Source organism: Haloarcula sp. 1CSR25-25 (assembly GCF_032027985.1).
GTDB lineage: Archaea > Halobacteriota > Halobacteria > Halobacteriales > Haloarculaceae > Haloarcula.
Genome location: NZ_JAHYBW010000003.1, coordinates 215,656 through 329,257, shown reverse-complemented (window position 1 = coordinate 329,257; position 113,602 = coordinate 215,656). Strand labels below are relative to the sequence as shown.

The window sequence follows — 113,602 nt, the reverse complement described above, 5'->3', positions numbered from 1 at the left end:
TGTACAACTACCCTCACGCCGTCACTACCAGGTTTGAACACGTTGTGCTGACTCACCCGCTGCGTTTTGATAGACATACTCGGCTTGCCTGGCGATACGGTCCCAGTCGAACTTTTCAGCCCGTTTGACCGGATTACCGTCTGGTGTTTCTCCGCGGATACTCTTGTTGATTGCCTCTGCGACCGCAGAGGCCGTCACGTCGGTGACGAATCCGCAGTCGCCGACTACCTCGCTGGCGCCGGAGTCTGGATGGTCAACCGTGATTGGGATGCATCCCGCGGACATGGCTTCCAGCGCGGAAATCCCGAACCCTTCTCGCACCGACGGTAGGACGAAGATTTCAGCCGCCTTCATGTGACCATACACCTCCGTGTTGTCCTTGAGGAATCCGAGAAACGTCACGCAGTCGGAATGGGACAACGACCCCGCCAGCGACTGCAATTCCTCTCTCTGTGGACCATCGCCAATAATGCCTAGCGTGACATCGTGGGCCTCGGAGACCTGATCAAACGCAGTGAGAAGCAGGTCGACGTTCTTTTCGGGGATTAACCGCCCAACGAAGAGGATATCGAAGCCGACACCGGCAGCAGGTGCGGATCTGATTTTTCCGATATCGATACCATTCGGTATCACCTCAATGGAATCCCGGTTGGGGCCGATCTTTGCGAGTCTGTCTGCGGTCATCGAAGAAACCGCAACAGGGTTCTGCGGAAGATGGCCAGTGATTAACTGGACAACCCATCCGACATTCCCGAGCAGCCCAAGATAGCTTTTCCAGTACTCGCGTGTCCAGACCTCGTGCCAAGTCGTCACAATGGGTGTGTCTGAAGTACTGGACAGCAGAGCTGAAACCCAGACTGGAAAGTGCTCGGAGACGCAGACCACGACCACGTCGTGGTCGTCGATCTTCTGACGTAGTGGCTGCAACAAATCCGTCGAAAACCGTAGTGCTTCAGCAATGGATCGGCGATTTCCTACGTACTGCTCCCGCCCCGGTGAAATCCCCTTTAAAGTCATGCCTCGATTTTCGTTCTCGCTGGCCCCGTCCCACCAGTGACAGCCATAGACAGTCACTTCGTGGCCGTATCCGACGAGGCGTTTACCGATTTCGTGTATCCGTTTTTCCGTGCCCCCCTTACGATACGGATACACCTGGCTCGTAACGAAGGCGACATCCATATGTAAACTCAGTGTAGGATCGGTTTAGACTTTTGGCTGAACCGTTTCACGAAGTGTTGCCTGACACTGGAGGACCGCATGGGGGACTGGTGGGTCGACTATTTAATGACTTTCCATGGCTACTATTTCTTGTTTCACTTACAATGCCCGATTTAACTCTTTTGAGGCCACTGTCTCCAACGAGTAATTTTATAACCATCATGCAGTTCACATTTGAACACGAGACTATGGAAACGCCAAATGTTGTGCTTGTGACCGTTGATTGCTTACGGTACGACCGGTGTGGATTCAACGGCCACGGTAGAAACACAACGCCAGTGCTTGACGCACTAGCGAACGAATCCTTCGTCTTCGATAATGCTTATTCAACCGGCCCTTACACCACCGAATCCTTCCCGGGGATACTTGCCGGACAACACTCGTACAACGGTGCTCACTACGGCAATCACCTCGCATGGAAGGCACTTCCAACTACCAGTCCGACACTCGGGACATATTTTCAAGACCACGGGTATCGGACAATCGCTACATTAACCAACCCCCATCTGACTCAGGATCGTAATTTCGACCGGGGATTCGACCAGTATCAGAACCTACGGACAGACGGTCAAGGAGATGCTGGGTCTGTTACATGGCCTGGGGAAATCGATCAAACGGATCTGATGTACGATTTCCGTTCTCGGATGCGAACTCACGGAACGCTGGTCAATCCGTACACCCTTCCGTATATGGCGTATCGGTACTACCAGTATTTGAATGAGTGGCCGTCGATAGACGGCACACAGGTCATGAGTCAGTATCTGGCGAATCTTGAGGACGCTGGTGAACCCTTCTTCGGCTGGACGCATCTCATGGACCTCCATGCACCTATTAGCCCGAACACTATTCGGGAGGGCGGGCTCGCAAAAAGTAATTCAGTATGGCGGCACCTTCTATCGGACGCTGCACGAGTTAGTTGGATCTACGAGCCGGCCTGCCAATCGATATATGACAGTGCGCTTCGGTATGTGGACAACCGAATTGGTGAACTGATATCCGCGTTGCGCGCACGAAAGCAATGGGAAGAGACGGTCCTCATTGTGACTGGAGACCACGGTGAAGTGTTATTCGACCGGGACGGAATATATGGGCACCCACGTCATCATCTCTTCGATGAACTGTTACATGTCCCATTACTCGTCCGGGTTCCTGGATGCGAAGGGACCCGAATCGACAATCCGGTCTCACTGGCGTGGATTCACGAATTGCTAGCAGAGATACTTGAATTCAACCCAGGGGCGTTTCCGGCACGAAGTCAAAGTGATTCGCTTCTCGAAGATTCTACCGGTGACTCTGCCAAGATTATTTCAGACAGTTTAGACGGCGCCGGTCAATCTACCGTCGTTCGAGACGACCGATACAAACTTCTGACACATTCGAGCACAGACGGAGAGGCTGATCGATCGTACGAGTTCATGGAACAGGACATCGTCTACCGGTACGCCACGGATGCCGGCGAACGTGTCCCGCTGGCGTCTTCAACTGCGCCCGAACTCGGCGATATCGCGCGAGAACTTGAGATTCATCCTGGAGACCACCCGTCTATCGATGGAGATTTTGACCCGGCAGTTGAACAGCACCTCCGGGATCTTGGATACAAGATGTGAGTGGCGGTACCCGAGGGTCGCTGTCAGGATGGTGACGGCGGGTGTTGCTTGACCCTAACCAGAGGCGCGTACGTCGGAGGTTCAATACTGTATAGTCCCGATAGACCGTATTAATATGATTAGAGCTTGATAAACGCGACGGCGACTCGGTATACATGAAATATGAACGCCTCTGTGTTCTCAGAAACACTGGTTCTTGAACGCCATCCGGTCTGCTGATTCAGATCGTGCACGACTGAAGCAACTACTATATGACTTGATTCGAGGTTCTCATGTTCCGTCTAGCGATTCAAACCGTTAGGTTTCAATGCGAAGAATTCCCGCCCGAATTCCTATGAGGTTGTGGACCGATTTAACGTGCAGTTCGGACATGTTTGCCCCTCCCGAGGTAATTAAAGGTTACATTTCCAGAATTTAAATAGAAACAGAGAACCCGCCACAGACATATTTATCTAGCTACCGAAAGTCTCGTACGATGACCACCTCAGAGCAGGTAGTACTAATCGGACTCGATGGCTTAGGCCGGTCTGCAATTGATGAGTGGATAGACGACGGAACATTATCGACGCTTGCGTCCATCCGAGATCAGGGATGCATGGCTGACCTTGAGAGCACAATTCCGCCATGGACGCCGTGTGCGTGGCCTTCGCTTCTCAGCGGTCGAAATCCAGGAGAACACGGCGTGTTTGACTTTTACACGAATGACGGCTACGAGAAATCTATCGTCGATCGCCAAGATGTGCGTGCGCCGTATATCTGGGAAGTCGCGGACGAACTCGGCTTCTCATCGGTCGCAATCAATTTTCCCGTTACGCATCCAGTTTCCGAACTCGAACATGGGGCCATCATCCCAGGCTATCTCGCATCGGAAAATACCACATTTCACCCACCTGAAATTCGGGACGCATTCGAGGAGCGGTTCGGCGAATATCGCATTTATCCGGAGTACAACGCATCCTCGGGTGTCATCGAAAAGTACGTCGACGTCGCCCGATGTCGTCGAGACATGGCCCAGTTGCTGACCGACCGCTTCGACTGGGATCTCCTTGCCGTCCAGTTCCAAGTCACTGACTCCATCTTCCACGATTTAGAAAACTCTACAAAAATACGGGAAGTCCTGCAGTCTGTCGACTCGTATGTCAGTGATATCGTCGATCTCGCGGATCAAGACCCGACTGTCATCATCGCATCCGACCATGGAATGGGAGAGTACAGATGGACATTCTACATTAATTCATGGCTCGCTGACCACGGCTATTGTCAGACTACGGCCGGCAATCCCGAGTATTTCAGTTCTGCAAAAAACGACCTGCGGAGTAATCAAGAAGAGACACGTTCGAGCCCAATCAACCGACTTGCCGGCGGGGCCACGAATGCCCTCTCCCGCATCGGGCTTACACCGAGAGCGGCCCATCGCGCACTTGCAGCTGTCGGACTCGCCGGTCACGCGGAGCGTCTCCTTCCAGAGGAGACACAGGTCGCACTCCAGAACCGTACAATCGATTGGGAGCAGTCGAAGGCCTTCCAGCTCCTGTTCAATAGCCTAGGCGTGCACATCAACGCTAGGAGCAGTTGGCCGTCAGGACGCGTCCCCGAAGAGCAGTACGAGAATGTCCGAGCGAATCTCATGGCAGACCTCCGGTCGATCACAGATCCTGAGGGAAGAGCGGTTTTTGAGGCAGTTCACCCCCGCGAGGAGGTGTACCACGGGTCCAACGTCGACCGGGCACCGGACATTGTCTTCGTTCCGCGCGAATATCAGTATGACGTCAGCGGCTCAGTCGTCGATACGTTCCGGCGGCACACGCACATGAATCACAAACCAGACGGCATATTTCTTTCCAACCGACCGACAATGACCGAGGAGAGCATAAATCGGCTGTCTATTTTTGATGTTGCTCCGACAGTTGCAGTGTCGCTAGGAATCCCGGCCGACACCGATGCTGACGGCGAGGCGGTGCCTATCGTAGAAACGACACAGAATCCCCAGCCGTGGCAGGCCATAGCCGAGTCCCATCTTTCTCGGTCGATAGGTAACGGCAAACGCTCCGATACAGATGCTATCGAGCGTCGATTGTCCGATCTGGGCTATCTTGAGTGACTGTCTAGGACCTCGACATCTGCCGGTATACCGAATTGGTTTTTTGAGCTGATTGTGCCCAGGAATATTCCGACGTTGCGACTTCTTTCCCTTGGATACCCCACTTACTGGTTACTTTTGGATGGTTTAGTGCGTAGCTGAGTCCGTCTGCGAGCTCCGGCGGTGATTTGGGTGGGACTAAATATCCGGTTTCCTCGTGGTTCACGAACTCAGCAATTCCTTCGACATTCGTCGCAATGACAGGTGTGCCGGCCGCCCACGCTTCAAGTAGCGTCAGAGGATGGCCTTCCCAGATGGCTGGTAGGACGAATAGCTCCGCCGAGGCATAGTACTCCGGGATAGCGTCGTCCTCTACATATCCTTTAAACTGGACGTGCTCGGTGATGCCGTGGCGGGCTGCCAGGGTTTCTAAATCCCCGCGCATTGGACCGGTGCCAACAATTACCAACTCGCTCTCGGGTACGTCCTCACGGGCCATCGCGTAGGCTTCGATTAGGTCCTCGACGCGTTTTTTTGGCGCTAATCGGCCCACATAGAGTATTCGTCCCGAAACGGTGTCTCGCTCGATTTCGAAGCGGTCGAGATCAACGCCGTTTGGGACGAACGATACTTTCTCGTGTGCGCCAGAGAGAAGGTCCATGTGCTTACGATTGACCGAAATCAGGTGGTCGTAGGGGATTTCGAGCAGTAGCAGTCTCTCGATCCAACGTCGAATCCGTGCGAAGCCAGACGTATCGTGTCCAACACCGGACGGGATTGCGGTTCCGTGGATTGTTAAGACATTCGGAGAGCCCGATAGGTACGAACCGGCCCATGTGGGGACGGATGGGAGAAACGTGTGGCCGTGAATGATGTCATACTTCCCCCGGTTTAATTGCAAAAGAGGAGTCAGCATCGATGAGAGCCGGCCGATAGGGTTCCAGTATTCGGTACAAGGTTTGAGCCGATACACCGAAACAGCCCCATCAGCATATGAACGGTTCTCTGTGTACCGGATTCCATCCTGTTTCAGCGCTCGCGTGAAAATGTCGATTTCGTGTCCGAACTGCTCAGCTAAAGCAATCGAGAGCTCTCGCACGTGAACCGACCCTCCTCTCACGAGTGGAAACCAATCGTCCTGTATCATTGCTATTCGCATGGCTATGCCCCTCGGAGTTTGATGCCCCAGCATTTGGCCGCTGACAGTTCAAACACTTGTCTATTCACTCGGTTGAAAAGGGACCCTGACAGTCTTATTGCTTTGGTTGAATCATGGAAACGCGAGAAGCGATTGTTCTCCGGAGTACCCATCAAATTCTTCGAGTCGTGGCCGGATGTCGCTATATTCACCATCAGCGACCAATTTGTAGAGGTCAGATGTCTTGTAAAATAGCCTCGAAAGCAAGTTCCCGAATTCAGTGGCCGTCTAGTCGGACGCGAGGACTTCATCGGCGAGCGTGTCGCACTTTTTTACGTAGTGGTCTGGGAATTCCCCTCCGTAGCAGAACATACGGGGGAATAATGTTTGCTAACTCGTCAGCAGGAGCTGGAATATAAAAACTGTTGTGTCCCTGACGACGGTTGAACATCCGTCGTTCAATGTCGGGATCAACACAGACCTCTGAGCCGTACTGAGACGATTCATAAGCGATATGATTGCTGATGTCGACCTATAGGTAGCTATTATACATTTTGCAATTCAAGAGGCGCTAGATAGGACGATGGCATGGACATCCAGTCTCAAAGACCGACGCGGTATCATCGATTTGATAATAGTCGTGAATCCCCGTAACAAATACACTCTGATGAAGAGAATTAGCAGTAACTATTTATAATATTATATAAACGAATAGTACAGTACACTCACCAAAGAGGCAATTCGCTTGAAATATATCGCCACTCATCACACGACTATACACGATACTAGCCGACCACTCTTAGACGGAGTACCAACTCCCGGTGTTTGCGACTGGGCTCTCGCCCAGGTAGCCGTATCCGGGACTGGTGAACCGTGGCGAGAGGGACTAAACGGAGTTGTACTACGTCATCTAACGAGAAACCAACACCGAGCAACACCAACCACTCTGACTTCTCAAAGCCGCTGATGTTCTACCTGAAACAGCTACTGCTTGCGCTAAAGAGATTCGTACCGACAGGCGATATCGCGGAACGGGCGACAAAAAGCGCCGTTTGGCTCGGCGTGATGAACGTCATCGAGCGTGGGTTGCAATTGGTGACGATGCTTGTCCTGGCTAGACTGCTAAATCCTCGCGCGTTCGGCATCTTCGGAATCTCATTGCTAACGGTGACCGCAATCAAGCGATTTACAGATATCGGAATAAACGCAGCCCTCATTCAGCACTCAGACAAGAACGTAGATAAGTATCTGAACACCACGTGGATTTTAGAGGTGGCGCGTGGTGGTGCTATCGCCGGTGTTCTAGCGCTAGCGGCACCACTCTTCGCCACGTTCTTCGGCGAACCACGTGCTACGGGACCCCTCCGAGTAATCGCTCTGACTCCACTATTTCTCGGGCTACGAAATCCCGGAATCGTATATTTCAAAAAGAACCTGGAGTTTCACAAGGAGTTCGTCTATCGACTTAGTGGTTCGTTCACACTGCCGGTGGTCGGCATCGGCATCGCGTTCGTCAGTCCGACAGCCTGGGCTCTGGTAGTTGGGTTCGTTGCGGCGGATCTGGTCAGGCTCGTCGCCTCATTCATTATCCACGACTACCGCCCTCACTTGGAGTTCGATATCGAATTTGCTAAAGAACTGATCGATTACGGGAAATGGATCACGGGTTCATCTATCATGTCGTTTTTGACCACTGAAGGTGACGATATTGTCGTCGGGTACCTTCTCCCAGCCTCTTCGCTCGCTTTTTATCAATTAGCATATCGGTTTGCTAACGCGCCGGCCACGGAGATTTCACAGACAATCACGAACGTGGCATTCCCAATGTACTCTAAGTTTCAGGACGACTCGGAGATGCTTCGAGAATCCTTCTTCCGGACGCTCCAAACCACTTCACTCGTCGCGTTTCCCGTTAGCTTCGGCATCGTCGCTGTCGCGCCGACGTTCGTGTTGGCGTTTTTAGGACCTGATTGGCTCCCAATGGTTTGGACGCTGCAGATACTCGCCGTCTACGGATTGCTTCGTGCCTTCGGGAAGCTTTGTGGATCGATATGGAAGGCAACCGGGCGACCAGATTACCTCACGAAATTACCCCCGATTCGGATCATCCTTATGGGTATATTTATTTTCCCTGCGATCAATACTTTCGGTCTTGAGGGGGCAGCACTCGTCATCCTCGGTGTTTCGGTGTTCCCGATGATCCCACTCAATTTCTATTTGATTGTCGACACGATCGAAACCACCTATCGCCGACTGTTGTACGAACTCGCTTATCCGACTATAGCCAGTGGTGTGATGTTAGGAGCGGTACTTGCCGTCCGTTTGAACGTGCCGATAGCATCTATATACGTTGAATTCTTCGTACTCGTGGGGGTCGGTGTGATGACGTACCTGTGCGCGGTTGCTGTTCTCTCACAGGCGCCTGGGTGGGACATCGTTGAAACGATTCAGTTCATTCGGAAGAAACTCTAATCCAGACCGATTACCTGTTATGAGAACCAGTCCCAGCTTCGGTGTTATGTGGCCAGCAATCCTCTGATTCGTCCGGTTCGTCTCGCTAGCCGTGAGATAATCTCAATCGGACCCGCATTTGGCCGGGCGAGCGGCAACGACTGAACGACCCGCTTGGACCAAGGGAAGCCGTCGAGTTCCCATATTCTTGTATCTGCTTTCCCGTGGCGGTATGCTTTCTTCCAATATCCCCAGACCGATTCGGCAAAGTAGTGATATATGACCATTTCTGGTTCGTAATGTATTCTGTGGTCTCTACAAATACGCTCTGCGAGCTCAACCTCCTCGTGTCCGAAAGGCAAATTCTCATTGAACCCACCCACGTTCTCGAAGAGCGTTTTGTTCATCGCCATGTTACAACCGGGAAGCAGCGTAGTCTGCTTTTGTTCCTCGCCCTGGTCGTACCACGGTATCTCCTTGTTTTTGAACGGTGAGTCGTCCGGCTGGAAGACTCGCCCTGCCACCGCATCGTGCTCGTTGAGCGCGTTGCTCGCCGCTTGTAGATGTCCTTCACACGGCATCGAATCATCGTCGAAAAATACAATTTTCTCTGCCTGGGCCCGCTCAGCACCTTTGTTACGAGCTTTAGACGCACTCGAGTCTCGGCGGACGATTACCTCATAGTCTTCGAAACTGCATCGGCGTATATATTGGAGGGCTTTGATGTCGCCATCGCTTTCTTCGATAGTAGGGATGACGACTGAGAGTTCGACCATTATGTATCGTCCCCTCCAGAATCGTCGGCGAATCTCCGGATGACGGGACCCAACCGCTGAATGTTATGATCCATTGCGCGGTTACTTTTTGGTAGCTGAGTGTCCAACGTCGGTTGATGAATCTAGGTTGCCGAGTTTCTGCTGAATTTCGTCCGCGATTCCCGTACTTTTCCAGTCCTGCTCGCGAGGAATTAACGCTCGGTACGTCTCGATATGATTAAAAAGCTCGTTCAAATTCTGCTCTTCTTTGGCGATTAGCTTGTCTAGCTCCTCAGTTTTACTGCTAGAGAACAACGCATCGAACGTCGCAAAGTACTCTTCCAGATCCCTATTCCATTCGTAGAGGCTGATTGCAGAGATGTCGGCCAGTGCCTCCTTTCCTGGAACTTTCTTTACTTCTACGTTTGATCCATCAAGTCTGGTGCGAAGCGAGACGACGCTGCTTACTGTGGTTTTATCCACGAAGTCAGCGGTGGGAATCAACTGGTCAACCGAAATCAATCTCCGTCCGAGATTCGGGTCTAGATAAAATTTCGTACCAAAATACGCTAATTTATCAAATATTGACCGGTCTTGATCGATTCGGTCGTTAATCAGGTCCACGAGATAAGACCGAAATTGTTCGATTCGAGATAAATCGGACAGACCTGGATACGTTTCGAGATTTGACACCATCATGTTAATTGGTACCGGATACCCCAAGACTGACCGGTCAGTGCCGACCCACAATCGGTCGTCAGAAAGATAATCAGCACCGGAATTAAGCAGGGTCATCATCGTGTTCGTTTTTCCCGTGTAACGCCATGCTGGGAAGAGCACGGCCGTCTCGTCGAATTGCACTCCGGAGGCGTGTATTAGCGCATACCCATCGGCCGCCAGTCGTTTCCTGACTTCGAACTCGACTATGTACGCGACCAGATAGTGGTCTACGTCGGGAGACATCGCAACGTGATCCCAGGACGTGTTGATCGAGAGATGGCCATAGCCCTCCGGTTTTTTAATGATGAACCGGTCGCCTTCGCGTCCATAGTACTCGTCCGGCGCGCCGAAGACCTCTTTTGGGTCGGGTTCAATATGTGTCAGATCGCATATAATGTCGGGTTCGCGTTCTTGCTCGTGTGTAGCGAACCTATCGAAGGTTTTCCGAAGTTTATTCACACTAGGCCCGTCTCCTCGGACTTCTACGAGATACCTGTCAAAAATGTCAAACAGATCAGCCATGCGTTTATTTCGGTTGGGTAAGTCTGTGTTCGTATTCGGTTGCGTCGTGGTCTGCCCTAAACAGGGGACGGGACAGCACTACCGGTCGACAGTTATTTTTTGACGTCAACTGTGGAGGTGGATAGTCTATTTGTCCGGCTGCTTCAGGACTATTCATTATGCTCAATTGAACAGAACAGGTTCTAGGTATAAAATATCTCTTATGCTGTGGACGGTAGTGTTTAGTTAGTAGCATAGAGCCATCGAGCGAAGCTTTACAACCTGTTTTCGGCGGTTTCCGGGTCCACGTGACTGGAGCAGTTTGAAAACAACGAGGTTCGACGCTTCAACTCTCGAAAAATCCGTTCGACAGCTCCGATTTCCGTGGCGAGACATCTGAAATCGGAGTCCAGCTCGCTGAAGTGCAATGTGGTGGTGTTGAGCGCCATCGACGAGGAAGACGGCAGTCTCGACATCGTGTTTTTGCCGAAGTTCGCGCAGGAAAATTTCTGTGAGGGTGGTTGTAGTCGTTGCAAACAGCCGGACGTGAAGCAATTCGTTCGACTTCGGATCGGCGGCGGCGTACAGCCAGAATTGCTGATTGTTGATCCGAATCACTGTTTCATCGAGCGCAATCTGATTCGGTGATTTGCTGGATTCTGGCTGTAAATCGGCTTTCTGAACCCAATCGTCGATTGCTTTTCGATTGCTTTGGACACCCGGCGAATCCAGTAATTCGACGGTATTCGACAACGAAAGTCCCGCAACGTGGGATTGAATACCCAACGTGATCATCGACTCGGGTGTCTGCTCTCGCTCCAGAATATCCAAATCAATCCAGTCTCTATGTCCGCTGAGGCGGCTGATTTCTAGCATAGGCACCAGAAATCCGCCCGCCTCACTTTTCACGCTTAATTAAATTGTTCTTTTGAATAGCGGTTTTATCGGTCGATATCACGGGTTTAGAAGGGTGAAGCCGAGGAATTCGACCCTGTCCAATGGAAATCGATATCCTCAGTACCTCACAAAGCATCCTCAGCTAGCCGATTCTGAAGCATGAGTTCTGTGACGAAGCGAATCTACTGATTATTTTCACCGAGCAATCACGGATGAATTAGCGGGAGCAGTCGCTGTCGGCGGCGGTCAGCCGCCGACGCGACAGTGTTGCCACTTGCGAAGATTCTGGCTCGGTCGTTGTTACCGATAGAAACGGTCATCTGGTGGCCGGTTTGTGGGGACGGCCCGACGCACCGCGAGGGCCGTCCACGCTGCCCGACACAGCATGTTGATGAACTCCGTGAACGACCACTGCCAGAGACGACGCCCGCCACGGCGGGGCGTCGCCACATACTCCCAATGGAGATACCGCCAGACATTCTGCAAGAGTAGACTCACCACGACGTACAGCAACCGTACGACTGGATTCTGCTTGTGGTTGTCGCAATGCTTTGTTCGGAGAGTCGGTAGCTGGCTTCGATACCGAAGCGTTTCGCGTAGTGGTATCGAGCATCACGTGGTGTCTCAATGAACGGCGCGTCAGCGGCGTAGCCGTGACGCGCCACTCCCTGTTCACCGTACCGTCCGATTTGGTAGGTACAGTCGATGTAGACGGGAAAATCGACGGTCCAGCTGTGACCGTCGATTTTTCCCGTCAGATCATGTTGGATGACACGACTCCAGCCTTCCGAGAGTTCCTGCTTGATCGTCTTTCCCCACCGGACGACCGGCATCACGTACGCGTAATTGTGGGCCTGAAGAAGCGTGAGACACTTGCTATCGTAGAATTCCCGATCAAGATAGACGGCCTTGACGCTGAGGTCAAGGCCGTCGAGGAGACCAAGAAACTCAGCGAGGATACTGCTGGCGGTGCGCCGTCTCGTCGACGGCGACACCGCCAGCGTATACCGTTTATTCTTCACACGCACGTAGAGTGTCGCGTAGGCGTGGAATGCGGTGGTTCCACGCTTTGCTTCTGAGTGATAGAGACCATCCGTCTCGTCTTTGTCACCGTAGTAGGGTCGCAGGTGGAGGTCTGCGACGACCTCCATCTGCTTGGGATGGATCTCTAGAACGTCCTTTTGGAGGAGTGCGTTCCCGACTTGTTCAACCGACGCTAGGTCGAATTTCTCACGGAGATGGTACAGAACCGTGTTTTCGTGGGGAGAATCTTCATTGGTCTCGCAGAGTTCAGATATCGAGGTCCCGTCGGCGCATGCGCCGACGAGGACCTCTAAGATGTCCTCAGCATTGATTTCAGCATTGTTGCCGAGTCCGAGAACAACTTCCTCGTCAAGCGAGTTGACGAGAAAGTTAAGCAGCTGGTCCTCGTGGATATCATCGTCTGCTTGCTTGTTGGAGTGCACATCCTCAGCAAGCAGACGTCTCAACTAACCAGCTTTGTGAAGTACTGAGGTTTTCTTGAACCGGTTCGGAGAGGAATTACTTACTTCGCAGCCGACACAATTATTAGTATCATGACCAACAACTTTCGATATAACAAATGCAATTCCGACATGAGCGCATCGATAAGAATCCACCCTCTGGCCGGCTCAGCTTTTGTCTAACATCCGATCTGACCGGAACCGGTCATCCAGATGTAATTATCGGTGCTATGGGTGATCCCAAACCACTCTCATTCGGAACAAAACGGATTGCATTGCGACAACAGAAAGGAATCGGCAAACTGATTCAGTATTTTGAATCGAATCTTTTTTATTATGAAAACCCTGGGTGGAACCGCCGTCACGTGGCCGACGTTTCCAACTTGGATGTTGGGGGAGCCCTTGGGGATATCACAGGGAACGGGCGTCTCGACATCGTAGCGGGACAGGGAATCAACCGCCGCAACCTGTACTGGTTCGAACAACCGAGAGATCCACATGACGAATGGGACCGATCGCTGGTGACCAGTGAATTTGAAAAGTACCACGATGTCGTCGTCGCTGACGTTGACAACGATGGGTTAACAGAGGTAGTCGGACTGTCACAAGAAAGTGAGGTAGTATTCTACTATGATATTCCGGACGAACCCCGACAGTCACCTTGGCCGGACACGCATCGTCACATCGTTGCCAAAGACATCAATGTTGAGGGACTGACCGTGGTCGACATTGATAATGATGGAGAGGACGAGCTCATTGCTGGCCCGAATATTTTCAGACAGACTGACGGACGGCGAGACAATTGGAGACGTGAATGTATCGCCCGGGGATGGGAATGGACGCGGATTGCTGTCGCAGACATCGACGGCGATGGGAAGTTGGAAGTCGTTCTGACTGAGGGTGACCGCCCATACGCGGATGGACAACTCGGTCGGCTGGGCTGGTTTGACCCCCCGGATTGGAAGACGACTGTCCTTCGTGATGATCTCTACTGTCCCCACAGTCTTCAGGTTGCAGACTTCACTGGCGACGGTACCCCCGATATCTATGTCGGCGAGATGGGCCTCGGTGAGAACAAGAACCCAGAACACCTGTTGTTCGTGAACCAGGGGGGTGGTGAGTTTCAACAGCACCGGATTTTCCGGGGAATCCCGACACACGAGGCAAAAGCAGTTGACCTGACCGGCGACGGGCGCATGGACATCGTCGGAAAATCGTATACTCCGACGCACCACGTTGACGTCTGGTACAACGAGTCATGACGTACCTGCTGGACTACGAATTAGTATGATCTGTGTACGAACCGAACGCTACCAGTGGCTGAACGAGTTATCGGCGAAACTCCAGTAGAGAGGAATACCAATGAATAAACCGAACATCCTGTTTATTATTCTCGATACCGCCCGTGGCCAAACGGTCCTCCCGGGGCTAAAAAACGGGCTGATGCCAGCGACCGGACGGATCGCCAGTGAAGGGACGACGTTCCGAAACGTCAGTACCGTCGCGCCGTGGACGCTCCCTTCACACGCATCGCTCTTTACTGGCCGGTATACGAGCGACCATGACACGCACCGTGGCTCTACACACTTCGACCAAGCGGCCCAACCACTGGCGGCCCGACTACAGAAAGAAGGATACACGACTGTCGGTATTTCCGGAAATATTTGGGTCAGTCCGGAGTTCGGCTTCGACGCGGGTTTCGACCAGTTCTCGATGAAGTGGGACGTCTTCTGGGGTGGTGCAGACCTCTCTCGAATTCGTGCGGCAGACGGACTCGGGCCCCGTGTACGAGCGCTCCGCAGCGAACTCTCATTTAAAAACGCTCCAAAGACAGTATTAAACGCAATCTATGGTCGGTATGTCGGTAACCGATACGATGACGGTGCTTGGTTGACTACGAAGCGAGCGATTCGATGGATTGAAGATTATCAGTCACAGTCGCCGTTCTTTTTCTTTATTAATTACTTGGAGCCACATTTGGAGTACAATCCCCCGGAGGGATACACAGAAAAGTTTCTCCCAGCAGGAATCGACCCGGCTGATGTTGAAGAGGTAAACCAAGACCAGTGGCGATACATCGCTGGTGACGAGACGATGGACGAGGATGACTTCGCTGTACTTGAAGCGATGTACAAAGGCGAGCTCAATTACCTGGATCTACAGATTGCTAAACTCTACGCTGCGCTCTCACGGAAAGGCATACTTGATGAGACTGCGATTGTACTCGTATCGGACCACGGTGAAAATATCGGAGATCACGGACTGATGGACCACCAGTACTGCCTGTATGAGACTCTGCTGAACGTGCCACTTGTCATTCGATATCCGGACTGTTTCGACGCCGGTGTTACAGTTGACGGACTCGTAGAGTCGCGTGACCTATATCCGACCTTACTGGAACTGGCCGGAACAAATCCGGACCCGGCAGTCGACTCGGTTTCTGATAACAGCTTACTACCCGTAAATGGCACTTATACTGATCGTGAGTACGCAATCGCAGAATACGTCCGACCGCAACCCTCAATGAGCGCCCTCGAAAAGCGCCTCGGAAGCCTCGATGAACAAACGAGGCGGTATGACCGAGTATTACGTTCGATTCGGACTGAAAGTTGGAAATTGATCGAAGGATCAGACGGAACAACCGAACTGTACCATCTGGCCGAGGACCCGACCGAAACCACTGACGTGAGCGAATCGAACCCGGAGATTATCGGACGGCTTCAACGCATCCTGCGACGCGAGCAGGGATCGTTGAGACGCAGGACGGATGACCCCGAGTCGATATCAGAGCAGAGCAGGGAGCGACTGGAAGACCTCGGATATATTTAATAGGACGTTTCACCACTGGAAACTCTATCATCACTCCAGAGACCAACAGCTACCTGTTGATTGCTGCCTCATCGGGAGATTTAGCGTAAATTAACCCGTCACCGTTTGCATATATTCGGCTATACTCCGAGTCTAGCTGGCGTTCCGGATTCCATTCCAGCACCCATGGTCCACTACCAGTCGCATAGATTCTCACATTCGGGCGGTACATAATATAATGATATCCTTGTCTGGTCAAGTTTGCGTTCAGAAGGGACTCTCCGGCAGGTCGATACCGTGGGCCTGAGCGTTCCTCTTCTATCAACCTCCAATCAGGTGGACCCGCGACTGTTGTGAACCAGTCCGTCGTAATCTGACTATCGGTGTATCCTAAACCGAATGATTTCGCTTGGGTTTCTCCAGACGTCAAATAGTACCGTGGTGCAGCCCGGTGATCCGGTACCGCTGCCGTTGAGAACGCCTGTGAGACGACAAGTAGGGCGAGGATGGTGACGGAAAGCAATTTCAATGCCCTTCTTCCGGATGATGAACTGAACAACCGGTGATTTAAAAAAGGTACACAGAGGCCCCTTGATGAAAGACGTTCGATACCGACGGCCACGAGAACAACGAGTATCGGTTCAAGAAACGCATACATTCGCATCGGAGGCGGTGCCGACGTTCCCGGTGCTCGAGAAATAACACTCGCGACAAGCAGGAAGACCAGCCCCGCCACAGAGGAGAGTAGCACCTCGGAAGACGACTTGAACGGCTTATCAATCAACAGCAGGAGCCACGCCAATCCACCGACGATTAAAAATGAGATCCCGTGACTCCGCCTATATAGAAGTCCGATTACCCAAAGGTTAGGCGGCGCGGCAGCGGACGGCGACTGAACCGCTGGTGCGGACGAGACCTCAGGTGCGCCGAGAGAGAATACAGCGAGCAGGTTTATTGCGACAGTCTTGATAAAATCGGTAATAAAGGACCACTGAACGAGCAATAACGCGATTACAACTAGGCCGAGTCCGAGACTGAGCGGACGCCGCACGGCGGTATCTTCTACATTATGTCCCAGGATTCGTCGATGTACCAAGCGATTGGCTTTAGAAAATCCAGCTATGAGTAAAAGAACAAAAATAGTAATGAAAAGCGGAAGTTTATGTGTAAACGTCAGGCCAACGAGCACCCCGATGAGTAGTAGGAATGTTCGTTTCGAGCTACGCTCGTAATATCGAACCAATAACAGAATCAATACTATCCAAAAATAGACGGACAGAGTCTGTGCAATAGGCCAGAAAGAAAAGTGAACTGAGACGGCCGCAATGGATGCAAGAGCGCCTGCGACGATACCAGTTTTGTGTGGCCGAGCGGTGGCAGTTCGTTTCGCCAACCCGGCTATTACCAATGTCGGGACAATCCCGCCTAAGATAGAGTAAACTACCAACGAATCAGGTGCAGAAAGGCCGGAAACCAAGCCAAAGAAAGCCGGGAGTATGATTGAAAGTGGGGCTCTTGAATAAAAAAAGAAGCTAACTGAGTCAGTGGAACCAGTAATCATCACACGAGAGATCTGTACAGAATAGCTAATTGGGTCTAATCCGATTAGACTGGCAGGATAAAGGAAAATATATGATCGATAAAAAACCGCGATTACAACGATCGCTCCTAGATAAACGTGGAACGAAGACCGGAGGCCACTTTCACTTTTAAAATACGTAGCGAGCAGAAGAACGGTTACCGCAATCGAAATTCCGATTGGTAGTTCAGGAAAGAGCCTCTCGGTTTCGTGGGTGTAAAAGACACTAATTGCGATAGCGGACATGGACAGCGTCACACTTTCTCGAGTCGCGGACACTGTCATTTTAGTTATCTTCCTGACCCGTTCATTAAATCCTATTGGTATTTCACCCACTCTTATAAAGAAGACTGTTAGAACAAGAGACCTGGACCACCGTCTTACTAATCAAGCGCCTCAAGAACCGCTCGTCTGATGCGAATATGGCTTCGAACGACTTGCGTTATGGACACATACGGTCCATTCAACCGACGCAAAAGTTATGCCGGTAGACCTGATTGCATTGAGATGTTAGTCTCCGTCCGCTGAAGACTTCTGCTGAATAATCGCCTAAACCAAGCAAATATGGCGAATTTCCTCGATGACAAGCAAGTGCTATGCGCTCACCGCATACGCATTGTTATCTGCACTGTTGGGATACTAATGGGTAGAGTTCTTTCGCAGGCGTTGGTCGGTCAGGCTATACTACTTGTATCCGAGCCCTTCAAGTCGCCGTTCAACTTCGTTACTCAGTGTCTCTCTTTCTCTCCCCTCTGCTGTCTCTTCCGACAACTTCATGCCGCTGAATTCTCTTAGTTCCGTTTCAAGAGAAGATTCTTCTCCTTTGGTCCTGACCGAGAGAACCTGGCCCGTAGTCCGATTTCGTTCGAGGAAACACTGTCCGTGGGTTGTTCTGACGCTGAACCTGCGCCGATTTGAATGCTCGTTTTCACCTCTAGCGGTTGAGAATACGCGACGATCGCGAAACTGATTAGGGTGTCTTGCTAACGTTTGTAATGGCGTCCCTGGGCCCTCAAAATCAGTCACACCAACGTGTTTGAGGATAGTCGGTGCCACGTCAAGAGTACTTACCGGAACGTCAAGACTATCTGCGCTTTCCGACGGCAGGGAGGCAATCATCGGTACGTGAACAAGTTCGTCCGTGAGATATCGGGGATGTCCGTAGAAGTTCGATTCGCCGAACGCTTCACCGTGATCTGCCGTGATGATTAGGAGAGCATCTTCAAGATAGCCTCCCTCTCGAAGGCTGCTCAGGAAATCATCAATGCTGTCGTCAACGTATCGAATTTCTTCATCGTAACGGTTAACCAATTCCTGTCGCTCCGCTGGAGTAATTCCCTCAGGATCGGTCACAGCGGCTCGTTCATACAATTTCTTCGGATTGCTATTAGTTTTCGCCTGGTCAGAAAAGAGGCCCCGGTACGTGGTTGGTGGTTTGTAAGGACCGTGCACGTCCATGTAGTGATTCCAGACGAAGACGGGTCTGCTCTGTGAATCTAGCCAGTCAAGGGCACGCTCGTTGATTTGCTCGGCGGTGGCATACAGATGATCTCGGAACTTGTTGAGCACACCTTGGAGCAGTGCAATCGCTTTGTTCCCGCCAAAGTAGAGGTCGTCGTAAAAATGGTCAAAACCTTTGTCGAATCCGTAGGCACGTGAGGCGTATGGGTTCGAGTGGAAGGCGCCGGTAGCATACGGCGTCTCTGAAAGATGTGTCGCGATACTGTCTGTGGCAAGTGCGTAACTTTCATCAACCGCGTCGCACGGATACTGGCCGGTGAGAAGTGCGGGAACCGCTTCCCGCGTGTGTGAGCTCGCGCTGATCGCTTTATCACACTGGAGATGCTCGCTTGCAAGTCGATCCAACGTAGGACTGGTCTGCCGACCGTATCCGTGACACGAGAGATGGTCTGCCCTAAGGGCATCGATGGTGAGTAAAATTACGTTCTTATGACTCATCAATCCTGTTACTAATCTATTCCGTGCCCACTAAAAGCTTGACAGTAGGTACCAATCTTCGACTAGAGGTATCCGATTGAAACGGTAATGTCTCAGAAGTTTCTATGCACTCAATTACGTGTTTTGAGGACCGAACCACCACCCGTTTTCACTTCTCAATTGTGCCATTCAGGTCGCTAGGAAAACCCAAAAGCAGAACCGCTCAAAACAGTGAATGCCATATTAAATATTTCACACTCTGGCGTGAATTATAGGCAGTCCAACAATCCAGTCTCGATATCGTATTTCGGGACGTAGTTCAAATATTTCTGTGCATGCGAGATATCCGCGACACTCTGGTCAATGTCTCCCTCACGAGCATCAACGTGAGAGACCTCTGAATCCGAATTGGTTATTTGTTTTATTATATCGGCGAGGTCGTTGATGCTGGTCTGTTTCCCGGTCCCGATATTGAACGCCCTTCCAGAGACACCGTCTTCTGTAGCGGCTCGGAGATTAGCTTGAACAATGTCCTCAACGTGAACAAAATCGCGTGTTTGAGTGCCATCACCATGGATTGTAAGGGTGTTTTCGTTCAATGCCTGCTCAGATAATATCGAGATGACCGCCGAATAGTCACCTGCTTGCTGGCGAGGTCCATAAACGTTGAAATAGCGTAGGGCAACGGCCTCAACACTGTAGCGCTCGTGATACAGTCTACAATAGTGGTCTGCTGAAAGTTTCTCAAGCCCATACGGAGCGGTTGGCGTTTTCGGGTGGGCCTCATCGATAGGAGTGTACTCCGGGTTCCCGTAGATTGCTGCGCTGGATGCAAACACAACGCGAGTGTCAGTCCCCCGGACTGCCTCAAGAATCGTGAGTAGTGGGTCAAGATTAGTTGCGTGGCTTTCAACAGGGTTCTGAACCGACTGCGTAACGCCGACCTGTGCTGCTTGGTGGAAAACCGTATCCGCTTGTGCCACGGCTTTGTTGAGTCGTTGTTTGTTTCTTATATCAGCCTCAATGACTTCGGCGCAGTCAGGGACATGCCGCCGCGCCCCTGAGTTAAAATTATCGTATACGGTGACGCTATAGGCGTCGCTAACCGCGTCAGCGATATGACTACCAATGAAGCCTGCGCCGCCGGTAACGAGAATTTTGTCGCGTCCGAGTTGTTCAGCTATCTTAGCCATAGTTACTACAGAATTACACATCAGTGTTATATTATTGGGTGGTCGGCACTGTCTAGTTCTGGATGACCTCAGCTGGCGTTTTCCCGTTGAGTGCTTGGTTCGGTCGTTCGTGGTTGTAGTGGTGTCTGAAGCGTCGGAGCCACTGTTTCGCGCTGGATTGACTGCCCCGCCAGAAGGAGTGAAAGCGGTCGATTCGCATGGTCACAGTCTGGAACCATTTTTCGATGTGGTTTCGGATTCGGTAGTCGAGCCGACCGCTCAAATCGTGGCGTGAGAGGGCAGTCAGATAGCCGCCAGCATCGACGAGAAACTCTGTCTCGGCGACATCGTGTTTCTGAGTGAGCCGATGCAGGAACGCCGCCGCTGGGTCAGTCCCGCGGCGGCTGAACACGTCAACTTCGAGCAGCAACTTTGACTCGGTGTCGACAGCGGCGTACAACCACTTCTTTTCCCCATCGATCTCGATTTGTTTCTCATCGACCGCGACCCGCGACGGTTCCGCCGTCGGCGGGTCGCTCTGGGCTTCAGACAGTGTATGCACCCAATTCCAGACCGCGCCGTGAGAACGATCGACACCCAGTAGGTCTAAGATAGCTACCGTCTCCCTGATCGCCAGCCCCGCAGTATGGAGACGCACCCCAAATTGCCGGACGGGTGTCGGGGTGCGCTCATTCTCCCAAACGTCTTGGCTGTCCTCATCTAACGTTTCACTGAGGAGGTCTGCGAGTGGCATGAACACTTCTCGCTACGACCTCCTCGCTTCTCAAACTCGCTCAACTAGACAGTGCCGGGTGGTCTGGGATATAGCACCTCTGAGACATTTCAGAGTAAGTACTGTTGGGTTGAAAACTTGCTTCGGCCTTAGAGAGCGAATGAGTTCGATGGGAGCGCTAGACCAATTGTAGTATGACACTTCAGGTTCAGGCATGTCCATTTGACCGTATATAAAAGGCCTAACCGTCAGTGAATCCTTGACGGGATCCGACGAAAGTATCATTGAGTCATATGGAACCCTGAAGTTTACTTTCCAGCACAGCAGAGATATTAATATGGCGACCCGACAGCGCCAACAGTTCATCTACGGACACCTCATGTGGGTGCTCGGGACCATCCTTGTATTGACTTTGCTGGACGCACTGACGCTGGAGCTGTTTTTTGTCGTGTCGCTAATCGGGTTCTTGGTCACTGTTGAGCTGGTCACACCACAGGCCGTGTCGCCGCGCTGGCGACGGCGGCTCTGGTGGCTCATCGCGGTCGGGCTGGTGGGCTTTGCCTACGTGGTAATCAAACGGATTCTCGAGATCCTACCTCCGGGACTGATCTGATGGGGTCGATACCGTCTCACAGCGATTCCTGGCTGCCGTCGCTCACTCTCCCGCAGCTACTGCTTGCCGCCTACACCGGTCTCACCGTTGTCGCGCTCGTCTACGCTGCGAGCACGTCCTCAGCGGCGTTCGGTGCGTACAACTCTCAGTGGGACGGTGCGGGCGAACTCCGAAGCGTTGCTGCAGACACCGGCACAAATGTGACGGTCGGAACGAACGTGAGTCAGTATCCGACGACCGACGCGGACGGCACCGTCGCGGTCGTTCTCTCGCCGGAGAAACCGTACGCACCGAGCGAGCGGTCGCGGGTCGCCGAGTTCGTTCAAAACGGCGGCACACTCGTCGTCGCGGAAGATTACCGGCCACACGGGAATACTCTACTCGCTGCCGTCGGTGCGGACGCGCGCTTCGACGGCCGCACGGTGTACGACAACCGCAACTACTACCGGAACTCTTCGTTCCCTGAAGCGACGCCTGTCAGCGAGGCTCCGGAGACCGCGGGCATTGACACCGTCGTTCTCAACTACGGCACGACCGTGCGGGCCGGCAACGCGACGACGCTCGTCAACACCTCAGAGTACGCTTACCTCGATACCAACGGAAACGCCGAGCTTGACGGCGGCGAGCAGTTAGCCTCCCGCCCTATCGTCACGAGTGAACCGGTCGGCGAGGGTCGGGTCATCGCAGTTAGCGACCCCAGCATCTTCGTGAACGCGATGCTCGAACGCGGTGACAACCGGCAGTTCGTTCGGAACCTCATCGGTGCCCACCGCGCCGCCCTGCTGGATTACTCACACGCCAGCAGCGTCCCCCCTGTGGCCGCTGCGGTTCTCGCCGTGCAGCGGTCGGACGCTCTGTTACTGCTCTGTGGCGTTGTACTGGTCGGGGTACTGCTTGCCTTCGACCGGCGTCTCGACGAGCTGGTCTGGGACCGACTCAGGGAACGTCGGGGCCGCGGCCTGGGCCCGCACCTGTCCCGGGATGGGGTCGAGCAGTATCTCAATGCCCGTCATCCGGACTGGGAGTCCGCACAAATAAAGCAAGTAACGGAAGCCGTTATTAAACACCGGGCCGAACGTCAACGCGATGACTGATCCGTCGGTACTGTATGACCGTCTCAAGGAGGAGGCGGACACAGTTCTTATCGGCAACGAAGAGGTTCTCCGACACATTACTATTGCAATACTGACACGTGGGCACGTACTTCTGGAAGGTGTTCCCGGTGTCGCGAAAACCACGATTGCCACGCTCGTGGCCAATGCGACCAACCTCGAACACTCCCGGATCCAGATGACGCCCGACCTGCTCCCCGCGGATATCACCGGAACGACGGTGTACCACCAGCAGAACGGCGAGTTCGAACTCCAGAAAGGCCCCGTGTTTACGAACCTGGTCGTTGCTGACGAAATCAACCGCGCCCCGCCGAAAACCCAGAGCGCGCTGCTGGAAGCCATGCAAGAGGGCCAAGTGTCAATCGAAGGATCGACCCTCGAACTACCGACGCCGTTTACCGTTGTTGCAACGATGAACCCCCTGGAGATGGAAGGCACGTTCAAGCTCCCTGAGGCCCAGCGCGACCGGTTCCAGATGAAACTCGTCGCGGAGATTCCCGACACAAACGAAGAACGTGCGATTCTCGACCGGTTCGACGCGAACCCGACACTCGATGCGGACGCTATCTCACAAGTCCTCTCCCGGGATGAACTCCTGAACGCCAGGACTGTGATTCCAGAGACGCACATCGAGGACAGCGTCAAGGAGTACATCCTCTCTATCGTCGACGCGACGCGGGACCACCGAAACGTCACTCACGGGGCTTCTCCGCGGGCGACGATCGCCCTGCAGAATACGGCCAAAGCGGCCGCACGCCTGAACGGCCGGGAGTACGTCATTCCCGACGACGTCAAGGAGATGGCGCTCCCGGTGTTGCGACATCGTCTGATCATGAACAGCGACGCCGAACTGAGTCAGATCAGTTCCGAGGCGGTTATCGAGGAGATCCTCCAGTCGATCACGCCGCCCGGATCTGACACCGACCACAGTGCGGGCGTCGAACCAGCCGTCGGCGACGGCGGGACGAAACGCGAGTTCGAGTAGCGACCGTATCACCGTTAGGCGTTTTCCTGTGCTGGTGTCGTCTCTTCTGACGGGCTCGTCTCGTCACCGGACCGCTTTGTTGGCTGTTCGGTGGCGTCCCACGAAATTGTCACGACGCCGTCGAACCGGTCGTCATCCCGTGTTTCAACGAACACAGGCCGGTCAAGGGCCGTGGCAAACCCCACCGCGAGCAGTGACACTACGGGGTGGTCTAGCTGGTGAACGTCGCCGAACGCGGGATTGTTGACGCCAATGGATGCATTTCGGTTCTCGCCATCGGTTTCGATAGTCGTGTCGTCGACGAGTTCGAATTGCTCAGTCAGGGCCGCCGTTAGCTGCGTCACTATCACTCCTGGACCATCACCAGGCTCGCCCGATATCGCTCGCTCGAACTCGGTGTAGAGACGGTCACCAGTAGGCGGAAGGGAGACGCCCTGCTCCGCTTCGACGTCGCTGGTGACGAACAGGTCTCCCAGTTGCGCCACGTCAGGAACCGCGTATTCGACGTGTTGGGGGACGAACAGGCGCGCGTTTGTCTCCGGACGCGACGGTGTCGGGATGTACACTGCTTCGGTCTGTAGTTCTAGCTCTCTGACAAGATGCTGTTCGACGTCGGCTAGGGTATCAAAGACCGTGTCACTGACCGACGCCGAGACGAACCGCTCGGGCGTGAGATAGAACGTGACGATTCCGGCAAACACACCGGTCCCGGCAAACGCGATGAAGATGGTCCGCAGCGCTGGAAAGAGGACAGCCGCAACGAGCGACAACCCGCCAACGACAAAGAAGCCCACTGCGGTCCGTCTGAACGTCGTCCGCTTTGCTCGCGCATACGAATCGCGTAACCGCCGGTTCTCTTCCCGTAGGACTTCCAGTTCTGCCTCGAGTGTCTGGGGATCGCGTTCGTCGTCTGGTCGCTGTTCACGTTCTTCCGCCGGGTTATCCGGTTGTATAGGCGTGGATTGGCTCATAGGGGATCACCGTCCGAAGCTGGCGCCTCTGTCACAATGTCGAGTTCTATCAGCAGGTATCGATGAAGCAGATAGCCGACGATGGCGGTCCCGGCGAGAGAGACGGCCCCGACCGACAGCGGATCCAGGTTCCAGCGCCGGAGTGACAGCCAAGCGAGTCCACCGAGCAATGGAACGACAAGCGCGACGAAGCCGCCGGTAGTCTGCCTATGTGGCGTGGCGACGGCCGCCGAAAGCAACGTGATGTACAGACCGCCTTCGACGAGAACGAGGGATACTAGTGACGGGGCTTCGACCGCGACGAGTGCGACCTGTCCGAGTGCGACCACGAAGACCGGCGGTCCGTACAGGTAGAGGGCGACGAGCGCGACTCCGACGAGACCGAGCCACCTCGGCCCGCCTCGGACGAGGCCGCCTACCACTGTGGCGATTCCCAGCAGGCCGAGCACGGTCGGCAGGGAGCGCAACGACTGTTCGTCCGTCTGCGGTGCCATGCTCATGCGTACTCCCCTCGTTCCGCGTCCGCTGAGCTGGTGGACAATATCGCCGAAATCTGGGCCGGCGACCCCACCTCGTAGGCCGTCACCGAGTCGATCTCGTTCAGCTCGCGCCGGAACTGGTCGAAGGCTCGATACCGGTCGTACGCGGTATCGAGGTCAGCGATGAGGTCTGTATCGAAGGCTACTGACGGTGTGATGAACACGACAACCTCCGTCGCGTTGCGTCTCGCCAAGCCCACCGTGTTCTGCAGTTCGCTCGGTTTGCTGTCGTCGGTACAGATGACCAGCAGGTCTGCGCGACGTATCTCACCCGGTGCCGACTGAAGACCGTTGAACAGCGGTTGGTTTGGAAGGTGCCGCTTCGACCCAGCGGCGTCTCGATATGTGAGCAGCGTCCTTTCCATCGGTGATTGTGTCTCTCTCATCGAATCAACCGCTCCTGTCGTCGCTCCGGTGTGAGCCGACGACTTGGTGGCTGCCGCCGGCTTCTCGGGCTCGGTGTTGAGGTCGCTGATTCGGTGTTGACACGATCTGTATGCCTCGGTTCTCGCCACGGGTGTTCCCGATGCCGTCACGCCCGCGTCGTCAATTGTGAGATAGCCCAACGGGTCGCGGAGCGTTTCGGCCCGCTGCTGGAACGCCGCAGCGACCGCTTTGAGATGCTCTAGCTTCGTTTCGCCCGGTGGGCCGTCGCCCATCGTGTGGCGGTGATCGATAATGAGCGCCACGCTCCGGTTACTCTCGGCTTCGTAGTTGCGGACGTGGGCCTCGTCCAGCCTGGCAGTGGCTTTCCAGTCAACGTATTTCAGCGCGTCACCCGGAACGTATTTCCGAATCTCCTCGGCCGACAGGCCGCCTGTTCGCCCGCGGGCGTCGTGCTCACCGACACCACGGAGCAGTTGTTTTCCGCCCTGGCCGACGTGAATCGGGCCGACAGACGGCGGTTCGACCGATATTTCAGGCCCAGGCTCAGTCGTGAACGACTGGGTAAACAGTCCGGCTCCGTCACTGACCGTCACCGTGGCTCCGGGCATAGTGTAGTCGCCGACCGTCTCCCAGATGAGCGAAACCGTCGCTGACGACGACTGCACCGACCTGTCGAGGTCGGTTGCTGGAGCCCGGCCTCCCTCCACCCGTGCTGCGAGCGGAACTGTCGATTCGACGGACAGCGGCAGGTGGTTGCCGGGAGCAGCAACTGACGCCTCGAGCGTGTACCTCGTTTCGGTGTCGGTCCGTATCCGGGACCGATCGAGCGACTGGCTGACCGTGAGTTCGGACCTGAGCCGCGAGACGCTGCGGACGAACGCGAACTGCATGGCGAGCAGCCAGCCTGCGAGCCCGACAGCCCCGACAGTCAACAGGGGTGCATCGAGCAGTTCACCACCCGCGACGAGACAGCCGATTACAGTGAGCGTGAGCCAGAGCCGCCGGGTACCACGCATTATCTACCGTTACTGGACCGAGGCCATTGAAGATACCGACGGCCACGGTCGGGATCACTCTGTCTACGCCAGCCCTACTATTGAAATCGATATTGATAGCTGGAGAATCAGCTACTTACCTGTTAATCTAAAACCCCGTCCAAGAAATGCCAGAACGGTACAGATTGGTCCGGAAGCTGCGTGGTCGTCTGTCTCCAGATAAAAATATTAATATTAATATCAGAGCCCACGCCAAACGCCGTCGCACAGACGACTGGCTTCGTCGCACGTCGATACTCCACGTCGGCGCGGTCGTGCTCGTCACGCTGCTGCTCGCCGGTGTCGTGCTTCCAGCCGCTGGAACGGCAGCCCAGGACACTAGCGGCGGTGGGGCCGACAGTCCAAACGCACGACAGGCACAGACCGATGCGAACGCCACTGATACAGACGGGGATGGGCTATCCGATTCGCGAGAGCGATCCGTGTACGGTACTGATCCAACCGACGCGGATACGGACGGGGACGGCTATCCGGACGGTATGGAAGTCCGATGCGAGCAGGCTGTTCCGGGCGCGGACCCGCTCCGAGCGGACATTTATGTCGAAGTAGACTCCACACAGTCAGCGACGCTGAGCGACTCAGTCCGAACGTCCGTCATCGATACGTTTGATAGTGCGCCAGTTTCGAACCCCGATGGGTCCAGCGGTATCGATTTCCATCTGGTCAGAGACGAGATCAACCTCTCGGTCAACGGGACAGTGTATTCGAAACCCCATGCTGGTCCTGGGAACGACATCTACGACTTCCGGGCCAACCACTCGGAGCACCGCTCTGACGGCTACTACTACGTCCTGGTCACCGAAAATGTGGCATACAACGGGGAAGAATACTTTGTCGGCGCTGGCCGGCCCCAAGTCGCTGCGATGGAACGGTTCGACTCGACGAGGATCACCGCGTCGCTGTTCATGCACGAATTCGGGCACGCGATGGGGTTCGGTGCCCACCGGGACGGCATCGACGAGAAGCGCTACTCTAGGGCAGAGTACGACAGTGTGATGAACTACAACGGACTGTACAAGCAACTCACGTATTCGAACGGAACCGATAGCGTGGGGCGAAACGAGTGGCAGTTCGTCGCCGAAAACCGGACCCAACCCGAGGTTCAATGTGCGGCGAACGGGACGTGCACCGATCGGTGTTCCAAAGATTGACCGGCCTGTTGTATCAAATGTCTGCGTTCAGCCGCTGTCTGCTAGCATGCTCATGAAGAACGAACCGAACACGGTCTGCATGCCAAGCACCACGACTGTCGAAGCCAGAAGGGTTGCCGTGGCCGACGGTAATGCCGCTTCACCGGCTAGCAGCCACCGTCCGAACACACCCCCGAGATACAGAACGCCGACTGCGGCTGCAAGGATGCCGATGGACGCGCCATGCTCTAGCTGGAACCGATTCCGTATCATGCCGACGAGCACGCCGTCCGGCGTGTTTATTGGGTTTGCGGCGATAGAACTGAACAGCGCGAGTGTCCAGACCTGATACCCGACGATTGTCAGCATCGACCCGCCGACCATCGTCTGGATACCGAAGTTGACGCCACCGACCGACAGTTTAACGACTGACAGCGACATCACCACCACCCCAAGCGAGACTAGCAGCAGGGCCGGATACGAGAACAGGTAATCCGGCGCGTTCACGAGCATGAACCGGACGTGTCGCCAGCCGTCGCTGAAACTGTCGAGCGTCTCCTCGCCCTCCCGTTCGTGATAGATAATCGGGACCTCTTCGATAGTGAGGTCGTTCGCGCCGGCCTCCATGATCATTTCGCTGGCGAACTCCATTCCGGTCGTCTCCAGCTCTAGCGTTTCGAGCGCGTCTTTCGTGAACATGCGGAACCCGCTGTGTGCATCGCTCACACCGGCTCCGTAGAACGTGTTCAGGAACCGCGTCAGCAGCGGGTTCCCGACGTACTTGTGGAGTGGCGGCATCGACCCGTCCCGAATCTCACCCTCCAGTCGGCTTCCCATACAGATGTCGGCATCGCCGTTCCGGACCGGTTCGAGGAGCTGCGGAATCATCTTGAAGTCGTAGGTCGTGTCCGCATCGCCCATCGCAATGTACTCCCCCTGCGCTTTGTCAAACGCGTAGCGATACGCGTAGCCGTAGCCCGGTTCGTCGGGTGTTACGACAATCGCACCCCGCTCGCGAGCTAACTCCGGTGTCGCGTCAGTCGAACTGTCGCTAACGATAATCTCAGTCGGTACTCGCAGCTCCGAAATCGCCGTCTTGATCCGATCGATGCACTCTATGATACCCCTCTCCTCGTTGAGGGTGGGCATCACGACGCTCAAAACCGGGACGACTTCGCTCTCCGGAGTGACAAGAAACTCGTCGATACTACTTGAGGTAATCCCCTGTTGATTCGCTTGATTTGCCTGATTTGCTTGTATCGTCATTCCCGTACCTCGGCTGAGTCATATACTGTCATACACTTCCCACTCCTCGATCAACTCTCGCTGCATGCGTCTAGTAGGCACCATTTTATTCGATCTCAATAGGTGGTTTTTGATAGATCCCACACGTACCCTACACAGGAAGTCATGTCAAAGTAACGTATAATAAAACTGTTGGGTACGATAGTTCCAGATTAATAAACATAATTAGCGCACCGAGCCATATCTCCCTCAATTGTACACAATTTCTCCCGCTCGTAGCCGGAGTGTCAGTATGATCCACCTCCGTTGATTTACATTACTCACATACTAATTACCGATGTAAGGAGATACATATCAGACTCTGAGCCTATATGTAGTAGGACCATCTCTCATAGGCCTCTCAAACAGTGTAATCAAAGAGCGACTGCTACTTGATCCGGTTTATGCAGGCGCGCCCTGCTATGTCAGGAACCGCTCGTGAAATATCACCGGTCGTCTGGGACCCCGACTACGGGTGGTACCACTGTTGATAAAGAACACTCGATTGCAGCAATTCCCTACTGTGCTCCGGTCCGCGCCTTCGGGTTTTGCGCTTTCACGCCGGCCAGGAAAATAGGTTCCGGATCTCTTCGCCAAGAACGTGTAGCCGCGGCAATCGACTTTTCGATGCACTAAGGACCGTTTTCACGCTCAACTCGAGGACGTAGACGACCCCCAGAAGCATGATAACTGAGACATCCTTGCTGAACCGGAAGGCTCCACGTATCGAAACCAGATCAATATGTTCTCAGCATGAGTATGATCCGTTTCGGCCCAGTTATCAATCTTTGAAATCGAGGCCGATCCTACCCTGTTGAGCCGTAGATTTAAATCGCTCTATATGCTACACAATAACATGGGTACAGACCAGTCCGAGGGGGCCAGCCTGCGCGTGCCACCGCTGGAGAATACGGCGTTTTTCTCCATCGAGGACGACGACGGCTACATCCGCATCGAACAGTCGCTGGGGAACCAGGTCCTGTACACGCCGACCGAGGCGCGGGACATCGCCGAAGCCATTCTCGAGGCCGTCGACGAAGCCGTCGAAGCCGACTGAGCTGTCACCGGACGACGGTCCTGTTTTGCTGGAAGGCGAGATGGTTTGAACGAGGCCGGTCCAGCCAAAGGTATGACAGGTGCAAACCACCGGGCAGCGGTTGCCGAGCGAGCGGCCCGCGCCGGCGGTGTCGTGGCCCGCGAGCAGTTCCGGGGCGATCTCAGTGTCGAGTCGAAGGCCAACAAGAACGACCTCGTCACGGAGACGGACCGCGACGCCCAGCGGCAGGTGGTCGCCACAATCCGAGGGGAGTTCCCCGGCGACCGCTTCCTCTGTGAGGAAGACCTCCCGACGGTGTCCGGTCCGGGGACCGACCACGACGCCGAAGCGGTCGATAGTGTCCCCGACAGCGGTGCGGCGTGGGTCATCGACCCTATCGACGGGACTGCGAACTACGTCCGTGGGATGCGCCTGTGGGCGACAGTCGTGAGCGCTGTTGTCGACGGCGAGCCGGTCGCGTCCGCGACCTACCTGCCCTCCTACGGGGACCTCTACGCCGTCGGCCCGGAGAGCGCGACGCGAGACGGGACCGAGCTCTCGGTGAGCGACCGGACCGACCCGGAGACGTTCGCCGTGGCGCCGGTGGGCTGGTGGGACCGCAACGAGCGGGCCGAGTTCGGGCGGCTCTGCAGCGCTGTCGGCGACCGATTCGGCGACGTCCGGCGCCTGGGGTCGTTCCAGGCCACGCTGGCACACGTCGCCGACGGGGCGCTTGACGGGCTCGTCTGCACGCGCCCGATGGCCGCCTGGGACACGCTCGCCGGCGTCCACATGGTCAGACGGGCCGGTGGCACGGTCACCGACCTCGACGGCGAGCCCTGGACCCACGACAGCGATTCCGTCGTCGCGTCCAACGGCGAGGCACACGAGACCCTCGTGGTGGCTGGCAACGAGGCGCTCACGGGGGACTGACTACGTCTTCGCCTCGTAGTTCGCTACCGCTTGGCTATGGACTTCCGCGCTAAGCACACGCGACCGGAACGCTAAAACCGCCTGCCACCGGTCACACGGCCATGGAAACGTTCGAGCGAGCCGTCGATGATTTCGGGCCCGGCCAGCTCTGGGTGGGCTCTCTCGTTGCGGTCGTTCTCGTCGCTGTCGGCGCTGTTGTGGCCGCCCCACAGGCCATCTGGGACCGGTTCCTCTGGCGGTACTTCTGGGGTCCGGTGTACGCGGACGCCAGATCGGCCAGCTGTGCCGAGATGACTGCGTCCGGGCCACAGCCGCTGTACGAGGGCTGTTCGGCGGCCATTCAGGAGGGCCGGCTCATCGCCGAACCGGGGTACACCCTCGTCTCCGAGGTCGGCTACATGCTGATTCTGGTGTACATGCTCGTCGGCGTCTACTTCCTCCTCGAGCGACTGGACATCGCCGAAGACCCGGAGCTCTACTTCGCGTTCGTCCCGTTCATGCTGCTGGGCGGCGCGCTGCGGACCGTCGAGGACGCGACCGACCGGGCGGTCGACGCCGGCGTCACACCCATCGTCGAGTACCCGCTGAGTTCGCTCATCATCAGCCCCGTCATCTACGGCACGGTGTTCCTGCTGACGCTGCTCGTCCTCGTCGTCTGCGTGGAGCTCGAACAGCGCGGCGTCGTCGACAGCTACTACCGGATGACCGGCGCTATCGGTAGTAGCCTCGTCGTGGTGACGCTGCTTTATCTCACGTTCGTCGCGCTCACGCGCGAGTACGCGACGCTGTACCCGTCGGTCCTCATCACGACCGTCGTGCTGGCATCCGCGCTGGCGTATGGACTGTACCGCCTGTTCGAGTCCTACCGTCCGGCAGTGAACGACGGGACCGGCTACATCGGCCTGCTGGTCATCTGGGGCCACGCCATCGACGGTGTGGCGAACGTCGTGCTGGCCGACTGGCTCGACGCGCTCAACGTCCCGCTGACGTACTACCCGAAACACCCGGCCAACGAGTTCATTATCGCGGCCACCGAGGCGCTCCAGCCGGCGGGACTCTCGGCCGCTATCGGCACGTCCTGGCCGTTCCTGGTCGTCAAGCTCGCCGTCGCCTCGCTAGTCGTCTCGCTGTTCAACCAGGAGTTCATCGACGACAGCCCGCGGTACGCGCTCCTGTTGCTCATCGCCGTCACCGCGGTCGGGCTGGGGCCGGGCACGCGAGACATGCTGCGGGCGACGTTCGGTATCTGAACGCTCGCTTCGTAAAACGGGTTTTTAGTACGGATCGTACTCGGCGATATCCAGAACGTCCTGTACGTCTTCGTTCCAGAAATGCTTCTCTGCGGTCGCAAACTGTGCGCCGTGGTGCCGCGCTGTGGCCGCGATTAGTGTGTCTGGATGGTCCGCTGGCACACCTCTATCGAGTAATTCACCCTGCAGCGCTGCGGCTTCGTTCGCAGTCCCTTCAGTCACGTCAAGCACTTCCATCGATGCTGTCACTGCCTGCCGGATGGTTTCTGGCGACCCATCGATGTGGCCGTGAACACTGCCCATGTATGCCTCGTAGAGAACGATGGATGAGACGGCCCACACGTCCTGGGTGTACTGTTCGAGGAACTGTCGTGCTGATGCGGTACCATCGAGGTAATCGCTGAGAAGGTTGTTGTCGAGGACCAACATCTATTCGCTGTCCGATATGTCCTCGTTCAGTCCGGCTCGCATGCTCTCTCGAATCCGCTGCATCCCTTCTCGCGTCTCAGTTGCCGTGTCCGAGAGCGCCCCGAACCCGGTCCATGGGTCCCGCTCGGTGAGACGAAGTATCACGTCTTCGTAACTTTCGCCCTCTCGCTTGTAGAGGTCAAGCCGAGTCTTCGTCTCGTCGGAAACGCGAATCGAGGTGTCTCCCATACATATATGCATACGCATGCGTATACAAAAACGTTCAGCAACTTGTCACGGGAACGGATGGTGGTCCCTGTCGAGTCGCGGTTCGAAGCCCAGGTCGGCCGGGACTGTCTCGGCGCGCTCGCCGAAGAACGCCTCACCGAAGAACAGCGGCTGTGCCGACGGACAGACGACCCGGACCGCCTCGAACCCGAGCTGTTCGAGGTCACGCGTCGTCAGCCGTGCCCCGTACGGCGTGAGCCCCGCGTCGGCCGCCCGGTCACACAGCGCCTCGAGTTCCGCCTCGCCGGAGCGGTCCGTTTCGGGACCGAGCGAGTCGAGCGGGACCGCCGTCTCTGCCGCCGTCAGGTCGGCCGCCTCGCCGGGTGACTGTGCGTAGCGCCCGATAGCGCCCTGTGCGTCCATGGCCGCTTCGGGGCCCATGCTGTCGAGCTCCATCCAGTTCTGGAGCGCTTCCTCCAGCGCGCCGACGGCGGCCGCACCGGGGTCCAGGCCGGCATCGGTGCCCAGCGCGAAGCGGGGCCACTCGTCTCGCTCCAGTGCGACGGTGATGACCGGCACGTCAACGTCCTGTGTCAGTAACAGCGCCGTCACCTTGAGCCCCTCAGACGTTGCGCGGCGTCTGAGCGTGTCGTACTGCGCGTGGTCCTCGACGGCAACTCGGAGCGGCTCGAACGTCGAGTACCAGGCGAGCATCGCGGCGTCGCGCTCGATGACCTCGTACAGCCCTGTCAGCAGCGCCTCGGTGACGGTGTTGCCCAGTCCCAGGCCGGTCGTCGTCGCCGGTCTGACGACGTTCGACGGCGGCGGATAGTGGACGGTCTCGGCGGGGAGCGACCGTCTCTCGTCTGTCAGCAGATTCGTGGCCGGGACCCAGGGGAGCGCCGTCGATTCGTCCCACTCGGTCTCGTCCCTGACGAACGTCGCGGGCGCAACGGCGTCGGAAACGGACTGGACTGTCCCGCCCTGTAGGCTCGCCTCGCGGTAGACCCCGGCCGCGTACCGCTCGTAGTTCTCGCCCAGCGCTTTCATGAACGCCGTGTCCCAGTCGACGGCGACACCCGCGGCCTTGGCAGCAGCCGACACGTCGCTGAAGCCGGCGGTGTCGGCGAGCGTCGAGAGGTAATAGGGAGCCGGGAACGACTCGACCTCACCGACCTCCGTGGCGATACCGACCCGGTCGTCGAGCCCGAGTTCCGCCCGCGACAGCGCCTCGCTGTCGGGGGCTGTCTGGCGTCCGTCGGCGAGGCTTCGGCTCGGTGTCTTGCCGCAGTCACAGCCCGGAACCGGGAGGAACCGCCGCTGGGTGTGTGGCAGTTCCGTGACAGTCCCGAGGAGGGCAGCGTCGCCGTCAAGAAACTGGGTGACCAGTCGGCCCGCCAGCCCGCCGGCGAACCGCTGCGTGGCCGTTGCCGGAGCCGTTGTGAGTCCCTCGGTGTCGTCGACCGTGGCTTCGACCCGAGTCCGCAGACAGTCGAAACAGCCAGTCTCCGGGCCGAACCCGCTGACTGCGGCGTCGGTCACCGGGACGCCGCCGACGCCGCCCAGTTCGACGGCCACCCAGGGCGTTTCAGTGGTCCGTGCCCGCTCGTTCCACGTCGCGAACGTCTCCGAACCGACGGTATCGACGACGACAGCGAGGTCGCCACCGGCGTCCGTCGGCGTCGACGGCTGTGAAACTGTGACATCGATATCAGCGAGAAACGGGGTGAGTGCATCGACGGCCGGTCCGCGCCCGACGACTTCGACAGTTCGCATGCCGAACCCCTCGCGGTGGAGCGTGAAAAACCTACGCGGCCAGCAGCGACTGTGCCACGGAGGCCAGTTCGTCCGGGTCGGCGTCCTTGAGGCGCTCGTCGCCGAGCATCAGGCGGAGTCGCGGTCGGCCCACGTCTATCGGGACCTTCTCGGTGTCGATGAGGTTCATGTCCTCCAGTTTCGTCTTCGTCCGTGAGAACGTCGCCTTGCTCGCCAGCCCGACATCCTCGCCCCACTTGCTGATGTCGTACAGCAGTTCGCCGTTCCGTGCGGCCACGAGCAGGCTGATGGTGACCTCGTCCAGCCCGTCGCCGTCGCCGCGGGCCGTCGACAGGGAGTTCAGAACGGCGTTGAAATCCGATGCGGTTTCCGGGCCGATGTCCGCTTCCAGCGTACTCTGGACGCGGTTGAGCGGCGGTGTCCGGAGCGAGTACTCGGCGGCGTCCGCCCAGGTCGAGTCGTAGTAGTCGTAGGCGTTGTCGACGAACTCGGCGTCGTCGGTCCCGAGACCGCCGACCGTGTCGCTGATCGTGACGAGCGCGTACACGGTATCGACAGTCACCGCCACCGAGTGGTTCGGCACGTCGTCGAGCAGCCGCATCGTGAGCCGCCCTTCGTCGATGAGGTCGGCCGCGGTGCTCGCGACGAGGAAGTCGTCCATGACGCCTTTCAGTGCGCGCTCGTCGGCCAGCAGGCGAACTTCGGGGGCGTCCGAGTCAGCGTCGAGTGTCGATACAAGCTCCGAGATGCTCCGTCGGGACGGGTTCACGACGTACACCGGCTCGTCAGTCGCCCCGAACACAGTGGTCAACATAGAACCGACGTCATCCTGAAGGAGATTTTCAGTCATTGTCCGATGCCAGTATATAGAGGACTATTATATTTAATTTTACCGAACAGGCCGTGTTGATTTCGCACGTATTCCGACAACACCCACCGACGAACGGCGATAAAATATTCCAAATCCGTCCTAACCAGAAGGCGTCCGACTCACGGACTGAACCACCCGTTCCGGCCGCTGTCATCGCGGTACGGCGGTCGGATTAGTGGCTGGAGGCTCCGGGCTCCTGCCCGGCAGTGCCCACGGCTGAGTCACACATTTTGCATCTTCACCTGGGTACTCAGGGGACCCCGGCAGTGTCGACTCCTAGTATTCCTCGGTTGACATCAGTTGAAACAGGCACGACTTCCCGGGTCCCGCCACAGAGCGTGACGGGTGTCGGTCCGTCAGAAGTCCGTCCGGAGCCGCGCAGCCAGGTCGTCGGACCAGTGGAGTTCCCCGTCGTAGACGACCGGCATCGACGTCTGGCCCAGCGCGTCGGCCAACTCCGCGGCGCCCAGCGAGTGACTCGTCTGTTCGCCGTTCAGCGCCGCGCTGTCGTCGAACGGCAGCCGGTAGCTCTCGCCGGGCCGTTCCGGGGCGACGACCGTACACTGTACGTCGAACCCCGTCTCTCCCTCCGAGAGCCAGACCACCGCCGGCTCTGCGGGACTGGGTACAATCGAGTAGGTCCCGTCGCCGACAACCGCGTAGTCCTTGCACATTATTATCCGCCGGCGGGCCAGTTCCAGCGCTCGCTGGATGCTGAAGCCGTTACTGAGCAGGCGTGCGAAGGCGGTGCCGACCAGCGCGGCGTGTTTGTCCAGCACGTCAGTCAGCGTCACTGCGCCGGCAACTGCGCCCTGTCCCACCAGGTCCAGCCCCTCGCCGTAGGACCCACAGGCGTTCAGGAAGAACGTCTGCGTCCGGACCTCCGATAGCGACGCCAGCGCCAGATTGCCGTCGGGACAGCGCAGGCCCCCGTCGTCGCAGTGGCCGATGAAGTGGACGAACTCCGTCGGCTGTCGGAACACGCCGGCCAGTTCCTCGACCGACAGCAGTTCGCTGACCTGCACGTCCATCGGGAGGTCGGCCGCCCGGTATATCTCCGTGACTTCGGTGTGTTCGTCTGCCATCTCCTCGTCGTTGAGGACGACCGTGACCCGCTGGTCGTCGCTGTCCCTGGTCTGTGACCGGTAGCGATTGACGTACGCTTCCGGCGGCGTCTTGCAGGCGTCGATGGGGGTGCCCGGCGCGAGCCAGGCGTGGAGTTGGCCTTCCCGCAGGTTCGGCTCGATGACTGGCGGGCGCTCGGCCGACCCGCGGCTCAGATACGAGTCCGACAGCGTTCTGTCGAGGAGTTCGCCTCGGTCGAGCCGGGAGCTGTCCGGGAGGTAGATCAGGCTGAGCCGGTCGAGCAGGAAGGGCAGGCAGCGGACCCGCTCCGGCGCCGGCGAGACGTACGTCGAAAGGGGCCACTCCGGCAGAATCGAATTCACGGCCTCGTCGGAGACGTCGACGTACCGTTCGAGCCGCCCGGCCGGCGACAGCGACCGAACGGTGTCCGGGTCCAGCGAAAGGGCCGACGAGATACGGGTCCCGCTCTCGGCCGGGTCGATACGTCTGACCTGGCAGTCGAGGTAGAACACCTTCCTGAGCAGCGCTGCGACGCCGTCCTGTAGTGACGGCCACGCGTCGAAGGAGAGTCGTACCGACGTGCCGTCGGCTGTCAACAGCGTGGAGTCCCGCGACTCGACGACCACTTCGGCCCCGAGATAGTACGCCAGCGGGGCGCTGACGAGCAGTTCCGCCTCACACTCCGGGACCCGAAGCGCGATGCCGGTCTCGGGACGGTCCGCCCGAACCGGTTCGGGGACCCGGGTCGTCTCGCCGGTCGTGACTACCGGCGGATGGCCGCGGAGTTCCGGGTGCGAGCGGGACGGCTGCATCGTGTGATGCGCCCCGCTCAGATGCGTAATCGCGGTTGCGAGCCCCGCAGGTGTTGCCGGGACCTGCAGATGCGGCCGCTCCGCGTTCGTCTCCCAGACGAACCCGACGGTGACACACGTCGACTCCCGGAAGGCGAGGACAGTGGTGACACCGGCCGAGTGGAGCGACGCTGGCCCGTCGAAGCGGACGTGAATCCGAACGTCGTCGACGACCCCGAGCGGGGATTCCCCACCGCTTCCCGACGCACGGGCCTGCATCGTCAGCAGATACGTCCCCGCCTGTAGCGTCGTCGGCGAGTCGACCGTCCCGATGTCGGTGTCAGTGTCGATTCGGGTTACCGTGGCATCCACCGCCGGCAGCGCTAACTCGGTAACGGTCCCGCGGTAACAGTCGTCGACATGCTGTGGTACCCCTCCACCGTCCGTGGCCTCGCGACTGTGCAACTGGCGCACTAGTGCGGTCGGGTCGACCGTTTGCCCGTCCCAGTCCAGCGCCTCACTGCTGTCCCGGCCCACCCGCTCGCCCGTCACCCCCCAGGTGACCATGTATGGGCATGTGGAACGTCATCCGATATATACGTACGTATGTCAGAACGGTGTCACACACGCCGTATCCCAGATAGCGAACAGGACGTGCCACCTCCTCGCACGCGTGGGCCCAAAGGGTAGATTATTGTCGTCCCGGTCCCGACCCAGACACATGAGCTACGAAACCGTACGAGAGACGGACCCGGCAGTCGCAGACGCCCTGGAGGGCGAACGGGGCCGGCAGAACGACACGCTGGCGATGATCGCAAGCGAGAACCACGTCAGCGAGGCCGTCATGGAGGCCCAGAGCTCCGAACTGACGAACAAGTACGCCGAGGGCTATCCCGGCGAGCGCTACTACGGCGGCTGCGAGTACGCCGACGACGTCGAGGAACTCGCCATCGACCGCGCCAAGGAACTGTGGGGCGCGGACCACGTCAACGTCCAGCCCCATTCCGGTTCGCAGGCCAACATGGGCGTCTACCTCGGCGTCCTCGAACCAGGCGACAAGATTCTCTCGCTTGACCTGACTCACGGCGGCCACCTCTCACATGGCCACCCGGCGAACTTCGCCGGCCAGGTGTACGAGGTCGAACAGTACAAAGTCGACGAGGAAACCGGTTACATCGACTACGAAGCGCTACACGACCACGCCGAGGAGTTCGACCCGGACATCATCGTCTCGGGGTACTCGGCCTATCCACGAGAGGTCGACTTCGAGCGCATCCAGGAAGCCGCCGACGCCACTGATGCCTACCACCTCGCGGACATCGCCCACATCACCGGCCTCGTCGCCGCCGGCGTCCACGAGTCGCCGGTCGGCGTCGCCGACTTCGTCACCGGGTCGACGCACAAGACCATCCGCGCCGGCCGCGGCGGCATCATCATGTGTGCCGAAGAGTACGCCGACGACATCGACAACGCCGTCTTCCCAGGCTCCCAGGGCGGCCCGCTGATGCACAACGTCGCCGGCAAGGCCGTCGGTTTCGGTGAGGCGCTGAGTCCCGAGTTCGAGGAGTACGCCGAACAGACGGTGGACAACGCCATCGCGCTCGGTGAGCGACTCAAAGAGCACGGCCTCTCGCTGGTCTCCGGCGGCACGGACAACCACCTCGTGCTCATCGACCTCCGGCCGTCCCACCCGGATACGACCGGCAAAGACGTCGAGGCAGCGCTTGAGGAGGCCGGCATCGTCCTCAACGCCAACACCGTCCCCGGCGAGACCCGCTCGGCGTTTAACCCCTCGGGCATCCGTGCCGGCACACCTGGACTCACCACTCGTGGGTTCGGCGAAGAGGCCTGCCGCGAGGTCGCGGATCTTATCTACGAGGTCGTCGACGCCCCCCACGACGACGACGTCGTCGCGACGGTCAGTGACCGCGTGGACGAACTGACCGACGAGTACACCCTGTACGAGTAGGCGCTCCGTCCGCACTCACTATCCTCGGTGTGGGTTCCCATATCGGTCACGAGACTCGCGTTACGGTCGCCGAAAAGATATAACCGGTGCGTGTGTCTACTTACCTATATGAGTATCACACGCGACAGAGAGATTCTCGGTGGCGAACCGAGGATTGACGGGACGAGAGTCGGTGTTCGCCACGTCGCGACGCGGGCAATCGAAGGTGGTCTGAGTCCCGCTCACGTCGCTGACCAGCTCGATATTTCGCTCTCAGAAGTGTATGAGGCACTTTCCTACTACTACGCACACATTGACGAGATGCGTGAACTCGAACGAGATAACGAAGACGCGTTCGAGCGAGCCCGAGAGTCGTCGCTGAAGCCGAAAGAAACGGTCCAGTGACGGGCGCGCAGATTCTTCTCGATGAGCACGTCGGTCGTGTCTTTGAGCGGTTGCTTCGTGAACGCGGACACGACGTGGAACAGGCAAAAGACCGGTTCGGGGAACACACGACAGATGCCGAGCTACTGGAGTGGTGTGGGGAACACGGCACTGTCCTGTTGACAAACAACGCAAAGGATTTCGAGCCGCTGAGCCGGGAGTGTGACCACGCAGGGGTTCTCCTCTACTACGAACAAAAACTCCCGGATACTGATCCGGAAGGACTGGCTCGGACTGTCGACGAAGTGTTCGACCAGTATGGAGCGGCTGGAATCGAAAACGAACTGGTCGACTTGGGCGAGTGGTACGAGTGGCTCCACGAATGAGAGACGCCGCCGGAGCGACCGCGTGGACGAACTGACCGACGAGTACACCCTGTACGACTGAGCGGCTCCGAACGTCGTTTTACCGGTAATATCGGCTTTCGTCGCTGACGCCCCTGAACAGCATCGTGAACGGGACCAGAACCGCCATCGCGAGGGCAATGAGCGCGAGGATAGGGAGCGGTGGCAGGACCGCCAGTGCCATCGCAACCGCGTCTCCCTCCGCCGCGTCGACGGCAGCGACCGCGCCGCTGTCGTAGAATATCGTGTACATGACGCCGAAAAGCAGGGTCATGAACACGATGGCGTAGAGCGTCCGGAACGGGCGGGTGACGATTTCGACGGCGTTGCGCCGGAGTCGTCTGGTTTTCCGGTCCGGGCTTCGGTTCGTGCTGCTGACGAGCAGGCTCAGGAGACGTCGTGCAACCATGAGACACAATGGATGGCTGACAGCATGAACGTATACCCTGATTACCGATGACGCGTTCGTCCGAGCGGTCCGGCGTGCCCGCTGATTTTTTACCGGGCCCGCCGTTGGGTTCAGCGTGACCGAGACCGACAGGACGCGTCGCGCGGTCCTGAGTGCGGGCGTGGCGGCAGTTGCCGCGCTCGCCGGATGCGACGGTGGTTCTGGACCCGACTCGCAGTCGTCCGACTCCGGGACGACGCCACCCACTGAATCGACGACGACCTCTCTGGCCAAGACGGACGGAACCGAGCGTCCTGACCTGGACCTCCGCGAAGCGAACGTAACCGACGTGGTCGTGACCAACAGCGGGGACCAGGAGTATCGGTTCGACGTGACGCTGTATCACGACGACGACGGCGAGGACGGTTACGCGGACTGGTGGGAGGTCGAAACGCCGAATGGTGACCGGCTTGGCCGCCGGGACCTCCTGCACGCCCACTCGACGGCCCCGTTCACTCGGTCGGAGACGATTGCAGTTCCCGACGATGTGGGCTGTGTCGTGGTCCGGGGCCACGACCAGACCCACGGCTACGGCGGGCAGGCGATGACGGTGGCCGTTCCGGGCGGCGAAACGCGGCCCGTCGCGCAGGGGTCCGAACGACGGTCGGTCACCGAATCGGACTGTCCTTGACCTGGGGAGCGGCAGTCTGTCGCGGCTGGCCGAAATCCGGGACGTTCATACCGTCCCGCGCCGCCGGTGTAGGTAATGACAGACATCATCGACGGCAACGCCGTTGCCCAGTCCATCCGGGACGATCTGGTCGCGTCCATCGACCGCCTCGCCGACGCCGGCGCCCGCCCGTCGCTGGCGACGGTCCTGATGTCCGAGGACCCGGCGAGCGAGACGTACGTCTCGATGAAACAGGACGACTGCGAGGAGGTCGGCATCGAGGCCATCGACATCGACATCGACCCCGACGCGGACGCCGCCGAGCTGTACGACACCGTCGAGGACCTCAACGCCGACGACGACGTCAACGGGATTCTGGTCCAGATGCCCGTACCCGACCACGTGGAGGACCGCGAGGTCCTCCGGGCCATCGACCCGATGAAGGACGTCGACGGCTTCCACCCGGAGAACGTCGGCCGGCTCGTGGCCGGTGACGCCCGCTACAAGCCCTGCACGCCCCACGGCATCCAGAAGCTCATCGAGAGCGCCGGCGTGGACACCGAAGGCAAGGACGCCGTCGTCGTCGGCCGGTCGGACATTGTCGGCAAGCCGATGGCGAACCTGTTCATCCAGAAGGCACCGGGCGGCAACGCGACGACGACGGTGTGTCACTCGCGCACCGAGAACCTCGCCGAGCGGACGCGGAACGCGGACATCCTCGTCGCTGCGGCCGGCGTCCCGGAGATGATAGACGGCGAGATGATTCAGGCGGGCGCGACGGTCATCGACGTGGGCATCAACCGCGTCGAGGCCGACACGGAGAAGAGGTACGAACTCGTCGGCGACGTCGAGTACGAGAGCGCGAAGGAGGTCGCGGGCGCAATCACGCCGGTCCCCGGCGGCGTCGGCCCGATGACCCGCGCGATGTTGCTGTACAACACGGTGAAAGCGACCGGCCTGCAACACGACATCGACGTCGACCTCCCCTGAATGCCGACGCTTTCGGCCTTCGAAGAGCGCGATATGTTGACCCGACGAGTGACCCGCGAGACCGACACGGCGGGCGTCGACGGGGTCCGTGCCCGTGCCGACCGGGGGCTCCACTGGGCGGTCGGCGCGCTCGTCACCGACTCGGCGGACCGGCTGCTGTTTGTCTACGAGGACGAGACCTGGAAGCTCCCGGGCGGCGGCGTCGAGGCCGGTGAGACGCGGAAGGAAGCCGTGTGCCGCGAGGTGCGCGAGGAGACAGGAGTAGACATTACTGTCGACGGACTGGCCGCCGTCACCGAGGTCACCGTGACCGACGGCGGGCGTGAAGCGACGTTCTTCTTCGGAACCTATCGCGGGACGGCCCAGTCGACGACGCTCACGTCGGACCCGGGACTCGACGGTGAGGGAATCGAGACTGTGACGTGGCGAGACTCGGTGCCACAGGACTGTCTGGACGAGACGCTGGTTCGGCGGCTCCGGTGACTGCTCAGACGGTGTCGTCCTCGATGCCGGCGAGCCAGTTCTCGGCTCTGACGAAGGCGCTCTCGTCGCCGGTGATGTACGAGCCCAGGTCCCGCGTCGCGTGGACGAGGCGGTTCGCGTCCGCGGGGTCGACATCGCCGTCCAGGGCCTCGATCCGCTTCCGATGGTCGCGGATCCGTCCGGAGAGCTGTCGCGCGGTGGGGTCCGGCTCTCCGTCCAGATACGTCCGTGTGTCCCGCTGATAGCTGCCGACGGCGGCCGCCATCGCCAGGCCGAACGGCACGCGTAGCTCCGACGGGACCGATTCCACAGCCGGACGGTCGCCGTCGTCAGCCCCTCCGAGCAGTTCGTAGAAGTACCGCTCTGCCGGGTCGCTGCTGCGCATCTCCCGGGCGAGGTGCGCGCCGACGTGCTGGAGTTCGACCGCGGCGACGAACGTCTGGTCGAGCGGGCGAAGCGCGCCCGCGTCGATGAACCCACGCTTGCGCGTGTACTCCCGGCACCGCTCTGCGGCCGCGTCAGCGATCTCTCGGATCGAATCCGCGTCGATTCGGCTCCGGACCGGCGTCAGGTCGAGCGTGGCCGGTGTGTCGGTGTGTTCGGTGTGCTCGTCGACGCCGACGCTGTGGATGCTGCCACAGTCCGGACAGGCGATGCTCCCCGTCTCGTAGTACCGCCATCGCGTGCCACAGTCCTGGCACTCGCGCTCCCCGCGGACTTTCATACGTGATGCTGGGAGGGCAGCCCTCAAGATTGTTCCGCGAGGGCTGCCTACGTCGACGCATGCGCTCGGAAGACGAGGTCCGCGAGCAGTACGAGTTCCTCGCTGAACAGTTAGACGACGAGGAGATGAACCACGAGCGGGTCCGGATGATGTTCACCCACTACAAGCGGGCACTCGGCTGGGTGCTCGAGGAGGAACATATCTGAGTTGGTTACAGCTTCCATACGCTTCTGTTTCGATAACTAACATCTGCTGGACGGGGCCGGTACTTTTAAGTTATTCTGCCCCATTCGACCAAGTGACGCTTCGCTTGGAGGGCCGAAGCGTCAGCGGGGACCAATTCAGGGCGGCAAGCGGTCGCGTTTTTCGCGACCGCTTTCCACTTACTTCGCTGAAATAGCATACAAGAGTGCCTTCTATGACCGACGGGTGTCTGCTGGACGGTACGGCTGCTTACTCGATTGAAAGGTCCGTGTCCGTCGGGTTCTCGGGCCACTCCAGTTCGAGCTCGATGCTGAGCTCGCCGTCGCCGCCCTCCGGCCCCTCGCGCTCGGCTTTGACCTCGAACTCCACCTGCGATGGCGGCGCCAACGTCACTTCCTGACCGCCTGCGCTGAGTGTGATATCGGAACCGTCATCCAGCGAGTCGGCTACCGTTCTGAGGTATGTCGCGACGGCGCTGCGGTCGAGTACTTGCTCGTTTTCGAACAGGACTGTTTCTACCATACCGTCTGTAGCCCCCACTGACAAATAATACTGTTGCCATCAGTTTCGGAAGAATGATGATATACTGACTGTATTTGCCGTATGAGCAAACCATCGACAACGGGCCTAAGTACGGAAAATTCGACAGTCCAGTCTACGGGGACCGCTCCAAATTCTCTGGGCCGATATATTTAACAGTATAGATACTAAACCGTTATACAGGAAGATCGATGCACGACCTGACAGGATTCCAGCGTGACCTTCTCTACGTGATCGCTGGCAGGGAGGAGCCCCACGGCTTAGCTATCAAGGAAGAACTCGAAGCGTACTACGAGAAGGAGATCCATCACGGTCGCCTCTACCCGAACCTCGACACCCTGGTCGACAAGGGACTGGTCGAGAAGGGCCAGCGCGACCGCCGGACCAACTTCTATACGCTCACACGTCGCGGGCGTCGCGAGATAGACGCCCGCCGCGAGTGGGAAGACCAGTACGTCGACCTGTAACAGCGTCGCAGCGCCGCTTGTGCCGAGGCCGTCGTTTCGCCGGTAGCGTCGCGTCTGTGAGCCGACAGGGACCGACCGTAGCAGTCCCCTATCACTTTAGCCCACCCCTGCTGTATCACACCTGTGTCGTCTCTCTTGCAGCTGTCCCCGGAGCCGATTCAGACGACCGTGTTTCGAATCCTGCTCGCGGGGGCGCTCGGGATGTTTCTCGGGCTGGAGCGGGAGTGGTCACAGAAGTCGGCGGGCATTCGGACGTTCGCGCTGATCAGCCTGCTCGCCGCGGTGTTCACGCTGGTCGACAATCAGGCGCTGCTCGTCGTCGGCGGCGTGCTGGTCATCGTGCAGGGCATCCTGCTCGCAGCCCAGGGGCTACTCGTCGACGGGGAAGGCGAGGGGCTGTCACTGACCACGTCCGTGTCGATGCTCGTCGCCTACGGCGTCGGGGCGCTGGTCGCACAGGGGTTCATCCTCGAAGGCGTCTCAGTCGCCGTCTTCTCGTCGCTGCTGTTGGTGCTCAAGCGGGAACTCCACTCGCTGGCGTGGGGACTCACCCGCGAGGAACTGCGCTCGGCGACGGAGTTCGCCATCATCGCCTTCGTCATCTACCCCCTGCTCCCGTCCGAACCGGTCGAGATACCCGGCGGGCTGCTGGACGTCGCCGTGGAGCTGCGGGTCATCTGGCTGATGGTGGTGTTCGTCGCCGGCATCGGTATCGTCAACTACGCAATCGTCCAGACCTACGGCGGCCGCGGCATCGCCGTCACCGGCTTTTTCGGCGGCCTGGCGTCGTCGACGGCGGTCGTCGGCACGATGCTCGACCACGTCCGGCAGCGACCGGACGCCACCTCCTACGCCGTGGCCGCAATCTTGCTAGCCGACGCGGCGATGGCGCTTCGGAACCTCCTCATCACCGTGTTTTTCACTATCGAACGGGGCGTCCTGGTCGAGGCAGTCCTCCCCCTGGGAGCCGTCATCGTCGGCAGCGTCGCCGTCGCCGCGTACACGGCGGACTGGTCCGAGACGGTCGACATGGGGCTTGAGAGTCCGTTTTCCCTGCGGAACGCGCTGGCCTTCGGCGGGGTGTTCCTGCTGGTCGTGGTCGCCGGCGGGTTCGCGGAGACGCAGTTCGGCACGGCGGGTCTGTACATCACGTCGGCACTCAGCGGCCTGGTCTCGAGCGCCGGCGCGACCACCTCGGCCGTGTTGCTGTACCGCGCCGGGGCCATCAGCGCTACGACGGCGATGCTCGCCATCCTCGCGGCGACGGCGGCCAGCATCGCGGTCAAGGCCGCGCTGACGGCTCCGGGACCGAACCGCGCGTTCGCCTCGCGCGTCGCGTTCTGGAGTTCGGTCATCCTGGGCGTGGCGACGGTGCTGGCGCTCGGGCTACTGCTCTAGAACTGGTAGCGCCGGTCGTCGTTGTCCTGGGGCTGTGGGAAGTCGTTCCCGGTCATCTGGTCGAAGGTCATCCCCGAGAGGTACTCGTCGTAGGTGCAGTCATAGGTAGACCGGAGGTGGAAATCCAGCGTCCCGCGGTCGACAGTCGACTGAAACAGCATGTGGACCGCGCGCCGTACGAGTTCGTCAGGGTCGTCCGGGTCGAGCGCGACCGACAGCATCGCGAGTTCGTTGCGCGTCTCGCGGTCGATAGACAGCTCGAACTCGTCGTCGAAGTCGCCGTACGCCGCTTCGATATCGTCCTGTAGGTCCTCGAGGCTCATACAGACGCAGACGACGAGCGCGAGGAAACCCCTTACGACTCGGCTGGGGTCGCTATCGGGAATCCGGGGACAGCCGGTCGAGGGGTCGAACCGGACCACGACAGCGCCGCATCCGCGTGGGGCGTTTCGAGGCAGACGGCCGAGGTGCGGCGACCGCCACGCACAAATCAGGACAGGGCCAAAGGAGGGTATGACCGACCAGTCGACAGCGACGGACCGGCCGGGAGGCGTGCCTGCGGACCCGTCGGCTGTCCGGGACGCGCTCGTGGAGTGGTACGAGGCGGACCACCGCTCGTATCCGTGGCGGGAGACGACAGACCCCTACGAGATTCTCGTCTCTGAGGTGATGAGCCAGCAGACCCAGCTGGACCGCGTCGTCGACGCCTGGGAGGACTTCCTGGACCGCTGGCCGACCGCAGCGGCCCTGGCCGGAGCCGACCGCTCGGCCGTCGTGGGCTTCTGGACCAGCCACTCGCTGGGATACAACAACCGGGCGAAGTACCTCCACGAGGCTGCCGGGCAAATTGTCAGCGACTTCGACGGCGAGTGGCCCCGCGACCCGGACGGCCTCAGCGACCTGATGGGCGTCGGGCCCTACACCGCCAACGCTGTCGCCTCCTTCGCGTTCAACAACGGGAACGCCGTCGTGGACACCAACGTCAAGCGCGTCCTGTATCGGGCCTTCGGCGTGCCTGATGACGATTCGGCGTTTGAAGAAGCCGCGAGCGCGCTCATGCCCGAGGGGCGGTCGCGGGTCTGGAACAACGCCATCATGGAACTGGGCGGGGTTGCCTGCGAGAAGACGCCGGACTGCGACGGCGCGCAATGTCCGTGGCGCGAGTGGTGTCAGGCGTACGAGACGGGCGATTTCACTGCCCCGGACGTACCGACCCAGCCGGAGTTCGAGGGAAGCCGCCGGCAGATGCGGGGCCGCGTCGTTGCGACGCTCAAGGAGTACGACGAACTGCGACTTGACGAACTCGGCCCGCGTGTGCGCGTCGACTACGCTCCCCAGGGAGAGTACGGCCGGGAGTGGCTTCGCGGGCTGCTGTCAGACCTCGAAGACGACGGGCTGGTCGAGTGTGACGGTACTGAGGGAGACGTCGTTGCACGCCTCAAGCGCTGACCGCCAGTGGAACACACCCTTGAACCCCTGTGGCTAATACGTTCACAATGGCTGGCTTGCTGGGTTCGGTCGCCCTCATCGTCGTCGCAACCGCTGTCATCTGGAAAGGGAGCGCGTACTTCGAGCAGGCTGCCGAACGGCTGAGCAGGTACTACGGGTTGCCGGTGGCGGTCCACGGCGCCATCGTCGTCGCCGTCGGGTCGAGTTTCCCGGAGATAAGTTCGGTCGTCATCAGTACCGTCGTCCACGACGAGTTCTCGCTGGGCGTCGGTGCCATCGTCGGGAGCGCGATATTCAATCTGCTCGTGATTCCGGCCCTCGCGGCGCTCTCGAGCGAGGAGCTCCGGTCCACGCGCGACATCGTCCACAAAGACGCCCAGTTCTACGTCATCAGTGTCCTCATCTTGTTCATCGTGTTCGCCCTCGGGGCGACGTACGTCCCGGGCGGAACCAACCGGGCGGCTGTACTGACCCCCACACTGGCCGCCGTTCCGCTCGCAACCTACGGCATCTACGTCTTCTTGCACCAGCAGGACGCCAGCGAACACGTCGCGGACGAAGCGCACAGTGTCCGGCCGGCCCGGGAGTGGGGGCTTCTCGGAGTCGGGCTCGTCATCATCACCGTCGGCGTCGAGGGGATGGTCCAGGGCGCGCTCTCTCTCGGTGTCATCTTCGACACGCCGACGTTCCTCTGGGGGTTGACCGTCATCGCCGCCGGCACGAGCCTCCCCGATGCCTTCGTCAGCGTCCGGGCGGCGAAAGACGACGACAGCGTCACGAGCCTGACGAACGTGCTGGGGAGCAACACGTTCAACCTTCTGGTGGCGATTCCTGTCGGCGTCCTCCTGGCAGGCCGGGCGACGATCGACTTCCTCGTGGCGATTCCGACGATGGGCTTTCTGGGGTTCGCGACGCTGGTGTTCATCGTGTTCATCCGGACGGACCTCGAACTCTCGGACCGCGAAGCGTACACGCTGCTTGGCCTGTACGTGGTGTTCGTCTGCTGGATGGCGCTAGAATCCGTCGGGCTCATCGAGACGGTCCGCGGTATCTGAGACGGGCCGTGTTGCTGTCACTGGTGGGTTGCCAGTGCAAGCCCCGACCAGCGGCAGTGATGCCTGCGGGCTGTGCTGGGCCATCCAGCCGTCCGTGCGTGTTACCTATTCGCCGTCGGACGATAGCGTGCGAGAGTAAACCGCCTCGTCGTAGGGGTCGCCGCCGATAGTGAGCGAGCGAGTCTTGATTCGTTCGAAACCGAGGTTTTCGAAGAACTCCCGGCTCCGGTCGTTCGATGCCAGGTCGAGCGCCCGGAACTGCTCGACGCCGTGTTCTAAGAAGATGTCCTCGAGCCGGTCGTACAGGGCCGTCCCGATGCCCTCTCCGTGGTAGTCCGGGTGGACGTACAACCGCAGCATCGTCCCCGTCGTATGCATGGTGATCCCCTGGGTGAATCCGATGACTTCGCCGTCCTGCTCGGCGACCAGTAGCGTCGCCTCGATGTCCTCGAGGTCGTTGGCGGGGACGCCGCCGGCCCACCCGTGGAGCGCGCTGCCCAGTGGGTCGGCGTACCAGTCGGCTATCGTCTCGTCGATGACATCGGAATCCAGCGAGTCGTAGGCGTCGTGCCACGCCGCCCGAGCGACCCGGCGGATACCGTCGGCGTCCGCGTCGAAGGCCCGGCGGATGGCCGTCATGCGTGTCCCGTCGACGGTGCCTGGGCACCACCCGGCGTTTCACAGGTCCGCAACTGACGCCACAGGCGGTGTTTCCCCGCGGAATCCATCGAACGCTGGAACGAGTCGTGCACCATAGCTTGAGTGTCTGTCGACTGGTTTGTGCTATCGTGGCTAATATCCATCCCTTCGACATTGTGAACGGTTCTCAGTATCTATAATGGTTTATCATTAGGTTTATGTAGGTGACGCGCTTTGGTGGTCCTGTATGAGGACAGTCATCCTCGGTGTCGTCGGCTCCGACGCGCACGTCGTTGGAATCACCATTCTGGAACGAGCGTTCGAAGCGGCGGGGTTCAACGTAGTCAACCTCGGTGTCCAGTCGTCCCAGTCGGAGTTCATCGAGGCCGCGGATGAACACGACGCCGAGGCGATACTCGTGTCGTCGCTGTACGGCCACGCCGAGCAGGACTGTCAGGGATTCCAGCAGCAGATCAACGAGGCAGGACTGGACGTGACGACGTACATCGGCGGCAATCTCGCCGTCGGACAGGACTCCTTCGAGGAGACGCGAGAGACGTTCAAAGCGCTCGGTTTCGACCGCGTCTTCGACTCCGAGACCGACCCCGAGGAGGCTATCGAGGCGCTGAAAGCCGACCTCGGCCACCGCTCGCGCGAGGAGGCGTCGTCCGAGAAAATCCAGCTCGGTTCCTGACTCACGGACTGTCTTTCCAGTCGCTCACTCTGTCGTGCTGTAACCCGGGACAGTCTCAGCTACGGACATCGACTGTGGCGTAGTCCGGGCTGCTTTACGACCGGAGCGTGTATGGTTCATAATGTCACACATGACAGCTGAGCTCAGTGACGGCACCGAGATAAAGAACATCCACGACGTCGTCGAGGGTTCGAACGGCGTCCACCTGAAGAAGGAGGTCGGAGGCGGCGGGCTCGAGCGGGTCGCGTACATCCCGTATCCGAACCTGCTGTACGTGTACCACGACAACTAAACCAGTAGTCCCGGGCCGGCGACCCGGCGGTGAACTGCCCGGCCCACCGGCCGAAGTGCGGATCTAGTCACGCACCGAACCAGTTGGCATTCGGATGAGCCAGGGCTCGGCGGTCGTGACGAACCAGCACGCGGGACCGACGACCACGCTGAACCCCTCTCGGAACTGGGTTCTCACGACCCCGCGATGTGGGTCAGCGAGACGGCGGCGGCTGACGCCGTCGGGCGTCATCCTCCGGACGCAGGTCGGCCCGACCGCTTCGACCCGGGGGCGTCGCTGGGCGTGAAGGTGACGACCGCCGACGAGTTCGCGGATACCGCCTTCGAAAGCTCGCGCAGGGCGACCGCATCGGCGTCGGTCCATGGCGCCCGCTATCACGTCGCTCAACGCCGCCGAGGCGCTTCATCTCACCCGCAGTTTGCGTGGTCGGCCCACGGAGCCGCTGCTGACGAAACTCGTCACCGCGATGGACCCCCACATCGAGTTCTTCGACAGCCACAACCGGGGTCTCCGTGGTCAATTTCACCCCTGAGGACTGCACCTACGTCGGCTACGGCGTCGACAAGACGACGGGCGCCCCCGACGCGGACCGCTCCGTGGTCGCGGCGTACCGCGTTCCCGACGGCGGGGTGAACCCCATCGAAGTAACTGACGAGTATCGCGGAGGATAGCGGTTCGCCGACCCGGCAGTTTCCACATTCATATACCGGCCCCGCTCCATAGTCCGACCATGACCGGACCACACGTCGTCGGTGTCGTCGGGAGTCTCAGAGACCAGAGCTACACGAGAGTCGGCATCGAGCGCGCGCTCGCTGCCGCCGAGGAGCGAGGGGCGACGACGGAGCTGCTCGACCTCCGGGAGTTTGACCTGCCGGTGTTCGATGCCGACCGCCGCGAGGCCGGTGACGCCGTCGAGTTCGCCGACAGAGTCCACGCGGCCGACTCCATCCTGCTCGGCACGCCAGTGTACCACGGGTCGTACTCGGGCGTGTTGAAGAACGCACTCGACTACTGTGGCTTCGACGAGTTCGAGCACAAGACGGTGGGGCTGCTGGGAGTCGCCGGCGGGGGCTTTCCCATCACTGCGCTCGAACACCTCCGCTCGGTCTGCCGGGCGCTGAACTGCTGGGTCATCCCCCATCAGGCCGCGATTCCGAAGGCGCGTAACTACGTCGCGGACGGGCGGATAACCGACGCCGACATCGACGAACGCGTGGCGACCCTCGGCGAGGAAGCGGTCCAGTACGCGAACATCGAGCCGGACCCGGCGTGTTTCGAGAGTACGGAGAACGTCGGAGCGGACGATTAGCGGTGAGGACCGCCCCGCGTGTCCGAACCGTGAGCGTCCGGTCCGCAGGAGCAGATGATTAGCCGCGAGGACCGCTGTGCGTGTCCGAGCCGTGAGCATCTGCTTCGCAGGCGCAGATGATTAGCCGGAGGACCGCTGTGCGTGTCCGAGCCGTGAGCATCTGCGTCGCAGGAGCAGACGATTAGCCGCAAAACTGCTGTGCCTGTCCGAGCCCTGAGCCTCCGCTGGCCGAGAGAAGGAAACGGTCAAACCGACCCACACCCTACGTCCTGTCGTGACTCAGTGGGTCGAAAATCCGACCGGTGGCCGTGACCGGGGGCCAACCGCGCTGGTGCGCGCGTGGGTCGAGATACTGTCTCGCCCGCGACGGTTCTTCCGCACCGGCGTCGCGCCGGGCGACCAGGCCCCGGGGCTGGTGTTCGCGGCGACGGTGGTTCTCTTCGAGGAGGTGAGCCGCTACGCCGTCGTCAGGCTGGCCGAGCGGGGGCTCGTATCGACTGGGCCGTTCGACTACCCCGCTATTGCGGGCTTCTCGCCCGGCGTCGCGGTGCTGGCGCTGTTTGCTATCCTCGTGTTCGTCACGCCGGCGACGGTGCATCTGACGGCGGCGCTACAGACCCTGCTGTTGCTCCCCCTCTCGGTGCTCCCTGTCGCGTCGGACCGCGCCGGCGTGAGCGAGACCGTCCAGGTGATGTGCTACGCGATGGCCCCCTGTCTGCTGGCGGGCCTGCCCAGCCCAGAGGTGCGGGTGCTCGTCACCGCCTGGGGCGCGGGGCTGTACCTGCTCGGCACTGCTGTGGTCCACAACGTGCGGCTCCCGGTCGCCGCAGTGGTCGGCGCCTTTCCCGCCGCGATCATCTTCGGCTACGGCTTCCGGGGCTTCCAGGCCCTCTCGGTGCTGGTCGCCGACTACGGGTTTTAGGGTCTGTCCGCGTGCGTGTTCGCACGATGCTCAGTATCGACATCGACCAGTTCATGCTGGAACTCAAGGACGGAGCGTTCAAGAGCGTCGGGCCGTCGAACAAGGAAGCGACCATCAAGATGTACGACGTGGAGGGCGTCGACGTTCGCGAGTACGGCGACAAGCGCGTGAAGATTGCCTTCGAAGACGAACAGGGGAGCGAAATCGAGGTCGCTCTGTTCCCGGAACAGGCGAAAGCAGTCGCTACAGGGCTCGAGCTACTCGAAGACGAGAGCGAGCTGTTCGATTAGCGGACCGGTTTAGCTCGTCCGTAATCCGACAACCGTTTTAGGCCCGACATGCTTGCACCGTGTAATGGGTTCGTGTATCATCTGCGGCAAATCTGTCGAAGGACGCATCTGTGACCTCCACGAGGAGGACGCCCTGTTCGAGTTCCGCGGCTCGCGTGCCGACCAGCTATCGGTCGACCGCTACTACCGCGGCAGTGTCGACGGCTTCGCCGAGTTCGGCGTCTTCGTCGACATCGGCGACAGCGTAACGGGGCTGCTCCACCGGAGCGAACTGGACCAGCGGCTCGACTCCCTCGACTGGGAACCGGGCGACACCGTCTACGTCCAGGTCAAGAACGTGCGGGACAACGGCAACGTCGACCTCGGCTGGTCGATCCGCCAGTCCGAGCGAGAGTTCCGGGGCGTCCTCGTCGACGACCCGGAGATCGGCCACGCCGTCCTGCTGGAGAACGAAGACGACGAAGACGACGAAGACGACGGGGACTCCCAGTCCGACGGCGGCTCTGACGAGGCGGCGTCCGACTCTGCACCCGACGAGTCCGCAAGCGAGAGCGACGACGATTCCACCACGGACGACGATCCGAGTTCGGGTTCGAATTCGGCCGAGTCGGAGACCACCGCAAGCGCCGGTTCGGTAAGCCGGACCGGCGACGCCGACCGCGTCGAAGGCACTGCGGCCGTCGGCGGCAACGACGGCGGTTCGAACTCCGCTGTCGCCGCCGAGTCCGAGGCCGCCGAGGACACCACCGAGGAGCAGACGGCGGAAGCGACCGCTGCCGAACCGGTCGCCGCGGCTATCGGCGACCTCGAGGACCACGTCGGTTCGGACGTTCGACTGGAGGGCGAAGTCGTCGGCATCCGACAGACTTCCGGCCCGACGGTGTTCGAACTCCAGGACGAGACGGGAACAGTCGACTGTGCGGCCTTCGTCGAGGCGGGCGTCCGCGCCTACCCCGAGGTGGAAGAAAACGACTACGCCCGACTGACGGGTGAGGTCCGCGAACGCCGCGGTGAACTGCAGGTCGAGACCGAGGACCTCGACGTGCTCGAAGCCGAGGAGCGCGAGGCAGTCGAACAGCGACTCGCCGACGCCCTCGACGACGAGGCCCGACCCGACACGGTCGAACCGCTCGCCGAGGACACGGCTGTCGCGGCCCTCTCCGAGGAACTGGTCGAAGCGGCGACCCAGATCCGGAAGGCAGTGCTGACGGACCGGCCGGTCATCGTCCGCCACGCCAACACGGCGGACGGCTATCTCGCCGGCAGCGCGCTCGAACGGGCGGCGCTCCCGCTGGTCACCGAGCAGCACCGCCGGGCCGACGCGAAGTACCACTACTTCGACCGCCGCCCAATCGAGGGCGGCGTCTACGACATGGACGACGCGACGAAGGACACGACGACGATGCTCGACAACCGGGAGCGCCACGAGGAGAAGCTCCCCCTGTTCGTCTTCGTCGCCGCCGGCGGCACGCGCGAGAGTCTCGACGGCTTCGACCTGCTGAACGTCTACGGCGCTCCGAGCGTCGTCATCGACGACATCGACGTCGACGGCGCGGTCGTCGACACGGTCGACGCCGTCGTCTCGCCCTCGGCCGACACCGTTTCCGAGACCACTTCGACGGCGCTCGCGGCCAACGTCGCCGCACACGTAAACGAGGACGTTCGCGACGACTTGCAGCACCTCCCGGCGGTGAGCTTCTGGGAGAACATCCCCGAGCCGTACCTGGCGGCCGCAAACGAGGCCGGCTACGACGAGGCCGCCGTCTCGGAGCTCCGCGAAGCCGTCGCGCTCGAAGCCCACTACCAGTCCTACGAGGACAAGCGCGAACTCATCACCGACCTCGTGTTCGGCGACGACGAGGAGGACGTGGGCGGCCTGGCCGGCCACGTCGCCGAGCAGTTCCGCGAGAAGGTCGACGAAGAGGTCTCGACGGCCCGGGCCAACCTGGACCACCGGACCGTCGACGGCGTGGACATCGCCGTGCTCGACACGGACGCCTTTACCCACCAGTACGAGTTCCCGCCGGAGTCGCTCCTGCTCGATGAACTCCACCGGGCCGTCCGCGACGAGAGCGACGCCGTGCTCGGCATCTCGACGGACACGATGTACGTCCGCGCCGACGGGGACCTGGACCTGCACGAACTGGTGAGCGAAGTCCGCGAACGGGTGCCCGAAGGCGGCGTCGCGACCCGGAGCGTCCGCGAGGGGACCATCCGCTATCTGGCCGGCGAGCGACCGGCCGTCCTCGACGCCACGCTCGATGTGCTGGCCGAAGAGCTGTAGCGCAGGGAACTTTTTTTGTCTGCCGGCTGTCTGCTCGGTCATGAGCGACGGCCCCGTCAACGAAGCCGACCTCGACTGGACCGACCACGAACACGGCGACCGGACGTTCAGGCGAAAGCAGCTGGGCGACGCTGCCGGCGGTGAGAAACTCGGCGCGAGCCTCTATGCCGTTCCGCCGGGCAAGCGCCTCTGGGTGCGCCACTACCACGAGGGCAACGAGGAGGCGATATTCGTCCGGGCGGGCACGGGAACACTCTGGCTCGGCCCCGATGCCGACGAGCACGACCTCAAACCGGGTGATTACGTCGCGCTCCCGGCCGGCGAGGAGAGCGCACACGAGATCGAAGCCGACGAGTCCGAACTACGACTGCTGATGGTCTCGACGATGGAAGAGCCGGACATCACTGTCTATCCCGACCGGGAGATGGTCGGGCTGTACGCGGGGTCGGCCCCGGGCGGCGAGAAAACCGACCGGACGCTGTCGACGTATCTCGATAGCAACGCCGAGAAAGAGTACTGGGAGGAGTAAGTTACCGGCTGCCGACTTCGAACTCCGACAGCATCGTCTGGAGCCGCTCGGACTGGTCGGCGAGCGATTCGATGCTGGCGCTGACCTGCGACATGGACGCGGCCTGTTCCTGTGCAGTCGCGGACGCGGTTTCGGTCTCCGCGGCGGTCGCCTCGCTGATGTCGACGGCCTCCTCGACCATCGACACCGCCTCCTCGGTCGTGGCGGCCTGGTCGTCGGTCGTGTCGCTGATCTCCTGAATCCCGTCGTCGGTCGCCTCGGCGTTCTCGGCCACCTGCGTGAACGTGTCGACGACGTCTTCGACGGCTTCGGTACTCGCTTGCATGTCCTGCTTGGCTCCCCGCGCTTCCGTGACCGTGGTCTCGGTCTGGGCCTGGGTCTCCTCGATGAGCTGTTCGATCTCGGTCGCCGATGCCTGGGTCTCCTCGGCCAGCTGTTTGACCTCGTCCGCGACGACGGCGAAGCCGTCGCCGCCCGACCCGTTTCCGGCACGCGCGGCCTCGATGTTGGCGTTCAGGGCCAGCATGTTCGTCTGTTCGGCGATGTCACCGATGAGTTCGACGATGTCGCCGATCTCGGCCATCTTCTCGTCTAAGCGCTCCACGTTCTCGACCGTCGAGTCGATGGCTGCCTGGACCTCCCGGGACCCCGCTATCGCCTCCTGTGCCGTCTCCTCGCCGGCGTCCGCGATTTCGGCCGTCTCGCGGGACCGCTCCGCGACGGTCTCGGCGGAGGCGGCCACCTCCTCGACGGTCGCCGACAGGTCGGTCATCTCGCCGGAGACGGTTTCGAGCATCTCCCGCTGTTCGGCCGCCCCGCTGGCGATGCCCTGGATCGATTCGCTCATGTCCTCGCTGGCTTCGGTCGCCTCGCCGGCACCGGCCGTGGCCTGGTCGCTCGCCGACGCAACCTCCTGTGAGAACGTCTGTATCTCCTCCATTGCCGTCTCTGTCTCCGTCATCATCTTGTTGAACGACTCGGCGATCTGGGCCATCGCTTCGTTGTCGGCCCCGTCGGGGTCGACACGAACCGTCAGGTCACCGTCGGCAGCGGCCGCCATCGCCTGGCTGAATCTGCTGGCCGTCTCCTGAAGTTCGGTGTTTTGGCGCTCGACTGCCTGCATTTTCTCCTCCGCCTTCTCACGGGCCTCCTTCGCCTCGGCGCGTTTCCGCTCTATCTCCTCCTGTTTGGCCTGGAGGTCGTCGATCTCCGAGGCACGCTGTTCGGCCTCTTCGAAACGCACTCGGGATTTCTCGCGTGACCGCTCGGTCGACACCCAGTTGTTTACGAGGGCGACACACAGCATCAGGACGAACCCGCCGTGGATGAGCCCCCAGACCCATGGGTTGTCGATTGCTGCCGTGTGATTGTAGACACGGCTCGGGTCGATGGTTCCGAAGTAACCGTGGGTGAGAACCACATATCCTAGTCCCCACAGGAACGGGACCCAGTCCTCGTAGACGGCAACAATCGCCATCCCGACGAAGAAGTGAAAGTGGGCTTCGATGTAGCCGCCGGAGAACTGGACGAGAGCCAGCGATGACACGAACACCCCCGTGACTGAGAGGATTGTCCTGACACGTCGCGGGAACTGAGCGATGAGGCTCCCTGCAGACAGGGTGAAGATAACCCCACAGAGTAACAGTATTCGAGGCAAGGCAGTGACAGGGATTTGCGCTTCAGCTATCGGCGTCGACCCGCTGTAGATGCCAAGCCCGAACAGGAACGGGATATGCAGCAACGTCACGAGCACCACACTCCGGTGTCGGTTGCGCCACTGTTTGTCCGGGATTGTCGAACCGTCCGGGATATAGGAGACGAAGGTTTCCAACCGCTCGGCTACGCTCGGATCGCCGCCGATTGTGTCCCCCACGTCTCCCGTGGATTGAGCCATGTAAAAACGGTCCGAGTACCGCAAATTAACCCTTTCGTGCGGATTATCAATCCTGGAACTGCAGTACCGCCGTGCACTTTTCACGCCGTCGTCGCTCGGTGCGCCCCTCGTGGCCGGAGACGTAGTCGTCCCTCCTAGAGCGTACTCTGTTTCCGTTTCCGCTCTCGGGCGGCCACGATGTGACGGGTCGCACACGACCCAGCGGATTGCCGACGGGGATTTCAGTCCAGTATTGACCTATCAACCGAGATAACGAGGTCCGGTGTCTGCGGTGACGACTCGACGGCTCAGGAGTTGTTTCCAGAGGCCCACTAGCTACCGACCACCCCCGGTCCCGCTACGTATCCGTCTATGAGACGGACCGGGTTGCCTTCTTCACGCCGTAGTACGCCCACTCTGCGCCGTAACAGAACACGCAGCCGCGGAAGGTCGGCCGGTCGGGGCTCCCGGTGTCGTCCGTTTCGCCACTCATACCGTCGCTTGGTGTGACAGCCCAATGAATCTCACGGCTGTCCCCGTCGCTGACGACACCCGAGCGACACGCTTATTCGGCCGAGACGCCGATTTCGCACAACGCCGATGAGCACGGAGACGCCGGACCCAGACGAGACAGAGACCTTCCAGCAGGTGTGTGCGGAGCTTGTCGACCGGATTCTCGCGGGCGAGGTCGAGCGCGACGACGTCGAATCGGCCAAGATCGACGTCTGCCGGGAGTACTCCGCGCCCAAAGTGCCGAAAAACTCGGAACTGCTCGACTACGCGCCACAGGAACACCGCGAGGTCCTAGAGGAAGTCCTCCAGCGCAAGCCTGTTCGGACGGCCTCGGGCGTCTCTCCTATCGCGATTATGACATCGCCCGAGCGGTGTCCACACGGGAAGTGTCTGTACTGTCCCGGCGGCCCGGATTCGGAGTTCTCCTCCGCCCAGTCCTACACCGGCCACGAGCCCGCGGCCGCACGCGGCGAACAGAACGACTACGACCCCTACGGCCAGGTCACGCTCCGGCTCAACCAACTGCGTGAGATCGGCCACCCCGTCGACAAGGCCGAACTCATCCTGATGGGCGGGACGATGACGGCCCGGAGCCACGACTACCAGGAGTGGTTCGTCAAGCGGGCCCTGGAGGCGATGAACGACTTCGACGCCGACGCCGAGCCGACGCCCGCGGAGGACGTGAGCTTCGCCGAGGACGATTACGAGTTCCGCTATCTGGAGGACGTCATCGCGGAGAACGAGACCGCCGACGTCCGGAACGTCGCCACGACGTTCGAGACGAAGCCCGACTGGTGTGACCCCGAACAGATCGACCGGATGCTTGACCTCGGCGGGACGAAAGTCGAAGTCGGCGTCCAGACGACCTTCGAGCGCATCAACCGCGAGATGCACCGCGGCCACGGGATTCAGGCCTCCATCGACGCGAACCGCCGCCTGCGCGACTCTGGGTTCAAGGTCGGCTTCCACATGATGCCGGGCCAGCCCGGAATGTCCAGGGAGATGTGCCTGGAGGACTTCCGGCGTATCTTCGAGGGGACCGACTGGCGGCCGGACTACCTCAAGATATACCCGACGCTGATCGTCGAGGGGACCGTCACCTACGACTGGTGGCGCAAAGACGAGTTCGACCCGCTAGACAACGACGAGGCCGCCGACCTGGTCGCCGAAATCAAGGACATGATTCCCCGCTACACCCGCCTCCAGCGCGTCCAGCGGGATATCCCGGCTGACTTCATCGAGGGCGGGGTCTGGAAGTCGAACCTCCGCCAGCTCGCCTGGAAGCGGATGGAAGAGCACGGCTGGACGTGTGACTGCATCCGCTGTCGGGAGGCCGGACACAGCGACGATGTCGCCGAGAACATCGAACTCGGCGTGATGACCTACGAGGCCTGTGGCGGCACTGAACATTTCATCTCCTTCGAGGACTTCGACAACGACGTGCTCGTCGGATTCTGTCGGCTCCGCTTCCCCAACGACCCGGTGCGCCGGGAGCTACAGGACGCCGCAATCGTGCGCGAACTCCACGTCTACGGCAACGCCGTCGGCGTCGGCCAGCAGGGCGACGACGAGGACCACCAGCACAAGGGCTACGGGAAGAAACTGCTCGAAAAAGCGGAAGCGCTGGCCCGAGACGCCGGCTTCCCGAAGCTGGCCGTCATCTCCGGGATCGGCGTCCGGCAGTACTACCGGGAGAAACTGGGGTACAAGCAGGACGGGCCGTACGTGAGCAAGCGGCTCTGATAGCCGTCAGACCGACGACGGTCCGCCCCGAACTTGCCCGGAGTCCTGTTCGAGCGTGAGTGCCCGGCTCGATAGACCGTCGTTGCAGAGACGAGCCGCCAGACGGCTGGTTGAACGGAGTCACGCTCGTCGCACGGCGGCAGACGGTCGGTGGGGTGAAAGGCCTGAGCTCATTTGAGTGACTATATGTATGCCCACACTCCGACGGGGTGAGCCAGTGCTGTCGAACGGGGCTTTATCAATAATGGCGGACTGGAGCCCTTAATACTGAAGAACCGCCGGTAGCGGGCGTAAAACACGATAATACTACCTTACTCGTTGATTCATTCCCGCTAACTAATTGCGATACTGCCATCGACCCACCCATGGGTAAGATTACGGGCCTGTGGCTAACAGCGATGACAATACTCGCTGTGGTCATGGTGCCGACGGCCTCGATGCTCGGGCCGGGCGTCGTGGCTGCGTCCAATCACGAGACGGAGACATTCGAGGGACCGGACATCCAGACGTCGGATGCCGGACTGATCGACACGCGAGCCGACACGGGGCAGATGCAGACGCCGGAACTCGACCTGTGGGTCACGCTCGAGAACACGGGTGACGAGGAGGGGGAGGAAACGATAACCGTCGAGGTCGGTGGGCGGGAGGTGACCGTCATTGGCACCGAGGAGGTCGAGGTCGAACCCGGTGAACGGAGAAACGTAACGACGACCTACGTGCTGGAGACCAGCGACGGCGGCTATATCGAGGACGGGGAACACGAAGTGACGGTCAACGGCGAATCCGCCGGGACGCTTGTGGTCGGGCAGTCGAACATCACTACCACAGACCACGAATGGAACACGACGACGGTTAGCGAAGGCGGGGCCGTCGAACTGAGCGTCTCTGCGGAGAACACCGGTGTGGTTGCCGGACAGCGAGACATTTTCACCTACGTTGACGAGGAGTCCGTCGATGCGGTGTCTTTCGACCTGGAACCGGGCGAGTCCGGGACAGACACGTACGTACACACGTTCGACGAACCCGGGGAGTTCGAGTTCGGCACTACTGAGGAGACCCGGACTATCACGGTCGAATCGGAGGACGACGGCGGCGGGGCCGGGCCGCCGGACATTCAGGTAGCGGACGCCGGGCTGATCGACACGCGAGCCGACACGGGACAGATGCAGACGCCGGAACTCGACCTCTGGGTCACGTTCGAGAACACGGGTGATAGGGCGGGTGAAGTCCCGATAACCGTCGAAGTCGGTGGGCAGGAGGTGACAGTCATCGGCACCGACGAGGCGACTGTCGGGCCGGGCCAGACAGAAAACGTAACGACGACCTACGTGCTGGAGACCAGCGACGGCGGCTATATCGAGGACGGCGAGCACGAGGTCACGGTCAACGGCGAATCAGCCGGCACGCTGGTCGTCGGGCAGTCGGATATTACCGTCACAGACCACGAATGGGACACGACGACAATCAGCGAAGGCGAGGCTGTCGAACTGAGCGTCACTGCGGAGAACACGGGCGTCGTCTCCGGGCAACGTGATATCGAGGTATCCGTCGACGGGGAGTCCGTCGATGCGGTGTCTTTCGACTTGGAACCGGGCGAGTCCGGGACGGACACGTACGTGCACACGTTCGACGAACCCGGGGAGTTCGAGTTCGGCACTACTGAGGAGACCCGGACTATCACGGTCGAATCGGAGGACGACGGCGGTGGGGCCGGACCGCCGGCCATTCAGGTACGGGACGCCGGGCTCATCGACGAGCAAATCGATACGGAGCAGATGAAAACGCCCGAACCCGAGCTGTGGGTCGTCTTCGAGCACACGGGCTTTACGACGGAAACAGTCCCAATAATTGTCGAGGTCGGCGGGCGGGAAGTGACGGTCATCGGCACCGACTCGCTGACCATCGGGCCGGGCCAGACGGAAAACGTAACCACGACATACGTGTTAGAGACCCGGGACGGCGGCTATATAGGCGACGGGGAGTACGAGGTCACGGTCAACGGCGAATCCGCCGGCACGCTGACCGTCGGCCAGCCCGATATTCAGCTGACTGCGGCCGAGTGGAATACGACGACAGTTGTCGAGGGTGGAGCAGTCGAACTGACCGTTACCGCGGAGAACACCGGTAGCGTTGCTGGACAGCAAGACAACAGTACCTCCGTTGACGGGGAGTCCGTCGGCGCGGTGTCTTTCGACCTGGCACCCGGTGAATCCGCGACGGATACGTACGTACACACGTTCGATGAGGCCGGCACGTACCAGTTCGCGGTTGGAGAACGAACACGGACTATCACAGTCGAAGAGCCGGCAACTTTCGAGGTATCCGACCGGACGCTGAGTTCGAGGGACGTGAGTAAGGGCGACAGCGTCGAGGTGACCGCCACGGTGACGAACACCGGAGGTCGGGCCGGGACCTACGAGGTGCCGCTGACGGTGGCCGACAGAGAGGTGGACACGACCGAGGTGGAACTCGGTCCCGACGAATCGACGACCGTCTCGTTCACGCGGACGTTCGGCGCCGTCGGCAACTACACCATCGACCTCGACGGCGAGCGCGTCAGCACGGTGCAGGTTTTCGAGCCAGCGTCCTTCGAGGTGGCGGACGCGCAACTGAGTTCGCCGGCATCTGACCAGGAACTGAGTTCGCCGCTCATAAAACAGGGCGACAGCGTCGAGGTGACCGCCACGGTGACGAACACCGGAGGTCGGGCCGGGACTTACGAGGTGCCGCTGACGGTGTCAGACCAGGAGGTAAACTCGACTGAAGTGGCACTCGACCCCGGCGAATCGACGACTGTCTCGTTCACGCGGACGTTCAGCGCCGTCGGCAACTACACCATCGACCTCGACGGCGAGCGCGTCAGCACGGTGCAGGTTTTCAGGCCAGCGACCTTCGAGGTGGCGGACGCGCAACTGAGCCAGTCTTCCGCCGAAACCGGTGAGTCGGTCGACGTGACCGCGACCGTCAGGAACGTCGGTACGGAAAGCGGGAGCTACACCGCGGAACTCACCGAGGGCGGACAACCGCTCAAAACCAAATCCGTCGGGCCGGTCGCGGGCGGTCAAACGGAAACTGTCACCTTCACCATCTTATTCGACAGCGAGGGCGACCGGTCGCTCTCTATCGGCAACGCCACCGCCGGAACGCTCTCCGTCGAAGCCAGAAGCAGTGGCGGCGGTGGCGGTGGTGGCGGCGGTGGCGGCGGTGGCGGCGGTGGCGGCGGATTCGACTTCGACGATGAACCGGAGGAGACCGAAACCGGTGGCGGCGCAGAACCCCCGGCTATCTCGCAGTCCCGCCTCGACAACGGTGTCGCTCTCCGGGTGACTGCGAACGCTGCGAACTCGACGGTCTCCCAGTCGCTGAACCGCTCCGGACCGTCCGAGACCGCGCCGGCGTTTACCCTCGCTCGACTCTCGCTCGACGTGACAGACGAGAGCGACGGATTCAACACGACGATGCTGGGCCCGCACGCCACGCCGAACGACATGGCTGCGATCCAGGAAGACGGTGTGCGCGGGTACGTGACCGTCACCTCCGGCGCAAACGCGTCTGCCATCAGCCGGGCGACCTACACCCTGCGGCTCAACGAGTCCGCGCTACCGGCTACCGGGTCGATGGACGACGTCCGGGTGTTCCAGTACAACAACGGGACCTGGAGCCAGCTACCCAGCACCGTCAACGCGACGAACAGGTCTATTCAGGCCAGGTCGCCCCGTCTATCGACTATCGCTGTCGTCTCTCCGGTCGCTGAGGAGTCTACCCCGTCCTCGGATAGGGCGACTCCGACACCCGCCGAACTCGCCGTTATTGATGCGTCGTTGACGGCTGACTGGGTCCGGGCCGGGTTCAACACGTCGGCGCGGGCGACGGTCCAGAACCCGACCGACGAACCCGTCGAGCAGACGCTGACAGTCACCGTCGACGGCGACCCCGTCGCTTCCAGAGCGGTCCGGCTCGCTGCCGGCGAACAGACCACTGTGAGTGTCGAGTTCGAAGCCGTCGAGGGGGCAGTCGCGGTCAACGGCGTCAGTGCCGGCGACCTGCGTGTCGGAACGGGGTCGGGTTCAGGCACGTCCGGGACCGACGACACCGGCGAAAGCGGTGGGGGCGCCCAGCCAGCCGCGGAAACGACCGCTGCGTCGGGGCCCGGCTTCACCGTCCAGCTAGTCGCGCTGGTACTCGCGCTGGTCGCGGTCGTCGCTCGCCTTCGACGCCGGCGCTGAGTTCCGCTCCGCGTCCGCAGAAGGAGCGGCTTACCGTGACGTTGCCTCATACGTAACTAATGCTTTACTCGATAAATCCCGGCCATGGAAAAGGTACGTGTGCTGTTTATTACCGTTGCTGTGGCTCTCTGCGGTATTGCGGCTTCGCCACTGGCGGCTGCCGATGATATCACAGCCGCCGGCAATAGCGCGGCCTTCGAGGTGACCGACGCGACTGTCGACCCGACGACAGTCACGAAGGGAGAGGCGGCCGAGGTCACAGCGACCGTCGAAAACAACGGGAACAGAAGCGGGACGTTCACTGCAGAGTTGACGCGTAACGGGACGGTGACACAGACAAGCGACCTCAGTGTCGATGCCGGTTCGACGCGAGACGTCACCTTCGCCGTGGAACCGGCCGCCACAGGAGGGTACGACCTGTCGGTCAACGGGGTCGACGCAGGGACACTGACCGTCAACGACCCGGCTTCGTTCGAGGTGGTACGTGCGGACCTCGACGAGGGGACAGTCGAGGTCGGCGAGACCGTCGACGCAACAGCCACCGTCGAGAACACCGGTGAAACCAGCGACACGCACGAGGTGTCGCTACAGGCCGATGGAACGACTGTCGAAACACGAACGATCGAGGAGATCGACCCCGGTGCTCGCGAGGAGGTGACGTTCGAATACGTTCCCGACGAGCCTGGAGAGCAGTCTATCGCCGTCGACGATGTCACTATCGGGACGCTAACTGTGCAAGATCCGGAGGGTGACGAAGAGACGGAGGAAGACGATGCGGATGCAGACGACGAATCCGACGTCGATGGGGATAGCAACGATGACTCCAACGACGATTCGGACGACGACGGGGCCAACGACGATGCGGATGATGACGAAGCGGATGACGACGAAGCGGATGACGCCGAAGCCGATGACCAGGACGGGACCGGGACATCGTCCGAGGAGGAGACGACGCCACTGAACGAGACGTCGGGCGGCGCCGCTCCGGCCGACAATGCGACCGGAACCGAGCCGGTCCGAACCGAGGAGCCGACGGCGACCGACACGCCCGAATCAGGTGCAGACAGCAGCGGGACGCTTCGCATCACAGACGCGTCGCTGTCGGCTGACTGGGTTCGGTCCGGCTTCAACACGACCGTGCGAACGACAGTCCGGAATCCCCGGTCGCGGACGGTCGACGAGACGCTGACCGTGACAGTCGACGGCGAACCGGTGGCAACGAACCGGGTGACGCTCGACCCCGAGGAGGAGACAGTCGTCGAAACCGAGTTCGAGGCGGTCAACGGAACCGTTCGGGTCAACGGTGTGACGGCGGGCCCGCTCACGGTGGAAAACCAGTCCGTTTCGGCCACTGGCGTCGACGAAGAGGCGACCACCGCGGCCCAGGGCCCAGGGTTCTCACTCGCACAGGTGGGCGTAGTTGTTGCGGTCCTTGCCGCCATCGGCTGGACGCGTCGGGGCCTCCGACACCGGCGGGACCGCTGAATCGGACTGCGGGCTGGCGGTCCGAACTGGTTGTGTGGTGGGTTTTTACTCGTACCGTCCGACAATCCGGTATGGCTCGTGACCTCGCAGTCGTCGGTGCCGGTGGTGCCGGTGCGGCGGCAACGTACGCGCTCCACGACGAGGACGTCGACGTGACAGTGTTCGAGAAGAGCCGCGGCGTCTGCGGGCGCGCCGCGACTCGGCGACACGGCGACTGCACGTACGAGTACGGGGCGAACTATCTCAAGTCCGACGACGAGCGCGTGACGGAGCTGGTCACGGAGACGCTGCCGACCGAGGGGCTCGTCGACATCGACGAACCGGTGTACACGTTCGACAGGACCGGCGAAATCGACGTCGGTCGAGAGTCCGACGAACACAAATGGACCTACGAGACGGGCATTACACAGGTTGCAAAGCGGCTGTTCGACCAGACCGACGCCGGCCTGGAGAACGGCGTGCGGGTCGAGCGCCTGGAGCGACAACAGGACGGCTGGCGGCTCCAGGACGACGACGGGGCCGACCTCGGCCACTTCGACGCCGCGCTACTGACACCGCCAGCGCCCCAGACAGCCGACCTCCTGGGGCAGTCACGGTGGGACCACGACGACTGCCGCGAATTCCGGCAGGGTATCGCTGCGGTCCCCTACCGAACGGTTATCGCCGGAGTGTTGCACTACCCCTTCGAACTCGACGTGCCGTGGTACGCCGCGGTCAACGGCGACAAGGACCACGACATCGGCTGGATCGGTCGCGAGGAGTGCAAGGACGGCCACGTCCCCGACGGCGAGTCCCTGCTGCTGGTCCAGATGAACGAACCGTGGTCGATTGCGAACTACGACGACCACCCCGACACGCTCATCGACGCTATCGCGACGCGGACGGCCCGACTGCTTGACGACGACCGGCTGGCCGACCCGGACTGGACCGACCACCAGCACTGGCGCTACTCCCAGCCGGAGGGCGGAGTCGACCACGGCCTTCTGTCGCGTGCGGCCGACCACGACCTGTACTTCGCCGGCGACTGGGTGGCCGGGGAGGGCCGACTCCACGCGGCGATACGGAACGGACTGGAGACGGGCGAGGCAATCGCCGACAGCGGCTAACGGAACGCCTTTGGGTGCCCGCCGACAGCCACCGACATGGACCACAAGCGGGAACTGACGAGCGTCGACCTCGCCGCCCTGGAGGGCGAACTCGCCGGCTACGAGGGCGCGAAGCTCGACAAGGCGTACCTCTACCCCGAGGACGACCTCGTCAGACTGAAGCTCCGGGACTTCGACCGCGGACGCGTCGAGTTCCTCATCGAGGTCGGCGACGTCAAGCGCGCCCACGCCGCCGACCCGGCACACGTCCCCGACGCGCCGGGCCGCCCGCCGGACTTCGCGATGATGCTCCGGAACCGGCTGTCGGGTGCTGACCTCGTCCGCGTCGAGCAGTTCGAGTTCGACCGCATCATCGAACTGGAGTTCGACCGCGAGGACGCCTCGACCACCATCGTCGCGGAGCTGTTCGGCGACGGGAACGTCGCCGTCCTCGACGAGTACGGCGAGGTCATCGACTGTCTGGAGACGGTCCGGCTCAAATCACGGACCGTCGCGCCGGGAACGCCCTACGAGTTCCCCTCGGCGCGGTTCAACCCGATGACCGTCGATTACGACGGCTTCGTCGCCCGCATCGAGGAATCGGACGCCGACCTCGTCCGGACGCTGGCAACGCAACTGAACTTCGGCGGCTTGTATGGCGAGGAGCTGTGTACCCGCGCCGGCATCGACTACAACGTCGCCGTCGACGAGCTCGAGGAGTCCGACTTCGAGCGGCTGTACGAACTCGTCGACCAGATGGGGACGCGGCTGCGCGAGGGGAACGTCGACCCGCGGGTGTACTACGAGACGCTCGAGGACGGCGATGGCGCTGGCAGTACGGAGGCCGACGAGGAACCGAACCGCCGGCGCGTCGACGTGACGCCGATTCCGCTGGAAGAGTACGAACAACTCTACAGCGAGTCTTTCACCGAGTTCAACCCCGCGCTGGACGACTACTTCTTCAACTTCCAGCGGGAGGAAGAAGTCGAGGGCGGCGAGACCCAGCGCCCGGACTTCGAGGCCGAGATAGAGAAACAGAAACGCATCATCCAGCAGCAGGAGGGTGCTATCGAGGACTTCGAGGCCGACGCAGAGGCCGAGCGGGAGAAGGCCGAACTGCTGTACGCCAACTACGACCTCGTCGACGAGGTGCTCTCGACGGTCCAGGCCGCCCGCGAGGACGACGTGTCCTGGGACGACATCGAGGCGACGTTCGCGGAGGGAGCCGACCGCGGCATCGCGGCCGCCGAGGCGGTCGTCTCGCTCGACGGAAGCGAGGGGACGGTGACGCTGGACATAGAGGGGACACGCGTCACAGTGGACGCCTTCACCGGCGTCGAGAAGAACGCCGACGAACTGTACACGGAGGCCAAACGCATCGAGGAGAAGAAAGAGGGTGCGCTCGCCGCCATTGAGAACACCCGCGAGGACCTCGAAGCGGTCAAGCAACGCCGCGAGGAGTGGGAGGCCGACGACGCGGAAGACGACGCCGGCGAGAGCGAGGACGAACCGACCGACTGGCTCTCGATGCAGTCCATCCCCACCCGGTCGACAGAGCGCTGGTACGAGCAGTTCCGCTGGTTCCACACCTCGGATGGCTTCCTCGTCATCGGCGGACGGGACGCCGACGAGAACGAGGAACTGGTCAAGAAGTACCTGGAGGGCGGTGACAAGTTCTTCCACGCCCAGGCCCACGGCGGCCCCGTCACGGTGCTCAAAGCCACCGGCCCCAGCGAGCCGTCCAGGGACGTTGACTTCCCGCAGTCCTCGCTGGACCAGGCCGCGCAGTTCGCCGTCTCGTACTCCTCGGTCTGGAAGGACGGGAAGTTCGCCGGCGACGTCTACATGGTCGACCCCGACCAGGTGTCGAAGACCCCCGAGAGCGGCGAGTACCTGGAGAAGGGCGGCTTCGCCGTCCGCGGCGACCGGACGTACTTCGAGGACACGCCCGTCGGCGTCGCCGTCGGCATCACCTGCGACGACGAGACGCGGGTCATCGGCGGCCCGCCGGCGGCCATCGAGGGACAGGCGGCGACGAGCATCACCGTCGAACCGGGCCAGTACGCCCAGAACGACATCGCAAAGCGGCTGTACCGGGAGTTCAGGTCCCGGTTCGCGGACGAGTCCTTCGTCCGCAAGGTCGCAAGTCCCGATCTGATACAGGAGTTCCTGCCACCCGGCGGCAGTCGGATGACCGAGGAGTGACGATGCCGGGACAGCGCGTTCGGGCTGGAGGTGGTGGCCTGCATGGGTGACCTCGGGAAGATCGACCGCGAACTGTTCGACAGCGTCATCTACCCGGAGCTGGGTGCGGACCGCGAGGACGTGACCCTGGGACCGACCCACGGTATCGACTTCGGCGTCATCGATGTCGGCGGCGAGGCACTCGTCACGGCCACCGACCCGCTGTCTGTGCTACCGGACCTGGGCTTCGAGCGAGCCGGTCGGTTCGCGCTCGACGTGGTCCTGGCCGACGTGGCCGTCTCCGGCGTCCCGCCGTCGCACCTCTCCGTGACGTTCACGCTCCCGCCCGAGATGACCGACGACGAACTGGCGGCGATGTGGCACGGCTTCGCCGGACGGGCCGCGGAAGTAGGTGTGAGCGTCGTCACCGGCCACACCGCCCGCTATTCGGGCGTCGACTACTCCTGGGTCGGCGGCGCGACGGTGCTTGGCGTCGGGTCCCACGACGACATCGTCCGGCCGGACGGCGCGCGGCCGGGCGACAGATTGGTCGTCGGGACCGGTCCCGGTGCGGAGGTCGCGGGCCTGTTCGCGACGCTCTTCCCGGAGCAACTCGGCCTGTCGCCCGACCAGACAGCCACCGCACAGGAGCGCCTGGCCGACACCGCTCTCGTCGAGGACGCCATGGCCGCGACGAACGCCGGGACGGTGACGGCGATGCACGACGCCACCGAGGGCGGCATCACCGGCGCGTTCATCGAGATGGCCGACGGCGCGTCGGCACGGTTCGACGTCGACAGCGAGGCGGTGTCGGTCGCCGACGGCGTCGAGGCTGTCTGTGACGCCGTCGACATCGACCCCTGGCACGTCAGCAGTTGCGGGACGCTCCTTGCCGCTGTCGACCCCGCGGACGCTGACGACGTGGTCGCGTCGCTCCAGGCTCGCGGGACGCCGGCCGCCGTCGTCGGCGAGGTGACAGACGGCACGGGGCTGTACGTCGACGGCACCCGGCAGTCACACCCCGGAGCCGATCCCTCGTGGGAGGCGTTCGCGCGCTTGCAGGCGGCCGCGGACGGCACCGTCGACCAGCAGTGATACGCTGAGATCTGGTCGACTGTGGGAACTGGGTACGACTGTCAGCACGGCCCACATACCCCTATATATACTTGTAAGTAGTATTATAAATCAATGTGACATCTCGTCGTGACCGACGTGGGAACGCTCACGTCGGCCGGACCGCTGTCACGGAGTACCATCATGTTCCAAGAAGCCATAACGTATCCGCGGGAAAGCGACAGCGCAGTGAAAACCATCGCCATCGGGGGCGCGTTGCTGTTCCTGAGTTTCCTCGTCGTGCCGGTGTTTTTCGTTCTCGGCTACATCGTCCGGACGCTCCGGTCGGTACTGAACGGCGAGGCCGAGCCGCCGGTGTTCGACGACTGGGGCGACCTGGGCATGGACGGCCTGAAGGTGTTCGCGATCGGGTTCGCCTACTCGCTCGTCCCGGCAGTCATCGCGCTCGCGGCGGTGTTCGCCAGCGGTGCGACCCTGGGTCTGGGCGGTAGCGGGTCCGGAACCGGACTGGCCGTCGGCCTCATCGTCCTCGCCGCCACGCTCGCGGTGACTGTGATCTCGCTCGCCGTGGCGTACGTGCTCCCGGCCGCAGTCGTCGCCTACGTTCGCACGGACAGCATCGCCGCGGCGTTCGCGCCGGACGAACTCCGACAATACGCCTTCAGTCGGACCTACGCCACCGGCTGGCTGGTCGCGTTCGGTATCAGCCTGGTCGCCGGTGTTATCATCGGCGTCCTGAACGCCGTCGTCATCGGCGCACTGCTGGCCCCCTTCGTGACGTTCTACGCGAACGTAGCGGGGACCTACGCTATCGGGACTGCCGTGCGGGACATGCCCGTCCTCGACGCGGGCGACGAGACGCCGGATGCCCAGCCCGCGGCCTGATAGAGACACGCGGCGGCCCCGAGTCCTCCTTTTTCCCTCCCGTCGTTTCGCTCCGGGAGTGTAGATTTATATGACAGCTTCCGAAAAACTGACTCGTCACTGGACTGATTAGACTATCGGAGCCTGCCCCCTGATCTTCACAGTGACGGAGTCCCCATGTTAGAAGACGCAATCCGGTACCCCTGGAACGGCGAACAGAAGGTCGAAACGATACTAATCGGCGGTGTGTTGAGCTTACTGGGGGTGTTTTTTATCCCGGTGTTGTTCGTGTACGGCTATCTCGTTCGCGTCATTCGGTCCGTGAGCGACGGCGACGACGAGGTGCCGCCGGTGTTCGACGAGTGGGGCGACCTGCTGGTCGAGGGACTGGTCGCGTTCCTGATCTCACTGGTATATTCGCTCGTCCCGCTGGTGGTCGTCGGCCTCGCAATCGCGTCGTTCGTCCTGCCCTTCTCTGTGGTCACGACGGCGAACGGTGAGCCGACGTCGGGACTCGCCGTCGGCGGCATCCTCCTCGCGCTCGTCGTCGTCGCCGTCACTCTCGTGGTCTCGCTCGGCGCGGCGTATCTCCTCCCCGCGGCCGTGGCCGCGTACGCAGTGACCGGACGCGTCGGGGCGGCGTTTTCGCCCGGCACGCTGCGGCCGATTGTCGGGTCTCAGATCTACGCCGTCGCGTGGCTGGTCGCCGTCGGCGTCACTATCGGCGCACAACTGATCGGCGGGGTCGCCTCGGTCACTGTGATCGGCGCGGTCCTGATCCCGTTCGTCTCGTTTTTCGGCAACGTCGCCGGCGCGTACGCCATCGGGACCGCAATGCAGGAGGTCCCGGCCGTCGGACCCGAACCCGAGACGCCCGCCGCGGGCTCGGTCGCCTGACCGGGCCGACGCTCGGTTCTGACCCGACTGGCGTGTCGAATGGCAGAACACTTGTGTCCCTGAGGCGGACGCTTCAGTATGCAAATACAGAGTCAGGAGACCACCGCCGAAGGGGCACAGCGAATCGAGGTGGTCCCCGAGACGCTGGACGACCTCTGGCATCTCTCGTATGTCATCGAGCCGGGGGACCTCGTCTCCGGTGACACGACCCGGCGCATCCAGCGCAACGACGACACCCTCCGGGACAAGGGCGGCGAGCGCGAGCCGATGTGGATACAGATCGAGGTCACCGACGTGGAGTTCGCGAAGTTCGCCAACCGGCTCCGCGTCGGCGGCGAGATCGTCGACTGCTCCCGCGAGGACCAGCTGGGCTTTCACCACACGCTCAACGTCGAGGAACACACCGAACTCACCGTCGAGAAACACCTCAAACCCGACCAGGCCGACCGCCTGGAGGAGGCCGTCGAGGCGACGGAGAACCCCGACGTGGCAATCGCGACCGTAGAGGAGGGCGAGGCCCACGTCCACACCGTCGCCCAGTACGGCACCGAGGAACGAGCGACTATCACCTCGACGACTGGCAAGGGCGAGTACGCCCGCCCGCGGAAGGAGCTGTTCGACGAACTGGCGTCGGTACTCGAACGCCAGGACGTGGACGCCTACATCCTCGCCGGCCCCGGCTTCACCAAGCAGGATGCGCTCGACCACTTCCGGGACGAGATCCCCGATATCGCCGAACAGATAACCGTCGTGGACACTTCGGCCGTCGGCGACCGTGGCGTCCACGAAGTGCTCAAACGCGGCGCTGTCGAGGACGTCCAACAGCAGACCCGCATCGCCGAGGAAGCCGACTACATCGACGAACTGATGGAGCGTATCGGTTCGGGCTTGGAAGTGGCCTACGGCCCGGCGGAAGTCGCAAAGGCGGCCGACTACGGTGCAATCGAGACGCTGCTCGTGCTCGACGAGCGGCTCCGGCTGGAACGGGCCGGCGAGGGCGACTGGGACATCGACGTCGACCAGATAATCGAGACGACAGAGCAGAAAGGCGGGGACGTGACCGTCTTCTCCGCGGAGTTCGCGCCCGGACAGCAGCTCTCGAACCTCGGCGGCATCGCCGCGCTACTGCGGTACCGACTCGACTGAGTGCGCGTGCCCGTGTAGCGTGTCTCTGAAGTTTCATTTCATCGGTGAAAAGCCCGAAACCGTTTTTTGCTCCGCTCCCCATTTCTGTGTAGTTCCAATGTCTGCGAGGAGTGGGTGATATGTCGTTCGAAGAGCAGCAAGATTTCGCCAGACAGGTCGCCGATCTGAACAAGTACGGCCAGGAGCTCAATCGGTGCGAGTCCGTCGACGAAGTCGCCTCTCTCACGCTCGAAGCGATGTCGCTGCTGTTCGGGTTCTCCTCCTCTACGTTCGTCGAGGTGCGTGAGGACGACCTCCTCGTCGTCCACAGCACGAACCCGACGCTCGCCCAGGGCGAGCAACCGAGTGATCTGGCTCGACGGGCCAGGGAGGCCAACGAAACGCTCGTCGAACGGGGCGCCGAAGCCGGAATCACGGCCGACTCGGACGTGGCGGGTGCGCTGGCTGTTCCGGCCCGGATGGGCGACGAGGTGACTGCGGTGTTGGTCACCCGGTCCCAGACCGTCGAGGAGTTCGGTGACGAGTACGTCAAGCCGATGGAGATACTCGCGACACACGCCGCGACGGCCATTTCCAACATCCGTTCCCGCGAGCGCCTGGAGCGCGCACACCGGGACCTGGAACGGCGAAAGGAGATGATCGAGATGTACGACCGGCTCCTCCGCCACGACCTGGGCAACGACCTCCAGGTCATCGCCGGGTTCGCCGACGCCGTGGCGGGGGAAGTCGACGGACAGACAGCGGAGTACGCCGGCAAGATACAGCGTGCGGCCGAGAGCGCCGGCGACCTCATCGAGCGCGTCGGTGACCTGGTCTCGACGCTCGAAGCACAGGACAACCCGGAGCCACGGGACCTCGCGTCGGTCCTCGGTGACACGGTACGTGATGTCAGAGACAACTACGAGTCACTGAGTGTCGACTTCGAGGCGTCGGACTTCGACTACCAGGTGTACGGCGGCGACCTGCTCGACTCCGTGTTCACGAACATCATGTCCAACGCGGCGGTCCACAACGACGGCGAGGTCAGCATGCGAGTGTACCCGGCCGAAGTCGGTCCCGACGAGGTGACCGTCTGTTTCGCCGACGACGGGGCCGGCATCTCACCGGACCTGCGCGAGGATATCTTCGAGATGGGTGTCAAGGGACAGGAGAGTCCAGGGACCGGCTTCGGGCTCGGGTTCGTCCGGGCGCTGACCGAGTCCTACGGCGGCAATGTCAGCGTGGCCGAAAGCGACGGCGGTGGGGCCGAGTTCCGTGTCACGCTCGAACGCGTCTAGCTGACCGTTATCGTCAGGCCGTCCTCGGCGAACTGCACGTCGCCGTCGTACCTTTGGGCTATCGAGTCGCGCATCTCCTCGTGTCGCCCCTCCGTGTGTGGATACAGGTGGGTGAGATACACGCGGCCGACCTCGGCGTCGGCATCCCGGAGCGTCTCTCCGAGCGTCGTCGGCGTCGGGTGGTTCGAGACGTCCACGTCGTCCGGGAACGAGCAGTCGTGGACGAGCACGGCCGACCCGTCGGCGAACTCGACGAGGTCGGTAAACGCCTCCGAATCAGCGCCCAGCGTTATCGCCGGGCCGTCCGCGACGGAGAGCCGGTAGGCGAAACACTGCATCGAGTGGCGCGTCTCGCAGGTGTCGCCGGCGAACCCCGCCAGGTCGAACGGCCCGCCGTTGAGGTCTCTCAGCGTCAGGTCCAGCCGGCCCTGCATGTACTCGTGTGTTTCGAGCAGGTCACGGACCAGGTCGCTCGTGCCCGGCGGCCCCGCTATCGTGAGGTCTGTCTCGCCGGCCAGCCAGCGCGCCTTCATCAGCACATCGAGGTCCGAAACGTGGTCCAGGTGGTGGTGGGTCAGCAACACGGTGTCGACGCCCTCGTAGCCCGTGTCTGTTCGGGCCAGGGAATGCAAGACGCCGCTGCCACAGTCGACGAGCAGCCGGTTCCCGTCGCGTTCCAGGAGATAGCCGGACTGCATTCGCGACCCGGTGGGCATGGCGCTGCCGGTGCCGAGAAACGTGAGGCGCATACTGATACTGTCGGCTGTACGTCTGTAAAGAACTTCGCCACACGGCTGGCGAATATCGTAGAATAGGGACAGTATGAGCGACAGCGAGCGAACGGACAAAGGGTTGGTGTCTGGGGACACGCTGTCAGGGAGACCACCAGGGAGCGTCAGCGGAGTGAGGGCGGTGGCCGTCGGCGGGGACGGGGTCAGGGCGGCTTCGGGCAGGTCACCCGTCGACGGCGCAGTTCATGCTTGGGACGGGGATAGCAAAAACGCACCCGTGGCTCAAAAACCGTTTTAACCGAACCCGGTCTGCGACAGAACCGCAACACGGAGCGGGACACACTTGTGCGAGCGTGACGAGAACCGACTATGAAGAAATCACTCGACGAACACGCCGAACGGTTCTCCGAACACGCCGACGCCTACGACGAGGACCAGGACTCGGCGGCGTATCGCGCCTGTGTCGACTTCGTCGTCGAGCACGCGGCCCCTGAAAGCGACACGTGGTGCTCGACCTCGGCACGGGCACCGGAGCGATTGCTCTCGCGCTCGCGGCCGACGCAGGCGAGGTTATCGGCCGCGACATCAGCGACGGAATGCTGGAGCAGGCTCGGGAGAAGGCCGACGAGCGAGGCGTCGAGAACGTCACCTTCGGCGACGGTCGTTTCCGCGCTCCGAACGTCGACCGTCCCGTCGACATCGTCACGTCGAACTTCGCGATGCACCACCTCGGGGACGACGAGAAGCGCGACGCCATCGACACCATCGCAGACCTGGGGCCGCGCCGAATCGTTCTGGGGGACGTGATGCTGTTTGCCGACGACGGCCCCGACGCGCCGTTCTACAGCCCCGAGGTCGACGACCCGGCAACGGTCGGCGTCCTCGCCGACGCCTTCACCGACGCCGGCTACGCGCTGACAGCCGTAGAGATGGTCACAGAACAGGCGGGCGTGCTGGTCGCCGAACAGGTCGACGCCGACTGACCGCGGTCGGACCGCGAAGCCGGCTCACCGGTAGTTCCCGTAGGCCCAGAACGAGACGTACAGCGTCAGGACCAGCAGTCCGCCGAGGAAGAAGGCCACCCCGGGTTCGATATCCATGGCGCCACTTGCCGCAGCATCGGTCGTCAACTGTCGCGCCTCCTCGGTCATCACCTCGACCGGCGTGTCGGCTTCCGGGGCCGGCGTGGCCTCCGGCGTCTCGGTGGCCTCCGCTATCTGGAAGCCGCCGTCCCCCTCCGGTGTCGGGGTCCCCGTGGCCTCGGCCGTCGCGGCTGTCCGGTTCGCCGCGTCCAGGCTCTCGGCGTCCCCGCCGTCACCGGCGGTTCCCGCGTCGCCAGCCCCCGAGCCTCCGAACTGTATCGGGAACTGCCCGAGCAGGAGTTGCAGCATGACACTGGCCGCGGTGAGGATACCGACGATAGGCAGGACCCGGCGGACGAGCGAACGGAGCGACTGCTTGCGCTCCTGGGTGCCGACGAACAACACCAGCGGGTCCTCCGGGGGCTCGTACACCTTCATCTCCTGGCCCTTCTCGGAGTACTGGACCCCGGCGACGGTGATCAGCTCCTCGTCTTCCAGTTTCTCGAGGTGATACGAGACCTTCTGTATCGACATGCCGAGGCGGTCGGCCAGCTCAGAGGGGGTCCCCGGGTCCTCATAGACCGTGTTGAGTATCTCTCTGGCCGTTTCCGAAGAGAGGGCATCCAGCACAGCCGAGACGTCTTCGTCGACCCCGACGACCTGTAGCTCCCCGTCCTGTGAGGTGCTCGTGTCGGGACCGCGGGAGGGCAGCAACGACATACATTGCGTTCACTGCCGCCCAGCGTAATGAATCTCGTGGAACCTCACAGGCCCATTTGAGTCTCGCATACCCACCCGAGCCACCGGGAGGTACCGACTCGTCCACGACAGCAGTGCGCTCGGTGTGCGCCTCGCTCGGAGTGTCACTCCAGCATCCCGGTCACGGACGCCACTGCGTCCGGCGAGAGCGAGTCCCGGGGCGGCCGCACCGTCGCGTGGTCGATGACGCCGCGGTCGGTGAGCAACGCCTTCACCGTGGGCGCGAAGCCGAACTCGGCACACGCCTCCGAGAGCGGCGAGAGGACGTCGCGCTGTACCGTTCTGGCCTGTGTAACGTCGCCGCCAGCGAGGGCTGTGCCCGCTCGCTCTAGCTCGCTGTACAGCAGGTGCGAGAGCGCGCTGACGCCGCCGTCGCCGCCCAGCACGAGCGACGGGACGAACAGGCCGTCGTGGCCCTGGTAGACGGTGAACTCCTCGGCGGTCCGGTTGAGGACCGAAGTAACGTACGGGAGGTCCCCCGAAGAGTCTTTGAGCCCCGCGACGGCGTCCGACTCGGCGAGCGCGGCGACCGTCTCGACGGACAGCTCCTGTCCGACGGCCCCGGGGATGTTGTAGAGATAGACCGGCAGGGGCGCGTCGGAAAGCACCGCGTCGAAAAAGGCCTCGTTGCCCGCCTCGCTGGCCTGCCCGCCGTAGTACGGCGGGACGACCAGCGTGCTGTCCGCGCCCTGTTCGGCGGCGAAGGCCATCCGGTCGTGGACCGTCGAGACGTCGGTCGCGGCCGTCCCGACGATGACGCGGCAGTCGTCGGGTGCCGTCTCCGTCGCGGTTCGGACGACGGTCCGGTACTCCCGGGGAGACAGCGTCTCGAACTCGCCGGTCGTCCCGCAGGGAACGATGCCGTCGACGCCGGCCGCCGCGACGTGGCGGACCAGCGACTCGAGGCCGGCGACGTCAAGGTCGCCGTCGGCGTCGAAGGGTGTGACAAGCGGCGTCAGCACGTCGAAGGATTCGGTCATGACTCAGGTCAGACGCGGGGGTCGCTTAGGCGTTTTCCCGTCGACATGGCGGAACCCACTTGCCGCGGCGGTCCTACTGGTCGGTAAGAGCCGACAATGGGAGGACGCGAGCGTCTCGCAGCGACGGACCCCGGCTTCGACCCAGACGCGGTCGACATCGACGACGCCGAGGTGCTGGACCGGCTTGCACCCGTCGTCCAGGAGTGGTGGGTCGAGCAGTTCGGCGAGTTCGTCCCCGGCAACGGTGGCTTCTTCACGCCGCCACAGAAGGAGGCAATCCCGCTCATCCACGAGCGCGAGAACGCCCTCATCTGCGCGCCGACGGGCAGCGGCAAGACCCTCGCGTCTTTTACCGGCATCATCAACGAACTGTTCGGGAAGGCCCGAGAAGACGAACTCGAGAACTCCGTCTACTGCCTGTACGTCTCCCCCCTGAAGTCACTGGCCAACGACATCCACCGGAACCTCGGACAGCCACTGGACGGCATCACGGCCAAACTGGACGACCGCGGCGAGGACGTCGAAATCCGGCACGCCATCCGTCACGGCGACACCAGCGACAGCGAGCGCCAGGCGATGCTTTCGACGACGCCCCACATCCTCAACACGACGCCAGAAACGCTGGCAATTCTGCTGAACTCCCCGAAGTTCAAGAAGAAACTCGAGACCATCGAGTACGTCATCGTCGACGAGATCCACAGCCTCGCCGAGAACAAGCGCGGGACCCACCTCTCGGTGTCCCTGGAGCGGTTAGAGGAGATGGTCGACGAGTCCCCGACGCGGATCGGCTGTTCGGCGACCGTCGAGCCGCTTGACACCGTCGCCGAGTTCCTGGTCGGCCGCGAGGAACCCGGCGGCGACCCTCGGGAGTGCGAAATCGTCGACACGCGTTTCGCCCGCGATTTCGACATGGAGCTGTCCTGTCCGGCCGACGACCTCATCAACACGCCGCGGGACATCGTCACCGAGCGGTTCTACGACCAGCTCCACGAGCACGTCCAGTCGCATACGAACACGCTCGTGTTCACGAACACCCGGTCGGGGGCCGAACGCGTCCTCCACAACCTCCGCGAGAAATTCGGCGACTACGACGAGTCCAACTCCGGCTGTCACCACGGCTCGCTCTCGAAGGAGAAGCGCCGCGACATCGAGGAGTCACTGAAGGCCGGAACGCTGGACGTGGTGACGACCTCGACCAGCCTGGAACTGGGTATCGACATGCCCCACATCGACCTCGTCGTCCAGGTAGGGTCGCCGAAATCCGTCGCCGCGTTGCTCCAGCGCATCGGCCGCGCAGGCCACCAGCTCGGCGAGACCGTGGAGGGTCGCGTCATCGCATTGGACCGCGACGAACTGGTGGAGTGTGCGGTGATGCTGGAGAAGGCCGAGCGGGGGTTCGTCGACCGCGTGTTCATCCCCGAGAACGCACAGGACGTTGCTACCCAGCAGATATACGGCATGGCTATCAACGACGTTCGCCCCGAGGAGACGTTCAAAAGCGTCCTCCGTCGGGCCTACCCGTACCGGAACTACGGCGACGAGGACTGGGAACAGCTGCTGCGGTACATGACCGCCGACTACCCGGGAATGGAGGACAAGAACGTCTACGCCAAGATCTGGCGGGACACCAACGACGCGCCCGACGGCGAGCACCACTACGAGGACTACGACGTGGGCGAGCACCTCATCGGCAAACGCGGCCGGCTCGCGCGGGTCATCTACATGACCAACATCGGGACGATTCCCGACTCCTTTACCTGTGACGTGGTCACCCGGAGCGACGACAGCTGGGTCGGCCAACTGGACGAGTCGTACCTGGACACCCTGGAGAAAGGCGACGTGTTCGTGCTCGGGGGAGACAACTTCGAGTACCGCTACCGCCGCGGGTCGAAGGTGTACGTCGACCGCACCGCCGCCCGCCCGACGGTCCCCTCGTGGTTCTCCGAGCGGCTCCCGCTGTCGTATGACCTCGGCCGCGAGATACTCGACTTTCAGGGACAGCTACTGGACCGGCTGGCCGACGGCGGGATGTCGGAGGTCCGCAACTGGCTCCGGACCTTCCCCGTCGACGAGAACAGCATCCGGGCCATCGCGCGGATGTTCCGCGAGCAGGTGGCCTACGCCGGGGCCGACAGCGTGGCCACGACCGACCGCCTCGTCGTCGAGGAGACGCTGGACCACGACGAGTACGAACGGCACTACCACGTCCACTCGAACTACGGCCGACGGTTCAACGACGGCTTCTCGCGGCTGCTGGCGTACCACATCGCCCGGGCGGCCAGCGCGAACGTCCAGGTCGCCGTCGCCGACAACGGCTTCACCCTCTCGATGCCGCTGAACCGCAAGGTCGACATCGGGCGCATCGTCCGGGACCTGGACCCCGAGACGGCCCGCGAGGACCTCCGGGCCAGCCTCGACGGGACGGACCTCCTCCAGCGGTACTTCCGAATCAACGCCACGCGGTCGCTGATGATACTCAAACGCTACAAGGGCTACGAGAAGTCGGCCAGCGAGCAGCAGGTCTCCTCGGAGATGCTGTTGGGGTTCGCCGAGGACCTCGGGGACTTCGCCGTCGTCGAGGAGACCTACCGCGAGATTCTGGAGGACAAGCTCAACGTCGACGGCATCGAGACCGTCCTGCGTGCGATGCAGGACGGCGACGTCGAGGTGGTCCGGACCCGCGTGGACTCGCCGTCGCCCCGCGCGTTCGGCCTCGCGACGCTGATGGCCAGCGACGTGGTCCTCGCCGAGGACGAGTCGGCCGTCCTGCAGGAGTTCCACCGCCGCGTACTGGACGAAATCGAGGACGGCGACGAGGGAGCCGTCGCCACCGACGACTGAATCCCCCGGCGGCGTCCGAGCCTCTCGCTTCGTGCGTGTGAATCTGTCTGCCGGCTAACGCTAAAGTCGCCGCGGCGCGAACGCCTGTCACGTAATGCCACACCACACACACGGGAGCGACGACAGCGGACACGAGGAGCCGGAAGCCGGACACGTCCACGAATCGGTCGACGAGGGTGTCGACGCACGGGACGACTGGGCGCGGCGGCGCCGGAAGGGGATTCCGACCGACAAGCAGTTGCTCGTCGTCGCCTGCATGGACGAGCGCATCCCCGTGGAAGAGGTGCTCGGTCTCTCGCTCGGCGACGCACAGATATACCGGAACGCCGGCGGCAAGGTGACTGACGACGTGATTCGCTCGGCCGCCCTGACCACGCAGTTTTTCGACACGACCGAGATAATCGTCGTCAACCACACCGACTGCGGGATGATGAGTGCGTCCGACGAGGACGTCGTCGAGGGGTTCGAGGCCGCGGTTGATGGTGACCTTGATGATGTCGACCTGGACCCGGCACTGCCGGAGCTAACCATCGGTGATGCGTCCATCGCAGAGTGGGTCCGGATGACAGACGACATCGATGTCGCCTGTGCGGCCCAGGTCGAGTACCTGGAGAACCACGAACTGATTCCCGACGACGTCACCGTGAACGGATACGTCTACGAAGTCGAGAGCGGGCACCTCCGGCGGCCCGGTGAGCGGGTCGCCGAGCAGGTTAACGAACGCGTATAGTCGGCTGGTGTCGTCGCCGGGTGACTGCGAAGCCGTCCCAACTCCGCCCGGAGCCAAACCGTTAATCCGGGGCCGGCCCCTCGGGTGACACATGGAGTCGCTCCACCCGCGGGTGAGGCTGCTGTGGGTCCTATCGACAGTCATCCAGGCGTCGGTACTCGGCGTCGTCGCGTACCTCGTCGACCGGTTCGCGGTCTCGCTGCCACAGACTGTGGTCGTCGTCGGCTGGGTCGTGCTCGTGTTGCTGGGTGCCGTCCACGCCTTCGCCGCCCACCGGATATGGCGCTTTGACCTGCAGGACGACGCCCTCTTTCTCCTCCGTGGTGTCGTGACCCGGACCGACACGTCGGTCCCGTACGTCCGCGTCCAGCACGTCGACACCACGCGCGGCCCGGTAGAGCGCGCTGTCGGGCTGGCAAGCGTCGTCGTGTACACCGCCGGAACCCGCGGCGCGGACATCACGATTCCCGGACTGCGGCCCGAGCGAGCCACAGAACTGCGCGAGCAGCTACGTGACCTCGCAAACGAGAGCGAGGCCACGGACGCGGTATGAACCGGCTTCACCCGCGCAGCGCCGTCGTTCGGATCGCCAGAGCAGCCCTGCAGGGCGGCTTCTTCGGCTTCTTCGGTGGGTCGCTCGGGACCGGGATGTTCGGCTTCCCGTGGTTCGCAGTGCCGGCGCTCGCAATGCTTGGCGCAGTTACTTTCAGCGGCTACGCGCTGGCGCGCTATCTCCGCTTCCAGTACGAACTCGACGGGGACACGCTCACCGTCGAGTCCGGCGTCTTCGCCAGGCAGTCCCGCCAGATTCCGCTGGGTCGCGTCCAGAACCTCGACGTCGAACAGAACATCCTCAACCGCCTTCTCGGACTCGCCATCGTCCGCTTCGAGACGGCCGGCGGCAGCGCGACGGAGGCCACACTGGACGCGGTCGACGAGAGCGAGGTCAAGCGCCTCCGGAACTACGTGCGGACTCACGACCGCGATGCTGCCGCGGAGTCGGGTGCAGAACCCGCCGACGCGGTGTCAGAGACTGCGACGCGCGGCCGGTCGGCCCACGCCGACCTTCCCGGCGTGACCGGTCCCTCGCCGGCACACACTGGGGACACACAGGCGCCAACTGACCCCGGGGAACCGGTCTCGGCCTCGGACACGGAGGGGAGCGACCAGCCGGACGGGTCGCTGCTGTTCGCGTTCGACCAGCGCGAGCTCCTGACGTACGCGCTCGTCTCCGTTCGGCCGGCCGCCCCGGTCCTGACGCTGGCGTCGCTCCCGCTGGGGATGGACATCGTCTGGACTGTGCTGCGGTTCAACGCCGGTCTCGTCGGGGCGTCGCTGAATGGCCCGGTGGTACGGTGGCTGCTCGGCTCGCCCGAGACCTCCCGGCTCGCCGTCTTCGCCGTACTCTCGGTCGTCCAGTTCCTCCTGCTCGCACTGGTCGTCAGCGTGGCGTTGACCGTCATCGAGTACTACGGCTTCCGGCTCACACAGGCCGACGATGACCTCCGGTACGAGCGGGGACTGTTGCGCCGCTACAGCGGCAACATCCCGCTGGAGAAGGTCCAGACGGTCACCATCCGCGAGAACGTCCTGATGCGCCGGTTCGGCTACGCGACGCTGGCCGTAGAGACGGCCGGCTACAGCGGCGGGAACCAGCAGTCGACGCAGGGCGTCGCCGTCCCCCTCGCCCCCCGCGAGGAGGTGTACGAACTGGCCCGCGACATCGAGCCCTTCGCCGACCTCGATTTCGACCGGTCGCCGAAACGCGCCCGCCGCCGGTATCTCGCCCGCTTCTCGCTGGCCGCGGCCGGACTCACCGCGGTCGCCTACGCCCTTGACTCGCTAGTACTGGAGACGGGCTACTGGTGGCTCGCGGGCCTCCTCTTTCTCCCGGTCGTGCCGGCGGCCCACCTCCGCTGGCGACACCGCGGGTTCGACCTGGGCGAGTCGGTGCTCGCGACCCGGAGCGGGTTCTGGCGGCGCACGACGCGCGTTGTCCCGTACTACCGGCTCCAGACGGTGTTCGTCACGCGGTCACCGTTCCAGCGCCGCCGCGACCTGGCGACCGTCGGAGCCGACACGGCGAGTTCCTCGAGCCTGCTCGGCGGCGTCGCTCGGGTGTACGACATCGACGAGGACACAGCAGGAGAACTCAGAGACACGCTGCGGGAGCGGCTCCGGGCCGACATCGCCGCCCGTCGGACCGGGAGAGAGCACGCCAGAACGGGCGAGCAGGGCGCCGACGCCTCCGAGCAGTCCAGCGAGGTCTGACTACCCGCGCGCCCACTCGACCATCCGGCCGTACACCTCGTCGGTCGCCAGCGCGTCGCCGTCGCCCACGAGGACGAGCGCCTTCTTCGCCCGCGTGAGTGCGACGTTGATACGCCGGTAATCCTCGAAGATGGGGCTGTCGAGCGTCCCAGTGGCGACGAATGAGATGACGATGACCTCCTTGCTCGACCCCTGGAACCGGTCGACCGTGTCGACGGTCACGTCGGGCAGGCGCTTGGATATCTCCGCGACCTGCGCCCGATACGGCGCGATGACGCCGATGTCGTCGGCCGGGACCCCGGCGGACCGGTACGACGCGACGATGTCGGCGATACGGTCGGCCTCGGTCGGGTTGGTGTTGCCGACCTGGCTGCCGCCGGGGTCGACGAACGCCACGCGGTCCCGGAGTATCTCGGGCAGGCTAGCCGTCGAGACGCCGTCGAGGTCCTCGAGCCGCTGGGCGGCCACCGCGCCGCTCGCGGGCCGCAACTGCCCGTCGTAGAACTCCCGGGAGGCGAACGCCTGGATGTGCTGGGCCATGCGGTACTGGCGGTCGAGCATGATGCCGGCCTCGGGGTGGGCGTCGATGAGCCGCTCGAACAGCGATGTCGACAGCGTCTCGTCCTCGGACTGGACCACGGGCGGTAACTGCTGGTGGTCGCCGACCAGGACGAACCGGTCAGCCAGCGTCGTCGCCGCCAGGGTCCCCGGCTCGGTCAGCTGGCCGGCCTCGTCGACGACCGCGACGTCGAAGTCCTGGGTCTGGAGCGTGCTCCCGCCGCAGGTGGCCGTCGTCGCCGCGACGACCTGTGCGTTCTGGAGCCGCCCGGCACACTCGCCGGGGTCGCCGATGGTCTCCAGGCGGTACTCCTGCATGTCCTCGCGGACGCCGCTCTCGGTGCCGACGCGGACGATGTCGGTGTAGCCCTGCTCTTCCAGCGCCTCCAGCAGATTGTCGACGGCCCGGTTGGTAAAGGCCGAGAGCAGGACGCGGTCGCCTCGGTCTACCAGAGCTCGTACCATCCGAGCCAGCGTGTAGGTCTTGCCCGTCCCCGGCGGGCCGTGGACGAGCGCGAAGTCCTCGGCACCGACCGCCAGCTGGACGGCCTCGTTCTGGGCGTCGTTGTTGTCGATGAAGGTCTCCCCGACGGCGGTGAACTCCGGCTCGCATCGCCCGAACAGCACGTCCTTCTGCTCGGGGGACTGGAGCAGGACGGCGTCGTGGAGCGCGTTCTGGAGCCGGTCGGTCGTCAGTTCGGAGGGGTAGACGTCCAGGCGGCGGAGGTCCAGCGGCTCGTCGGCCGTGACGACAATCTCCTCGTTCACGGCGGCGCCGTTCCCGCTATCCGAGGCGCGTGGCGCCTCGTTGCCCAGTCGCTCGACGCGGGCCAGCTCGGCGTTCCCGGTGACGGGGTCGCCGTCGCTGGCGAGCACGAGATTGCCTTCGCGTATCTTCGAGACCGCGCCGGTCCCTTTCGCACGGAGCTCCCAGCGGCCGCCGTCGAGTTCCCGACGCCCGGTCGGTTCGAGGTCGACGAGTGCGCGGTCGTCGTCGGCCCGCTCCTCGGGCGTTTGCTCCCAGAGCTTCGCGTACTCCCGGTGGACCGCCCGGCGTTCGGCCTCGAGTGCCGTGTAGAACTGCTCGAAGTAGTCCAGTTCCTCCTCGGGCACCGCCCGGCCGACCGTTCCCGCCTTGGACTCCTGGTCGAGGCGGCCGGAGACGCCCATGCAGGTGTCCTGCTCGAAGCAGTACTCGCATTTCGCGTTGGCCTCGTAGCCCGTCGGCACGCCCGAGTCGTACTCCATCGCCGCAATCGCGTTGCGGGTCCGGACGACGTAGTTCAACAGCCCGCTCCCGATGGAGAACTCCTTGGCCGGCGAGAGGTCGCCGCTCTCCTCGTTGCGGTCGACGGCGGCGTTTTTGGTATAGAGGAGCGTCCCGGTGTCCGGGGCCGCGTCGACAGCGCTGCCCGCGCCGGCCGCGCGCTCGCCCAGCATCAGGGCGTAGGCGGTGGCCTGGATCTTGTCCTGGAACCGCGGCTCCCGCTTGGTGTTCTTGCCGGTCTTGAGTTCGACTGGCATCCCCCGCCGGACGGCGTCGGCCCGCCCCTTCATGCCGAATCGTTCGGAGATGAGCGTCATCTCGGAGCGCCATTCATCGTGTTCGGTCAGCGTCCCCTGCTGGAGCCACCCCTGGATAGCCGACGCGTGGTCGCGCACGTCGCCGGCCACCTCGTCAGCCTCCCGACCCAGCAGTCCGATGTCGAGGCCGGCGGCGTCGACCTGCTCGTCGATAGCGGTGTCGAGGTCCCGGCCCCGGAGCAGGTCCCCGAACACCTCGTGGACGACGGTCCCTTTCACCAGCGGGTAGGCGTGGTCCGCGCCGTCGAGTTTCCGGAGGTAGTACATCCGCGGGCACTGCACCCACGCACGGATGTCGGTCACGTCGACGAGGAACTCCGGCTGGACGACGAGCGTGGCGTCGCCGCCGACGGAGTACTGCTTTTCGCCCCGGTACTCCCGCTCGTCGGGGTTGTAGACGGCCACCTCCATCCCCGCCTCGATGACCTCGGCGTTCTCGGTCCACTTCCCCCAGAGGGTCACCGTCGTCGGCTCGCCGGCCCCGCGGTCGGGCCGTATCGTCACCTCACAGAGTTCGCTCTCCCCGTACTGGGTGTTCACCGTCTTTGGCTCCTCAACGTCGACGACGACGCCGCGAACGCGGTCCGCGCTCATAGTTCGGCCCTCCCCTGTTGCACGGTCGAAGCCACGGGGCGCCCCCTCAAAAGTCGTTCGCGCCGCGGCTCACTCGTCGGTCGGGTCGACATCGGATTCCGTGTCGGCGGCGTATTCTTCTAGTGTCTCCAGGGGCACGTCTTCGAGCACGTCCTCGCTCGTCGCTTCGAGGTTCACCGGCGGTGCGTGCCCGGCCTCGTGGGCCTCTATCCATCGCGGGACACAGACACACCAGTGGTCGCCGGGGTCGAGGCCCGGGAAATCCAACTCCGGTCGCGGCGTCACGAGGTCGTTGCCCTGGGCCTTGCTGTACTCCAGAAAGGCCGCCGTCATCACGGCACAGATCTCGTGCCGCCCCGGGTCACGCTGGAGCGGGTAGCAGTAGCCGTCGCGCATGAACCCGGTCTCCGGGTCCATCGAGCAAGGGGCCAGTTCCCCGCCGAGGACGTTGCGTTCGCTCTCCATACCACGTCTGGCTGTTCCGTGGAGTAAAGCCGTTCGCCTACGGGGCCCGCTTCCCGGCTGTCACGCCGCTATCGTCACCCGCGACTGTGTCAATCAGGACCGATGGGTTCATTCTGGCCCGGACCGAACGGGAAACTGACAATGCGCGTTCGCGACTGGCAGGACATTCTCGAAGACGTGATGGAGAGCAACGCCAATCCGGGGGACTGGCGTGCCGTCGGGGGTGACCGCGCGAACGGAATCGGCGAGGACATCTACTTCGGTCACCCCGACGCCGGTGTCTACCAGCTCAAGACCTACGCCAAGAACCCCTTCGAGGTACAGGGCGTCGGGTCACAGGTGGCCCGCCGCGTCGACGAGGACATCGACCCGCTGTTCCCGACTGACGGCTCGGGTATCTTCGGCGTCCAGCAGGGGCCAGAGGACGAAGACGACGCCAAGGAGAAGGCGAAGAACATCGAGACAGTCCTTGAGACCCACGCAGACGCACCCACGTCGCCCCAGGCGTTGCTGGAAGACATGATGGACGCGATGGACTCCCCGGCCTACGGCCCGATGGAGTTCGACCACCACGACAGACCTGACCAGATGACAGAACTCACCGAGACGTTCGAGGAAGCGGAAGAGCTACTCGACGCGGAGTTCGAAGACGTCATCGAGGAAGACGTAGAGCGGGGCTTCTACTGATGGCCGACCGGACACGCGCCGCCTGTATCGGGGGCCGCTGATGGTCGGCCCCTCGATGACGGACGCGGACCGGCAACGCGTTCTCAGATACATGCAGGTCGGCTTCGCGCTCCTCATCGGCGCCTCGATGGGGCTGGTGACGCTGTACGGCGGTGCCGAGTTGCTGGTGGTCGTCGGTATCTTCGCCGGCGGCACCGTTGTCGGCGGTGCCCTCGCGTGGTACATCATCCCGGAGAGCATCGCAGAAACGCCGTACGAATCGTTCGACAGAGGCCCGAAACCCGGCTCGCGAACGAAACAGCGCCGGCAGGACAACGACGGCTCCGGGCGGCGGGCGTCCGGGGACGACGGCCGGCTCTCACAGAACCGCGACTAGAGGAAATCGTCCTGCATCGCCGGGTCCTGCTGTTCGGAGGCCGTCTGATCGAAGATCTCTTCATCGAGCGTCTCGGTCTCCTCCGTCGTGGTGTTGTAGGCCGAAATCCCTCGCTTCAGGAGGTCTTCCACGGCCTGGTCACGGTTGAGGAACTCACCCTGTTCGACGAGTCGCTGGATGTCCGAGTCGACCTGGTCCGGGAGTGACACCTTAATCTTGCTCACACTTGCCGCCTATACTGTTCGGACATAAAAACCCACCCCTGATTCTGGGTGGGTGCACGCGTGGATGGGCGGAACCGTCACACACTTGCCGGCGGCCAACAGGAACCACAGTGTGAACGCGAACGACCGAGCCATCACCGCGCTGGTCATGCTCGCACACGGGCTGGTCCACACCTACGAGATGGCGGTCCCGATATTCGTCGTCATCTGGCTCACCGAGTTCGACCTCATCAACCTCGGTGTCGCCCAGTTCGACGTGACGACGGCGACTGTCGGCGTCATCGTGACCCTGGGTTATGGCCTGTTCGGGGCCGGCGCACTCCCGGGCGGTATCGTCGTCGACCGTATCGGCTCCCGCCGGCTCATCACGGGCTGTCTGCTCGGCATGGGCGGGTCGTACATCCTGCTGGGACTGGCCCCGAGCATGGTCGTCATCGCGCTGGCGCTTGTCCTCTGGGGCCTCTCGGCCAGCGTGTACCACCCGGCCGGGCTCTCGCTCATCAGCAAGGGCGTCGAACAGCGCGGGACCGGGCTGGCCTACCACGGCGTCGCCGGCAACCTCGGCATCGGCCTGGGGCCGCTGGTGGCCGCGGTCCTCCTGCTGGTCGCCGAGTGGCGGACGGTCGCGCTCGTCCTGGGCGTCCCCGCGTTGCTCGCCGCCCTCTACGCCTCGCGGGCGAGCTTCGACGAGACGGCGGCGGTGACAGCCGCGACTGACGGCGGCTCGAAGGCCAGCAGCGGTCTCGACTCCCTCGGGGAGTTTCTCACGGAGAGCAAGCACCTGTTGACCGGGAGTTTCCTCCTGGTGTTCGTCGTCGTCATGTGCTCCGGGCTGTACTACCGCGGCGTGCTCACCTTCCTCCCGGAACTGCTGCGGACACTGCCGGGGTTCGAGCCCATCCCCATCGAGACGTTACTGCCCCCCAGCGTCCTGTCGGCGCTGGGTATCGAGGCCGGGACGGGGCAGACGCTCAAGCCACAGGACTACTTCTACGCCGGCCTGTTGCTCATCGGCGTGTTCGGCCAGTTCGCCGGCGGGAAACTGAGCGACCGGATTCCCGTCGAGTACGGCATCGCCGGCTCGTTCCTGCTGCTTGCCGTCCTTGCAGTGCTGTTCGTTCCGGTGTCGGCGATGGGCCTCGGCCCGCTGGCGGTGCTGGGTGCGCTGTTGGGGATTGCCCTCTTCGTCGTTCAGCCGATGTATCAGGCCTCGGTCGCGGAGTACACGCCCGCCGGAACGCGGGGCCTGTCGTACGGCTTCACGTATCTGGGCGTGTTCGGCGTCGGCGCGCTGGGCGGCGGTCTCGCCGGGTCGATTCTGGCCTTTGCGAACGCGACGACGCTGTTCGGGACGCTGGCCGGCATCGCCCTCGTCGCCGTCCTCGCGGGGACTGTCCTCGCCCGGCGTCGGTGACGGGTGATTTCGGCCACGGGCCGTCGCATCGCTTGCTATTTCTGTCTGTACGGTGTAGCGGACTGCCAGATGGACGCCGCAGTCATCGTCCCGGCCTACAACGAGGCGGAGTCACTGGCCCGCTGTCTGGCTCCCTTCGAGTCACAGCCCGTGGAACTGGTCGTCGTGGTCGGCGGCGACGACGGCACGGAACGGGTGGCCCGCGACACGCCCTTTGTCGACACAGTCGTTCGGTGCGACGAGGGCGGTGCCGGGACCGCCAGGAACCGCGGGGCAGCGGCCGCGACAGCGCCGGTCTTGCTGTTTACCGACGCAGATACGGTCGTCCCCGAGGACTGGGTCCGCCTGCATCTCAGGCACTACACCGACGACGCGGTGGTCGGGGTCGGCGGTCCCGCGCGCCCGCTCGAAGACAGTCGCAAACACCGCGTGCTGTTCAAGCTGCTGTCGGACTACTGGTATCGGGTGTCCTGGCCGCTGGGCTTCGTCCAGCAGCCGGGGTTCAACTGTAGCTTCCGGGCCGACGCCTTCGAGGCCGCGGGCGGCTTCGACGAGGACATCCCGTTCATGGAGGACACCGAGCTGTCGCTGCGGATGAAAGACTACGGTCGAATCGTCTACGACGCCGACTCCTGTGTCGCGACGTCGGCCCGCAGAGAGGCCGACGAGGGGTATCTCTCGCTGTTCGCGAAGTACGTTCGCGGGTACGCCAACCACTACATCCTCCGCCGGGAGTTCGATGCCGACTACTTCTGAGAAGGGTAACCTTTTCAACACTCACCCCGGAGCGGTGACACGATGAGTGGCTGGCGGTCACTGCCCCGACGTGCTGTCGACCAGATACGGTCCGACCTCCGGGACGACCCCTACCTCCGCTACGTGCTCCTGCTGTCGACTGTCATGGTCGGGTTCTGGTTCTGGCACCGCATTCCGAACTTCGCGACCCGTGACGAGTACAGTCGCCTGCTCGATGCGATGGTCGTCTACGGGTCGGTCCTCGAAGAGCCGAGTTTCGAGGGGCTCAAAGCCGGCGTCGAGTGGGGGCGGGCCCCCTTCGGCGCGACGCTGTACCTCTACGTGCTCGCCATCCTCCCCGTCGTGCTCGTCGCGGCTATCACCGGCGACCTGGGCGCGTTCACGGCCATCGCCTTCCCCGGCTGGGAGTTCGGTCACTACGGGGTCTGGGCCGCCACGCCCGAGTGGATATGGACCTGGAGCCTCGTCTTTATCCGCCTGACCAACGTGGTCGCCGCGATCTGTGCCGTCTACCTCACGTACCGCCTCGGCGTCGCAATAGAGGGCCCCAACGCCGGCCGGCTCTCGGCCGTCGTGCTCTCGCTTACCTTCGGCTTTCTCACCATCTCGAAGGAGGCCGGGGAGGACATGCCGGCGCTCGTGTTCGTCCTCCTCGCACTGTACCTGCTGGTCAGGTACGTCCAGACGGACGAGCGGACGCTGTTTCTGGCGGCCAGCGCCGCTGGCGGCGTCGCAATCGCGTTCAAACTGACGGCCGCGCCGGTCGTCTTGCTCATCGGCGTGGCTTTCCTGCTCCGGGCTCATGCCGCGGACGCGCCGCTGACGGAGACCCTGCTCAGGCCGAAACTCCTGTTGAGCGGCGCCTTGCTCGGGTTCGCCACGATCGTGCTCGGGTTCCCGACCGCGCTCGTGGCGGGGGCCGAGCCGTTCATCGAGCGGGTGTTCGGCGGTTCGACCTCGCGGATGAGTCACCCGACGGGCCCAGACGCCCCGATGTGGTGGTGGTTCCTGCGGGGCTACTTCAGCGCGCTCGGACTGGCGCTGTTTGCCGCGGCCGCAGCCAGTGTCGTGGCGACCGCCGCGACGGTACGGGAGCGGGCGTCGGCGTTTCACGGCACCGTCCTCGTCCTGACGGGACTGGTCGCTTACGTCGCGATGTTCTCCCAGTGGCACGATTTCCGCGTGCACCATCTCCTGCCGACGTTCCCGCTCATCGCCCTGCTCGTCGGCGGTCGGCTGGACCAGCTCCGCAACCGCTCGCCGTCGCTGGCTCGCCCGGTGATGGCCGTCCTGCTGGTGACGACGGCGGTCTACGCCGGCGTCGGGACGGCCGGGTTCGCGTCGATGCCCCGGGACGAGGCGACGGCGTGGCTCGAGGACAACAGCGAGGAGGGCGATGTGGTGGAGACCTACCGCGTCCACATCCAGGACACTGCCGTCCCGCACTCGCTGACCGCCCGACACGTCGCGGGCGAAGACTCGGAGGCGGAGGAAGCGATGGCGTGCCCGCGATACATCCAGGTCGGGTACCGGGACCTGCTGTATCTCAAGGAGGACACCTACTACCGGAACGGCGACGCACAGGCCACCTACCTCCGGGCGCTCCTGAACGAGGAGTACAACTACAGGATCGTCGCCGAGTTCGGGGAGCGGCCGCCGAACTTCGTCCCCCAGCGGCCGACGCCCGGCTCGTTCACCGACCTGCTCCGGCTCGGCGTCGTCCCGCACACGGACCAGTTCGCCGACGAGCAGGAGCTCGCGGCGAACCAGTACACCCTCATTCTGGAACGTGACGGCGAGTGCGACACGAGCCGGCATCCGCCGTTCTGAACGCTTTCCCGCCGCTTTTGTGTGGCTACTCTGTGGTCAGTGACGCGATATCGAGTCGAACGGAGGGATACCAGCCCGCGAGCGACGGCAGGTAGATGCCCAGGAACCGGTCGACGAAGATGATGGGGATGATAACCTCGGCCGGGATGCCCAGCGCGACGAACACTGCCGTCGCCGTCGCCTCGGTGACGCCGATACCGCCGGGCGTCAGGGGCAGGAGCGTCACGGTATACGCGACCAGGAGATACAGCGGCAACGCGACCAGCGGTTCGAACGCGGCGCCGAAACTCCCCAGCAGCAGGCCGACGCGGACGCCGGGGGCGAGCACCAGGTCGACCGTCCAGCCGACCGCGTAGCGGAGCCACACTGCCGGCTCGCTCGCGAGCGTCCGAAACGTCGTGGTCGAGCTGTCAGTGAATTCGAGCAGGCCCTCGAGACGCGCCGCGAGTGTCTCGCCGAGGCGTGGCACCCGGACCGCGACTCCGGACAGCCAGCCGATGAGCCGGTCCAGATAGGCGAGGTTGAGCCCCGCAAGCAGGATGGTGAGCCCGGCCGCGAAGTAGAGGCTGGTCGCGAGCGCCAATAGCAAGAGGAGTTCGAGCCGGAGCAGTGGAATCGCCAGGATGAGGCCTGCCGTGGCCGCCACGCCGTAGTACATCGCGAAGATGCCGGTGTGAAGCGCCGACGCGGCCGCGGCGTCGCTGTAGGCCATCCCGGTCTGGCTCCGGAGGACGAACGGCGCGGCCAGCCGCCCGGAGAGCCGCGAGGGCAGCAACTGGTTGACGAAGTTCACGATGAGCGTCGTCCCGGCGGCGGTCCGGAACCGGACCGGTGCCAGCGGGGTGATTACCGCGTGCCACGAGTAGACCCGGCCACAGATGCCGAGCGTGCTGACGGCGACTATCGCGAGCACCGTCTCGATATCGACGCCGGCGAGCAGGTCGACGGCGCTCGCGATGTCGAACTGCGTGAGCAGCCAGGAAAGCGCCGCGACGGCGATACCGTACTGGGCGACCGTGATCCCCAGATCACGAGCCCGGCTCGTCACGGCGGCTCGCCCCTGTGTAGCTGTGTCGCGGCCGGCTCACCGTCCGCCAGAACCGCCCGCGCGGTCGTGAACTCGAAGTCCTGTTGCAGAATCCGCTCGACGGCCCGCCGCATCCAGTCGCCGGTCCTGACGTACACCCGCGTCGGCACCCCCTCGACGGCCGGCAGGTCGACCAGTTCCCACGGGTGGACGTACAGCATCGGCGTAACCCCCCGGCGGGCCAGCAACTGCATGCCCAGGGTCGTGTACCGCGGGCCGAAAAACCGGAGCCAGGTCCCGGTGAGGGGCAACTGCAGCCCCGGCATGACGCTCGCCGGGAACTCCGTAATGGTGTCCGGTGCATCCGGGCGCACCGCCGACGCCGGAACGGGCTCGTGGAGGTCGTACTCGCCGCCGTACCACCCCGGAATCGACCGGCTCGAGACCACACTCGAGTCGTACGTGTAGCCGGCCTCGGAAAGCAGGTCGAAGTGGTCGTCGGTGATGTCGAAGGCGGGCGCGCGGAACCCCGAGACTTCCTCACCGGTGGCCCGCTCCAGCACGTCCTTGGACTGGGTCAGTTCCGCCCGTCGCCCCTCCCCGTCGAGGTCTGAAAACAACTGGTGGGTGTGGGTGTGGGAGGCGATTTCCAGTCCCGCGTCGGCGAGCGCCCGTACCGCGTTGGGGTGGGACTCGGCGACCGACGACACCACGAACGCGGTCGCAGTCGCGTCGTACTCCGCGAGTATCTCTCTGAAGAACCGGCCGCCGTCGAGGCCGACGCCGTTCCTGTCGGTCGTCCCCGACGCGCTCCGGTACGCCGGCGTCTGGGTGAACAACTCGAAATCCATCGACAGCACCGCGCGATTACTCATCCTGCCTGTCCTCGGTCTGTAGCTGGTGTTCCTCCAGTTCGCTCCGGAGGAGGCTCAGCTCCTCGTTCAGCCGCGACAGCCGGTCGTACATGTGCCCGATGCGGTTGAGGAGGTACGTCACCGCCACGAACAGCGTCAGGTTCGAGATGACGAGGATGGCCCGGGCTTTCCATTCCAGGCCCAGCAGCCGCGCCACGAGTTCGAACACGTTGGGGACGATTGCGACGACGATGAGCCCCGAACCGAGCAGCAGCGACATCACGAACAGCTCTAACGATTCGCGTTCGCTCCTGACGATGACGTAGCCGTTCGCGAGAAACGCCAGCCCGACGACCAGCGACAGGAGGTTGACCAGTGAGTAGTCGAATCCAAAGACCATGATTAGCGAAAGAGGAGGACGCGAAACACCGTGTCAGTCATCCGTAGCGGGTAGAGCACGAGCGTGTCGAGGCTGAACTGCGACTCGCCCTCGTCCCGAATCGGCATCTCTATCGATACCTCTTCGATGCGATGCCCGCGCTGGGCCGCATCGAGCGTCTGCTCGACCGCCCAGTGGTTGTCCGAGCGGTGGAGGATGTCCTGCAGCGCCGACACCCGGTAGACGCGGAAGCCGCTTGTCACGTCGGTGATGTCTATCCCGCCGAGCTTCCGAACGACGGTCGTAAAGAAGGTGATGCCCAGCCGCCTGATGAGCGGGTAGTCGTCTATGCTCTCGTTCAGGTAGCGGCTACCGATGACCATGTCCGCGTCCTCGGCGTGGTCCAGCAGGGTCGGAATCTTCTCCGGGTCGTGCTGGCCGTCGGCATCGACCTGCACGACGAAGTCGTAGTCGTGCCGGATGGCGTACTGGTAGCCGGTCCTGACGGCCCCGCCGACGCCGGTGTTGAACACGTGTGTGACGACGTGTGCGCCGTGCTCGCGGGCAATGGTCGCGGTGTCGTCCGACGAGCCGTCGTCGACGACGACCACCTCGTCGACGTACCGGCTCGTTCCGTCGATCACCGACCCGATGGTGCTCGACTCGTTGTACGCGGGGATGACGGCGACTGTTCGCACTGGTGGAAACGCCGCTGGCAGCGAACTTAGAATTGTCGTTCCATGAACCAGTCGAAATGCTCCGGGGGCAAGAGTGAAAACACACCACGCGGTACGTACTGACATGAGTGTCGAGCAGGAGCAGACGGAACGGACCATCAGGTGTCTGGTGGCGAAAGTCGGACTCGACGGTCACGACCGGGGGGCACACGTCATCGCGCGGGCGCTCCGTGACGCCGGCTTCGAAGTGATCTACTCGGGGCTTCATCGAGCGCCCGACGAAGTCGTGCAGGCCGCCGTCCAGGAGGACGTCGACGTCGTCGGCATCTCCATCCTCTCGGGGGCGCACAACACACTGGTTCCGAAGATTCTCGACGGACTGAAGGAGTACGACGCGTTCGACGACCGGCTAATCCTCGTCGGCGGCATCGTTCCGGACGACGACAAGGACGAACTCCGCGGCCTGGGCGTCGACGAGATATTCGGCCCGGGCGCGTCGATGGAGGAGATGATCGACTACATCCACGAGCACGCGCCCGAGCGATGAGCGACCTCGTCGCTGACCTGCTCGCTGGCAAGCACAGCGCGCTCGCCCGAGTCATCACGAAGATAGAGAACCGCTCGCCGGGGTATCGCGAGATAATCTCCGATCTCCACCAGCACACCGGGACAGCCGACGTCATCGGCGTCACCGGCAGTCCCGGCGCGGGCAAGTCCACGCTGGTCGACAAGGTGGCAGCGACCTACCGCAAGCGGGGCCAGACCGTCGGCGTCATCGCCATCGACCCGTCCTCGCCGTTTTCGGGTGGCGCAGTGCTCGGCGACCGGATACGGATGGCCTCGAACGCGGGCGATATGGACATGTTCTTCCGGTCGATGTCCGCGCGGGGCTCGCTGGGCGGGCTGTCGACGGCGACGACCGACGCCGTGACCGCGCTGGACGCCTTTGGCAAGGACAAGATAATCGTCGAGACGGTCGGCGCCGGCCAGAACGAGGTCGACATCGTCCGTACCGCCGACACCGTCGCCGTGCTCGTGCCGCCGGGCAGCGGCGACGACGTGCAGATGCTCAAGGCTGGCATCCTCGAAATCGGTGACGTGTTCGTGGTTAACAAAGCCGACCTCGACGGGGCCGACCGGACCGTCCAGCAACTCCGGGAGATGCTGCAGGGCCGGAGCGGGCGGCCGGACACCGGCCACCACGGCGCGACCGGACTCGCCGGTGGCCACGGTGGCGCGTCCGCCGGCGAAGGTGACGCGTCCGCCGGCGAGGGGGACGCTGAATCGGAGACGTGGAACCCGCCGATTGTGGAGACGGTCGCCAACCGGAGCGAGGGCGTCGAGGACTTCCTGGACGCGCTGGCCAACCACGGCGCGTACCTGGACCGAACCGGCCGCCGGGAGGGGCAGGCCCGAGAGCGCTTCGCCGCCGAGATCCGAACCCTCCTTCGGGAGGACGCAAACGAACTGCTGGTCGACGAACTCGACCGGCGGGGCGGCATCGAGGGCTACGTCGACGCCGTCATCGACCGTCACACCGACCCGTACACGGTCGTCGACGAAGTGCTTTCGCCGCTCCGAGAGTGTCTCGACGAGCGTCGCGACTGAGTTCGGAACCGCCACCGAACTGCCTGTGGCCCGGGCCGATAGCGACAGGCCGCTGTCGTTCGTCCAGCATTTATAACACTGTTCGGGCCCCAAGACTCTACCATGAAACTCCGCAAGGCGCTCGGTGCGGTCGTCGGTGCGGTCGGCGCGACAGCCGCCGCCAACCGCGTGCTGCAGGCCCAGGCCGGCGCGTTCGAACCGATGCTCGACGGGGAACAGGGGACCTATCGCTGGCGCGGGTTCGATATCGCGTACACCGAGGCCGGCGACCCGTCGGACCCGGACCTCGTGCTGTTCCACGGCATCAACGCCGCTGCCAGCAGCCACGAGTTCCACACGGTGTTCGACACGCTGGCCGAAGACTACCACGTCATCGCGCCCGACCTGCCGGGCTTCGGGCACACGGACCGGCCGCCGCTGCTGTACTCGGCGTCGATGTACACGGCCTTCGTGCGTGACTTCATCGAGGACACCACCACCGACGCGACCGTCGTCGCGTCGTCACTGACCGGAGCCTACGCCGCCAGCGCGGCACATGAGGTCGACGTCAGGGAACTCGTCCTCATCTGCCCGACGGACAGTTCGATGGGCAACCGCACCGTCTGGCTCCGCTCGCTGCTGCGCGCGCCTGTCGTCGGCGAGGCCATCTACAACCTCACCGTCTCGAAGCCCTCCATCCGCCACTTCCACGCCGACCACGGCTACTACGACATGGACAACCTCACCGACGAAGTTGTCGACTACGAGTGGCAGAGCGGCCACCAGCCCGGCGCGCGTTTCGCGCCGGCGTCGTTCGTCTCCGGCTTCCTCGACCCCGAGGAGGACCTCGGCGAGGTGCTGGCCGGTCTCGACGTGCCCGTGACGCTGGTCTGGGGCGAGGACGCCGAGATTACGCCGCTGTCGGAGGGCCGCGACCTGGCAGAGCAGGCGGACGCGAAGCTCATCGTGTTCGGTGACTCACTGCTCCTTCCGCACGTCGAACACCCCGGCGAGTTCGTCGACGTGGTCCGCGACAGAGTGACCTCGGTAACGGTCGAGAGCTGAGACTGACTGGTGTATCTGTTTACTGACAGTCGCCGACGCGGGGTCGGCGATATTCACAACCGACGTACAACAGCCGTCGACCCCTCAGCGCGGTCGGAACACGACGGCTCTCTCGCCGGTCGTCACGCGCTCGCCGACGTCGATACCGACTACGTCGTCGATGGCGACGTCGGCCGGGTCCACGTCACGGACGAGCCCCGTGACCGAAACCGGCCCGAAGTCGGCGATAGCGGTGACGTAGGGCGCGTCGTCCTCGAACTGCGGCGTCGGGACCGTAATCGTCGTGTGGCTCGCTATCTCGCCGGAGTCCGGCAGGTCGACCCGCGAGAGGTCCTGGTCGTGACAGCGCGGACACACCCGCCGGGGCGGGAGCCAGCCGTGATTCTTCGAACATTCGAGGTAGTAGGCGTCACCCGATTCGATGCTGTCGAGCCACTCGTCGTACTCGCCGTCCTTTGTGGATTCGGTCATTCTTGCACCTCCATAACGTGGACAGTCGTAGACGCGACTGTGCCGCCCGCGTTGTGCGCGACGCCGACGGTGCTGTCCGGCACGGCGTCGGCCCGCGGATGCGACCCCTCGAGGAGCCAGGCAACGGTCGCCAGCTGGGCGACGCCGGTCGCGCCGACCGGGTGGCCCTTGGCTTTCAGCCCGCCCGAGAGGTTTATCGGGAGGTCGCCGTCGCGGGTCGTCTCGCCGTTCCGCGCCGCACCGATGCCCTCGCCGCGCTCGTAGAAGCCAAGCGATTCTATCGCGAGCACTTCCGCGATAGTGAAACAGTCGTGGACTTCGGCGAAATCGACGTCGTCCGGACCGACGCCGGCGTCCCCGTAGGCCTCCTCGGCGGCCTTGTCGGCGGCGGGCGTCTGTGCGAGGTGTGGGCGGTCCTGCAACGCGAGGTTGTCGCCGCCCTGGCCGGTCCCGGTGATTGCGACCGAGGCGTCGAGGTCGTGCTCCTCGGCGTAGGACTCCGTCGTCAGGACAGCCGCCGCGGCCCCGTCGGTGATCGGACAGGAGTCGTAGAGACCGAGCGGGTCCGCAATCGTCGGGGCCTCCAATGCGTCCTCGACCGTGATTGCCTTCTGAATCTGGGCGTGGTCGTTCACCAGGGCGTGTTCGTGGTTCTTGACAGCGATGTGGGCGAGGTCCTCGTGGGTGCCGCCGTACTGGTCGAAGTACGACCGGGCCATCAGCGCGTACGCCCCGGGGAAGGTCATCCCGGCGCGGACCTCGTAGAGGTCGTCGGCGGCGATGGCGAGTGCGTCCGTCGCGGCGGCCGTCCCGATGTTCGTCATCCGCTCCGCGCCGCCGACGACGACGACGTCCGCTTCGTCGTTTCGAATCGTCTTGACGGCTTCGCGAACGGCGGTACCGGCTGACGCACAGGCCGCTTCGACACGGGTTGCCGGGACGTCTAGCCCGATGGCTTCGGCCATCAGCGGGCCCTGGTGGCCCTGGTGTTCCGCGAGCTCTCCCATGAAGTTGCCGTAATAAAGGGCCTCAGCGTCTTCCGGGTCGATTCCGGCCGCCGACAGCGCTTCGAGCCCTGCCTCGGCGAAGAGGTCTCGGCCGGTCCGTTCGGGGTGTTTCCCGAAATGTGTTACGCCGGCTCCGGCGATACGTGGGTCTGACATTATCACCCAGTGTGCGCTGCCGGCTTAAATGCCTACTGTTCGGCTGCTCAATTAGTGCATATTCGCTGCTATGAACGCCTGAAAACGGAATATTGTGTCTGCGTCGAATTAAATCCCCACGAGGGAACTAACCTTCGAAGGAAACAGACCGTCTCAGTTCACGATTTCGGCGATACGCTGGGGTTCTCCCGACAGCGACGGTTCCGGCTCGACCATCTGCAGTACTTCGTGGTCGGTCACGTTCGGATACGATTTCTGGATGGCGTCTTCGATGAGGGCCTTTTCGAGGCGGAACTCCGTTCCCTCGTAGACGACATCCACACCCTGTTCGTCGAACGACAGCACAGTCATACACGGAATTACGCACGGCACGAATAAAAGGATAGTCTCTCGCGCGTTCGGGGCAGGCCGGCAGGACCGCTTACGAATCGCTGTCGCTACCGACCCGGATGACCTGCAGCAGGGAGTACACCGGGACGCCGCGGATATCGCCGACGCCGCGCTTGTCCGCCAGTACGACACAGGCCACGGGGTTGCCGCCCTGTTCGTGGATCGCGTCGATGGTTTCCCCCATCGTCTTGCCGCTCGTGATAGTGTCGTCGACGACGTAGCAGTCGCGGTTCCGTATCTGTGCGAAGTTCCGGGAAAAGGAGCCGTCGGTGGTCTCGCTCTCGTCGTCGTCCCACTGGTGTTTGGTCGGAGCGTACGTCCCGAGGTCTGTTTCCAGTTCCCGCGCAACGGTCGTCGCAAGCGGTGCGCCCGCCTTCTCGATACCGATAGTGAGGTCCACCTCATCGCCCTTCTTCGAGAGCAGGTCCGCCATGGCTGCCCCGGCGTGGTACAGTCGGTTGCTGTCCCGCCCGACGGCGGACCAGTCGACGTGGATGTCGTGGGGACCGCCATCGCCGCTCGTGTCCGGTTCCGTGCCGGTACCGCTACGTTCGACAAGCCAACTCGCCGTCTCGCGGGAGACGTTGAGTTCGTCGGCGATTTCGCCCTTAGAGAGGCCACGCTGCGCCAGGTCGGACGCGCTGTCGACGAGGTCGTCGATATTCTTCATACCCGTATCTCCGTGTGCGAGGATTTAATAGGCGGTGTTCTTCACCCACCAAAATATATTTACAACAGCCGTTGTACTGTTTTATCGGCTGGGTACACTCCCCCTGCGATTCGGGGACTACTGTCGGTGGCGACCCTCGTCGGGTCACCACGTTCCCCCGACCCGGCCGACGCCAACCGTCTGTCTGCCAGACTGCATGGTTGTACGCGGGACCGCACGCACCAGCGGTCAGGCGGGTCCGTCCCGCCGTTCCCCATCCATCGTCCGCTCCTCTGAGTGTGGCATAGAACTGTCGGCACACCCGACTCGAACTGGTCAGTACAAAACGCGGAACTCTCACTGGCGGCGTTTCAGTTCCAGATGAGCAGCAGGTCTCAGAGTGAGACGGTTGCGTCGTCCTCGACCTCGGTTCCCGGGGACGTGCCGCCTCGGTCGTCATAATATTTGCGTCCGATGAATGTTTCGTCCAGGTTGCCGATAATTGTGGTGTAAAGCGCGTCCGAAGACGGGTAACTCTCCTCTTCGACCTGAGCTAAAACCTCTTGAATAGTGATCGAATCGCCGGAGGGAGACGTTATTTCAGTGGTACCGATCTGTTCGACCACAGCTGTATGCGTCACCGGGAACTCGAACGACTCATCGACAACCTGTTTTGTATCTGAGTATTCCATGTCTGTTGGTGGGCAACCGACGTTTCGGTCTCTGCGTTACCCAGTACGCAGCGAACAGGAATCAACCCCGGTAGTTTTTATTTGATATTGGTTTTTGATTATATGAATTACAGCTAGTGGCAGTTATTCCAGCTCCACAATTCTGAAACGTCCGTGACGCCGTGTGATGGGTGGTGATCGCAACGGTCCCTTGTCGGCCATCATCGGGAATTGACAGTGCGGTCCGCTCGCCCACCGGCATACCAGCAGTCCGGCTGTGAACGATGCGGACACTTGGGCACGGTCTTTCAATTGACTCCCTCGAACGTGTAGAGTCGCTGCTCGCAGGCCGGACAGACGAGCGTCTCGTCGGGGTCCTGTCGCGGTCCCAGATGGCCGCCACAACAGGACACCGACGACGACTCGACCAGTTCGGAGCCACAGACCGGGCAGCTGTCTAGAAACATCCGGAAGGCTTCCGCGCCGGCGACTCTGAGGCGCTCGTCGTCGAGGGACTCACCGAGAACCTCGTACGCTGCGAGCTCGGCCACGACGACCGGACGGGCCAGGAGCTGTCCGTTTTCGGAACCGACCACGACCCACTCCGTGTCGTCCTCGACGTACGGTTCTGTGTGGTCGACCCGCTCCAGGGACTCCTGTAGTGTCCTCGAGAGTGCCTCGAGCGACTGGTCGGCCAGTTCGTCCATCCGCTCGTGCCACGCTGTGTCGATGGCCGCCGCGAGAAACAGCCGCTCCCCCTCGACTTCGATGACACCGGCCGCGGATAGCTCCCGCAGGACGGTCTCACCGTCCATCCCGACGTCGTCGGCCAGCGATTCACGCTCCTCGTGGGCCAGGGCTTCCTGCGATGGCTCGCCGTGTGACGGCCCTCCGTGGAACCACTCGTCCGGGACCGGTGACGCCGCCACGAGCCGCGGGGCGAACTCGGGTGTGTACGGCACCAGATACCCCCGGAGATAGACCGCCGCGACGCCGACAACGGCGACCAGCAGGCTCAGAGACGAGCGCTTTCGTGCGCGCAAGAACAGTACAACGAGCCCGAGGAACCCCAGGTTCAGGACCGTACACGGCCAGCACCTGTTCTCCCCGGTGTAGGACTCCTCGTGGAGGGACTCGAGCGCTTCAATCGGGTCGGCTCTCTGCGGTGTGGATTCGCGGCTCATATCCGGACAACGTTTGGCAGTCCCAAAATTCTTTAACAACAGCTGTGGTACAACGTGACATGAGCGACTCGCCGGTAGCGTACACCACGCTGGGGTCGACAGGGCTCGACGTGTCCGAACTCTGTCTCGGAACGATGAACTTCGGGAGCGCGGAGCCCTGGATGCTGAACGACGAGGCCGAGAGCCGTCGGATTCTCGAACGGGCGCTCGATCTGGGTATCAACTTCTTCGATACGGCCAACGCGTACTCGAACGGAGAGAGCGAGCGGATACTGGGTGGGGTTGTCGACTCCGCCCGCCGCGGCGAACTGGTCCTGGCTTCGAAGGTGTACTTCGACATGCACGACGGCCCGAACGGGGGCGGCCTCTCGAAGAAACACATCATCGACCAGTGTCACGCCACGCTGGACCGCCTCGGCGTCGACTACCTCGACCTCTACCAGATCCACCGGTGGGACGAGGACACGCCCATCGAGGAGACGCTGGACGCGCTGACGTATCTCGTCGACGAGGGACTGGTCCGCTACATCGGCGCGAGCACGATGGCCAACTGGCAGTTCCAGAAGGCGCTGTACACGGCGGACATCGAGGGATACGAGCGGTTCGTTTCGATGCAGCCGGAGTACAACGCCGTCGACCGCCACGAGGAGGCGAACCTCCTGCCGGTGTGTGAGATGGAAGGGGTCGGCGTCATTCCGTGGTCGCCCCTGGCCGGCGGCTTCCTGGCTGGGAAGTACGAGCGCGACGACGGTCTTTCGGAGGGCCGGGCGAGTACGGACGAGTACACGGCAGACCGGTTCAGCGACGAGAACTGGGCGGTCCTCGACGAGGTGCGAACCATCGCCGACGCGAAGGGCGCGACCCCGGCACAGGTCAGCCTGGCGTGGCTCTGTCACCAGCCCGTCGTCGACGCACCGATTATCGGCCCGCGGACGATGGACCAGCTGGAGGAGAACGTCGGGGCGCTCGACGTCGAGCTGACTGACGAGGAGTGCGCCCGAATCGAGGCCCCGAAACAGCCACAGTGGCCGGTTGAGGGCAAGGACTGACTCTGGATTTCGATGGATAACCATGCACGTTAATTGCGTACTCGGTTTCTCTGAACACACATGGACGACAGCGAACTAACCGACGTCCTCGAAGATGCCGGTCTCTCCCCGTATCAGGCAGAGGCCTACGTGGCGTTGCTGGGGCTGGGGACCGCATCAGCCACCGACGTCGCTGACTCCTGTGACGTTCCGGACCCGCGTATCTACGACGTCCTCCGGGACCTGGAGACGAAAGGCTACATCGAGACGTTCCAGCAGGACAGCCTGACAGCGCGCGCTCGCAATCCCGAAGTAGTCCTCGAGGACCTGCGGTCCCGGTCGAGCAGGTACCTCGACGCGGCCGAAACTATCGAGGAACGCTGGAACCAGCCCGAGATATCCGACCACGAGGTCAGTATCGTCAAGCGGTTCGAAACGGTCGTCAGCCGGGCCCGGGACCTCATCGAAACGGCCGAGAACCAGATCCAGGTCGGCGTGAACCCGGAGCAGTTCTACGCGGTCCGTGAGGAACTCATCGCCGCCCACGACCGCGGCGTGAACATCAAGCTCAGTATCTGCACGGCCCCCGGCGACGAGCTGCCGCCGCTTTCCGATATTGAGAGGACTTGTACGGAGGCCCGGAACCGCGATATCCCGGCCCCGTTTTTCGTTCTCGTCGACCGGACCTGGACCTGCTTTGCGCCCCACCACGACTCCGTCAACGAGTACGGCGTGCTCGTCAAGGACCGGACCCACACCTACGTGTTCCACTGGTTCTTCCTGACCTGTCTCTGGGAGATATGGGACACCCTGTACACCGAACTGACGCCGGAGACGCCGACGACGTACGTCGATCTCCGCCACGCCGTCCGGGATATCGAACCGCTGTTGAACGAAGGGGCGACTATCGAAGCCGTCATCGAGGGATACGACACGGAAACAAAAGAGTCCGTCGAGCTGACTGGGCGCATCACTGCCGTCGACTACACCGGGAGTAGCATCGGACGGACGGACCCGGTACCGCTCGCGCAACTGGCCGGCCGAATCAGTGCGACGCTGGTCACCGACGACGGGACGTACGAAGTCGGCGGCTGGGGGGCCGTCATCGAGGAGATAGAGGCTACCGAAATCACGATTACGAACGTAACGTACGAGTGACGCGGGCACCGCTTCTGTTGTTGGGGTAAACTTTACCTCAGTTTGCGCGTTTGAGCGCACCAGTGTGCCAAACAGTCGTTTGAGTTATCCGTTCGTATATATACGGAACGTTTCATACAGTTTTCACCAGCCGATAATATACTATGAAACCCGGAAGAGGGCGACAATTAACAACACCTGTGGTTAATTATGGACAACCTTTAAGGTGTGTCCGGGATAGCTCAGAATAGACATGTCGGACAATGGCACAAGCGGCGAGCGGAGCTCGACAGGCGTTTCCCGGCGACGGTTTGTCCGTGCCGCCGGAGCAGCAGGTGTTGTCAGTGGACTGGCGGGCTGTGCGGACTTCGTCGGCGGTGGCGGCGACGGCGGTGATGGCGGTGGTGGCGGCGGTGACGGTGGTTCGACCGGCGGCGGCGAGGCGACGACGGTCCAGTGGGGCTTTGACCCGGTGGCCGTCCAGAACAACGGCGACGCTATCAAGCAGGCCCTGCGCGACAACGGCCTCCCGGAGTCCGTCGAGATAGAGTTCGTTCCGCGCGACCAGGACACGGGCGCAGCCCGGTCCAACTACAACCGGCTGCTCTCGGCCGGCGAGACGAACCCGGACATGTTCCTGATGGACAACGGCTGGACGAACATCTTCATCCAGCGGGGACAGCTCCAGAACCTCTCGGAGACGCTGCCGGAGGGACTGCTCTCGGACGTCTCGGACAACTACTTCTCGGCGTTTACCGACACGGCTCGGAACCCGAGCAACGGGAACCTGTTCGGCGTCCCGGTGTTCCCGGACTTCCCGACGATGCAGTACCGCAAGGACCTCGTCGAGGAGGCCGGCTACGACCCCGAGGGGAACAACTGGGCGACAGAGCCGATGACCTGGGAGGAGTGGTCGAACATCGCCGCCGATACCTACGACAACGCAGACGTCGACTTCGGGTTCACGACCCAGTGGGACATCTACGAGGGGACCTCCTGCTGTACGTTCAACGAGGTCATGTCCTCGTGGGGCGGCGCGTACTTCGGCGGCCGCGACAACCTCTTCGGACCGATCGGCGAGCGCCCGATTACGGTCAACAACCCGGAGGTCATCAACTCGCTGAACATGATGCGGAAGTTCGTCCACGACGAGGACTTCGGCGGCCAGTTCGAGGGCTACGGCGGCGGCTTCACGCCGACCGAAATCCTCGGCTGGAAGGAGGAGGACGCGCGCGCCCCCTTCGCGAACGGGAACGCTATCTTCCACCGGAACTGGCCGTACTCGCTGGCGCTTACCGGTCGGAACCCCGAGGAGACCGAAGACCCGGCGCTCGGCGAGAACCTCGGCGCGATGCCGATTCCGTACGCCGTGCCGGAAAGCGAGGCCGCACAGCCCGGGACCGGCGGCACGACCGCCGCCCTCGGTGGCTGGCACATGACCGTCAACCCCAACAGCGAGAACATCGACGCCGTCATCGAGGTCATCCGCGCCGCCATGCAGCCGGACTTCCAGCTCAGACTGCTGTCCATCCAGGGCTGGCTGCCGCCGCGGCCGGAGCTGTTCAACTCCAGCGAGGCCCAGAACGTGCCCGTCGTCGGCCGATACATGGACACCCTGCAGGTCGCGGGGGACAACTCGATGGCGCGCCCGGTGACGGCCGTCTGGAGCGACCAGTCTAGTAACATCGCACAACAGGCGAACCGCGCCGTCGGCCAGGATGCCTCCTCGGCTGACGCGATGGCGACGCTCGAGAGCGCACTCGAAGAGACCGAGCAAACCTAAAGTCCCGGGATAGCTTTACAAAACACCCCCTGTGATTATTTATCATGACAGAATGTAACAACGGACGGAGGTAACTGAATGAGCACAGAAACCGGCCGTGAGTCAAGACGCTCGGGGGCACTTGTCAGCGTGATGCGGTGGATGGAGAACCTCAGTGATACGCAGTACGCGTATCTACTGCTGGTTCCCGTGTTTGTCCTCCTGGGCGTCGTGGCACTGTACCCGCTGTTGCGGACGTTCGAGCTGTCGCTGTTCGCACTGTCGGCGGACTTCTCGAGCACGAACTTCGTCGGAGCCGGGAACTACGTCGGGCTGTTCACTGGCGAGAAAAACCGGTTCCTGCCGGGCGGGACGACGTTCCTCCCCGAGGGATTCGGTGTCAGCGCGCTGCTTAACAGTGCGCTGATCGTCACGATAATCTTCGCCGTCGTGAGCGTGCTGTTCGAGACGCTCATCGGCCTCGGCCAGGCGCTCATCCTCGACCAGGACTTCTATGGCCGCCGGTGGATCCGTGCGGCTATCATCATCCCGTGGGCCGTCCCCATCGTCATCCAGGGGATGATCTTCTTCCTGATGTTCAACTCGAACATCGGGTTCCTGACGCCACCGCTTGCCGACCTCGGACTGTTAGCGCCGACGAACACGCTCAACGACACGGCGAGCGCGACGTTCATCATCATCGTCGCCGACATCTGGAAGACGTCGGCGTTCATGGCGCTGCTCATCCTGGCGGGGCTCCAGAGCATCGACAGGGGCCTGTACGACGTGGCGAAGGTCGCCGGCGCGACGAAGTGGCAGCAGTTCAAGCTCATCACGTTCCCGCTCATCCTGCCGACTATCGGCGTCGCAGTGCTGTTCCGGTCAGTGCAGGCGATGCGGGTGTACGGCATCATCGACACGGTGTCTAGCTGTACCGTCGTGCCGTCGCTGTCGTGTATGGTCGTCGCGACGTTCACCACCCGCGAGGGGACGTCAGCGGCCATCGCGTTCGTGACGGCCGCGATTATCGGCATCGTCGTGATGGGACTCATCCTCTGGCAAGGGGAGGACGCGATCTGACATGGCTACGACAACCGAAAACCAAGAGCAGTCGAGCGACGGACCGCTACAGCGCTGGACACAGAGTGCCATCCAGAACCCGGACAAGGTGTACCGGGCCCTGTTCTACGCGGCGATGGTGTTTTTCCTGGTGACGACGCTGTTCCCGTTCTACTGGCTCATCGTGCTGGCGGTGACCCCGGAAGGGAACCTGCTCGCCGGGAGCTTCCTCCCGTCGGTGAACCTCTTCGGCGTCAGCGGGACGTTCCCGCTGCCGGTGCCGAAAGGGTTCAATCCGGGCGCGTTCGTCACTGTCTTCGAACAGGTGCCGTTCCACCTGTACATGCTGAACAGCTTCGCGCTGGCGGTCACGACGACGGTCATCGTCCTGTTCGTGGCGAGCCTCGCCGGCTACGTGTTCGGACGGCTCCGCTTCCCCGGCCGCGCACTGCTGATGCTGGCGATTCTGGCGATCAGCTACTTCCCGCCGGCCGCGTTCGTCATCCCGCTGTTCCAGGCGTTCGCCGGCAACGCCCCGATTACGGTGCCGTTCACGTCCATACCGCTGTTTACCCCACCGCGAATGTTGAACACGCCAGGGTCGATGGTGCTGCCGTTCAGCGCGCTGTTCATGCCGCTGTCCATCTTCATCCTGACGACGTTCTACGGCCAGATTCCGGACGGCCTTGAGGACGCCGCACGGGTCGAGGGGACGACGCGACTGGGCGCGCTGTTCAGAGTCATCATGCCGCTGTCCGCGCCGGGCGTGGCGACCGCGGCCGTGCTGACGTTCATCGCCGTCTACAACGAGTACTTCTTCAGCTCGATCATGGCGACCTCGCCGGAGGCGACGAAGTGGTCGCCCATCGTCGGCGGGATTCTCAGCTACCAGACGCAGTACACGACACAGTACAACCTCATGGCGGCCGCGAGCATCGTCGGGGTCCTCCCCGTCGTCATCCTCGTTGTCGTCGCACAGGAACGAATCGTCAGCGGACTGACCTCAGGCGCACTCAAGGAGTAACACAATGGCACGAGTACAACTCGAACACGTGACGAAACGATACGACGACCAGGGTGACGTAGTCACCGCGGTCGACGACATGAACCTGGACATCGCCCACGGCGAGTTCATCTGCTTCGTCGGGCCCTCGGGCTGTGGGAAGTCGACGACGATGGAGACCATCGCCGGGCTCACCATCCCCACGGAGGGCGAGATCTACATCGGCGACCGGGAGGTGACGAACCTCCCGCCGAAGGACCGCGGCATCGCGATGGTGTTCCAGAACATCGCGCTGTTCCCTCACATGGACGTGTACGACAACATCTCCTTCGGCCTCCGACTTCGGGACTACCCACAGGAGGAAATCGACCGCCGGGTCGAGCGCGCCGCCGACATCGTCCAGCTAGAGGGGATGCTCGGCCGGATGCCCGAAGAGATGTCCGGTGGCCAGCGCCAGCGCGTCGCCATTGCCCGCGCAATCGTGCGCGAGCCCGACGTGTTCCTGATGGACGAGCCGCTGGCGAACCTGGACGCGAAGCTCAAGGTCCACATGCGGACCGAGCTCCAGCGCCTGCACAAGGAGCTGGACACGACCATCATCTACGTCACCCACGACCAGGAGGAGGCGATGACCCTGTCGGACCGCATCGCCGTCCTCGACTCGGGCCAACTCCAGCAGATCGACCCGCCGCTGACCTGCTACAACGAGCCGGACAACCTGTTCGTGGCCGGCTTCATCGGCTCGCCGTCGATGAACTTCGTCGAGGGGACGGTTTCGGAGAACGCGCTGGAGACGCCGAACTTCTCGCTCGAGTTCAACCCCGCCTCCGTCGATGGTGTCGGGGTGGGCGACGACGTGACGCTTGGCATCCGCCCCGAAGACATCTACCCCAGCGACCTCCGGGAGGAAGTCCCCGACCCGTCGGGGATTATACAGGCCACGGCGGACATCCTCGAACCCATGGGCGATGAGATCTTCGCGTACCTGCTGCTGGGTGACGGGGAGACGTCGATGGACCAGGAGCTGGCGACGAACGACCAACTGCTGATGAGCATCGACCCGGACTCGGACCTCGAAGAGGACGAAGAGGTCGGGGTCGTCATCGACCGGCGGAACGTCCACCTGTTCGACTCGGCGACCGGCGAGGCCATCGTCCACGACCTCATCCCGTACGACGCAGAGGAGGCCGCTACCGGGAGCGGCAGCGGCGTGGAATCCGACGACTGAGATGAGTGGTCACCTCGCGACGCTGTACTGGAGCGGGATGCTCGTCCTGTTTTTCTTCTGGGCGTACGGCATCGTGTCGTTCGTTCTGGACCTGAAAAACAAGATCGTCCCCGGCATCATCCAGTATCGGCGCGGCCGACGGCGCGAGAAGGCGAAACAGGAACAGGAAGAGGAACGAGAGGAACGCGAAAAGCAGTTGTATTAACTCGGCTCGGTGACAGCTGTTACCAATGACTGAGACGGTCCGAATCGGCATCGTCGGCCTCGGCAACATCGCACACATCCACTGTTCTAATCTCCAGCAGTTGGACCAGCCGGTTTCGATAGCGGCCGGCGTCGACGTCGACCCGGACGCGCGCCGGCAGTTCGCCGACGCGTACGACGCCCCGGTCTACGAGGAGGCGTCGGCGATGTTCGGGTCCGTCGATGCCGTGCTGGTGACGACCCCGAACAGGTACCACGAGCAGTACGTCGTGGCGGCCCTCGAAGCGGGCCTCGACGTCCTCGTCGAGAAGCCACTGGCCCACACGCTCGAAAGCGCCGAGCGCATCGCGGCGGCCGCCAAAGCGGCCGACGGGTTCTGCATGGTCGGCTTCCACAACCGCTTTGCCGAGCCGGTCCAGACGCTGGTGGGCTACCGCGACGCTGGGGATATGGGCGAGGTGTCACACATCGAGGCGAACTACATCAGGCGTCGCGGCGTCCCCGGCCGGGGGTCGTGGTTCACGCGCAGCGACGTGGCGGGCGGCGGGTCGCTCATCGACATCGGCGCCCACGCTATCGATCTGGCGTTGCACATCGCCGACCACCCGAACGTGCGGGAGGTCTCGGGCGACACGCGGTCCCAGTTCGGCGTCGACGAGGAGTACGCCTACGTCGAGATGTGGGGTGAGGACCACGGTGCAGACGAGTTCAGCGTCGACGACTCGACGAGCGCCTTCGTCCGCTGTGGGGACGGCACGACGATCTCCCTGGAAGTCGCGTGGGCGACGAACCGGCCGGACAGCCAGGAGTACTACGTCCGCGGGACCGGAGCGGGCGCGAGACTCGACCTCGCGGACCAGTCCCTGACGCTGTTCGAGACGGCCGACACCGGCCGGATGCACCACCGGACGACCGACATCGAGACGGGGCGGTCGGACCCGCAACGAAATGAGCAGGCGCGGTTCGTCTCGGCGGTCCGGGAGGGGACGCCGCCGTCGACGAACACCGTCGAGCAGGCGCTCCGGGTCCAGCGCGTCATGGACGCGATCTACCGCTCTAGCGAGACTGGCGCAGCCGTCAGCGTCGGCGAGTAACGGTCATGCAGTCGCGGCATCTGTGTCTCCGTCGTCGAGAGACACCTCAATGTCTATCTCATCGAAACGGACGACAGGTCGCTTTGACCGCCCCGACTGCTCGAATTCGATGACGTTCAGCGTCTCCAGTTCGGTCAGATTCCGGTGTACCTCTTTGAAATCTCGGTCGACCAGGTCAGCAGTCTCACGCATGCTCTCCGGTTCGTGCTTCCGAATGGTCCGCAGCAGGGCCAGATTCGCCGGACTGAGCAATCGCTGCATGTCGGCCTCGTCATCTAGCACCAGGACATGGCGGTCCTCGAGGGCCTCACCGCGCTCCATAGCACGGATGCGTTCTCGCGTCTGTTCTCTTGTCGTCGTCCCATCGCCCACGCGGACGGTGAGGGTTGTGGTGTCTGTCATGTGTATCACTCTCAGGATGGCACCCTAGACCGGGTCGCTTACAGGTCCTCAATTTCCCCGCGGAATCGCTGGTACAGTTCCATCATGCCCGGAAACTCGATCTCGGTCACGCCGTCGCCGGTATGACACTCGTGCCCTTTCGAGCGCTCGTGTGCGTTATCGTATCGCAGCAGCGTTTCGCCGTCTGTCGTCCCGTAGTGAAGGGTATAGTCGTACCCACACGGGTACTTGTCGTCGTCCGTCTTGCGGATGCGGACGTGCTCGACGTACCCATCCGATTTCTCTGTGTACTCTTCGACGGTATCGTAGGGTGCCATCCACACGTACTGGTACAAACCCCATGATAATAATATCTATGGGGATAACCCCATCAAAGATGAGAGGTGATGCGAAAAGCGGTTTTAGTAGTTGGGTATTATATCGACTGTCCACAGGAGGCGTACGCTCTGCGGGCCAGATCCCTGAGGAAAGACTTAATCCCCAGTGTTCTCACTCTCTGCCTGCGCATGAAAGTGATTGGTGTTACGCGGGGCGACGACGGCCCACAGCTCATGGAGCGGGAGCGGCCGTCGCCTGACCCCGGCGAGGCGCTCGTCCGGACGCTCCGCGTTGGTGTTGACGGCACAGACCACGAAGTCCTGAACGGGTCCCACGGCGGGTTCCCCGACGGGGCAGACCACATGGTTCTCGGACACGAGGCGGTCGGCGTCGTCGAAGAGCCCAATGGCACGGGGCTCGAGGCGGGGCAGGTCGTCGCGCCGACCGTCCGGCGGAAACCGAACGGCGAGACGAACCGGTACTTCCGGCGGGGCGAGCCCGACATGGCACCGGACGGCGAGTACACGGAACGTGGCATCGTCGGCGACCACGGCTTCATGGCCGAGTACTTCACCTCGCCGGCGGACTTCCTCGTTCCCGTCCCCGAATCGGTCGCGGAGTACGGCTTCCTCGTCGAACCCCTCTCGATTACCGAGAAGGCCAACGAGCACGCGTACGCGACGCGGGAACCGTTCGACTGGCGACCGGAATCCGCCTGCGTGCTGGGCAACGGCTCGCTCGGACTACTGACGCTGTGGCTGCTTGCCAGGGAGTACGACCGGACCTACTGTGTCGGTCGCCGGGACCGGCCCGACCCGACGGTCGACATCATCGACGAGATCGGCAGCACGTACGTCGACTCCCGAGAGACGCCCGTGGACGAACTCCCGGCGCAGTACGAGGCGATGGACTACATCTGCGAGGCGACCGGGTTCGCCCCGCACGCGTTCCAGACGGTGAAGGCGCTCGACCACAACGGAGTCGGCGTGTTGCTGGGCATCCCGGAGCCCTGGGAGTTCGAAGTCGATGGTGGCTCGCTGCACAACGAAATCGTCCTGCACAACAAGTGTCTCATCGGGACGGTCAACTCACACGTCTCTCATTTCGAGGACGCCGTCGAGACCTTGCAGGACCTCCCGGAGTGGTTGCTCGACGACCTGGTTACGACGGTCACCGACCCGGAACACGTCGGGGCAGCCTTCGAGGATGGGGACGACCAGATAAAAGCGGTCGTCGAATTCGATTCGCTGTAGGGCCCGGGGCGGACCGCGCCCGAGCGTTCCGTCGTCAATTCACCCCGACTGGACCCGGGCTAGACGGTGGTTCACCACCCGTTTATAAGAAAACAGATATGAATTGGCAAGGTATTTACTCAGATGGTATTAATTTATTCAGGCACTGAAAAGCCATAATTTTCGACATAGAGGCGATATTACCGGTTCGGCCCGAATGTCAAATGCTGATTTTCGCTATACAGAAGTATTAAGTGCGAATCTTCAATAAGGAATTATGAGGTATTGGTGCAACCATGACTGAGGACAATTCAGATAGACGGTTGACGCGACGTAACGCTCTTCGGATTGCTGGTGCAGCAGGTGCTGCCTCGCTCGCTGGCTGCGGTGGGAGTGACGGCGGTGACGGCGGTAGCGGCGACGGCGGTGACGGCGGCAGCGGCGACGGGAGCGACGGCGGCAGCGGCGACGGCAGTGACGGCAGTACAGACAGCGGCACACAGTACAACACACTGGAAGTCGCCCACTGGTGGGGTGAGGGGGACGGACTGGAAGCGATTCAGGCCGTCATGGACGCGTTCAAGGAGCAGAACCCGGACGTCCCGTTCGACGAGAACCTCATCGCCGGCGGAGCCGGGGAGAACCTGCAGGCGAACATCCGCACCCGGGTACAGAACGGCAACCACCCGAGCACGTGGCAGGCCTGGCCCGGAAAGAATCTGACCCCCTACACCGATGCCGACCTGCTGGAGGACATCGGCGACTCCGTGTGGTCCGAGAACAGCATGGAGGACGCCTACCTCCAGGGCGTCAAGGACGCGGCCCAGCCCGCCGGGAACTACGTGACGGTCCCGCTCAACATCCACCGGATCAACAACCTCTTCTACAACGTCGAGGTCGTCGAGGACGCCGGTGTCGACCCGACGTCCCTCGAGACGCCCTCTGACCTCATCGGCGCAATGGAGACCATCGAGGAGGCCGGCTACACCGGTATGGCACACCAGACCGGTGCGCCGTGGTCCAGTTTCCAGATGTTCGCGACTGTCCTCCTCGGCGAGACGGACGCCGAGACGTACAGCGCTATCTTCCAGGACGGCGAGATCGACGCCAACAGCGACGCACTGGAGTCGGCCGTCGAGACCACGCAGTCCTATCTCGACTACATCCCGA

Annotated in this window: 107 protein-coding genes and 3 pseudogenes (1 of these 110 cut by a window edge); 65 read left to right on the top strand and 45 right to left on the bottom strand. The window is 62.4% G+C overall.

Annotated features, from left to right (window positions below; genetic code table 11):
- Nucleotides 1-24 precede the first annotated feature (24 nt).
- Nucleotides 25-1,179 (bottom strand): glycosyltransferase family 4 protein, encoded by a 1,155-nt coding sequence (locus KZ498_RS11505; RefSeq protein WP_312618959.1) that lies wholly within the window; start codon nt 1,177-1,179, stop codon nt 25-27.
- A 200-nt stretch (nt 1,180-1,379) separates the two neighbouring features.
- Between KZ498_RS11505 and KZ498_RS11500 the strand changes: the two genes are divergently transcribed.
- Both KZ498_RS11500 and KZ498_RS11495 read left to right on the top strand, forming a co-directional pair.
- A complete protein-coding gene (locus KZ498_RS11500; RefSeq protein WP_312618958.1) occupies nt 1,380-2,825 on the top strand; it encodes a sulfatase in 1,446 nt (481 codons plus the stop codon).
- A 475-nt stretch (nt 2,826-3,300) separates the two neighbouring features.
- A complete protein-coding gene (locus KZ498_RS11495; RefSeq protein ID WP_312618957.1) occupies nt 3,301-4,926 on the top strand; it encodes an alkaline phosphatase family protein in 1,626 nt (541 codons plus the stop codon).
- Nucleotides 4,927-4,930: 4 nt separating this feature from the next.
- On the opposite strand, the gene KZ498_RS11490 is transcribed toward KZ498_RS11495, so the two are convergent.
- The gene (locus KZ498_RS11490) at nt 4,931-6,052 is read right to left on the bottom strand and encodes a glycosyltransferase family 4 protein (RefSeq protein WP_312618955.1); all 1,122 of its coding nucleotides are present in this window, start codon (nt 6,050-6,052) and stop codon (nt 4,931-4,933) included.
- A gap of 957 nt (nt 6,053-7,009) precedes the next feature.
- On the opposite strand from KZ498_RS11490, the gene KZ498_RS11485 reads away from it, so the two are divergent.
- Nucleotides 7,010-8,515 carry a lipopolysaccharide biosynthesis protein gene (locus KZ498_RS11485; protein ID WP_312618954.1) on the top strand — a complete coding sequence of 502 codons (1,506 nt, stop codon included), beginning with the start codon at nt 7,010-7,012 and terminating at the stop codon, nt 8,513-8,515.
- A gap of 44 nt (nt 8,516-8,559) precedes the next feature.
- Here the strand turns inward: KZ498_RS11485 and KZ498_RS11480 are convergent, their stop codons facing one another.
- From KZ498_RS11480 to KZ498_RS11465, 4 genes and pseudogenes are all read right to left on the bottom strand, one after another.
- Nucleotides 8,560-9,270: a glycosyltransferase gene (locus KZ498_RS11480; protein ID WP_312618953.1), complete on the bottom strand. Its 711-nt coding sequence runs from the start codon at nt 9,268-9,270 to the stop codon at nt 8,560-8,562.
- Nucleotides 9,271-9,351: 81 nt separating this feature from the next.
- On the bottom strand, nt 9,352-10,491 hold the full coding sequence (locus KZ498_RS11475; RefSeq protein ID WP_312618952.1) for a hypothetical protein: 1,140 nt from the start codon (nt 10,489-10,491) through the stop codon (nt 9,352-9,354).
- A 254-nt stretch (nt 10,492-10,745) separates the two neighbouring features.
- A pseudogene (locus KZ498_RS11470) lies at nt 10,746-11,346 on the bottom strand (IS6 family transposase).
- 321 nt (nt 11,347-11,667) lie between these two features.
- A pseudogene (locus KZ498_RS11465) lies at nt 11,668-12,833 on the bottom strand (ISH3 family transposase).
- Nucleotides 12,834-12,970: 137 nt separating this feature from the next.
- On the opposite strand from KZ498_RS11465, the gene KZ498_RS11460 reads away from it, so the two are divergent.
- Nucleotides 12,971-14,113, top strand: a complete 1,143-nt coding sequence (locus tag KZ498_RS11460; protein ID WP_396276119.1) for an FG-GAP-like repeat-containing protein — start codon at nt 12,971-12,973, stop codon at nt 14,111-14,113.
- Between the two features lie 100 nt (nt 14,114-14,213).
- Nucleotides 14,214-15,680, top strand: a complete 1,467-nt coding sequence (locus KZ498_RS11455) for a sulfatase (protein WP_312618950.1) — start codon at nt 14,214-14,216, stop codon at nt 15,678-15,680.
- A 49-nt stretch (nt 15,681-15,729) separates the two neighbouring features.
- On the opposite strand, the gene KZ498_RS11450 is transcribed toward KZ498_RS11455, so the two are convergent.
- The 4 genes from KZ498_RS11450 to KZ498_RS11435 all read right to left on the bottom strand — a co-directional run bounded on the left by KZ498_RS11450 (nt 15,730) and on the right by KZ498_RS11435 (nt 21,102).
- The gene (locus tag KZ498_RS11450) at nt 15,730-17,523 is read right to left on the bottom strand and encodes a hypothetical protein (protein ID WP_312618949.1); all 1,794 of its coding nucleotides are present in this window, start codon (nt 17,521-17,523) and stop codon (nt 15,730-15,732) included.
- Nucleotides 17,524-17,922: 399 nt separating this feature from the next.
- Complete coding sequence (locus KZ498_RS11445) at nt 17,923-19,197, bottom strand: sulfatase (protein ID WP_312618948.1); 1,275 nt, start codon at nt 19,195-19,197, stop codon at nt 17,923-17,925.
- A 248-nt stretch (nt 19,198-19,445) separates the two neighbouring features.
- The gene (locus tag KZ498_RS11440; RefSeq protein WP_312618947.1) at nt 19,446-20,369 is read right to left on the bottom strand and encodes an NAD-dependent epimerase/dehydratase family protein; all 924 of its coding nucleotides are present in this window, start codon (nt 20,367-20,369) and stop codon (nt 19,446-19,448) included.
- 52 nt (nt 20,370-20,421) lie between these two features.
- Nucleotides 20,422-21,102 (bottom strand): IS6 family transposase, encoded by a 681-nt coding sequence (locus KZ498_RS11435; RefSeq protein WP_312618946.1) that lies wholly within the window; start codon nt 21,100-21,102, stop codon nt 20,422-20,424.
- 316 nt (nt 21,103-21,418) lie between these two features.
- Between KZ498_RS11435 and KZ498_RS11430 the strand changes: the two genes are divergently transcribed.
- From KZ498_RS11430 to KZ498_RS11420, 3 genes are read left to right on the top strand one after another with little or no spacing between them, the layout of a single operon-like run.
- Complete coding sequence (locus KZ498_RS11430; protein WP_312618944.1) at nt 21,419-21,694, top strand: hypothetical protein; 276 nt, start codon at nt 21,419-21,421, stop codon at nt 21,692-21,694.
- Entirely contained in the window at nt 21,694-22,788 is a 1,095-nt protein-coding gene (locus KZ498_RS11425; protein WP_312618943.1) for a DUF4350 domain-containing protein, read from the top strand. Before KZ498_RS11430 ends, KZ498_RS11425 begins: the two co-directional genes overlap by 1 nt.
- Nucleotides 22,781-23,791 (top strand): MoxR family ATPase, encoded by a 1,011-nt coding sequence (locus KZ498_RS11420; protein ID WP_312618942.1) that lies wholly within the window; start codon nt 22,781-22,783, stop codon nt 23,789-23,791. The genes KZ498_RS11425 and KZ498_RS11420 overlap by 8 nt, the downstream gene beginning before the upstream one ends.
- Before the next feature lie 14 nt (nt 23,792-23,805).
- On the opposite strand, the gene KZ498_RS11415 is transcribed toward KZ498_RS11420, so the two are convergent.
- From KZ498_RS11415 to KZ498_RS11405, 3 genes are read right to left on the bottom strand one after another with little or no spacing between them, the layout of a single operon-like run.
- On the bottom strand, nt 23,806-24,762 hold the full coding sequence (locus KZ498_RS11415) for a hypothetical protein (protein WP_312618941.1): 957 nt from the start codon (nt 24,760-24,762) through the stop codon (nt 23,806-23,808).
- Complete coding sequence (locus tag KZ498_RS11410) at nt 24,759-25,256, bottom strand: hypothetical protein (RefSeq protein WP_312618940.1); 498 nt, start codon at nt 25,254-25,256, stop codon at nt 24,759-24,761. The genes KZ498_RS11415 and KZ498_RS11410 overlap by 4 nt, the downstream gene beginning before the upstream one ends.
- Before the next feature lie 2 nt (nt 25,257-25,258).
- A complete protein-coding gene (locus KZ498_RS11405; RefSeq protein WP_312618938.1) occupies nt 25,259-26,704 on the bottom strand; it encodes a DUF58 domain-containing protein in 1,446 nt (481 codons plus the stop codon).
- Between the two features lie 272 nt (nt 26,705-26,976).
- Here KZ498_RS11405 and KZ498_RS11400 point away from each other — a divergent pair, with 272 nt between their 5' ends.
- Entirely contained in the window at nt 26,977-27,894 is a 918-nt protein-coding gene (locus tag KZ498_RS11400; protein ID WP_312619318.1) for a hypothetical protein, read from the top strand.
- Between the two features lie 27 nt (nt 27,895-27,921).
- Here KZ498_RS11400 and KZ498_RS11395 read toward each other — a convergent pair whose 3' ends face one another.
- Nucleotides 27,922-29,139: a glycosyltransferase family 2 protein gene (locus KZ498_RS11395; RefSeq protein ID WP_312618937.1), complete on the bottom strand. Its 1,218-nt coding sequence runs from the start codon at nt 29,137-29,139 to the stop codon at nt 27,922-27,924.
- Between the two features lie 874 nt (nt 29,140-30,013).
- Here KZ498_RS11395 and KZ498_RS11390 point away from each other — a divergent pair.
- The 3 genes from KZ498_RS11390 (at nt 30,014) to KZ498_RS11380 (ending at nt 32,376) form a co-directional block, all read left to right on the top strand.
- Complete coding sequence (locus KZ498_RS11390) at nt 30,014-30,214, top strand: hypothetical protein (RefSeq protein ID WP_312618936.1); 201 nt, start codon at nt 30,014-30,016, stop codon at nt 30,212-30,214.
- 72 nt (nt 30,215-30,286) lie between these two features.
- Nucleotides 30,287-31,126: an inositol monophosphatase gene (locus tag KZ498_RS11385; RefSeq protein ID WP_312618935.1), complete on the top strand. Its 840-nt coding sequence runs from the start codon at nt 30,287-30,289 to the stop codon at nt 31,124-31,126.
- A 101-nt stretch (nt 31,127-31,227) separates the two neighbouring features.
- Nucleotides 31,228-32,376 (top strand): DUF63 family protein, encoded by a 1,149-nt coding sequence (locus KZ498_RS11380; protein WP_312618934.1) that lies wholly within the window; start codon nt 31,228-31,230, stop codon nt 32,374-32,376.
- A 24-nt stretch (nt 32,377-32,400) separates the two neighbouring features.
- Here the strand turns inward: KZ498_RS11380 and KZ498_RS11375 are convergent, their stop codons facing one another.
- From KZ498_RS11375 to KZ498_RS11355, 5 genes are all read right to left on the bottom strand, one after another.
- Nucleotides 32,401-32,805 (bottom strand): PIN domain-containing protein, encoded by a 405-nt coding sequence (locus KZ498_RS11375; RefSeq protein ID WP_312618932.1) that lies wholly within the window; start codon nt 32,803-32,805, stop codon nt 32,401-32,403.
- On the bottom strand, nt 32,806-33,033 hold the full coding sequence (locus KZ498_RS11370; protein ID WP_312618930.1) for an antitoxin VapB family protein: 228 nt from the start codon (nt 33,031-33,033) through the stop codon (nt 32,806-32,808).
- Between the two features lie 45 nt (nt 33,034-33,078).
- A complete protein-coding gene (locus tag KZ498_RS11365) occupies nt 33,079-34,788 on the bottom strand; it encodes a YcaO-like family protein (protein WP_312618929.1) in 1,710 nt (569 codons plus the stop codon).
- Between the two features lie 31 nt (nt 34,789-34,819).
- A complete protein-coding gene (gene tbsP, locus KZ498_RS11360; RefSeq protein WP_312618928.1) occupies nt 34,820-35,638 on the bottom strand; it encodes a transcriptional regulator TbsP in 819 nt (272 codons plus the stop codon).
- 377 nt (nt 35,639-36,015) lie between these two features.
- Nucleotides 36,016-38,103 (bottom strand): hypothetical protein, encoded by a 2,088-nt coding sequence (locus tag KZ498_RS11355; RefSeq protein ID WP_312618927.1) that lies wholly within the window; start codon nt 38,101-38,103, stop codon nt 36,016-36,018.
- Between the two features lie 154 nt (nt 38,104-38,257).
- Between KZ498_RS11355 and glyA the strand changes: the two genes are divergently transcribed.
- The 3 genes from glyA (at nt 38,258) to KZ498_RS11340 (ending at nt 40,254) form a co-directional block, all read left to right on the top strand.
- Nucleotides 38,258-39,505: a serine hydroxymethyltransferase gene (gene glyA, locus KZ498_RS11350; protein WP_312618926.1), complete on the top strand. Its 1,248-nt coding sequence runs from the start codon at nt 38,258-38,260 to the stop codon at nt 39,503-39,505.
- Nucleotides 39,506-39,613: 108 nt separating this feature from the next.
- The gene (locus KZ498_RS11345) at nt 39,614-39,889 is read left to right on the top strand and encodes a DUF433 domain-containing protein (RefSeq protein ID WP_312618925.1); all 276 of its coding nucleotides are present in this window, start codon (nt 39,614-39,616) and stop codon (nt 39,887-39,889) included.
- A complete protein-coding gene (locus KZ498_RS11340; RefSeq protein WP_312618924.1) occupies nt 39,886-40,254 on the top strand; it encodes a DUF5615 family PIN-like protein in 369 nt (122 codons plus the stop codon). Before KZ498_RS11345 ends, KZ498_RS11340 begins: the two co-directional genes overlap by 4 nt.
- Before the next feature lie 79 nt (nt 40,255-40,333).
- Here KZ498_RS11340 and KZ498_RS11335 read toward each other — a convergent pair whose 3' ends face one another.
- A complete protein-coding gene (locus tag KZ498_RS11335; protein WP_312618923.1) occupies nt 40,334-40,681 on the bottom strand; it encodes a hypothetical protein in 348 nt (115 codons plus the stop codon).
- Between the two features lie 115 nt (nt 40,682-40,796).
- On the opposite strand from KZ498_RS11335, the gene KZ498_RS11330 reads away from it, so the two are divergent.
- The 3 genes from KZ498_RS11330 to KZ498_RS11320 all read left to right on the top strand — a co-directional run bounded on the left by KZ498_RS11330 (nt 40,797) and on the right by KZ498_RS11320 (nt 42,803).
- Entirely contained in the window at nt 40,797-41,351 is a 555-nt protein-coding gene (locus KZ498_RS11330) for a hypothetical protein (RefSeq protein ID WP_312618922.1), read from the top strand.
- A 75-nt stretch (nt 41,352-41,426) separates the two neighbouring features.
- Entirely contained in the window at nt 41,427-42,320 is an 894-nt protein-coding gene (locus tag KZ498_RS11325; RefSeq protein WP_312618921.1) for a bifunctional methylenetetrahydrofolate dehydrogenase/methenyltetrahydrofolate cyclohydrolase, read from the top strand.
- Entirely contained in the window at nt 42,321-42,803 is a 483-nt protein-coding gene (locus KZ498_RS11320; protein WP_312618920.1) for an NUDIX hydrolase, read from the top strand.
- A gap of 4 nt (nt 42,804-42,807) precedes the next feature.
- Here the strand turns inward: KZ498_RS11320 and KZ498_RS11315 are convergent, their stop codons facing one another.
- Complete coding sequence (locus tag KZ498_RS11315) at nt 42,808-43,527, bottom strand: TFIIB-type zinc ribbon-containing protein (RefSeq protein WP_312618919.1); 720 nt, start codon at nt 43,525-43,527, stop codon at nt 42,808-42,810.
- A 59-nt stretch (nt 43,528-43,586) separates the two neighbouring features.
- Here KZ498_RS11315 and KZ498_RS11310 point away from each other — a divergent pair, with 59 nt between their 5' ends.
- Nucleotides 43,587-43,733, top strand: a complete 147-nt coding sequence (locus tag KZ498_RS11310) for a hypothetical protein (protein ID WP_312618918.1) — start codon at nt 43,587-43,589, stop codon at nt 43,731-43,733.
- Between the two features lie 247 nt (nt 43,734-43,980).
- Here the strand turns inward: KZ498_RS11310 and KZ498_RS11305 are convergent, their stop codons facing one another.
- Complete coding sequence (locus KZ498_RS11305) at nt 43,981-44,253, bottom strand: amphi-Trp domain-containing protein (RefSeq protein ID WP_312618917.1); 273 nt, start codon at nt 44,251-44,253, stop codon at nt 43,981-43,983.
- A gap of 209 nt (nt 44,254-44,462) precedes the next feature.
- On the opposite strand from KZ498_RS11305, the gene KZ498_RS11300 reads away from it, so the two are divergent.
- Together KZ498_RS11300 and KZ498_RS11295 are read left to right on the top strand one after the other, a co-directional pair.
- Nucleotides 44,463-44,738: a PadR family transcriptional regulator gene (locus tag KZ498_RS11300; RefSeq protein ID WP_004518082.1), complete on the top strand. Its 276-nt coding sequence runs from the start codon at nt 44,463-44,465 to the stop codon at nt 44,736-44,738.
- A 123-nt stretch (nt 44,739-44,861) separates the two neighbouring features.
- Entirely contained in the window at nt 44,862-46,136 is a 1,275-nt protein-coding gene (locus KZ498_RS11295; RefSeq protein ID WP_396276118.1) for an MgtC/SapB family protein, read from the top strand.
- Here the strand turns inward: KZ498_RS11295 and KZ498_RS11290 are convergent.
- Nucleotides 46,133-46,459 carry a hypothetical protein gene (locus KZ498_RS11290; RefSeq protein WP_312618916.1) on the bottom strand — a complete coding sequence of 109 codons (327 nt, stop codon included), beginning with the start codon at nt 46,457-46,459 and terminating at the stop codon, nt 46,133-46,135. The two genes, KZ498_RS11295 and KZ498_RS11290, sit on opposite strands and share 4 nt — an antisense overlap.
- Nucleotides 46,460-46,649: 190 nt before the next feature.
- On the opposite strand from KZ498_RS11290, the gene KZ498_RS11285 reads away from it, so the two are divergent.
- Both KZ498_RS11285 and KZ498_RS11280 read left to right on the top strand, forming a co-directional pair.
- A complete protein-coding gene (locus KZ498_RS11285) occupies nt 46,650-47,585 on the top strand; it encodes an A/G-specific adenine glycosylase (RefSeq protein WP_312618915.1) in 936 nt (311 codons plus the stop codon).
- Between the two features lie 47 nt (nt 47,586-47,632).
- Nucleotides 47,633-48,640, top strand: a complete 1,008-nt coding sequence (locus KZ498_RS11280) for a sodium:calcium antiporter (protein ID WP_312618914.1) — start codon at nt 47,633-47,635, stop codon at nt 48,638-48,640.
- A 105-nt stretch (nt 48,641-48,745) separates the two neighbouring features.
- On the opposite strand, the gene KZ498_RS11275 is transcribed toward KZ498_RS11280, so the two are convergent.
- Nucleotides 48,746-49,279, bottom strand: a complete 534-nt coding sequence (locus KZ498_RS11275; protein ID WP_312618913.1) for a GNAT family N-acetyltransferase — start codon at nt 49,277-49,279, stop codon at nt 48,746-48,748.
- Nucleotides 49,280-49,526: 247 nt separating this feature from the next.
- On the opposite strand from KZ498_RS11275, the gene glmS reads away from it, so the two are divergent.
- Complete coding sequence (glmS, locus tag KZ498_RS11270; RefSeq protein WP_312618912.1) at nt 49,527-49,973, top strand: methylaspartate mutase subunit S; 447 nt, start codon at nt 49,527-49,529, stop codon at nt 49,971-49,973.
- Nucleotides 49,974-50,094: 121 nt separating this feature from the next.
- The gene (locus tag KZ498_RS11265; protein WP_011223357.1) at nt 50,095-50,265 is read left to right on the top strand and encodes a hypothetical protein; all 171 of its coding nucleotides are present in this window, start codon (nt 50,095-50,097) and stop codon (nt 50,263-50,265) included.
- Between the two features lie 63 nt (nt 50,266-50,328).
- Here KZ498_RS11265 and KZ498_RS11260 read toward each other — a convergent pair whose 3' ends face one another.
- Nucleotides 50,329-50,628 carry a hypothetical protein gene (locus KZ498_RS11260; RefSeq protein WP_312618906.1) on the bottom strand — a complete coding sequence of 100 codons (300 nt, stop codon included), beginning with the start codon at nt 50,626-50,628 and terminating at the stop codon, nt 50,329-50,331.
- On the opposite strand from KZ498_RS11260, the gene KZ498_RS11255 reads away from it, so the two are divergent.
- From KZ498_RS11255 to KZ498_RS11225, 7 genes are all read left to right on the top strand, one after another.
- Nucleotides 50,627-50,797 (top strand): hypothetical protein, encoded by a 171-nt coding sequence (locus tag KZ498_RS11255; RefSeq protein ID WP_312618905.1) that lies wholly within the window; start codon nt 50,627-50,629, stop codon nt 50,795-50,797. The two genes, KZ498_RS11260 and KZ498_RS11255, sit on opposite strands and share 2 nt — an antisense overlap.
- On the top strand, nt 50,778-50,936 hold the full coding sequence (locus tag KZ498_RS11250; protein ID WP_312618904.1) for a hypothetical protein: 159 nt from the start codon (nt 50,778-50,780) through the stop codon (nt 50,934-50,936). The genes KZ498_RS11255 and KZ498_RS11250 overlap by 20 nt, the downstream gene beginning before the upstream one ends.
- 59 nt (nt 50,937-50,995) lie before the next feature.
- The gene (locus tag KZ498_RS11245; RefSeq protein WP_312618903.1) at nt 50,996-51,574 is read left to right on the top strand and encodes an NAD(P)H-dependent oxidoreductase; all 579 of its coding nucleotides are present in this window, start codon (nt 50,996-50,998) and stop codon (nt 51,572-51,574) included.
- Nucleotides 51,575-51,848: 274 nt separating this feature from the next.
- Nucleotides 51,849-52,496 (top strand): YIP1 family protein, encoded by a 648-nt coding sequence (locus KZ498_RS11240; RefSeq protein WP_312618902.1) that lies wholly within the window; start codon nt 51,849-51,851, stop codon nt 52,494-52,496.
- 26 nt (nt 52,497-52,522) lie between these two features.
- Nucleotides 52,523-52,786, top strand: a complete 264-nt coding sequence (locus KZ498_RS11235) for a hypothetical protein (RefSeq protein WP_312618901.1) — start codon at nt 52,523-52,525, stop codon at nt 52,784-52,786.
- Nucleotides 52,787-52,850: 64 nt separating this feature from the next.
- A complete protein-coding gene (locus KZ498_RS11230; RefSeq protein WP_312618900.1) occupies nt 52,851-55,070 on the top strand; it encodes an OB-fold nucleic acid binding domain-containing protein in 2,220 nt (739 codons plus the stop codon).
- Between the two features lie 40 nt (nt 55,071-55,110).
- On the top strand, nt 55,111-55,599 hold the full coding sequence (locus KZ498_RS11225; protein ID WP_312618899.1) for a cupin domain-containing protein: 489 nt from the start codon (nt 55,111-55,113) through the stop codon (nt 55,597-55,599).
- Between the two features lies 1 nt (nt 55,600).
- Here the strand turns inward: KZ498_RS11225 and KZ498_RS11220 are convergent, their stop codons facing one another.
- Nucleotides 55,601-57,493 carry a methyl-accepting chemotaxis protein gene (locus tag KZ498_RS11220; RefSeq protein ID WP_312618898.1) on the bottom strand — a complete coding sequence of 631 codons (1,893 nt, stop codon included), beginning with the start codon at nt 57,491-57,493 and terminating at the stop codon, nt 55,601-55,603.
- A 349-nt stretch (nt 57,494-57,842) separates the two neighbouring features.
- Nucleotides 57,843-57,965: a hypothetical protein gene (locus tag KZ498_RS11215; protein ID WP_312618896.1), complete on the bottom strand. Its 123-nt coding sequence runs from the start codon at nt 57,963-57,965 to the stop codon at nt 57,843-57,845.
- 107 nt (nt 57,966-58,072) lie between these two features.
- Between KZ498_RS11215 and KZ498_RS11210 the strand changes: the two genes are divergently transcribed.
- From KZ498_RS11210 to KZ498_RS11165, 10 genes are all read left to right on the top strand, one after another.
- Nucleotides 58,073-59,728, top strand: a complete 1,656-nt coding sequence (locus tag KZ498_RS11210; RefSeq protein WP_312618895.1) for a tRNA uridine(34) 5-carboxymethylaminomethyl modification radical SAM/GNAT enzyme Elp3 — start codon at nt 58,073-58,075, stop codon at nt 59,726-59,728.
- Nucleotides 59,729-60,126: 398 nt separating this feature from the next.
- Nucleotides 60,127-63,954: a CARDB domain-containing protein gene (locus KZ498_RS11205; protein WP_312618894.1), complete on the top strand. Its 3,828-nt coding sequence runs from the start codon at nt 60,127-60,129 to the stop codon at nt 63,952-63,954.
- An 84-nt stretch (nt 63,955-64,038) separates the two neighbouring features.
- Entirely contained in the window at nt 64,039-65,439 is a 1,401-nt protein-coding gene (locus tag KZ498_RS11200) for a CARDB domain-containing protein (protein ID WP_312618893.1), read from the top strand.
- A gap of 71 nt (nt 65,440-65,510) precedes the next feature.
- Nucleotides 65,511-66,545: an FAD-dependent oxidoreductase gene (locus KZ498_RS11195; RefSeq protein WP_312618892.1), complete on the top strand. Its 1,035-nt coding sequence runs from the start codon at nt 65,511-65,513 to the stop codon at nt 66,543-66,545.
- A 36-nt stretch (nt 66,546-66,581) separates the two neighbouring features.
- Nucleotides 66,582-68,729 (top strand): ribosome rescue protein RqcH, encoded by a 2,148-nt coding sequence (gene rqcH / locus KZ498_RS11190; RefSeq protein ID WP_312618891.1) that lies wholly within the window; start codon nt 66,582-66,584, stop codon nt 68,727-68,729.
- A 42-nt stretch (nt 68,730-68,771) separates the two neighbouring features.
- Entirely contained in the window at nt 68,772-69,803 is a 1,032-nt protein-coding gene (locus KZ498_RS11185; RefSeq protein WP_312618890.1) for an AIR synthase family protein, read from the top strand.
- A 162-nt stretch (nt 69,804-69,965) separates the two neighbouring features.
- Nucleotides 69,966-70,667, top strand: coding sequence for a DUF4013 domain-containing protein (locus tag KZ498_RS11180; protein ID WP_312618889.1), 702 nt, complete (start codon nt 69,966-69,968; stop codon nt 70,665-70,667).
- Between the two features lie 156 nt (nt 70,668-70,823).
- Nucleotides 70,824-71,543, top strand: a complete 720-nt coding sequence (locus KZ498_RS11175; RefSeq protein WP_312618888.1) for a DUF4013 domain-containing protein — start codon at nt 70,824-70,826, stop codon at nt 71,541-71,543.
- A 78-nt stretch (nt 71,544-71,621) separates the two neighbouring features.
- Nucleotides 71,622-72,689 carry an mRNA surveillance protein pelota gene (locus tag KZ498_RS11170; RefSeq protein WP_312618887.1) on the top strand — a complete coding sequence of 356 codons (1,068 nt, stop codon included), beginning with the start codon at nt 71,622-71,624 and terminating at the stop codon, nt 72,687-72,689.
- Nucleotides 72,690-72,808: 119 nt separating this feature from the next.
- Nucleotides 72,809-73,966, top strand: coding sequence for an ATP-binding protein (locus KZ498_RS11165; protein WP_312618885.1), 1,158 nt, complete (start codon nt 72,809-72,811; stop codon nt 73,964-73,966).
- On the opposite strand, the gene KZ498_RS11160 is transcribed toward KZ498_RS11165, so the two are convergent.
- Nucleotides 73,963-74,715, bottom strand: coding sequence for an MBL fold metallo-hydrolase (locus KZ498_RS11160; RefSeq protein ID WP_312618884.1), 753 nt, complete (start codon nt 74,713-74,715; stop codon nt 73,963-73,965). The genes KZ498_RS11165 and KZ498_RS11160 overlap by 4 nt on opposite strands.
- A gap of 351 nt (nt 74,716-75,066) precedes the next feature.
- Here KZ498_RS11160 and KZ498_RS11155 point away from each other — a divergent pair.
- Nucleotides 75,067-75,680 (top strand): annotated as a pseudogene (locus KZ498_RS11155) (class I SAM-dependent methyltransferase).
- A 24-nt stretch (nt 75,681-75,704) separates the two neighbouring features.
- Here the strand turns inward: KZ498_RS11155 and KZ498_RS11150 are convergent.
- The gene (locus tag KZ498_RS11150) at nt 75,705-76,499 is read right to left on the bottom strand and encodes a winged helix-turn-helix domain-containing protein (protein WP_312618883.1); all 795 of its coding nucleotides are present in this window, start codon (nt 76,497-76,499) and stop codon (nt 75,705-75,707) included.
- Between the two features lie 143 nt (nt 76,500-76,642).
- Nucleotides 76,643-77,518, bottom strand: a complete 876-nt coding sequence (locus tag KZ498_RS11145) for a dihydrodipicolinate synthase family protein (RefSeq protein WP_312618882.1) — start codon at nt 77,516-77,518, stop codon at nt 76,643-76,645.
- A gap of 96 nt (nt 77,519-77,614) precedes the next feature.
- Between KZ498_RS11145 and KZ498_RS11140 the strand changes: the two genes are divergently transcribed.
- The 4 genes from KZ498_RS11140 to KZ498_RS11125 all read left to right on the top strand — a co-directional run bounded on the left by KZ498_RS11140 (nt 77,615) and on the right by KZ498_RS11125 (nt 83,360).
- The gene (locus KZ498_RS11140) at nt 77,615-80,359 is read left to right on the top strand and encodes an ATP-dependent helicase (RefSeq protein WP_312618880.1); all 2,745 of its coding nucleotides are present in this window, start codon (nt 77,615-77,617) and stop codon (nt 80,357-80,359) included.
- 94 nt (nt 80,360-80,453) lie between these two features.
- Nucleotides 80,454-81,089 (top strand): carbonic anhydrase, encoded by a 636-nt coding sequence (locus KZ498_RS11135; protein WP_312618878.1) that lies wholly within the window; start codon nt 80,454-80,456, stop codon nt 81,087-81,089.
- Between the two features lie 91 nt (nt 81,090-81,180).
- Complete coding sequence (locus KZ498_RS11130) at nt 81,181-81,642, top strand: PH domain-containing protein (protein WP_312618877.1); 462 nt, start codon at nt 81,181-81,183, stop codon at nt 81,640-81,642.
- Nucleotides 81,639-83,360 carry a PH domain-containing protein gene (locus KZ498_RS11125; protein ID WP_312618876.1) on the top strand — a complete coding sequence of 574 codons (1,722 nt, stop codon included), beginning with the start codon at nt 81,639-81,641 and terminating at the stop codon, nt 83,358-83,360. Before KZ498_RS11130 ends, KZ498_RS11125 begins: the two co-directional genes overlap by 4 nt.
- On the opposite strand, the gene KZ498_RS11120 is transcribed toward KZ498_RS11125, so the two are convergent.
- On the bottom strand, nt 83,361-86,096 hold the full coding sequence (locus KZ498_RS11120; RefSeq protein WP_312618875.1) for an AAA domain-containing protein: 2,736 nt from the start codon (nt 86,094-86,096) through the stop codon (nt 83,361-83,363). It abuts the gene before it with no gap.
- A 69-nt stretch (nt 86,097-86,165) separates the two neighbouring features.
- The gene (locus KZ498_RS11115) at nt 86,166-86,561 is read right to left on the bottom strand and encodes a DUF2237 domain-containing protein (protein ID WP_312618874.1); all 396 of its coding nucleotides are present in this window, start codon (nt 86,559-86,561) and stop codon (nt 86,166-86,168) included.
- 141 nt (nt 86,562-86,702) lie between these two features.
- Here KZ498_RS11115 and KZ498_RS11110 point away from each other — a divergent pair, with 141 nt between their 5' ends.
- A complete protein-coding gene (locus KZ498_RS11110; protein ID WP_312618873.1) occupies nt 86,703-87,248 on the top strand; it encodes a hypothetical protein in 546 nt (181 codons plus the stop codon).
- Between the two features lie 40 nt (nt 87,249-87,288).
- Nucleotides 87,289-87,624 carry a hypothetical protein gene (locus KZ498_RS11105; protein ID WP_312618872.1) on the top strand — a complete coding sequence of 112 codons (336 nt, stop codon included), beginning with the start codon at nt 87,289-87,291 and terminating at the stop codon, nt 87,622-87,624.
- Here the strand turns inward: KZ498_RS11105 and KZ498_RS11100 are convergent.
- Entirely contained in the window at nt 87,621-87,848 is a 228-nt protein-coding gene (locus tag KZ498_RS11100) for a ribbon-helix-helix domain-containing protein (protein WP_004518043.1), read from the bottom strand. The two genes, KZ498_RS11105 and KZ498_RS11100, sit on opposite strands and share 4 nt — an antisense overlap.
- Nucleotides 87,849-87,912: 64 nt before the next feature.
- Here KZ498_RS11100 and KZ498_RS11095 point away from each other — a divergent pair, with 64 nt between their 5' ends.
- The 3 genes from KZ498_RS11095 to KZ498_RS11085 all read left to right on the top strand — a co-directional run bounded on the left by KZ498_RS11095 (nt 87,913) and on the right by KZ498_RS11085 (nt 91,848).
- Nucleotides 87,913-89,262, top strand: coding sequence for an MFS transporter (locus tag KZ498_RS11095; protein ID WP_312618870.1), 1,350 nt, complete (start codon nt 87,913-87,915; stop codon nt 89,260-89,262).
- 69 nt (nt 89,263-89,331) lie between these two features.
- A complete protein-coding gene (locus KZ498_RS11090) occupies nt 89,332-90,018 on the top strand; it encodes a glycosyltransferase (RefSeq protein ID WP_312618869.1) in 687 nt (228 codons plus the stop codon).
- A gap of 42 nt (nt 90,019-90,060) precedes the next feature.
- Complete coding sequence (locus tag KZ498_RS11085) at nt 90,061-91,848, top strand: glycosyltransferase family 39 protein (RefSeq protein WP_312618868.1); 1,788 nt, start codon at nt 90,061-90,063, stop codon at nt 91,846-91,848.
- A gap of 25 nt (nt 91,849-91,873) precedes the next feature.
- Here KZ498_RS11085 and KZ498_RS11080 read toward each other — a convergent pair whose 3' ends face one another.
- Genes KZ498_RS11080 through KZ498_RS11065 form a run of 4 tightly spaced genes read right to left on the bottom strand, consistent with a single transcriptional unit; the run spans nt 91,874 to nt 94,806 of the window.
- Nucleotides 91,874-92,896 (bottom strand): lysylphosphatidylglycerol synthase transmembrane domain-containing protein, encoded by a 1,023-nt coding sequence (locus KZ498_RS11080; RefSeq protein WP_312618867.1) that lies wholly within the window; start codon nt 92,894-92,896, stop codon nt 91,874-91,876.
- Nucleotides 92,893-93,750, bottom strand: coding sequence for a polysaccharide deacetylase family protein (locus tag KZ498_RS11075; protein WP_312618866.1), 858 nt, complete (start codon nt 93,748-93,750; stop codon nt 92,893-92,895). The genes KZ498_RS11080 and KZ498_RS11075 overlap by 4 nt, the downstream gene beginning before the upstream one ends.
- Nucleotides 93,743-94,129, bottom strand: coding sequence for a DUF2304 domain-containing protein (locus tag KZ498_RS11070; RefSeq protein ID WP_312618865.1), 387 nt, complete (start codon nt 94,127-94,129; stop codon nt 93,743-93,745). The genes KZ498_RS11075 and KZ498_RS11070 overlap by 8 nt, the downstream gene beginning before the upstream one ends.
- A gap of 2 nt (nt 94,130-94,131) precedes the next feature.
- A complete protein-coding gene (locus tag KZ498_RS11065; protein ID WP_312618863.1) occupies nt 94,132-94,806 on the bottom strand; it encodes a glycosyltransferase family 2 protein in 675 nt (224 codons plus the stop codon).
- 103 nt (nt 94,807-94,909) lie between these two features.
- On the opposite strand from KZ498_RS11065, the gene KZ498_RS11060 reads away from it, so the two are divergent.
- The 3 genes from KZ498_RS11060 (at nt 94,910) to KZ498_RS11050 (ending at nt 97,437) form a co-directional block, all read left to right on the top strand.
- Nucleotides 94,910-95,332 (top strand): cobalamin B12-binding domain-containing protein, encoded by a 423-nt coding sequence (locus KZ498_RS11060; RefSeq protein ID WP_312618862.1) that lies wholly within the window; start codon nt 94,910-94,912, stop codon nt 95,330-95,332.
- Nucleotides 95,329-96,393, top strand: coding sequence for a methylmalonyl Co-A mutase-associated GTPase MeaB (gene meaB, locus KZ498_RS11055; protein WP_312618861.1), 1,065 nt, complete (start codon nt 95,329-95,331; stop codon nt 96,391-96,393). The genes KZ498_RS11060 and meaB overlap by 4 nt, the downstream gene beginning before the upstream one ends.
- Before the next feature lie 102 nt (nt 96,394-96,495).
- Nucleotides 96,496-97,437 carry an alpha/beta hydrolase gene (locus tag KZ498_RS11050; protein WP_312618859.1) on the top strand — a complete coding sequence of 314 codons (942 nt, stop codon included), beginning with the start codon at nt 96,496-96,498 and terminating at the stop codon, nt 97,435-97,437.
- Nucleotides 97,438-97,521: 84 nt separating this feature from the next.
- On the opposite strand, the gene KZ498_RS11045 is transcribed toward KZ498_RS11050, so the two are convergent.
- The 6 genes from KZ498_RS11045 to KZ498_RS11020 form a co-directional block, all read right to left on the bottom strand.
- Nucleotides 97,522-97,908 (bottom strand): OB-fold domain-containing protein, encoded by a 387-nt coding sequence (locus KZ498_RS11045; protein WP_312618857.1) that lies wholly within the window; start codon nt 97,906-97,908, stop codon nt 97,522-97,524.
- On the bottom strand, nt 97,905-99,071 hold the full coding sequence (locus tag KZ498_RS11040) for a thiolase domain-containing protein (protein WP_312618856.1): 1,167 nt from the start codon (nt 99,069-99,071) through the stop codon (nt 97,905-97,907). The genes KZ498_RS11045 and KZ498_RS11040 overlap by 4 nt, the downstream gene beginning before the upstream one ends.
- A gap of 153 nt (nt 99,072-99,224) precedes the next feature.
- The gene (locus KZ498_RS11035; RefSeq protein WP_312618855.1) at nt 99,225-99,422 is read right to left on the bottom strand and encodes a DUF5800 family protein; all 198 of its coding nucleotides are present in this window, start codon (nt 99,420-99,422) and stop codon (nt 99,225-99,227) included.
- 70 nt (nt 99,423-99,492) lie between these two features.
- Nucleotides 99,493-100,131, bottom strand: a complete 639-nt coding sequence (gene gfcR, locus KZ498_RS11030) for a transcriptional regulator GfcR (RefSeq protein WP_312618854.1) — start codon at nt 100,129-100,131, stop codon at nt 99,493-99,495.
- 374 nt (nt 100,132-100,505) lie between these two features.
- A complete protein-coding gene (locus KZ498_RS11025; RefSeq protein ID WP_312618853.1) occupies nt 100,506-100,802 on the bottom strand; it encodes a hypothetical protein in 297 nt (98 codons plus the stop codon).
- Nucleotides 100,803-101,089: 287 nt separating this feature from the next.
- Entirely contained in the window at nt 101,090-101,965 is an 876-nt protein-coding gene (locus tag KZ498_RS11020; protein ID WP_312618852.1) for a hypothetical protein, read from the bottom strand.
- A 59-nt stretch (nt 101,966-102,024) separates the two neighbouring features.
- On the opposite strand from KZ498_RS11020, the gene KZ498_RS11015 reads away from it, so the two are divergent.
- From KZ498_RS11015 to KZ498_RS10980, 8 genes are all read left to right on the top strand, one after another.
- Complete coding sequence (locus tag KZ498_RS11015) at nt 102,025-103,014, top strand: aldo/keto reductase (RefSeq protein WP_312618851.1); 990 nt, start codon at nt 102,025-102,027, stop codon at nt 103,012-103,014.
- Nucleotides 103,015-103,074: 60 nt separating this feature from the next.
- Nucleotides 103,075-104,151, top strand: a complete 1,077-nt coding sequence (locus KZ498_RS11010; RefSeq protein WP_312618850.1) for a TrmB family transcriptional regulator — start codon at nt 103,075-103,077, stop codon at nt 104,149-104,151.
- 232 nt (nt 104,152-104,383) lie between these two features.
- Nucleotides 104,384-105,913 carry a substrate-binding domain-containing protein gene (locus tag KZ498_RS11005; RefSeq protein ID WP_312618849.1) on the top strand — a complete coding sequence of 510 codons (1,530 nt, stop codon included), beginning with the start codon at nt 104,384-104,386 and terminating at the stop codon, nt 105,911-105,913.
- Between the two features lie 78 nt (nt 105,914-105,991).
- On the top strand, nt 105,992-106,972 hold the full coding sequence (locus KZ498_RS11000) for a sugar ABC transporter permease (protein WP_312618848.1): 981 nt from the start codon (nt 105,992-105,994) through the stop codon (nt 106,970-106,972).
- A gap of 1 nt (nt 106,973) precedes the next feature.
- Nucleotides 106,974-107,975, top strand: coding sequence for a carbohydrate ABC transporter permease (locus tag KZ498_RS10995; RefSeq protein ID WP_312618847.1), 1,002 nt, complete (start codon nt 106,974-106,976; stop codon nt 107,973-107,975).
- 4 nt (nt 107,976-107,979) lie between these two features.
- Nucleotides 107,980-109,182 (top strand): ABC transporter ATP-binding protein, encoded by a 1,203-nt coding sequence (locus KZ498_RS10990; RefSeq protein ID WP_312618846.1) that lies wholly within the window; start codon nt 107,980-107,982, stop codon nt 109,180-109,182.
- A gap of 1 nt (nt 109,183) precedes the next feature.
- Nucleotides 109,184-109,387 carry a hypothetical protein gene (locus KZ498_RS10985; RefSeq protein WP_312618845.1) on the top strand — a complete coding sequence of 68 codons (204 nt, stop codon included), beginning with the start codon at nt 109,184-109,186 and terminating at the stop codon, nt 109,385-109,387.
- 25 nt (nt 109,388-109,412) lie between these two features.
- The gene (locus KZ498_RS10980) at nt 109,413-110,480 is read left to right on the top strand and encodes a Gfo/Idh/MocA family oxidoreductase (RefSeq protein ID WP_312618844.1); all 1,068 of its coding nucleotides are present in this window, start codon (nt 109,413-109,415) and stop codon (nt 110,478-110,480) included.
- Nucleotides 110,481-110,483: 3 nt separating this feature from the next.
- Here the strand turns inward: KZ498_RS10980 and KZ498_RS10975 are convergent, their stop codons facing one another.
- Entirely contained in the window at nt 110,484-110,882 is a 399-nt protein-coding gene (locus tag KZ498_RS10975; RefSeq protein WP_312618842.1) for a hypothetical protein, read from the bottom strand.
- Nucleotides 110,883-110,920: 38 nt separating this feature from the next.
- Nucleotides 110,921-111,199: a DUF6516 family protein gene (locus KZ498_RS10970; RefSeq protein ID WP_312618841.1), complete on the bottom strand. Its 279-nt coding sequence runs from the start codon at nt 111,197-111,199 to the stop codon at nt 110,921-110,923.
- A 189-nt stretch (nt 111,200-111,388) separates the two neighbouring features.
- Here KZ498_RS10970 and KZ498_RS10965 point away from each other — a divergent pair, with 189 nt between their 5' ends.
- On the top strand, nt 111,389-112,453 hold the full coding sequence (locus KZ498_RS10965) for a glucose 1-dehydrogenase (protein ID WP_312618840.1): 1,065 nt from the start codon (nt 111,389-111,391) through the stop codon (nt 112,451-112,453).
- Between the two features lie 275 nt (nt 112,454-112,728).
- Nucleotides 112,729-113,602 carry the 5' portion of an ABC transporter substrate-binding protein gene (locus tag KZ498_RS10960; protein ID WP_312618839.1) on the top strand. The gene runs 509 nt beyond the window's last position, so the window shows 874 of its 1,383 coding nt (coding positions 1-874); it begins with the start codon at nt 112,729-112,731; its stop codon lies off the right edge, out of view.

What these genes read in the sequence shown, in the direction of transcription:
- KZ498_RS11505 (WP_312618959.1), bottom strand. Translation starts at nt 1,179, where the DNA reads ATGGATGTCGCCTTCGTTACGAGCCAGGTGTATCCGTATCGTAAGGGG.
- KZ498_RS11500 (WP_312618958.1), top strand. Translation starts at nt 1,380, where the DNA reads ATGCAGTTCACATTTGAACACGAGACTATGGAAACGCCAAATGTTGTG.
- KZ498_RS11495 (WP_312618957.1), top strand. Translation starts at nt 3,301, where the DNA reads ATGACCACCTCAGAGCAGGTAGTACTAATCGGACTCGATGGCTTAGGC.
- KZ498_RS11490 (WP_312618955.1), bottom strand. Translation starts at nt 6,052, where the DNA reads ATGATACAGGACGATTGGTTTCCACTCGTGAGAGGAGGGTCGGTTCAC.
- KZ498_RS11485 (WP_312618954.1), top strand. Translation starts at nt 7,010, where the DNA reads ATGTTCTACCTGAAACAGCTACTGCTTGCGCTAAAGAGATTCGTACCG.
- KZ498_RS11480 (WP_312618953.1), bottom strand. Translation starts at nt 9,270, where the DNA reads ATGGTCGAACTCTCAGTCGTCATCCCTACTATCGAAGAAAGCGATGGC.
- KZ498_RS11475 (WP_312618952.1), bottom strand. Translation starts at nt 10,491, where the DNA reads ATGGCTGATCTGTTTGACATTTTTGACAGGTATCTCGTAGAAGTCCGA.
- KZ498_RS11460 (WP_396276119.1), top strand. Translation starts at nt 12,971, where the DNA reads ATGCAATTCCGACATGAGCGCATCGATAAGAATCCACCCTCTGGCCGG.
- KZ498_RS11455 (WP_312618950.1), top strand. Translation starts at nt 14,214, where the DNA reads ATGAATAAACCGAACATCCTGTTTATTATTCTCGATACCGCCCGTGGC.
- KZ498_RS11450 (WP_312618949.1), bottom strand. Translation starts at nt 17,523, where the DNA reads ATGACAGTGTCCGCGACTCGAGAAAGTGTGACGCTGTCCATGTCCGCT.
- KZ498_RS11445 (WP_312618948.1), bottom strand. Translation starts at nt 19,197, where the DNA reads ATGAGTCATAAGAACGTAATTTTACTCACCATCGATGCCCTTAGGGCA.
- KZ498_RS11440 (WP_312618947.1), bottom strand. Translation starts at nt 20,369, where the DNA reads ATGGCTAAGATAGCTGAACAACTCGGACGCGACAAAATTCTCGTTACC.
- KZ498_RS11435 (WP_312618946.1), bottom strand. Translation starts at nt 21,102, where the DNA reads ATGCCACTCGCAGACCTCCTCAGTGAAACGTTAGATGAGGACAGCCAA.
- KZ498_RS11430 (WP_312618944.1), top strand. Translation starts at nt 21,419, where the DNA reads ATGGCGACCCGACAGCGCCAACAGTTCATCTACGGACACCTCATGTGG.
- KZ498_RS11425 (WP_312618943.1), top strand. Translation starts at nt 21,694, where the DNA reads ATGGGGTCGATACCGTCTCACAGCGATTCCTGGCTGCCGTCGCTCACT.
- KZ498_RS11420 (WP_312618942.1), top strand. Translation starts at nt 22,781, where the DNA reads ATGACTGATCCGTCGGTACTGTATGACCGTCTCAAGGAGGAGGCGGAC.
- KZ498_RS11415 (WP_312618941.1), bottom strand. Translation starts at nt 24,762, where the DNA reads ATGAGCCAATCCACGCCTATACAACCGGATAACCCGGCGGAAGAACGT.
- KZ498_RS11410 (WP_312618940.1), bottom strand. Translation starts at nt 25,256, where the DNA reads ATGGCACCGCAGACGGACGAACAGTCGTTGCGCTCCCTGCCGACCGTG.
- KZ498_RS11405 (WP_312618938.1), bottom strand. Translation starts at nt 26,704, where the DNA reads ATGCGTGGTACCCGGCGGCTCTGGCTCACGCTCACTGTAATCGGCTGT.
- KZ498_RS11395 (WP_312618937.1), bottom strand. Translation starts at nt 29,139, where the DNA reads ATGACGATACAAGCAAATCAGGCAAATCAAGCGAATCAACAGGGGATT.
- KZ498_RS11390 (WP_312618936.1), top strand. Translation starts at nt 30,014, where the DNA reads ATGGGTACAGACCAGTCCGAGGGGGCCAGCCTGCGCGTGCCACCGCTG.
- KZ498_RS11385 (WP_312618935.1), top strand. Translation starts at nt 30,287, where the DNA reads ATGACAGGTGCAAACCACCGGGCAGCGGTTGCCGAGCGAGCGGCCCGC.
- KZ498_RS11380 (WP_312618934.1), top strand. Translation starts at nt 31,228, where the DNA reads ATGGAAACGTTCGAGCGAGCCGTCGATGATTTCGGGCCCGGCCAGCTC.
- KZ498_RS11375 (WP_312618932.1), bottom strand. Translation starts at nt 32,805, where the DNA reads ATGTTGGTCCTCGACAACAACCTTCTCAGCGATTACCTCGATGGTACC.
- KZ498_RS11370 (WP_312618930.1), bottom strand. Translation starts at nt 33,033, where the DNA reads ATGGGAGACACCTCGATTCGCGTTTCCGACGAGACGAAGACTCGGCTT.
- KZ498_RS11365 (WP_312618929.1), bottom strand. Translation starts at nt 34,788, where the DNA reads ATGCGAACTGTCGAAGTCGTCGGGCGCGGACCGGCCGTCGATGCACTC.
- tbsP (WP_312618928.1), bottom strand. Translation starts at nt 35,638, where the DNA reads ATGACTGAAAATCTCCTTCAGGATGACGTCGGTTCTATGTTGACCACT.
- KZ498_RS11355 (WP_312618927.1), bottom strand. Translation starts at nt 38,103, where the DNA reads ATGGTCACCTGGGGGGTGACGGGCGAGCGGGTGGGCCGGGACAGCAGT.
- glyA (WP_312618926.1), top strand. Translation starts at nt 38,258, where the DNA reads ATGAGCTACGAAACCGTACGAGAGACGGACCCGGCAGTCGCAGACGCC.
- KZ498_RS11345 (WP_312618925.1), top strand. Translation starts at nt 39,614, where the DNA reads ATGAGTATCACACGCGACAGAGAGATTCTCGGTGGCGAACCGAGGATT.
- KZ498_RS11335 (WP_312618923.1), bottom strand. Translation starts at nt 40,681, where the DNA reads ATGGTTGCACGACGTCTCCTGAGCCTGCTCGTCAGCAGCACGAACCGA.
- KZ498_RS11325 (WP_312618921.1), top strand. Translation starts at nt 41,427, where the DNA reads ATGACAGACATCATCGACGGCAACGCCGTTGCCCAGTCCATCCGGGAC.
- KZ498_RS11320 (WP_312618920.1), top strand. Translation starts at nt 42,321, where the DNA reads ATGCCGACGCTTTCGGCCTTCGAAGAGCGCGATATGTTGACCCGACGA.
- KZ498_RS11315 (WP_312618919.1), bottom strand. Translation starts at nt 43,527, where the DNA reads ATGAAAGTCCGCGGGGAGCGCGAGTGCCAGGACTGTGGCACGCGATGG.
- KZ498_RS11310 (WP_312618918.1), top strand. Translation starts at nt 43,587, where the DNA reads ATGCGCTCGGAAGACGAGGTCCGCGAGCAGTACGAGTTCCTCGCTGAA.
- KZ498_RS11305 (WP_312618917.1), bottom strand. Translation starts at nt 44,253, where the DNA reads ATGGTAGAAACAGTCCTGTTCGAAAACGAGCAAGTACTCGACCGCAGC.
- KZ498_RS11300 (WP_004518082.1), top strand. Translation starts at nt 44,463, where the DNA reads ATGCACGACCTGACAGGATTCCAGCGTGACCTTCTCTACGTGATCGCT.
- KZ498_RS11290 (WP_312618916.1), bottom strand. Translation starts at nt 46,459, where the DNA reads ATGAGCCTCGAGGACCTACAGGACGATATCGAAGCGGCGTACGGCGAC.
- KZ498_RS11285 (WP_312618915.1), top strand. Translation starts at nt 46,650, where the DNA reads ATGACCGACCAGTCGACAGCGACGGACCGGCCGGGAGGCGTGCCTGCG.
- KZ498_RS11280 (WP_312618914.1), top strand. Translation starts at nt 47,633, where the DNA reads ATGGCTGGCTTGCTGGGTTCGGTCGCCCTCATCGTCGTCGCAACCGCT.
- KZ498_RS11275 (WP_312618913.1), bottom strand. Translation starts at nt 49,279, where the DNA reads ATGACGGCCATCCGCCGGGCCTTCGACGCGGACGCCGACGGTATCCGC.
- glmS (WP_312618912.1), top strand. Translation starts at nt 49,527, where the DNA reads ATGAGGACAGTCATCCTCGGTGTCGTCGGCTCCGACGCGCACGTCGTT.
- KZ498_RS11265 (WP_011223357.1), top strand. Translation starts at nt 50,095, where the DNA reads ATGTCACACATGACAGCTGAGCTCAGTGACGGCACCGAGATAAAGAAC.
- KZ498_RS11255 (WP_312618905.1), top strand. Translation starts at nt 50,627, where the DNA reads ATGGCGCCCGCTATCACGTCGCTCAACGCCGCCGAGGCGCTTCATCTC.
- KZ498_RS11260 (WP_312618906.1), bottom strand. Translation starts at nt 50,628, where the DNA reads ATGGACCGACGCCGATGCGGTCGCCCTGCGCGAGCTTTCGAAGGCGGT.
- KZ498_RS11245 (WP_312618903.1), top strand. Translation starts at nt 50,996, where the DNA reads ATGACCGGACCACACGTCGTCGGTGTCGTCGGGAGTCTCAGAGACCAG.
- KZ498_RS11235 (WP_312618901.1), top strand. Translation starts at nt 52,523, where the DNA reads ATGCTCAGTATCGACATCGACCAGTTCATGCTGGAACTCAAGGACGGA.
- KZ498_RS11230 (WP_312618900.1), top strand. Translation starts at nt 52,851, where the DNA reads ATGGGTTCGTGTATCATCTGCGGCAAATCTGTCGAAGGACGCATCTGT.
- KZ498_RS11225 (WP_312618899.1), top strand. Translation starts at nt 55,111, where the DNA reads ATGAGCGACGGCCCCGTCAACGAAGCCGACCTCGACTGGACCGACCAC.
- KZ498_RS11220 (WP_312618898.1), bottom strand. Translation starts at nt 57,493, where the DNA reads ATGGCTCAATCCACGGGAGACGTGGGGGACACAATCGGCGGCGATCCG.
- KZ498_RS11215 (WP_312618896.1), bottom strand. Translation starts at nt 57,965, where the DNA reads ATGAGTGGCGAAACGGACGACACCGGGAGCCCCGACCGGCCGACCTTC.
- KZ498_RS11210 (WP_312618895.1), top strand. Translation starts at nt 58,073, where the DNA reads ATGAGCACGGAGACGCCGGACCCAGACGAGACAGAGACCTTCCAGCAG.
- KZ498_RS11205 (WP_312618894.1), top strand. Translation starts at nt 60,127, where the DNA reads ATGACAATACTCGCTGTGGTCATGGTGCCGACGGCCTCGATGCTCGGG.
- KZ498_RS11200 (WP_312618893.1), top strand. Translation starts at nt 64,039, where the DNA reads ATGGAAAAGGTACGTGTGCTGTTTATTACCGTTGCTGTGGCTCTCTGC.
- KZ498_RS11195 (WP_312618892.1), top strand. Translation starts at nt 65,511, where the DNA reads ATGGCTCGTGACCTCGCAGTCGTCGGTGCCGGTGGTGCCGGTGCGGCG.
- rqcH (WP_312618891.1), top strand. Translation starts at nt 66,582, where the DNA reads ATGGACCACAAGCGGGAACTGACGAGCGTCGACCTCGCCGCCCTGGAG.
- KZ498_RS11185 (WP_312618890.1), top strand. Translation starts at nt 68,772, where the DNA reads ATGGGTGACCTCGGGAAGATCGACCGCGAACTGTTCGACAGCGTCATC.
- KZ498_RS11180 (WP_312618889.1), top strand. Translation starts at nt 69,966, where the DNA reads ATGTTCCAAGAAGCCATAACGTATCCGCGGGAAAGCGACAGCGCAGTG.
- KZ498_RS11175 (WP_312618888.1), top strand. Translation starts at nt 70,824, where the DNA reads ATGTTAGAAGACGCAATCCGGTACCCCTGGAACGGCGAACAGAAGGTC.
- KZ498_RS11170 (WP_312618887.1), top strand. Translation starts at nt 71,622, where the DNA reads ATGCAAATACAGAGTCAGGAGACCACCGCCGAAGGGGCACAGCGAATC.
- KZ498_RS11165 (WP_312618885.1), top strand. Translation starts at nt 72,809, where the DNA reads ATGTCGTTCGAAGAGCAGCAAGATTTCGCCAGACAGGTCGCCGATCTG.
- KZ498_RS11160 (WP_312618884.1), bottom strand. Translation starts at nt 74,715, where the DNA reads ATGCGCCTCACGTTTCTCGGCACCGGCAGCGCCATGCCCACCGGGTCG.
- KZ498_RS11150 (WP_312618883.1), bottom strand. Translation starts at nt 76,499, where the DNA reads ATGTCGTTGCTGCCCTCCCGCGGTCCCGACACGAGCACCTCACAGGAC.
- KZ498_RS11145 (WP_312618882.1), bottom strand. Translation starts at nt 77,518, where the DNA reads ATGACCGAATCCTTCGACGTGCTGACGCCGCTTGTCACACCCTTCGAC.
- KZ498_RS11140 (WP_312618880.1), top strand. Translation starts at nt 77,615, where the DNA reads ATGGGAGGACGCGAGCGTCTCGCAGCGACGGACCCCGGCTTCGACCCA.
- KZ498_RS11135 (WP_312618878.1), top strand. Translation starts at nt 80,454, where the DNA reads ATGCCACACCACACACACGGGAGCGACGACAGCGGACACGAGGAGCCG.
- KZ498_RS11130 (WP_312618877.1), top strand. Translation starts at nt 81,181, where the DNA reads ATGGAGTCGCTCCACCCGCGGGTGAGGCTGCTGTGGGTCCTATCGACA.
- KZ498_RS11125 (WP_312618876.1), top strand. Translation starts at nt 81,639, where the DNA reads ATGAACCGGCTTCACCCGCGCAGCGCCGTCGTTCGGATCGCCAGAGCA.
- KZ498_RS11120 (WP_312618875.1), bottom strand. Translation starts at nt 86,096, where the DNA reads ATGAGCGCGGACCGCGTTCGCGGCGTCGTCGTCGACGTTGAGGAGCCA.
- KZ498_RS11115 (WP_312618874.1), bottom strand. Translation starts at nt 86,561, where the DNA reads ATGGAGAGCGAACGCAACGTCCTCGGCGGGGAACTGGCCCCTTGCTCG.
- KZ498_RS11110 (WP_312618873.1), top strand. Translation starts at nt 86,703, where the DNA reads ATGCGCGTTCGCGACTGGCAGGACATTCTCGAAGACGTGATGGAGAGC.
- KZ498_RS11105 (WP_312618872.1), top strand. Translation starts at nt 87,289, where the DNA reads ATGGTCGGCCCCTCGATGACGGACGCGGACCGGCAACGCGTTCTCAGA.
- KZ498_RS11095 (WP_312618870.1), top strand. Translation starts at nt 87,913, where the DNA reads ATGGGCGGAACCGTCACACACTTGCCGGCGGCCAACAGGAACCACAGT.
- KZ498_RS11090 (WP_312618869.1), top strand. Translation starts at nt 89,332, where the DNA reads ATGGACGCCGCAGTCATCGTCCCGGCCTACAACGAGGCGGAGTCACTG.
- KZ498_RS11085 (WP_312618868.1), top strand. Translation starts at nt 90,061, where the DNA reads ATGAGTGGCTGGCGGTCACTGCCCCGACGTGCTGTCGACCAGATACGG.
- KZ498_RS11075 (WP_312618866.1), bottom strand. Translation starts at nt 93,750, where the DNA reads ATGAGTAATCGCGCGGTGCTGTCGATGGATTTCGAGTTGTTCACCCAG.
- KZ498_RS11070 (WP_312618865.1), bottom strand. Translation starts at nt 94,129, where the DNA reads ATGGTCTTTGGATTCGACTACTCACTGGTCAACCTCCTGTCGCTGGTC.
- KZ498_RS11060 (WP_312618862.1), top strand. Translation starts at nt 94,910, where the DNA reads ATGAGTGTCGAGCAGGAGCAGACGGAACGGACCATCAGGTGTCTGGTG.
- meaB (WP_312618861.1), top strand. Translation starts at nt 95,329, where the DNA reads ATGAGCGACCTCGTCGCTGACCTGCTCGCTGGCAAGCACAGCGCGCTC.
- KZ498_RS11050 (WP_312618859.1), top strand. Translation starts at nt 96,496, where the DNA reads ATGAAACTCCGCAAGGCGCTCGGTGCGGTCGTCGGTGCGGTCGGCGCG.
- KZ498_RS11045 (WP_312618857.1), bottom strand. Translation starts at nt 97,908, where the DNA reads ATGACCGAATCCACAAAGGACGGCGAGTACGACGAGTGGCTCGACAGC.
- KZ498_RS11040 (WP_312618856.1), bottom strand. Translation starts at nt 99,071, where the DNA reads ATGTCAGACCCACGTATCGCCGGAGCCGGCGTAACACATTTCGGGAAA.
- KZ498_RS11035 (WP_312618855.1), bottom strand. Translation starts at nt 99,422, where the DNA reads ATGACTGTGCTGTCGTTCGACGAACAGGGTGTGGATGTCGTCTACGAG.
- gfcR (WP_312618854.1), bottom strand. Translation starts at nt 100,131, where the DNA reads ATGAAGAATATCGACGACCTCGTCGACAGCGCGTCCGACCTGGCGCAG.
- KZ498_RS11025 (WP_312618853.1), bottom strand. Translation starts at nt 100,802, where the DNA reads ATGGAATACTCAGATACAAAACAGGTTGTCGATGAGTCGTTCGAGTTC.
- KZ498_RS11020 (WP_312618852.1), bottom strand. Translation starts at nt 101,965, where the DNA reads ATGAGCCGCGAATCCACACCGCAGAGAGCCGACCCGATTGAAGCGCTC.
- KZ498_RS11015 (WP_312618851.1), top strand. Translation starts at nt 102,025, where the DNA reads ATGAGCGACTCGCCGGTAGCGTACACCACGCTGGGGTCGACAGGGCTC.
- KZ498_RS11010 (WP_312618850.1), top strand. Translation starts at nt 103,075, where the DNA reads ATGGACGACAGCGAACTAACCGACGTCCTCGAAGATGCCGGTCTCTCC.
- KZ498_RS11005 (WP_312618849.1), top strand. Translation starts at nt 104,384, where the DNA reads ATGTCGGACAATGGCACAAGCGGCGAGCGGAGCTCGACAGGCGTTTCC.
- KZ498_RS11000 (WP_312618848.1), top strand. Translation starts at nt 105,992, where the DNA reads ATGAGCACAGAAACCGGCCGTGAGTCAAGACGCTCGGGGGCACTTGTC.
- KZ498_RS10995 (WP_312618847.1), top strand. Translation starts at nt 106,974, where the DNA reads ATGGCTACGACAACCGAAAACCAAGAGCAGTCGAGCGACGGACCGCTA.
- KZ498_RS10990 (WP_312618846.1), top strand. Translation starts at nt 107,980, where the DNA reads ATGGCACGAGTACAACTCGAACACGTGACGAAACGATACGACGACCAG.
- KZ498_RS10985 (WP_312618845.1), top strand. Translation starts at nt 109,184, where the DNA reads ATGAGTGGTCACCTCGCGACGCTGTACTGGAGCGGGATGCTCGTCCTG.
- KZ498_RS10980 (WP_312618844.1), top strand. Translation starts at nt 109,413, where the DNA reads ATGACTGAGACGGTCCGAATCGGCATCGTCGGCCTCGGCAACATCGCA.
- KZ498_RS10975 (WP_312618842.1), bottom strand. Translation starts at nt 110,882, where the DNA reads ATGACAGACACCACAACCCTCACCGTCCGCGTGGGCGATGGGACGACG.
- KZ498_RS10970 (WP_312618841.1), bottom strand. Translation starts at nt 111,199, where the DNA reads ATGGCACCCTACGATACCGTCGAAGAGTACACAGAGAAATCGGATGGG.
- KZ498_RS10965 (WP_312618840.1), top strand. Translation starts at nt 111,389, where the DNA reads ATGAAAGTGATTGGTGTTACGCGGGGCGACGACGGCCCACAGCTCATG.